Origin of the sequence: Bifidobacterium sp. ESL0784, from assembly GCF_029433295.1 — a bacterium.
GTDB lineage: Bacteria > Actinomycetota > Actinomycetes > Actinomycetales > Bifidobacteriaceae > Bifidobacterium.
The window spans coordinates 1-115,343 of sequence record NZ_JAQTHV010000003.1 but is presented as its reverse complement, the minus strand read 5'-3'; the positions used below and the strand labels follow the sequence as shown (position 1 = coordinate 115,343).

Below are 115,343 nucleotides of genomic sequence, written 5' to 3'. Positions count from 1 at the left end.
CTCGATAAGATCGTTGGTGAAGACGTCGCCGGCGGTCAGGAAGTCGTTGTCCTCTTCGAGAGCATCCAAGGCTTCATCAAGGGAGGCAGGGACATGCTTCATGTTGTCCAGCTCTTCCGGCGGAAGTTCGTAAACGTCCTTGTCGACAGGGGCCGGAGGCTCGATGTGGTTCAGGACGCCATCCATGCCTGCCATCAGCTGGGCAGAGAAGGCGAGGAACGGGTTGCAGGAAGGATCGGGAACGCGGAACTCGATGCGCTTGGCCGCAGGAGCGGTGCCGGCGAACGGGATGCGGATGGCGGCCGAGCGGTTGCGCGCCGAGTAGACGAGGTTCGTCGGGGCTTCATAGCCGGGCACCAGACGCTTGTAGGAGTTGAGCGACGGATTGGTGAAGGCGAGCACCGAGGAAGCGTGCTTGATGAGGCCGCCGATGTACCAGCGAGCGATATCGGAAAGACCGCCATAGCCATTCTCATCGTAGAAGAGCGGCTTGCCGTCCTTCCACAGCGACTGGTGGCAATGCATGCCGGTGCCGTTGTCACCTGCGATGGGCTTGGGCATGAAGGTCACGGCCTTACCCGCCTCAAAAGCGGTCTCGTGGACGACGTACTTGTACTTCTGCAGGTCATCACCGGCGTGTGTCAGTGTGTTGAAGCGGTAGTTGATTTCCTGCTGGCCTGCGCCGCCGACCTCGTGGTGGCTGCGCTCAAGAATCAGTCCGACCTTCTGCAGGTTGGCGACCATGTCGTCACGCAGGTCCTGGTTGTGGTCCTGCGGAGCCGGCGGGAAGTAGCCGCCCTTGACGCGGTTCTTGAAACCGATGTTGGCGGAACCGTCGGCTTCGACTTCGGCACCGGTGTTCCACGGTGCCTCCACGGAATCGACCTCGTAGAAGGAACGCTGCATCGTGTTCTCATAACGGACGGAATCGAAGAGGAAGAATTCGGCTTCGGGAGCGAAGCAGGCGGTGTCGGCCACGCCAGTCGACTTGATGTAGGCTTCGGCCTTCGAGGCGACCTGACGAGGATCACGGGAATACGGCTCCATGGTGATCGGATCCACCACGGAGTGCGAGACAACGAGCGTCTTGTGCTTGCGGAACGGGTCGAGGAACGCCGTGGAAACGTCTGGCACGAGCTTCATGTCGGAGTTCTCGATGGCCTGGAAACCGCGGATGGAGGAACCGTCGAACGGCTCGCCGTCGGTGAATGCGTCTTTCAGGAATTCACTCGCCGGTACGGTGAAGTGCTGCTGGCCGCCCAGCAGGTCAGTGAAGCGCACGGAGATGTATTCCACACCTTCCGTGTTGATGAGGGCTTCGAGGTCTTCCTTCGTTTCGAGTGCAGTCAATGGACCGCTCCTTTCGTTGTGCTAACAATGTCCAAGTGTAAGGTAATGAGTTTCCACATGTCGTCTGTTGGGTTACGAATATGTTTCGGACGGCGGCTTTTCATTGAAAATCGTTTATTTTTGTGGTTTTTATAGATGATGCAATATGAAAAATCCTCTCGCGATGTGGTCACGAGAGGATAAGATCACCGGCCGCGCATGGCTCTGCGACTGATATGCTGAGGGCGAGTGGGATCCATGCCCTTGGGAATGCCAAGGCCTCGCTTCTCCTGCAGTGTGCGCAAACGGCCGTTGAGCGTATCCAGCTCGTCTTTGGTCAGTATGAAGCGATGGCGTGGATGAATCTTGTCCATGAAGCCGAATCTGTGTTCGATGGTCTCATAGCTTTTGCATTTGAGCACGGTCTTGCGCAGATCCTTAAGACGTACCTGCCCCTCTCCGGTACCTATGGAAATGGAGAAAATGGGGATGTCGCTTCCGGCGGTCACGCTCTTGATGGCCTGCTTCTGACGTTCCAGGGGTCGCCTTGTGCGGCTTTCATTTCCTTCGGCCAGCAGATAGACGCCGTTGTATCCGGTTCCGCGCCAGATCGCGTCTTTGGTCTTGGGATCGATCCATACCGGTGTTTCCGGGAAGCTGTAACCGGCCTTGTTGATGCTGCCGAGAACGCTGATTGCGGCACCCGGCTTGCCTTCGAGCTTGGTATAGCCGACTTTGTCGGCGCGGTTCGTCAGGGTCATGGTGAAGAGCAGCACACCGATCATCACTACCAGGATGAGCATGAGAATCCAAGTAAGCCAGCCCCAGTGAAGCAGCAGGCCGATGACGACGCAGACCACGACAGGCAGCAGGAAGGCGCCGGCCAATAGCCATGGAAGCAGCTTGTCTTCCGCATAGGTGTACTTATAGATTTGGCGAATCTGATTGATGACTTTCAGGCCTTTTTTCTTGTCTTTCTTCGCCTTTTTCTCTTTGGCCATCGACTTCCTCACTTGTATTGACGGGCACGAACAAACTAAGTCACAATTTTAGGGAGTGGTTGCGACGCAAAACACGTGGTTGCATCACTTATCCGAAAAATCCGATACAGGTTGACGGGGTTTATCTGGTGTGTAATGGCCGTCCGTCGGCTTTGAGCAGGGCCTCGCCAAAGGCCTCGCTGAAGGTGGGGTGGGGGTGAATGAGACGTGCGGCATCGCTCAGCGGTACACGGTTGCCGACCAGTTGTTCCGCCTCGGCAATCAGGTCACCTGCATCCGGAGCGAGCATGTGAACTCCGAGGACCACTGGGGTCTCAGGTTTGTCGCTATATGAGCCTGAGATGATTGACATCGACGCGGCCTCTCCGCTCATGAGGACACGGGCATTGCCCATCATCGGGTAGGCGGTCTCTTTGGGCTCGATGATATCGGGATTGGCTTTCGCCTGTTCCATCGTCATTCCCACACAGGCAAATTCCGGGGTGGAGAAGACGACTTCGGGGACCGTGTTGTCGTCGACCGGTTGAGGATTGCGTCCTGCGATGGATTCGGCGATGACGATGCCTTGTTCGAAAGCCCGGTAGGCGAGGGCAGGGCCTTGCGTGATATCGCCCACCGCCCAGATTCCGGGTTGGGTGGTACGCCCGAAATCGTCGGTTTTCACCATGCCGTATTCATCGAGTTCGATGCCTGCATCGCTCAACCAACCGGCGTCGGTATTGGGATCGCGACCGATGGCGGCCAATACGACGTCGGCATGCAGTTGGCGGCGGGTCTTGTCCTTTTCGGTGGAATAGCCGACAATCGCTCCTGTTTTGTCTGGTGTGTTTTTGATGTCGGTGATGTGGCTGTGGGTGACGATATTCACTCCGTTTTTGGCCAGCGACCGGGTCAGTGCCATCGAGGTGCGGCGGTGCAGATGGGAAAGCACGCGTTCGTGTCGGATCAGCAGGGTCACGTCTGTGCCTGAGGCATTCCACATCGAAGCGAATTCCACAGCCACGGCACCGGCCCCGACGATGACCGCTGATTCTGGGAATCGTGGCTGGTTGAGTGCTTGCGTCGAGTCGATCAGGGGGCCTTCAAACCGATGGCCCGGCAACGGACGAGGCCGTGAGCCTGTGGCTACGACGATGTTGTCGGCCGTGATCTCGACGAAAGCACCGCCTTCGATTTGCGTTTCGTCGATTTGTATTCTGACATGATGATTCTCAACAATCGAAGCTTCACCGTTGATCACAGTCACTTTTCTCGAAGCAAGCAATGACGCGAGACCATCGGTCATAGTGCTGACCGTCTTGTTCTTGAAATCGTTCAGTTTGGCAAAATCGATGCCCTCGATGCTTGCGTTGATGCCCATGCGTTTCGCGTCACTGACGTTGCCGATCGCACGGGACGCGGCGATAAGAGCTTTGGAAGGAATGCATCCGCGGTTGAGGCAGGTGCCGCCAAGCCTCTCTTCACGATTGATCAGAACGACTGAAAGTCCCAGCTCGCTTGCCCGCAGTGCCGTGGCGTATCCGCCGGGCCCACCGCCGATGATGGCAATGTCGACATGTGTATTGTGCATAATTGCTCCAAGATTAGATTATCCGATAATAGCGTTGAAACGAGGAGTGCCGGGCTTGACGACTGCATGAAAGAAAACAAAACGCCTTCGCTCGCATCCGATGAATGCAGCAAAGGCGCTTCTTGCGTAAAACAGGCACAGGCAGCTTTACTTCGGCCAGTTGCCGCGTTTCTTTGATGTCGGCTTCGGAATGCGCCAGCGACGCAGCTGAAGAGCACGACCCCAAGCGTAGGAACCCATACGCGTGCCCTTGCCCACGGATTTTTCACCGAACTTTTCGATGAGTTTCTTTTTGAGTTTGTGCCACATCACGACGATGTCAATGATCGCCACAATCAGATAGACATATGACGACAGGAGAATCGGCATATAGAGCGCCGGCCATTTGACAGAGATGATGATGCCGAAGACCATGACGGCGAAAATCACCGGGACGAAGTATTCGGCGAGATTGAAACGGGCGTCGACGTAATCACGAACGTAAATATGCGCCGGATCGCGCTCGACGCGCGGCATATGAGCCACATCGCCGGTCCTCATGGCATCGTACTGTTCGTCTTCCTTTTTCTTGATGCGCTCTTTGGCGGCCTTGCGATCGGCCTTTCGGTTCTTGGGAACGATGGGATGCAGGTTGCGTTCCTCGGCGACTTTGCGCTTGGGTGTCGGACGGCCTTTGCTTTCCTGTTCCTCAGGTTCTTTCAATGTGGAATCGACGGATTTCTGCGCCGCTTCCTTGTCCTTGTCCTTGCTGAAGGGATTCCATTTCATAGTTTGAGATTAGGGGAAAGTATCGACGCCGGAAACGGGGAAATAGAGGCTATTGAAGCAGTTTTTCGGAGATTCCTCCGCGTTTTTCTCGGGTCTGTGTGATTATCGAGATGAATGAACAAGTCTGAAAGGAGCATGACATGGCTGCATTGAGTAAGGAAGAACTGCGTTCACGGGTGGACGCCGATTTTGACCGTATTGTCGACTTGTTGAGCAAGAAGGTCGCGCTGAAATCCGTTTCCGCCGAAGGCATCACCGGCGAGCACATGCGTCGCTCAGCGCAATTCGTGGCCGATGAACTCCGCGAGCGCGGGGTGGACACGAAAGTAGCGCAGTCGAAGAACCCTGACGGCACCCCTGGAGCCTTCGAGGTGATTGGTTCCAAGATCGTCGATCCCGCTGCGCCCACCGTATTGCTATATGCGCATCACGATGTCCAGCCGGTGCCGGATGCCTCGGTATGGGATACCGACCCATTTGTGGCCACAGAGGTAGATGGCCGTCTTTACGGACGCGGCGCGACCGATGATGGCGGCGGCATCGCCATCCATTCCGGCGCGTTGCATGCGTTGGGTGACGATCTCAAGGTCAATATCAAGGTCTTCATCGAGGGTGAGGAGGAGATGGGTTCGCCGAGCTTTATTCCCTTCATCGAGGCTCATCGCGACGAGTTCGATTCCGATGTCATCATCGTGGCCGATTCCGGCAACTGGAGTGCCGAGATCCCCAGCCTCACCACCAGCCTTCGTGGCAACACCGATCTGGATGTGACGGTGAAGGCGTTGGAACATCCCGTGCATTCCGGACAATTCGGCGGCCCTATTCTCGACGCGAACACCTTGTCGTCCATGCTGATTGCGTCTATGTATGACAAAGATGGTTCGCTTGATATACCGGGGCTTGAAGGTGGCGATCCTGTCGGCGGGCTCCAGCGCGATCTGGACGAGGCCAGCGTGCGGGCTGATTCCTCCGTGGTCGATTCCTACCGTTTCGCCGGCACCGGTTCGTTGGCCTCGCGCATGTGGACCAAGCCCAGCATTTCGGTCATCGGATTCAACGCGCATCCGGTGGAAGGCTCGTTCAACGTCATTGCCAATGAAACCCGCTTCCGTCTTTCCATCCGCACCGCACCGAACCAGCGTCCCGAAGCCGCAGCCAAGGCCGTCATTGATTTCCTGACTTCGCATGCCCCGTTCGGCGCCGAAGTCTCCGTTTCCATGGTTGATGCCGGCATGGGCTGGAGCATGGACCCCAACGCCGAAGCCACCCAGGATGCGCTGGAATCGATGCGCGAGGCGTTCGGTGTCGACCCGATCAACAAGGGCGAGGGCGGATCGATCCCCTTCATCCCGGAGCTGCAGCGCATCTTCCCGAAGGCTCAGGTCCTGGTGACCGGGCCCGAGGACCCCAAAGGCAACGCCCACAGCCCCAACGAGTCCATCGACCTGACGAGCCTCAAAAACAACGTCCTCACCGAGGCCCTGATTCTGGATAAACTCGCGAAGTAATTATTCGCTTGTGAGCTGCCTCCCGTGACCCCTGTCAGTCAGATTCCTCTTTGCAGAGTGTGGGGTGGGGATATGCGATGTTCGGGCGTAAGACATGGCCGAGCGGCCAAGGAGCGTCCCGAACATTGTATATCCCCGCCCCATACGGCCTAAGGCTGATTGACAGGGGATTGCTCTAGGATGGCGAACTGACACGGGGGCTGGCTCTCTGCACTTGCAAACGGCTGGCTGAGATGAGGATTTCCTCGACCGAATGAACGTGAGTCCGGACAATGCCGGCGCACGGACGTCGCTCTTTTCCCGTGCCTTATATGCACGCCGATAAACGGTGTGCACAGTGGAAAGGCACAAATCATGGCATCAACAAAACGAGCAACTGTCGTCTCCAAACCGAATCTTCGGTGGCGCGTCGTCGACATCGCTGTCGCTTCGGTCATCGGAGTGGTCAGCACCTTCGTCTATTGGGCTGCGGCCTTGCTGTATGGCCCGATCGGTTCTCCTCTGGACGCTCTGGTTCCGGGTCTCGGCGGTCTGATGAACGGGCTTTGGCTGTTCGCGGGACCTCTTGCGGCAGTAATCGTTCGTAAACCGGGTGCTGCGACTTACGCTGAAGTTGTCGCCGGCGTGCTCGAATCGTTGCTCGGCAACAGTTGGGGCGGCATGGAGACGTTCCTTATCGCGTTGGTGCAGGGGCTTTGCGCCGAAATTGTCTTCCTTTGCGTCGCCTACAAGGTCTGGAACCTGCTCACGATGACCCTTTCGGGAGCGGTTTCCGCTGTCGGCTGTTGGGCCTATACCTTCTTCACCCACTTGCAGGGTTTTAAGATGACCGGCGCTTACGGCATGTGGTATTTGGTTGCTACGGTGATTTCCGGCGCATTGGTCGCAGGCGTATTGGTGTGGTATCTCTACATAGCCATCGCCAAAACCGGTGCCATTGACAAATTCGCTTCCGGCCGTCAGGTTCGGCTCGCTTCCAAGTGAGCGGTATCAGGTAGAATTTCAGACATCGATGGGGGAGCACATGCAAGGTAAACAAGCGAAGGCAGCCGTTAGCCGAAAAGGCGATGGTTCGCTTCAGCATGCCGTGGATGCCGATAGTGCCATTGATCAAGCTGCTTTGCAAGATAGAAAACACGTTGATGGCAAATCTTCCACCAAGGTGCAGCCAGCTTCAGTCAGTTTTAAAAAATGGGGCTATCGACACGCTTCACGCCGTCATTTTGCCGTGCGAGGCTTGAACCTTGACATTCGCCCTGGCGAGCATGTGCTTCTTCTCGGCGCTTCCGGCATCGGCAAATCGACCATACTTGAGGGTGCTTCCGGTCTACTTGGTGGGGATACTACGGAAACCGCGAACCAAGCCGGCCAAAATGAAACGAATCAGGTTGTCGCAGTCGAGGATTCCGAAGGAGGCGTCACCGAGGGTGGTGTCTTCGTCGATGGCATACCGGCTGCCGCCGCCCATGGACGAGTCGGACTTGTGTTGCAGGACCCAGACGCGCAGACGATTTTCGAGCGTTTGGGCGATAACGTCGCCTTTGGTCCGGAAAACATGGGTGTGCCACGGCCTGAAATTTGGGAACGTGTAAAGCAAAGCCTTGCTGCAGTAGGACTTGAAGGATTGCAGTTGCATCGTTCCACCATGCATTTAAGTGGCGGGCAGATGCAGCGTCTTGCGTTGGCCGGTGCGCTGGCCATGCAGCCCGGGGCGTTGCTACTGGACGAGCCGACTGCCAACCTCGATCCGGAAGGGGTTGAGCAGGTTGTCGGCGCAGTATCTGAAGTGTTACATGATACAGAAGCGACTATGCTGCTGGTCGAGCATCGTGCCGGCCCGTGGATCGACCTTATCGACAGGGTCATTGTTCTGGGACTTGAATCTGAAGATCAGGTCAAAGCTCGTGTGACCCAAGTTGGAGATGATGTTGAAATCGACCACAGCGGGTTCCGCCGCACCATCGTGGTGGCAGACGGCACGCCGGACGAAGTGTTCGAGAATCGCGATTTGGATTTCGCGGCTCTCGGCATCTGGTTGCCGGACAAATATCGTCGTCAAGAAGACGAGATCCATCGCATCCATACCGATGACGAGCCTGCCAGCGACCCCGCGATCGGTGATGGCAAGACGTTGCTTTCTACCAACGATTTGGCCATCGGCCGTAACGGCAAAGCCATAGCCGAGCATATCAACTTGTCGTTTGCGGCCGAGCAGATCACGGCCTTGGTGGGTCGCAACGGTGTCGGTAAATCCACGCTTTCGCTGACATTGGCGGGGTTGCTGGAGCCGGTGGCAGGCAGTGTCGAAGCTTCGCCTGAACTGACGGAAGGCGCAAGCGGCAATTCGCCGATGGATTGGAAATCGACGGAACTGGCGGCGCGCATCTCCTACGTTTTTCAGAACCCTGAGCACCAGTTCGCGCGGGGTAGCGTCCTCGAGGAAGTCATGCTGGGACCAATGCGCACGGGTGCTCCAGAGGATGAGGCTAAAGAAAAGGCCATGGCACTGTTGCGGCGGTTCAGACTTTCACAGTATGCCTCGGTCAATCCATATACGCTTTCCGGAGGTGAGAAGCGTCGCCTTACCGTCGCCGCCTCGCTTGCGGCTGCACCTCGCGTGATTATCCTTGACGAGCCGACGTTCGGGCAGGACCGGCGCACATGGATGCAGATCGTCTCGCTGATTCATTCCCTGCGCGGCGATGGCGTCAGCGTCATTGTGGTGACACATGATCGTGATTTGGTCACGGCTCTTGACGCCCGTGTCATCGAATTGCAAGCGCGGGGGGACACTGAGGGTGTTCCTTCGATGCACGTGTCCGAAAATAGTGAGTTAACGCAACCAGAAGACGACGTAGCACCTTCGGATTCTGAAATCACCGTGACACCGGTCAATGAACGAGACGAAAAAGAACGTCAGTCCAGTCGTTCGCCGTTTTTGGCTTCGCTCAACCCGACGTTCAGAATGCTAGGTGGGTTTATCGCCGCATTGCCGTTGATTTTCAGCCTTGATTGGGTTTCGGCCAGTGTCGCGTTGCTTATCGAGTTCATTTTGCTCTCTTGCATCGGCCTGTCGCCGTGGCGTGTAATCAAATCGACTTGGCCGGTCTTTATCGGTGCCCCCGGTTCGGCGCTCGCCGTCCTGCTCTACGGCAAGGAGGGAGGCCGAATCTGGTGGCATTGGGCGATGATTACCGTCACTGACCGTTCGGCGGTGCTGGCGCTCGCCACGGGCATTCGTATTCTTGCCGTCGGTATTCCCGCCATTATCGCGGTTCTTGGCGTCGAAACCACGGACTTGGCGGATTCCTTCAGCCAGATCCTTCATCTGCCTGACCGATTCGTATACGGTGGCCTCGCGGGTATGCGCCTCTTCTCTGTGCTGCGTGACGATTGGGCTGCGCTTACCGCCTCCCGCCGTTCGCGAGGTCTTGGCGACGAAAACAAGGTCAAGGCGTTCTTCCCACAGACCTTCGCCTTACTGGTGCTCTCCATCCGCCGTTCCACCACGCTCGCCACCGCCATGGAAGCCCGAGGTTTCGGCGGCGACACCCCACGCACCCATGCCCGTGTCAGCCATGTCCATCCCCGGGATTGGGCCTTCGTCATCGTGTGTGCCGCAGTCCCCATGATCTCGCTAATAGCCTCCGCCTTCGCCGGTACCTTCACCTTCTTCGGCGGTTGAGTTTTACCAGCGGATGCTTATTCGTTTGGATTGAAATCGATTATCCAATATGATTAGGTTGTCATTTTTCTTATTGGTGGATACAAGTGAATAAAAAGGAAGGACATCAATAAAGATTGATGGCAATGACCGCGCGTAAAGTGTAGCTATGCCTTTTAATCAGCACATTATTGATAATCCCAAATCCGATCGCGTGCGGCGCGTGGCGGAGCTGGAAAAGAACAAAGCCCGCAAAAAGGCCGGGAGGTTCCTGATCGAGGGGCCGCAGTCCGTGCGCGAAATCGTGCAGTGGATGCCGGAAGTGGTCGAGGATTGCTACGTCGAGATGGGCGAGCGGCAGGATGGGCTGCTTTCATCGGTTGTCGGTGACATCGCGAAGAAAGCAGATGAGTGTGGGCTTTACATTCATCAGATCACCGGTGATGTGATGCATCGTATGAGTACGGACTCGCAAGGCATCGTCGCCGTCGGCGATTTGCAAGCCATGCAGCATCAGATGTCGAATGAATTTGAGGATTCCTCCGCCATTGTCACTCATAGAGATAAGACGGTCGCTGCATTCTGGCAGATCCGTGACCCAGGAAATGCCGGAACCGTGATTCGTTCGGCCGATGCCGCCGGATGCCATGCGGTTATTTTCGTGGACGATTGCGTCGACCGGTTCAATCCGAAGGTCATCCGATCCACAGCTGGTTCCTTGTTCCATTTGCCCGTGGTCACCATGAGCACCGAGGAATTCTTTGCATGGTCCAAAGAGCACAATCGTGAAATCATGGCAGCGGATGTCTACGGTACGCAAAAGGTCAAGCCGGAATCGTTGATTGACGTGGTGAAAGAATATCAGGAGCCTGAAAACAGCCGAAAAGGCGGCAATTCTTCTCAAACGATTCTGTTCGGCAATGAGGCTCGCGGATTGCCGGCCGATGTGCTGGAACGTGTGCAGCGCATCGTGTCCATTCCATTGTATGGCAAGGCTGAATCACTGAATCTCGCCACGAGCACTTCGGTGATGCTTTTTACGTTGGCGATGGCACGGGACGCTGCGCAACGTCGGTAAAACGGGTTTCTTCATCACACAGAAATAAGTGCAAACGGGCACAATGCTATGTCGAGTCATATTGAAACAATGAAAAGGCTGTAAACGCTTGGGATTCATGACTTTTGCGCATGTGATTCCGCGACGTTTCAAGGTTTGCAAAAACTTAAAGGAAAGGGTACTCGTGGCACAGAGTGCGTCATTCGATGCAGGAGCGGTGACCGATGCGGTCGCCGAGGGCATCTCGAAAATCAAAAGTGCCTCCACCATGGAGGAGCTCAAAGCCATCAAGACGGAGTACGCCGGGGCTGAGTCAGCGATGACCCAAGCCAGCCGTGCCATCGGAGGGCTTCCCGCAGACGAGAAGAAGGGCGCCGGCCAGCTCATGGGTAAGCTACGCGCCGATTTCGGACGTGCGTTTGGGCTGAAGGAAGCAGAAGTTAAGGCCGAAGAAGAGACCCGCCAGCTCGCCTCCGAGACGGTCGACATGACGTTGCCCGTCAACCGTAAGCCGCTGGGTGCCCGTCATCCTCTGCCCAAGCTCATGGAGGACGTCGAAGACCTCTTTATCTCCATGGGCTGGCAGATTTCCGCCGGTCCCGAAGTGGAAACCGAATGGTACGACTTCGACGCGCTGAACTTTGGCCCCGATCATCCGGCCCGCCAGATGCAGGACACCTTCTACGTCAAGGGAAATCAGGCCAAAGACGCCGCCGGATTCGTCGGAAGCAACATGGTTCTGCGCACGCAGACCTCATCCGATCAGGTGCGCGCGCTCTTGACCCGCGGTGTGCCGCTGTATATCGCTTCCCCCGGTCGCGTGTTCCGCACCGATGAACTCGATGCCACCCATACGCCTGTCTTCCACCAGTGCGAGGCGCTGGCCGTCGACAAGGGTCTGACAATGGGCGACCTCAAGGGCGTGCTCGACAAGCTGGCCGTCTCGATGTTCGGTCCGGAGGCCAAGAGCCGCCTACGCCCGAGCTACTTCCCGTTCACTGAGCCCAGCGCCGAGCTTGATCTCTGGTTCCCTGATAAGAAGGGCGGTCCAGGCTGGATCGAGTGGGGCGGCTGCGGCATGGTCAACCCGAACGTGCTGCGTTCGGCAGGCCTCGACCCGAACGTCTATACCGGCTTCGCGTTCGGTGTGGGCATGGAGCGCACGCTCTTGCTGCGCCACGATATCAACGACATGCACGACCTCGTCGAAGGCGACGTGCGTTTCAGCAAACAGTTTGTGATGGGGGAGTGAACCAACAATGCCAATGGTAGATATTGACTGGCTTAAGGAACACGTCGAGGTTCCGGCCGGTCTCACGTATGAACAGCTTGCCAAGGATCTGGTTCACGTCGGCCTTGAGGAAGAGGAGATTCATTCCTCGCAGGTCACCGGGCCGATCGTGGTCGGCTATGTGGTCGACTGCACGCCCGAACCACAGAAGAACGGCAAGGTCATCAACTGGTGCCACGTCGACGTGGGCGAACAGTATAACGACACCGACGAAAACGGCAACAAGGTACCTCGCGGCATCATCTGCGGTGCGCCGAACATGGCGGCCGGCGAAAAGGTCGTCGTCACCATTCCGGGAGCAGTATTGCCCGGCGATTTCAAGATTGAACCGCGCAAGACCTACGGTCACATCTCCAACGGCATGTGCGCCTCGGAACGTGAACTTGGCTTGGGTAGCGATCACAGCGGCATCATCCTCTTGAACCATTACGGATTCAGCAAGGAGGAGGCCGATGCGCTGAAGCCCGGCGACGACGTGATGCATCTGCTGCATCTCGACCAGCCGGTTCTGGAGATCAACATCACCCCTGATCGCGGTTATACGCTTTCCTACCGTGGTGTGGCGCGCGAATACCACCATTCCACTGGTGCAACCTACACCGATCCGGTTGACGCACTCAATGCCGAGACTCCGAAGGTCGCGGAAAATGGCAAGGGCGATATCGAAGTTGAGATTGAAGACAACAACCCGATTCACGGCGTGCCTGGTTGCGACCGCTACTATGCCCGTATCGTGCGCAACTTCGACCCGTCGGCGGAAACTCCGAGCTGGATGCGTCGTCGTCTGATCCGTGCCGGCATGCGTTCGATTTCGCTGGCTGTGGACGTCACCAACTACGTCATGATGGATTTGGGCCAGCCGATGCACGCCTACGACCTAGACAAGATCTGCGGGCCGATTGTCGTCCGCCGCGCCAACAAGGGTGAGACGCTGACGACGCTTGACGGCAAGAAGCACGATCTGAGCGTCGAGGATCTACTCATCACCGATTCGCCCGACGGTAAGCGCGGTTCCCGCATTCTTGGCCTCGCCGGCGTCATGGGCGGTCTTTACGGCGAAGTCACTGCCGACACCAAGAACATCCTTCTGGAATCCGCGCATTTCGACCAGGTGACCATCGCCCGTTCTGCACGTCGTCACAAGACCCCGTCCGAGGCCTCCAAGCGTTACGAGCGCGGCGTGGATTATGCGTTGCAACCGGCGGCCGCTCAAATGGCTGCCGATCTGATGGCCAAGTACGGCCATGGCGAACCTTCCCACACCCCGATCGATGTCAACAACACGCAGCCCCGTGAGGCCATCGATTTCAAGTTCACCGAGACCAAGCGCCTCACCGGGCTTGATACTTCCGACCAGCGTATCCGCGAGATTCTCGAGGACATCGGCTGCAAGGTCAGCGACGGCAAGGAAGACGGCCATATCTCCGTGGTTCCTCCGACCTGGCGTCCGGATCTCACCATGCCTTGTGATCTGGTCGAGGAAATCGCGCGTCTCGTCGGTTACGACGAGATTCCGGTCATCATGCCACCTGCCCCGGTCGAAGGCGAAGTCGGGCTGACACCCGACCAACAGCGCCAACGTGACGTGGCCAACGAATTGGCCGAATACGGTCTGGTTGAGACGCTGAGCTATCCGTTTGTCGGCGATGCCGACTTCAAGGCATTCGGCTACGATTCTGACGAAATCAAGCCGGTGAGCGTCGAGGTCGCCAACCCGTTGGCCGGTGACCGGCCATATCTGCGTCGCGAAGTTCTGCCGACGCTTGCACAGACCGTTCAGCGCAACCTGCGTCGTGGTCTCGAGAACATCTCGCTCTACGAAATCGGCCACGTCTATCTCTGGGATCCGAACGCTCCCGCCATTCCGGCTTTGCCCGGTGGCCAGCGTCCGAGCGACGATCAGCTCAAGGCGCTCGATGCCGGTCTGCCCGAGCAGCCGCTGCATGTCGCCGCAATCCTGACTGGCAAGGCCGTTGAAACCGGTTGGCTGGGCGAAAGCCACGATGTCGATTACAGCGATGCTGTGGAAGCAATGAACCGTGTTGCCGACCGTCTCGGTGCCAAGGTTTCGATTGTCCAGCCGGAACCGCAGGATGTGCCGATGCAATGGCATCCGGGTCGCGCCGCCAAGGTCATGGCTGGCGATACGTATGTCGGCATGGTCGGCGAGCTGCATCCGCATGTCAATGCCGCGCTCGGTTTCCCGGAGCATTCCGCTGCATTCGAATTGAATCTGACCGCGCTCTTCGACACATTGAGTGGCAAGCCAGTGCAGGCCAAGCCGATCTCAACCTTCCCGCCGGTCAAGCAGGATCTCGCCTTTACGGTTCCCGATACGGTCACCGCCGCGCAATTGCAGCAGGTCATCGAAGAGGCCGCGGGCGACAATCTCGAGTCCATCGAGCTCTTCGATGTCTTCTCCGGTGACCAGCTGGGCGAGCATCAGAAGTCCTTGGCCTACTCGGTGACATTCCGCTCTCCGGATAAGACGCTGACCAGCGACGACACGGAGGCCATCCGCAAGGCTATTGTCGATAAAGCAGAGACGATAGGTGCGCAGTTGCGTGCCTGATATTCGTTTCCAAGACGTCTTGGAAACGAAATGATGCGGAGTCTGCGCACTCAATAGGTTCGCAGGCTCCGTCAATATCTACCTGATTTTGGAGTGCATCATGAATGAATCTCAAAACCCGTTCAAGGCGAACGGCACGGATCGCCAGGATCCACCGGCCAATGCCGCTCCTATGGGTCAGGTTCCGGACCATCCATCACCTGAGGATTCGCAAGTCACGCCGGGTACGAATGCGGGTACGGATGTTTCGAATGTGGTTCCCGCTTCCGGCGATACGAAGCCGGATCAACCGCAATACGGACAGATGAAAGTCCCCGAGTACGGGGCGATGGCCAGCCAATTTCCTCCGCAATATAATCCCTATGTCTATGGCAAGCCCGAGAAGAAGCCCCAAAGCCAGAATCAACCCAGCAACCAGATGAATGTTCAGAGCGGTCAGGGCAACCCGCAAATGGGTAGTGGCTATGGCAACGGCATGGAAGGCTACCAAGGCGATCGAGAAAATGCTCCCTATGGCGGTCCGGTTCAGATGCCGGGAGGCTATGGCAGCAATCCGAACAATTTCTATGGGCAGTCGTACAACAGCCCTCAGCCATACAACAATGGTCCGGTTCTGTCGGGTGGCCCGGGAACTCCTGGATACCAGCCGGATATGCACAACGGCGTCGACATGAATGACCCCGTACAAAACCCGTACAAGGGGCATTGGGATCCCATGGCGATTGCCTCGGTCATTCTTATGTTCCTTCCGATTACCTTCCTTCCGGCCATCACCGGCGCCCTTTCGATGTGGCGTACCAGAAAATACCATATGAAAGGCTTCTGGGTGGCCACCATATGCATGGTACTTGGTGTCATCGCTACGGTCTTTGAATTCTGGCTGATTTACAAGGGCATCAACGTCAACGATCTCTCGCAGCAGCTGCTAAATCAATATGGTTCTGGCTCAGGCGGTTCCGGTAACGATGGTTCCGTAAGCGCCTAAATCTTGGGGCATGTTATTTACGGTTGAGCCTTAACACATTCCTGGCTTTGCAAAGTCCTTGTTCACGAGAGTGACCGAGGACTTTTATATATTTATATACGGGTTTTATACATCGAGCAAATGATATGTCTAGTGGCTCCAATTCCGCTGGGCAAGGAGCCTTGACAGATATACGTTTAATCAGAGTTTGTTGAAAGCGATAAATTGTAATAAACTGTGTCCACTATTCGGATGAATAACTATGCGCAAGAGTGAATATATGTAGTCTGAGCTTCATCTTCAAGAAAGGTGAAGCCGATGAGCAAATACACGGTGGCGGTGGCCGGTGCCAGCGGATATGCGGGAGGGGAGATGCTGCGCATACTCGCGGCACATCCTGCGTTCGAAGTGACCACAGTGACCGGCGATTCTTCGGCCGGAAGCAAGCTTGGCAGGCATATGCTGCATATCCCGTCGCTAAAGGATATGGTCATCCAACCTACCACGCCTGAAGCGCTCAACGGGCACGACGTCATCGTTCTTGCCTTGCCGCATGGGGTATCGGGAGCCTTGGCAGAAAAGCTTCATGCCAATTGTGCAATCGTTGATTTGGGAGCCGACCATAGGCTTGAATCAAGCGAGGCGTGGGCGCAGTACTATGGCGGCGATTTCCATCAGCCGTGGGTCTATGGCATGCCTGAGCTGATTGTCGGCAAAGGTGCCGATGGCGGATACCGGCGCCAACGTGAAAAATTGCAAAGTGCGTCGTTGATCGCGGGTCCAGGATGCAATGTCACTGCGGTCACCCTCGCGTTCCAACCGGCTTTGGCTGCGGGGCTTGTGCAACCCGATGACATTGTGACGGATCTCGCTGTCGGATATTCGGGGGCTGGAAAGAATCTCAAACGTCCGAATCTGTTGGCTGCCGAAGCGCTCGGCTCGGCCACGCCGTATTCGGTAGGTGGCGTTCATCGGCATATTCCGGAGATTGTGCAGAATCTCAAGCAAGCAGCAGCAGCGCTTTCAAATGATGACCGTAACGGTTTGGGCTTTGCTGATCAGTCTCATGGTGATATCGTCGTCGGTTTTACTCCGATACTGGTGCCGATGGCCCGTGGAATCTTGGCTGTGGTTTCGGCCAAGCTGAGCGACAAAGGCGAAGCGATGAGCGACGAAAGCATTCGTGGGATTTTTGCCGAAGTCTATCAAGGCCAGCGATTTATCGAGTTGCTTGATGCTGCTGAAATGCCGGCTACCACGAACGTATTGGGGTCAAATGAGGCGCAAGTGCAGGTCGCAGTCGACAGAAACGCCAAGCGTCTCTATGGATTTGCTGCCATCGACAACCTGAACCGCGGTACGGCCGGACAGGCGGTGCAATCTTTGAACATCGCGCTGGGGCTTCCGGAAGAACAAGGACTGACAACGATAGGAGTGGCACCATGAGCGTGACATTTGCAAAAGGTTTTTCCGCAGCCGGCGTCAATGCCGGAATCTCGGCTAACAAGACCAAAAGCGACTTGGCATTGGTCGTCAACAATGGGCCGCTTGATGCCGCTGTCGGCGTGTTCACTGCGAATCGTTTCTGTGCGGCTCCGGTGCAATGGTCTCATAAGGCAGTTTCCGATGGGCACATCAAAGCGGTAATTCTCAATTCGGGTGGGGCCAACGCCTGTACCGGCAAGGCCGGGCTGAAACAGAGCGAGGCGACGGCAGTCAAGGTCGCCGAACTGCTTGATGGCAAAAACCCGGTCACCGCCGATAATATCGCGGTATGTTCAACGGGTCTTATCGGCGAATTATTGCCTTTGGATAATGTGCTGGCCGGCGTTGACAAAGCGGCTTCGACGCTAAGTGACACTGAACAAGCCGGTATCGATGCGGCCACAGCCATCATGACCACCGATACCAAACCGAAAACCGTGAAACTGGAAGGTACCGGTTATCGTGTGGGTGGCATGGTCAAGGGGTCGGGAATGATTGCGCCTCAGCTGGCTACGATGCTATGTGTGATAACCACCGACGCCATGGTTGATGTTGCTCAATTGCAAGAGGTTCTCGCCGATGCGACCGACAAATCGTTCAATCGCATCGACGTGGACGGTTGTATGTCCACCAATGATACGGTGTTGCTGCTCGCTTCCGGGGCTTCCGGCGTCACACCTGAGCCGCACGAATTTGCAGGGTTGATCCATGATGCTTGTGCCAGCTTGGCGCGTCAGATTATCAGTGACGGTGAGGGCTCAAGCCACGATATCAAAGTGACGGTAAGCGGAGCGGAAACCGAAGACGCTGCACTGGCCTGCGCCTGTGCTGTAGCCGGTTCGAACCTGCTGAAATGCGCCATTTACGGCAACGATCCGAACTGGGGTCGTATCGTCAGTTCCTTGGGTACGGTTCCGGTGGGCGTGGCGGCTTACAATCCGCAAGAAGTCACCGTCGATATCAATGGCGTGCGTGTCTGCGAGCACGGCGGTGCCGGCGTTGACCGTTCTGAAGTCAAGATGGAGGCCCGAGAGGTTGATATCGATATCGATCTCAACCACGGCGCCGAAACCGCAACGGTATGGACCGACGACTTGACCCACGAATACGTGCATATCAACGCGGACTACGAATCCTGAGATTCAAAGGAATCGGAGAACCCGTTCAATGACTTTCCAGATATATATGAATAATCATCAATGCAAGATATGCAATGAGCAGAACGCGGATAGCACGACGTGATTGAAGGACAAAGATGGCGATAGATAAAGCCAAACAATCGAAGCAACCGGTGAAACCGATCGACGAAGAAACGACGAAAGCTGGAGAAGATGCATTCGACGTTCACCATGACCTGAAGGACGAACAGAAATCGGAAGTACTGATCGAGGCCCTTCCGTGGCTGGAGGAATTCGCCGGCCAGCGCATCGTCGTCAAATACGGCGGCAACGCCATGGTCGACGAGCATCTGAAACGCTGCTTTGCCGAAGATATGGTCTTTCTGCGGCAGGTCGGCATGCATCCGATTGTGGTTCACGGTGGCGGCCCGCAGATTTCGTGTATGCTCAACGAGCTTGGCATCCATTCGGAATTCAAAGCCGGGCTCCGTGTTACTACGCCGGAAATCATGAAGGTGGTGCGGATGATTCTCACCGGTTCAGTTTCGCGCGAACTGATCGGGCTTATCAACGCTCATGGTCCGCATGCTGTTGGACTTTCCGGAGAGGACGGTTCGTTGTTTGGCGCCAAACGGTATCGCCCGGTTATCGACGGGGTGGAAACCGACATCGGATTGGTGGGTGAGGTCACCGAAGTCGATCCTTCAGCTGTGGAAAGCCTTATCGAACAGAACCGTATTCCCGTGGTCTCGTCGATTGCACCGAATGCGGATGACTCCACCGAAGTTTTCAATGTGAATGCGGATTCCGCGGCAGCCGCTCTCGCGGTGGCGCTACATGCCCGAAAGCTCGTTATTCTAACTGACGTGGATGGGCTCTATGCCGATTGGCCCGACAAGAACTCTCTCATCAGTTCCATCGGTGTCGACCGTTTGCGTGAGGCTCTTCCAAAGCTGCAAAGCGGCATGGTGCCGAAAATGCGTGCCTGCGTGCGAGCACTGGACGGAGGAGTGCCACGCGCGCATATCATCGACGGCCGCCAGCCGCATTCCATTTTGAACGAGGTCTTCACCAGCGCCGGCATCGGTACCATGATTGTGCCCGGCGATGGCATGAAGCTGCGACGAAAGTAAAAGAAACATTACGAACAGGTAGTTAGCAAATAAAAACGTAGAAAGTGGGAATGTAATGAACAACGACGAAGAAATAACTGCCATAGGTCCTGAAAGCGAGCAATGGATCTCACAATACGAAAACGTGTATACCCACGCTTTCGGTACGCCCCTTCGTGTCATGGATCACGGCAAAGGTATGCGCGTCTGGGACGTGGACGGCAACGAATACCTTGATTTTCTTGCAGGTATAGCCGTTAATTCTTTGGGCTATGCACATCCCAAATGGGTCAAAGCGGTCAGTGAACAGGCCGGGAAAATCGCGCATATCAGCAATTATTTCGCCTCAGTCCCACAGATAAAGCTGGCCGAAAAGTTGCTGGAGATTGCTGGCGCTCCCGAAGGATCGCGGGTTTATTTCGGCAATTCCGGGGCCGAAGGCAACGAAGCCGCCATGAAGATGGCGAAGCTCTATGGAAAGACCCTTCCCGGTGGCGATCCCGATCACGGCGGAGCTCCGGCTCGAATCCTCGCTCTGGCCAAAGGATTCCACGGACGTACGATGGGCGCTCTAAGTGCGACTTGGAAACTTTCCATCCGTGAGCCTTACAACCCGCTGATTCCGGCGGTTCAATTCGTCGAGACTGGAGATCTGGATGAGATGCAGGCTGCCTTCGATCAGACCGGCAAGAACGGCGTCGGCCCGGTGGCTGGTGTCATGCTCGAACTGATTCAGGGCGAGGCCGGCGTACGTCCGCTCGACCCGGCATACGTCAAAGGCGTCCGCGAACTCTGCAATCAAAACCATGCGCTGATGATCATCGACGAGGTGCAGACCGGCATCGGACGCACCGGCAAATGGTTCGCTTTCCAGCGTGAGGACCTTTCTGGTGGTATCATCCCGGACATCATCACCTTTGCCAAAGGGGTGGCAGGCGGTTTCCCGATGGGTGGCATGATTGCGTTCGGAGGGCCGTTGGCCTCGCTTTTCTCGCCGGGACTCCACGGTTCAACCTTTGCCGGCGGCCCGCTAGCGACTACGGCTGGATTGACTACCTTGCAGGTCATCGAGGATGACGGGCTGGTGGCCAATGCCGAGGCCCGTGGCAGGCAGTTGCGTGAGGCCATTGCGTCTTGTGGCAATCCGCTGCTCGTTTCCATTCGTGGACGTGGATTGCTCAACGCCATCCAACTTTCGCATCCTTGTTCGCACGCCGCCATGAACTGGGCGCTCGACCGCGGGTTGATCACCAATGCTGTTGCCCCAGACGCCTTGCGTCTTGCACCGCCATTGATTGTCGGCAGCGACGATGTGAATCAGGCCGTATCGATCCTTTCCAAGATGCCATTCGATTTGCCTGATGATTGAGTCTAATTCATGATTGCTTGTGAATTTCCGGGATATTTGTTTCGTTCGGAATCGCTTTATACGTCTTGACCGGATCTGCGATTCCAAAGGAATGCGACAAAATAGTTAGATTTAGATAATCTCTGTAGCATATATACCAATATGCGGATAGAATATTAATATTTTCAGTTTTATGCGGTATATTTTAATAGTCAAATCAGTAATAAGGAGATGGTTATGGCAGGTCAACTTCGGCACATGCTCCGCGATGATGACGTCAACCACGACGAGCAGAAGGAAATCCTGGAACTGGGTATGAAGTTCTGGAAAGACCGCTACTATCATCGTCCATTCGCCGGCCCACAGGGTGTTGCGGTGATTTTCGACAAACCCAGCACCCGTACACGTTCCAGTTTCTCGGTCGGTGTTGCCGAGCTCGGTGGCTATCCATTAGTCATTGACAAGTCCGGTTCCCAGCTTGGTCGTGGCGAACCTGTTGCCGATACGGCACGTGTGCTCACACGGATGACCAGCGCCATCGTATGGCGCACGTTCGGTCAGGATCGGGTGGAAACGATGGCGAAATATGCCACCGTTCCGGTCGTCAACGCCTTGACCGACCAGTTCCACCCTTGCCAGATTCTCGCCGATTTTCTGACTATCGCGCAACATCGTGGGGGAGTCGACGCCCTTGCCGGCCAGAGCATCGCCTATTTGGGCGATGCGGCCAACAATATGGCCAACTCTTATCTGCTTGGCGGTGCTACCGCAGGTATGAACGTGCGTGTGGCCGGTCCGCGGGGTTTCCTTCCGGAACCGCAGATTGTCGAGGATGCCGAGCGCATAGCAGCGCAGACCGGCGGTTCGATCTTGGTGACCACGGATCCGCGCGAAGCGGTGGCCGATGCTGACTGTATATTCACCGACACTTGGGTCTCGATGGGTGAGGAAAACGAATACGCTGTGCGTTCCAAGCCGTTCTGGGACTATCAGGTCAATGACGAGCTGATGAAGCTCGCCAAGCCCGACGCGCTGTTCCAGCATTGTCTGCCGGCGTACCGCGGCAAAGAGGTCACGGCGAGCGTCATTGACGGACCGCAATCGGTGGTATGGGACGAGGCCGAAAACAGGCTGCATGCGCAAAAGGCTTTGCTGACTTGGTTGATGGGAAAGCTTCTAGATGATAAGGAAATGCTGAAATGAACGATACTGAGGATAGCGACATTACCACCGACATCAATCGTGATTCGGCCGATTCTGCCGGAACTTCAAAAAACGGGAAAGAGCAGAATAACGAGGCCAAGCTCCAACATCCGACAAACAGGACGGCCCGCCTGAGCGTTATCCAGGAGATTCTCTCCAATTCGGTGGTCTCCTCACAGGGGCAGCTGCTCGAACTGCTTGCCGATCGCGGTATCGAGGTCACTCAGGCCACATTGAGTCGCGATCTCGATGAAATGAAGGCGGTCAAGACCCGCCTTAAAACCGGTGAAATGGCCTATACGCTGGGTGTCGAGCCTGAATTCGATGACGCAACCGCCGAAAAAATCGACCAGCAGCTTTCCCGCGGCCTTTCCGGACTGATCACCTCCGCAGCCGCTGCCCGTAATCTGGTGATTGTGCACACCCCTTCCGGAGCGGCACAATACATGGCCAGTGTCATTGACAAGCAGCCTATCGACGGAATCTTGGGAACGGTCGCAGGTGACGACACGGTGCTGCTGGTATGCAGCGATGACGAAGCGGCAGTGGGCCGGGTTCAATGGCTGCTTGATATCGTCTCACGAGGACAGCGTATTGGTGCTTGATTGATGTGGACGGCTGTCCTCTCATCTCTATCGTGCTGAAGATTCAACTTGAAGCTGAGATGTAATTCTTTTTGTGCGTTGAGTACTGATGCAGAGTTAATCAAAAATAGCTGTAAAATATGATTTTTCCTGCCGGCGAGTTTATTGCAGACATAATGATACGAAAGACAGCGTTTACGTGAATGTTGGCGAATGGTCCGGCAGCATTCCAAAACGTGGACATTTTATATTATTGAATTGAATATATATGCAAAAGCATGTATATATTACTGTATAAGAATTTGAAGAAAGGGTTGATATGAGCGATAAGAACCGCATTGTACTGGCGTATTCCGGAGGTCTCGACACCTCTGTGGCCATTCCGTATCTGAAGGAGCGCACCGGCAAGGATGTCGTCGCCGTCTCCCTGGATGTCGGTCAGGGCGGCGAAAGCCTCGAAACCATTCGTCAGCGTGCGCTGGCCTGCGGCGCTGTCGAGGCGTATGTCGTCGATGCACGCGAGGAGTTCGCCAAGGAATACTGCATGCTGGCGCTCAAAGCCAACGCCAAGTACGAAGGCGTCTATCCGCTGGTTTCCGCCATTTCCCGCCCGTTGATCTCCAAGCATCTGGTTCGTGCTGCCCACCAGTTCGGTGCCGACACCATCTCGCACGGCTGCACCGGCAAAGGCAATGACCAGGTGCGTTTCGAGGTGTCCATCGCCTCCATCGACCCGAATTTGAAGGCTATCAGCCCGATCCGCGACCTCTCTCTGACCCGTGACGTCGAGATCCAGTTCGCCAAGGACCACAAGCTGCCGATCACGCAGACCGAAAAGAGCCCGTACTCCATCGATCAGAACGTCTGGGGACGCGCCATCGAAACCGGCTTCCTCGAAGATCCTTGGAACGGCCCGACCAAGGACTGCTATACCTACACCGACGATCCGGCGTTCCCTCCGGTCGAGGATGAAGTCGTCATCGAATTCAAGCAAGGTGTGCCGGTCAAGATCGATGGCAAGGACGTCACCCCACTGCAGGCCATCGAAGAGATGAACCGCCGCGCCGGAGCCCAGGGCATCGGCCGTATCGACCTGATTGAAGACCGTCTGGTCGGCATCAAGTCTCGCGAGCTTTACGAAGCGCCGGGCGCTGTGGCACTTATCGCCGCGCACGAAGAACTTGAGAACTGCTGCCTCGAACGCGAGCAGCACCGCATCAAGCGTGACATCGACAAGCGCTGGGCCGAACTGGTCTACGACGCGCAATGGTTCTCGCCTGCGGTCCGTTCGCTCAACGCCTTCATCGAAGACACGCAGCGTTACGTTTCCGGCGAGATTCGCATGGTCATGCACGGGGGCCGCGCCGTCGTCACCGGCCGTCGCAGCGATTCCTCGCTCTATGACTACAAGCTCGCCACCTACGATTCCGGCGATACCTACGACCAGAACGCCTCCAACGGATTCATCTCGATCTACGGCCTGCCCGACAAGGTCGCCGCCGCTCGTGACGTAAAGTTCGGCAACGGCATCGAAGTCCCGGACAACTCCGTCGAATAATTATTTATTAGTTGCTAGACAGCTCGTAGGAACTGCCTAGCAATCCTTATATTTCAAGTCACTTACTGTGGCGGGAGGGGTTGGGATATACAATGCTCGACACGCTCCGGGCCGCTCAGGCCAAGTCTTTACGGTCGAGCATCGCATATCCCAACCCCCTCCTTTGACTTATGATGATGAATATTTTTGAAGATTGATAAACATTCGTGATTGAGGCCTGGGGATATGCGTTGTTACGGCGTAAGACACAGCCGACAAAATCGAAGATTTTGTTTTCACGCTCTAGCATCGCGCTCACCGTGCCTACAGTGAGTCCACTGGACTCACTGCTTAACGGCACAGCCAAGGAGCGTCCGGAATAACGTATATCCCCAGACCTCCGCACAGTTAGTTTTACTCAAAGACTAGTTTGTTACAGAATGAAGGGAAAATAAGGATGACGGAGCAGGATAATAAAGGGAATGAGCATCTGGCGCTGTGGGGCGGGCGGTTTAAGTCTGGGCCTTCGCCGCAGTTGGCTCGGCTCTCCAAGTCGACGCAGTTCGATTGGCGATTGGCCGATGACGATATCGCCGGGTCACGTGCGCATGCGCGGGCACTTGGCAAGGCCGGACTGCTCAGCGACGACGAGTTGAAGCGCATGGAGGATGCGCTCAACAAGCTGCAGAAGCTCGTGGATTCGGGGGAATTCGCTCCTGTCGAAGATGATGAAGACGAGGCGACGGCGCTGGAACGTGGACTGCTTGAGATCGCGGGGGACGAGCTCGGTGGCAAGCTACGTGCCGGACGTTCGCGCAACGACCAGATTGCCTGCCTTATCCGCATGTGGCTGCGTCGTCATGCGCGTACGGTCGCCAGTCTGGTGCTTGGAGTGGTCGATGCGCTTATCGGGCAGGCCGAGAAAGCCGGGGAAGCGGTGATGCCAGGGCGTACGCACATGCAGCATGCCCAGCCGGTTTTGCTCGCCCATCAGCTGATGGCCCATGTCTGGCCGTTGCTGCGTGATGTCGATAGACTCTCCGATTGGGACAAGCGCATGGACGAAAGCCCGTATGGTTCCGGAGCGTTGGCTGGTAACACACTTGGTCTCGATCCAGAGGCCGTGGCCCACGAGCTCGGATTCTCGGGTGTGACCGCCAATTCCATCGATGGTACCGCAAGCCGCGATTTGGTGGCTGAATTCTCGTTCATTGCCGCCATGATTGGGGTCGATTTGAGCAGGCTCTCCGAGGAAATCATCATCTGGAACACGCAGGAATTCGCGTTCGTTCGTCTCGATGACGCCTATTCCACCGGTTCCTCGATTATGCCGCAGAAGAAGAATCCGGACATCGCCGAACTTACCCGTGGCAAGTCTGGCCGACTTATCGGTGATATGACCGGCTTGATGGCAACGCTCAAAGGTTTGCCGACGGCCTACGCCCGCGATTTACAGGAAGACAAGGAAGCGGTGTTCGATCAGGTCGACACGCTTGAAACGCTGCTGCCCGCATTCGCCGGCATGGTGCGCACGATGGTCTTTGACCTTGATCGGCTCAAGGCCCAGGCGCCCACCGGTTTTGCCTTGGCCACTGATATCGCCGAATGGCTCGTCAAGCAAGGCGTTCCGTTCCGTCATGCCCACGAACTTTCCGGAGCCTGCGTCCAGTTGGCCGAAGGTTGCGGCGGCGAGCTCTGGGACTTGAGCGATGATGATTTCATCACAGTGTTCAAGGATTTCCTGCCCGCAGATGTCGCTCCACAAGTCCGCAAAGTCCTTTCCGTCGAAGGTTCCGTAGACCAGCGTGACGGTAAAGGCGGCACCGCGCCTGTTCGTGTCCGTGAGCAAATCTCCGAAGCCAAGCGGGTTGCCGCAAAAGCCAAGACGTTTGCCGATTCCGTCAGTGACGGCCCGGCCTATGTGAAACCAGACACATTGCGGTAATTCTTGATATTTTGACATCGTTTCGAGTACGATGGCATGCTGGAAGCACGATAGTACAGAGAGGCGTGAGACGGCATGACATTGGGTATCGGAACTCCGATAGCGACCATTCAGGCGATGTGGGCAAAGCATACCATTCATTTGGCTGAGGCACCTGGTGGCGAGCCATTTGGGGTACGAAAATTCCAAGGTTCAACGTCCAACAATGCTAAACCACTGACCGTATGTGCCGTGGGTGATTCCATGGTGGCCGCTTGTGGAACGCAAGATCAGCAGGAAGGTTTGATTCCCGATCTGGCAGATGGATTTGCACAAGAGTTCAGGCGTGATGTCAGCTGGGAAGCCCACGGCAAACTTGGAGCTACCATGCGTCGCGTTCGCTACCGTCTGCTTCCTGAAGTTCTCAAGTCCGGCAAGAAGTTCGATATTCTTGTGATTTGTGCCGGGTCCAACGACATCATGGCCAACCGAACGCTTGATGAATGGCGTGCCGACCTTTCTGCCGTTCTTGACGAAGCCAAATCGTTGAGTGACCATATCGTCGTCCTGAGTCCTGGCCAGATGCAGCATGAGCCGTCGCTGGGCAAGGCTCTGCGGCGGGCTCTTGAACGTGAGATGGACGAACAGGCTGCTGTGAGCAAGGAAGTCTGCGCTGAACGTAACGCCACATACGTCGATATGATTCACGAGAATGTGCATGCCGACGCGCCTGATTTCTTCTCGCCCGACCATTTCCACCCCAGTGCCAAAGGCTATAGCTATATGGTCGAAGGTGTGGTTGCCAAGCTCGGCCCTTCATTTGTGCAGGACCTTGCTGCCGCATAAAAAAATTGCCGGTTCATCGGCGCATTGGATGGCGATAAAAAATTATAAAATATCATCTACTTTGTCATAACGGATAAATTGATATCCAGATTCAATTCGATACGGAACTTGATATTGAGGTGTCGCTGTCATCTGCGAAAATAAATCAGTTCAGGAGTCATTTGGCTCCGGTTGTTTTGACACAAAAGAATAGGGGAATACGGTTATGGCTCACGTCACCAATTTCAAGGAAGCGGGATTTGACTCCGTCTTCGATGAATTGAACTGGCGCGGGTTGATTTCCCAGTCCACGGACCGGGATCAGCTCGCCAAAGCGTTGAACGGTGGGCCGATCACCTATTATTGCGGTTTCGACCCCACTGCGGCTTCGCTGCATATCGGCAATCTCGTACAGCTGATTAACATGCGCCATCTGCAGGAGGCAGGCCACCATCCCATCGCGGTGGTCGGCGGTGCCACCGGTCTGATCGGCGATCCGCGTCAAAGCGGCGAACGTACCCTTAACCCAAAGGACGTCGTCGAAGGCTGGGCTCGCAGGCTTCAGAAGCAGATCGGCACCATCTTGGTGACCGACGGTGACAACCCAGTCCGTTTCGTTTCCAATTACGATTGGACCGCCAATATGTCGGTCATCGATTTCCTGCGCGACGTCGGCAAGAACTTCCGAATGGGTACCATGCTCGCCAAGGACACGGTGGCCAGGAGGCTTAAGAGCGAGGAAGGTATCTCCTTCACCGAGTTCAGCTATCAGGTCTTGCAAGGCAATGATTTCCTGCATCTTTACGACGAATACAACTGCACCCTTCAACTCGGCGGTTCCGACCAGTGGGGCAACCTCACCAGCGGCCTCGACCTCATTCGCAAGGTGCGCGGCGAGAGCGTCAACGTGTTCACCAGCCCAATCATCACCGACAGCCAAGGCAAGAAGTTCGGCAAGTCCGAGGGCAACGCCATGTGGCTTGATCCGACGATGCTGAGCCCATACAAGTTCTATCAGTTCTGGTACAACCAGCCCGATGGCGAGATGTTGAAGCTTTTGAAGGCCTTTACCTTCCTGCCCAAGGCCGAGATTGAGCGTCTCGCACACGAGGCCGAGGTCAACCCTGGAGCTCGTGAGGCTCAGAAGGCGTTGGCTTGGGAGGTCACCAGCTTCGTACACGGTGAGAAAACCACTCAGGAAGCGATTGACGCGGCTTCGGCGCTCTTTGGCCGTGGTGGTGATCTGAAATCGATCAGTGCCGACATGCTCGAATCCTCCATTGATGGTCTCAAGATTGAGAATGAGGAAGGCGAGAAGGTCTTCGCCAAGGCCGTCATAGGCGAGCGCGTGGCGCAGGCCGCCGTTTCCGCAGGCCTGTTCAAGTCGATTTCCGAGGCACGCAAGACTATCAAATCCGGTGGCGTTTATATCAACAATGTGCGTGTCGAAGACCAGGATCAGGAGCTGACCGGTGACGATTTCCTTGCCGACCACTTCGCACTGATTCGCCGAGGCAAGAAGGCCGTTGGCGTCGTCGAACTTGGCTGACAGCAAGCTTTAATAAGAACGGCTAAAATTTATTACAAGAAAATATTTAGGATCATTCCGCTCAATTTGAATAACGGGATGACCAAACCCAAGCAAAAGGTATAGGCATATGGCAGAAGAACAGCGCGGCAACCGCGACGGCAATTCATACGGTCACGGTTCGTCCCGTTCAGGTGGCGGCTATCGCGGTCACGGCGGATTCCGTGGCAACAATCATGGCGGTGGTTTCCACAAGGGTGGACATGGTGGCTACCGTGGGCATGATGACGATAGGCGTGGCGGCGGATACCGCGGCAACGGCGGACACCGTGACTTCCATCGTGATGATCGTCGTGACGGTGAACGCGGCGGCGGATACCGCGGGCATGGCGATGGTGATCGTCGTGATTTCCATCGTGACGGTGAACGCGGTGGTTACCGCGGAAGCGACGATCGTAGGGACTTCCATCGCAACGATGACCGTCGTGGCGGGTACCGTTCTGGTGGTTACCGTGGACATGACGATGACCGCCGTAGTGGCGGCTATCGCGGAAACGGCGGCGGACACCGTGATTTCCATCGTGGTGGTGAACGTGGTGGATACCGCGGCGGCAGCGATCGCAGAGACTTCCATAAAGACGGAGACCGCAGGGACTTCCGCCGTGACGACAGACGTGATTTCCACAAGGACGGCGACCGCCGCGACTTCCACAAAGGCGGATACCGGCACGATGATGATCGGCGTGGCGGTTACCGCGGGGGTGATGACCGCAGGGACTTCCATCGTAATGATGACCGTCGTAGCGGCTACCGTTCCGGTGGCTATCGCGGGCATGATGACGATAGGCGCGGCGGCGGATACCGCGGTAATGATCGCCGTGATGGTGACAGACGCGACTTCCGTCGTAACGATGACCGCAGGGACGGTTACAACTCCCGCAGCAACGACCGCCGTGACTTCCGTCGTGACGACCGCAGAGACGGAGATCGTGGCGGATACAGAAGCTACAACAACCACCGAGATGATCGTCGTGGCGGTTTTCACAATGACGGCCGCGAAGAATACATGCACAACGGCCCACGCCGTAATTCCGATGGCACGGTTTCGTTTCCCTCGCAGAACCCGTATACCGACCGTCGCCCCGGCGAGCCGCGCATGCCCAAGGGCATGGAATGGTCGATGCTTTCCAAGGATGAGAAGGAACGTCTGAGGGGACTCTCCAAAGAGCACGCCGAGAACATCGGCCTGCATATCCTCGCTGCATACTCTCTTGAGGAAAGCGATCCCGAGGCCGCGCGCGACCACGCCGAGTGGGTGGCTCATCAGGCTTCCCGCATCGATTTCTCCCGCGAGACGTTGGCGTTCATCTCCTATCGACAGGGCGATTACAAGACCGCGTTGAAGGAATTCCGTACCGCTCACCGTATGAACGGTTACAACGACTATCTGCCGTTCATTGCCGACTGCGAACGCGGCCTGGATAATCCGAAGCGTGCCATCGAAATGGCGATGTCGGACGATGCCAAGCAGCTCACCGGCGAATCGAAGGCTGAGATGTTCCTGGTCTATGCCGGTGCGCTCGGAGACCTCGGTCTTTGGGACAAGGCCGTCGATGTGGTCAGCAAGCTGGCCGGTACCAAAGGCCTTCCCGGTGCCTACCGCATGCGTGCGCTTCAGGCCGAGCAGTACTTCCTCGAAGAGGGCGGACGTGGAGACGAGGCCGCCGACCTCGACACTGTCATTGAGCAGCTTGAAAACAAGTATGCCGATGAGGACGAGAACGATGAGGATGCCGACGAGGTCGTCATTGATTATGACCTTGAGCGTCTGCCCGATGACATGATGGAGCAGCTCGGTATCACGGAAGACGATGCGCAGTATGCACCTGATCCGTATGAGGACGACGAAGATTACGACCGCGATTCGGATTCCGAGAATTCAGACGATGCTCAAGACAATGCATCTGATGAAGATGATTCCGATGAGGAGAACGAATCCGATGAAGAGGTAGGCGAACAACTGGATACGGACGCCGATACCGACGATCAGTCCCAGTCTGCCCTCGAGCCGCAAATCCCGGAAGCCGAGGAAAGCGCTGAGGCGACGGCCAAGGAGAACGCCGATGGTATGGAAGTCGTCGACGAATCCGGCGAACCGGATGAGTCGGCAGATTCGCAAGCCGATGAGGAGGCCCAAGGCGAAGCCGGAGAAGACGATGAGACCGAAACCGAGGGGGATGCCGACGACGATGAAAACGAGTTGCCGGCCGAGGAAACGACTGAAGGTGCCGAGGATTCTTCCGATCCCGCCGTCGAACAGGAAGTAGCCGACGAAAAAGATGAGTCTGGCGAAGAGGAGTAATGCAAACAGTGCTCAAGGCAACCGAAAAACCAATTGAACAGGCCTACGGGCTGGCATTGTTGGATCTCGATGGGGTAGTTTACCGGGGCAAGAATCCGGTTGATTACGCCAGCGAGTCCATCACCAAGGCGCAGCAGGCAGGGATGACGGTGGAATACACCACCAACAATTCCTCCCGTTATCAGCAGACTGTGGCCGATCAGCTGCGTGGCTTTGGGCTTGAAGTCGATGCCTGGCAAATCATCACCTCATCCGTGGTAGCTGCACGCATGGTGGCACGGGCGGTGCCGAAAGGTGCCAAAGTGTACGTGGTCGGTGCCGGGCATCTTCGAGAGGAACTTGACAAGCAGGGTCTCGTCATCGTCGAGCATGTCGAAGACGATCCCGTTGCTGTCATCCAAGGCTGGTATCCGCAGATCGATTGGAATGAGCTTGCCAATGCTGCTTTCGCCATCGAGAGAGGTGCAAAGTATTTCGTAACTAACCGTGATTTGACCCTTCCTCGTGAGCTAGGTATTGCCCCTGGGTGCGGTTCCTTGATCAACGCCGTAGTCACAGCCACTGGTGTTGAGCCAATTGCTTCGGCTGGCAAGCCAGAATCGGCCATGTATGACGAAGCGCGGCTTCTGGCCTCGCATGACGGTGCGACGTTGGTGCCCAAGGACCAGTGCCTTGCCATAGGCGACAGGCTTGACACCGACATCGAGGCGGGCAATCGAGGCGGCTATGATTCCCTCGTCGTGCTCACCGGCGTTGCGGATCCCAAGCAGCTGATGTTGGCTGTTTCGCATCTGCGTCCGACCTATATTGCCCGTGACCTACGCGATTTGCATGAAACGATGCCGGCGCCGGTCCAGGTTTCGAAAACCGAATGGGAATGCGAATCCGCGTCGGCTCAACTTGCCGGCAACGAAGTCCGGGTCAGTGATTCCGCCGATATCAATGCATTGCGTGCAGCCTGCAGCCTTTTGTGGAATCTGGCAGACAGTGAGGGCATCGATACTGCTACATTGCGGCTTCCTGATTTCAGGCTTTAGGAGACGAAGATGGTCGATCGATATGAACAGAGCCCCGGAACTGGCGATGTCGACGATATTGAAAGCCGGAATGCGACCTCGTCGGAGAATCTGCGTGATCGTTACCCACAGCTCGAAGCGCTTGCCAGTATGGATGACGAGCAGAAAATCGAATCATTTCGAGCCGTGTTGGCAATGTTGAACGAGGATTTGAACCAGCAACGGCCATGATTGTCGAAGGGCGTTGAATCATGCGTTTGGACACGTTTATGGCTTCATTGGGCCTCGTTCACAGCCGCACCCAGGCGCAGCGTCTGATCCGATCCGGCAAAGTGCAAGTCGATGGACGGTTTGCAGACAAACCCTCGATGCAGGTGGAGGTTGACGCAAACGTTTCTGTTGATACCGGCGACGACTATGTCTCGCGGGGAGCCTACAAGCTTCTCGGCGCTTTTGAGTGGTTCGGCGATGTGGGTCTGTCTTCGCCGAAGGGGCGGCACTGCTTGGATATCGGCGCTTCCACAGGCGGGTTTTGCGACGTATTGTTACGCCATGGTGCCGATCAGGTCATTGCCCTTGATGTGGGGCATGGTCAGCTTGACCCGCGTATCGCCGATGATTCGCGCATCATTGAAATGAGCGGTGTCAACATCCGCGATGTCACATCCGAGGATTTGCCGTATAACCCCTCATTAATCGTTTCCGATGTGTCGTTCATTTCATTGACCTACGTGATTCCGGTTATCGCCAGGATCGCCGCAAAACAAGCGGATATCGTGCTCTTGGTCAAACCGCAATTCGAAGTTGGCAAGGGGCATCTGGGCAAAAACGGGGTAGTGGAAGATCCGAAACTGCGCGAAGCGGCATTGAAAACCGTTCGTGATTGTGCCGAAGCCAACGGGCTCAAGGTGGTTGCCACATGCCCTTCACCGATAGAGGGAACACATGGCAATGAGGAATATCTGCTTTATGCCACTTTGCGCTGAAGCCTTCCATCCTCGTCCTCAGCCCAACGATGCTCGATGAGTGTCGCGCTGGAAGTCTTGTCAAGTCTCAGATCGCCGTCATATATCACCTTTTCGACGTGAGCATGGCCCGATAGCGTCACGTAACCGGCATCGATTTTCTGGCAGATGGTGTCGCACAGCGCCACATTGGTGGCCACGATGCGTTGGATGTTGCTGGAGCCGAGATATTCGTCCATTCCGAATCGTTCGAACATTGCTGTACGTATCGGCACTGTTTCGAGTCTGCCTGTTTCGGTGCATTCTTCGATATCGGTATGGCCGATTAGCTTGGCCGTCGATGAGATCAACGATTTGGCATCGGTGGCCCCGTTGACTTGAATGGTCTCCTTGACGGTGATCTGCGTACTTGTCTTCATTTCACCGATGAACATGATGTTGCGTGCACGGATGCGTTGCCGGGCGCAGACACTGCCGTGTCCGGAAAGGGAATCGGCGATGATTTCGCCTGACGCGTTCAGCATTCCTCCGTCGATAACGATTCGACGTCCTTGACAGGTTGACGTCTGCAGGATTCCTTTGACTACGAGCGTGTCGAATTTGGCATTCTCCTGCAGTACGGCGTTACCGTGGGTGATGAGGATATCGTAATTGCCACCTTTGATGAATCCGCCGAATGTATTGAGGTTCATTCGTTTCGCCTTCTTTCCGGCAAGCCTGACAGTTGGGTTTTGCGCTTTGCTTTCTGTATTATCGGAAATGAAGGCAAAAATGAAATCGAGTAAGGGAAATCAATAAAAATTCAAGATTTCTTGATATTACAAAATATTGAATAATATCTGCAAATATAAATCGACCGTTTGAAGTTCGATGAACGCGCTGATTGTTTCAGGATTTTCACATTGCTGATACTCGTTATTGATGGTTCGTCTTGGGGTAAGCTCGTTTTGTAGACACTGTCCGGTTAGGATATGGATAGAAACCGATTGTGTTTCGAAATTTTGACATGAGGAAAGAGGCAGGACGATGGTCGGTAAGCGCCATGCGGTCGTGGTCACACATGCTCGGCTTGCCGAGACCAGTCTTGTCGTGCGCGAAGCGGTCGAACAGCTGCAGCACGCCGGATTTACGGTCAGGATTGTCGACAGCCTCGACCCGCCGAAATTCGGCGAGCCTTCGTCCATCGTCAGCAGCGACACGGAAATAGTCGTGGTGCTTGGAGGTGACGGCACGATTCTTGGGGCGGCGGAACTGGTCCATAATACCGAAGTCCCCATTCTCGGCATCAATCTGGGACACGTCGGTTTTCTTGCCGAATTCGAAAGCTTCCAATTAAGCGAGGCCATTGCACGAGTCGCCGACCGCGATTATTCGATTGACGAACGCAATCTGGCCAGTGTTTCGGTGGCTTCTCCCGATGGCAGCAAAACGATAAGTGATTGGGCGTTGAACGATATCACCATTCAGCAGGCCGATCGGGACCATATGATCGAGCTTTCCGTCGGTGTCGATGGAGTGGAGGCCAGCTCGTTCAGCTGTGACGGTGTGATCATTTCGACACCGACAGGATCCACTGCATACGCCTTCTCAGCTGGCGGGCCGATTATCTGGCCGGATGTCAAGGCTTTGCAGCTTATTCCGTTGGCCGCACATGCTTTGTTCACGCGCCCGATGGTCATCGGAGAACATTCACGTTTCACTGTCGACGTGATTGACGATTCGCTGACCGAAGGATGGATCTGCTGTGACGGCAGGAGGAAGATGAGACTTGGCTACGGGACGCGGACCACTGTGCAGCTTTCTCCGCTGACCGTCAAACTCGCAAGTCTTTCGGGAGTGCCATTCACCAATCGTCTGGTCACCAAATTCAACCTTCCCAGCGTAAGCCTTCGTCAGCGTTCGCGGCTTGAGGAACGCAAGCGCGAGAACATCATTGCCAACGAAGACAAAGCCCGTGCGGATCAGCAAAATATCGCCCGAAAAGGTTCATCGGAAAGGTGAAATCCTATGCTTGAAGAACTGGAAGTGCGCAATCTCGGGCCCATTCGCTCTGCAGTATTGATGCCGGGCAAGGGGATGACTGCCATCACTGGTGAAACCGGTGCCGGCAAATCCATGCTGCTCAGTGCGATTCGGCTCATTTCTGGAGCTACGGCCAACGTTGGACGGGTTGCCGCTGGGGCGGGTTCGGCTTGGACGCAAGGTATTTTCGATGTCGATGAAAACGGCAAGGCGGCCGGTCTCGCCCAGGATGCCGGTGTACTCGATGCCGACGGTAAGGGTACCGACCCGGATCCCGACGAAATCGGGCGGCGCGAGCTTTTTCTTTCTCGTACGGTTCCGGCCTCCGGACGTTCCCGGGCCGTGCTTTGCGGCCATAGCGTTCCCAGAAACGTGCTGGGCAATGTCGCGGCTGAACTGGTGACCATTCATGGACAGGCCGACCAGCTGCGGCTTGCCTCACCCGCACGTCAACGGGAATTCCTGGACATGGCCGCTGATGACAAGGCAGAGAGGGAGTCTTATCGTGCCGCTTGGGAAAAGTTCCAGGCGGTTGATGAACGACTTCGCAACCTCACCAATCAGGAGGCCTCTGCCCGGCAACGTGCCGATTATCTGCGGGAATCCATCGAACAGATCAACAAAGTCGATCCCAAACCTGGCGAGGATGAAGAACTCAAGGAAAAGCGTTCGCGCGTTGAGAATGCCGCCGAAATCGCACAGGGTGTCAACTCTGCGCTTTCGGCGTTGGACGCCTCGTCGGTGGATTCGGACAGCGACGCGCTAGGTGCCTCTGATGCCATCACCCATGCCATCCAGGCGTTGCGCACGATTCATGTCGGCGGTTCTTTCGTGGGAGTGGCAGATCGTCTGGAATCGTTGAATGCCGACCTTTCCGATATCATTTTCTCGCTTTCCAACGAAATGGATGCCGACGAGGATGCTGAAGGATTGGACGCCATCAACTCCCGCATTCATGAACTTGACGAGCTGACCCGACGTTGGGGGCCGACACTCGAGGATGTGATTGATTGGCGCGACAAGGCAGCGTTTGAGGTTGAGGATTTGGATGCGTCTCCCGAGAAAGTGGAAGAGCTCAAAACACAGCGCAGGCAGGCTTTCGATGATGCCTTGAAGGCTGCGGAGGTGCTGAGCAGGAAGAGGACATTCGCAGCCACCGTTCTGGCGGATACGGTTTCCAAGGAACTTTCGGCTTTGGCCATGGCCGGAGCAGGGCTGGAGATTCGTGTTGTGCGACGTAAATCCGGACCGAAAGGCAAACCGTCCGCACAGAACTCCGAAAAACAGCAGGCTTCTGCCACTTGGCCTCTGGACATCAACGGTATCGATGACATCGAATTTCTATTCACGCCGTTCCCCGGCTCGCCGCAACTGCCGATGGGCAAAAGCGCTTCCGGCGGCGAACTGAGTCGACTCATGTTGGCATTGGAGCTGTCCGTGGCCGAAAAGCGGACTTCCGGTTCCAGCGATATGACGTTCATCTTCGATGAGGTCGATGCCGGAGTAGGCGGGAAGGCAGCGGTCGAGCTTGGCAAGCGTCTGGCCAAGCTCTCCCAGACCTCGCAGGTCATCGTGGTCACGCATTTGGCACAGGTCGCCTCGTGGGCGGACACTCAATTTGTGGTGAGCAAAGGCAACTCCAACGGCGCCGGCTCGAAAGCACCAATCGAGACAACGGTCAACGAGGTCACCGGTGATGCCCGCATCCACGAAATCGCCCGAATGCTCTCCGGCAGCGAATCCGCCACGTCGCTCAGCCATGCCAAAGAGCTTCTCGCTTCCAGCAAGCTATAAAGGCACGCTGTATGAAAATAAACGAAGGCAAAGCGGCCATCTTTGATTTGGACGGGACACTGCTGGACTCGATGGACGTGTGGCATCAGGTCGATATTGACTTCTTCCGCATGCGCAACATTCCGTTGACCGATGACTACATGGGTGTTGTCAATGCAATGAGGCCTGAAGAAGTGGCGCGTTACACGATTGAGCGTTATGGACTTGACGATACACCTACCGAGCTGGCCAAGTTGTGGGACTCGATGGTGCTTGAAGCCTATGGCACTACCGTTGAAGCCAAACCGCATGCGGTTGAATATCTGGACTATCTGAAGTCGAGTGGCGCACGGCTGGCAGTGGCAACATCGCTTTCACCGCAGGTGCGTGAAGTTGGCATGGAACACGTGAACATCCGAAAGTTCTTCGATGTGGTAGTAAGCGTGGAGGATACCAACGCGAAAAGCAAACACAGTCCGGAGGTTTATCTGGCCGCGGCGTCGCGTTTGGGAATAGCCGCCAAGGATTGCACCGTGTTTGAGGATCTGCTGACGGCAGTAAAGGCTGCGAAGTCTGCAGGTATGAGCGTCTGGGCGATGGAAGATGACTATTCCTTGGCGGATGGACCTGCCATCTCAGCGATTGCGGATGGGGTAATCAGCGGCTTTGACGATGCGCCAAAAGTACTTTGAAATATCGTCTGCTGTTAAATTAGAGAATTCAATATTAATTTTATTATGATAAACGCTTATTTTGCAGGTATTCCAAATAAACGAACTGTTATGGTATCGACTTGCACAGTGAATTAAACTGTTATATAGTTATATGTAACAGTAGAACTGTTGAGGAAACTCGGGAGTTTTGCTGGACACTGATCAGCAACAGAAAGGGGCATAGATGAAACTGATCATCTCATCCGTGTCCGGAGAACCGATCTACGAGCAAATCAAACGCCAGATACGTGAGGCCGTGTTGAACGGCGAGCTCAAAAGCGAGGAGGCGCTGCCGAGCCTGCGCAAGCTGGCCCGCGAACTGCGTATCTCTGTGCTCACCGTCACGCGCGCCTACAACGAGCTGGCGGACGAAGGCATTATCATCAATGTGCAGGGCAAGGGCTCGTTTGTCGCTGAAAAGGGCGATGAACGAATGAAGAAGAAACTTGCCGGCCAGGTGCGCAACGCCTTGCGTCAGGTGGGAGTTGCAGCGAAAGCTGCCGACATCCCACTGATTGACCTGATGGATATGCTCGAGACTGAGTACAAGAAAGCCAAATGAGATTCACTGGCAGGAATGAAAAGTAGGCACTGCTGCCGCTGTAGCACGCTTGCCAATTGTCTTTCATTTAATTGCCAATGAAGGCTTGATCGAAACTTTATCGGTTCGTCGGTGAACAGGAAAGGAATACGATGATGACACAGTCATCACCTACAACAGTCAAGCAGGATACTCAGGTTGTTGCCCGCGGGACAGACCCCCAGCCAATGGCGCTGAGTGTCACTGACGTTAAGAAAAGCTACGGTTCCGGTTTCAGTCTCGGTCCGGTGACGTTCGACCTGCCGATGGGCTACATCATGGGTCTTATCGGCCCCAATGGCGCCGGCAAATCGACGCTCATCAAGCTTATCCTCAATATGATCCATCGCGATGCTGGCTCGATCAGCGTGCTTGGCCTCGACAACAGAGCTGATGAGGTGAAGGTTAAGGAACAACTCGGCGTCGTCTTCGATACCAGCTATTTCTCGACTTACTGGACAGTGAAAATGGCCGGACAAGTCACGGCTACCATGTATGACACCTGGAATCAGGCACTCTTTGAGCAGTACCTCGACCGATTCGGGTTGGAGATGAAGAAGGTCGTCAAGGACCTTTCGCGCGGCATGCAAATGAAGCTGATGATTGCGGCCGCCCTGAGCCATGGTGCGAAACTGCTGATTCTTGACGAGCCGACCAGCGGTCTCGACGTGCTGGCACGTGACGAGCTGATGGATATCTTGCAACGTTACGTGGAAGACGGGCAGCACAGCGTCCTATTCAGCACCCACATCACCTCCGACTTGGAGCGTGCCGCGGATTTCATCACGTATATCACCCAAGGCCAGCTTTATTACACCGGTCCCAAGGACGAGTTCGAGGATTCTTTCCGCGTGGTCAAAGGCAGTCTCGACCAGGCAGCGGGCATCGAACCATACGTTGTCGGGCTTCGCCGTTTCAGCACCGGTTTCGAAGCGTTGGTCCATCGTGAGGTTGTTGACAAGATAATTGGCGAAACTCCTGAATTGATGAGTGAACCGGTGTCCATCGATGACATCATCCGCTTGACCAATGTGGCCAAGGCATTTCCGGACGCGAACGAGGAGTGAGAGACATCATGGATTCCAAACAAATCAACAAGGCATTCCGCATCGACATATACAAAATTCTGGCATGGAGCAGCGGTAAAGGCATTGGCAGCGGCAGTGTGCTGCTCCTGGTGGGTTTGCCGTTACTTTTCGCAATCGTGGCGAGGATTGGCGGCAATGATGGAATAACAGGCCCTATGAGCGGTGGCATCACCGGATTGTTGGTCGCCGTATCAGGCATGATGGGGATAATGGTGTTCAGCTATGAAGACCAGACGGGAACAGCGAAACTTAACGGTCCGCTCCCTGTTTCACGCGTGAATCAGGTCGTTGGCAGATATGCCTTCACTCTGCTAGCCATAGTCATCGCTGCCTTGCTGCAGGTGATTTGTGGGCTGGTGATATATATGCCTCATAGCATGGGGGCCGTGGCCGGGTTGGCTGTAACGGTGTTGGCGGTTGGCACCATCTATGCCAGCTTGACGTTGCCAATCGGCTATCGCTTCCCTGCGACCAAGGCGATGGGCTATGCACTCCTTCTATTGGTCGCTCTCGGCGCGATTATGGTGCTTATCGGATTCACGATGCCGGAGTCGACATTGAACAGGGTGGTTCATTTCGTTACCACTGCCAAGCTGGGTCCCTTCCCTTGGATAGCCATTATCGGCATCATTGTAGCTGTGGTGATGTTCGTTCTCTCCTGCAGGCTCTCGATGCACATCTACGAACGCAAGGAACTGTAAATCATCAAAAAAGGGCTTACGGAGACCGAATAAGTTATCCGTAAGCCCTTTTTCTTTAATCTTATGACTTTAGAGCCGTTGAGAAGCATCCCTGACATAATCGCTCATCTCGTCGATGGAGATGACGTCGGTGAAGCGTTCAGCGGCGTGCTCAAGGCCGCGCAGGTTCTTGGGAGCAGTGGTGCCGGTGGCCTCAGAAAGCCTGTCCATGCACTCGAAGTCGGTGCCGGTGGTATCGAGATCGAGCGCCTTGCCGACCACGCGCGGGAACTTGTACGGGCTGGCGGTGCTCAGCAGCACGCGGGGCATAGCCTTTTCACGAGGCTCCTGTTCCAGCACATGGTATCCGCAGGCGGTGTGCGGGTCGATGACGTAATGGTTCGCGTTCCAGCAGTCGGTGATGGCCTGGCTCACCTGATCTTCGTCGGCCCAACCACAGGAGAAAAGTTCGCGAATCTGTTTCAGAAGGGCTTCAGAAATCGTGAATGAACCCTTGTTTTGCAGGTCGTCCATCAGGCTCCGAATGAGCTCGGTATCGCCGTTTGACATGTAGTAGAGCATGCGTTCAAGGTTCGAAGAAACGAGAATATCCATGGACGGCGAAGTGGTCTCGTAGAACGGGCGCTCGCGGTTGTAGATACCGGCGGTCAGGAAGTCGAAGAGCACGTTGTTGCGGTCGCTGGCCACAGTGAGTTTGCCGACGGGCAGCCCGAGTTTCTTGGCATAATAGCCTGCGAGGATATCGCCGAAATTGCCTGTAGGCACCACGAACTCGACTTCATCCCCGACCTTGATGGCGCCGCGTTCGACCAGTTGCGCGTAAGCCGAGAAGTAATAGACGACCTGCGGCACCAGCCTGCCAACGTTAATGGAATTGGCTGAGGAAAGCGAAACGTTGTTGCCCGCCTCAAGTTTTTCGGCCAAGTCCTTGTCGCCGAAAATGCGCTTGACTGCGGTTTGTGCGTCGTCGAAATTGCCCTTGACCGCGCAGACGTTGACGTTCGAGCCGGTCTGGGTGGTCATCTGCAGACGCTGGATCTCGCTGACCTTACCTTCGGGATAGAAGACGGTGATGCCGGTTCCGCATGTATCCGCGAATCCTGCGAGCGCAGCCTTGCCGGTATCGCCGGAAGTCGCTGTCAGCACCATCACCCTTTCGCTCGTTTCAGGCGCGCCGGAGGTGGTACGTGCCATGAACTGCGGGAGAATCTGCAGCGCCACGTCCTTGAATGCGCTCGTCGGTCCGTTGAAGAGCTCGAGAATGTAATCGTCGCCCAATGGTTTCAACGAGGTGATCGCGCGGTCGAGCCACTGAGAGCCGTAGGCCGCGTGCACGCATTCGTCAAGTTCCGAATCCGAAAAATCGGGTAGCAAGACATCCAGCACGGTGCGGGCCATGTCTTGATAAGGTTTGCCGACCAGTCCGGCGACGTCAACCTGCTGCTTGCCAAGGTCATCGGTGACGAACAGTCCTCCGTCGCCTGCAAGCCCCTGACGGATGGCCTGGCGGCTGCTCAACTCTTCGGAATAACCTCTGGTGCTATGAAAGGTGGTGTTCATCACAAATGCCTCGTTTGCTCTGACGGTCTTGTAATTTTGCTGATACAACAGTCTAATGGAACGCAAGGCCGAATACCGGTGGTGTCCAAATCAATGGATTCGGATTCGTTTTGGACGAGGCAAGGCCTACAATCGTTGGCAACAGAACGGTGAATATCTGCTTTGATGCTGATTGGAAATATCAGTTTTGAAAAGCAGATTGATGGATTTCAGGGAGAGCTTCATGGTCGCAAATGGTCATCAGGATTCGGCGGTTCTCGATTCGGATGTATTCCGGCAGGTATGCTCCATGGGTGATGCTGCGGCACAGGCGCAGCAGGTGCTCTCTGAAGCCAATAGCGAGCAGAAGAACACATTGCTCAATGCGATTGCGGACGAGCTTGAAGCTGGGAGCAAGGCCATCGCCGAAGCCAATGGTTTTGACATGATCACCGCAAGGCAGTCCGGCATGAGTGAGGGGAAGCTTGACCGTCTGCTCTTTGCCGAACAGCGAATAAAGGCTGCGGCCGACGGTATCCGTCATGTCGCCACGCTTCCCGATCCGGTCGGTCAGATCGTCCGTGGTTCGACGTTGCCCAATGGACTGCGCCTGAACGAAGTGCGTGTGCCTATCGGCGTCTTCGGGATGATTTATGAAGCCCGGCCCAATGTCACCGTCGATGTTGCTTCGCTGTGTCTGAAATCCGGCAACGCCGTTTTGCTTCGGGGCGGCCACGAAGCGCAGCATACCAACGAAGCGACTCTTGCCGTCATTCGCAAAACATTGCAGGAGCAAGGTTTCGATCCGGCACTGGTCGCTTCCGTCGATAAATTCGGACGTATGGGCGCCACGGCGATGATGGAGGCGCGTGGCCATATCGACGTGTTGGTACCACGTGGGGGAGCAGGACTCATCCAGGCCGTCGTGCGTAATTCCAAGGTTCCGGTCATCGAAACCGGAGCGGGCAACGTGCATATCTATATCGACAAGGCCGCTGATTTCGCCAAGGCCATCCCAATCATTCTGAATGCCAAAACCCAGCGTGTCGGCGTATGCAACGCTGCCGAAAAGCTGATCGTTCATCAAGATGTGGCCAAGGATTTCCTGCCGCTTGCCGCCCGTGCGCTCGCTGAAGCTGGAGTGGAACTTCACGCCGATGACGAGGCCTATGCAATCATCACCCAAAGCGGGGTTGATAATGTGAATCTGCTCCATGCCACGCCCGATGATTGGGATACTGAATATCTTGCCCTGAAAATGGGTGTCAAGGTCGTAGAATCTCTGGACGGGGCGATCGATCATATCAACGCCCATTCCACAGGCCATACGGAATGCATCATTTCCGAGGATTACAGCGCGGTCGAACGTTTCACCAGGCGTATCGATTCGGCGGTGGTCATGGCCAATGCCTCCTCAAGGTTCACGGATGGCGGTATGTTCGGTTTTGGAGCCGAATTGGGTATTTCGACGCAGAAGCTGCATGCCCGCGGCCCCATGGGTTTGACGGAAATGACCACGACCAAATGGATTGGCTATGGCACCGGTCAGGTGCGGGCTTGACGAAAGCGAAGGACACGATATGAACGACGCTGAACAAAGCAAAGACAAAACCGGCATTGACGGCGAAGGCAAGAAGATGGAAGGCGGAATTTCCGCCGACCAGAATCCCGAAAATCGACCCATGGCCGCTACAACGGACAACCAAGAGCAGCCAAAAGACGATGCAGCGACCCGGCAAGCCGAACAACAGCTCGGTGTCAAGGCCGATTATCAGCTGGCCCAGGACCGCGGCATCGACATCAGCAATCCTCGTATTGCATTGAAAATCGCCTCGGAACGTCTCGCCATCGTCCGTTACGTATTCCTGGTACAGGTCGAGGACGGCATCGCCACCGCCGACCAGCGGGCCTCCCTCGAATACGCGGATGCCGCTCTGGTTGGATGGCCGGAAATGGACGCGGACGATGTGGTCGACCTTGATGAGGACGGCAAGAAGACCGTAGCCGAACGTCTTTCTGCCATGGAACGCTACATCGTCGAATTCAGCAAGCAGGAGGCCGAAGGCGGCATCGACGCCATGAACGATCTGCTGGTGCGTGCCACCGAGTGTGTCGCTTCGGTTCGCCGCCTCTACCAGCCTGATTTCCCGATTCCGACCTTCGCGGAGATCCGTCGCGTCGTTCAGGACGAATACGACGAGGACATGGGCAAAATCGATCCCAGCGAACATGCCACCGTCGAAGACATCGAAGAACAGACCGAACAGGCTGACGAAAAACGTGAAGAAACCGACGCGGACAAATCGCAAAACAATGACAAGACCAACCACAAAGGTCATGGCAAAGCATGAGCGACGCCCCGATTCCCGCTGGTTCCCTGTCTGCGGGCAATGATGGTGAATTGATGAAGCGTGGAGAAAACGCTGATGTCATGCCTGCCGTACCTGATAGCGAAAGTTCGCAGCATCGTGAACCGGCTCGAAAGATGTCCGGCCTTTCCGACCAGCCGGATCCCAACTTCATCGATGCTTCCAAGGTGAAACCCGTCGACAAGCACGGCAAAGACGGACGTCGTCGTATCGGCATTATGGGCGGCACCTTCGATCCTATCCACAACGGCCATTTGGTGGCCGCAAGCGAGGTGGCCTGGGTCTATGACCTTGATGAGGTGATTTTCGTGCCGACAGGTCGGCCGGCCTTCAAACTTGGCAAGAACGTCACCAACGCCGAAGACCGCTACCTGATGACCGTCATCGCCACGGCCTCGAACCCCAAATTCACCGTATCCCGAGTCGATATCGATCGTCCGGGCGTCACCTACACCATCGACACGTTGCGCGATATACGCGCGTTGAATCCCGATGCCGAGCTCTTCTTCATCACCGGTGCTGACGCCGTGGCCGAAATCCTCAAATGGAAAGAGGCGCGAAGCATGTTCGGCCTTGCGCATTTCGTTGCCGTCACGCGTCCCGGTTACACCAGCCCGGAACACATGCGCGTGCAGGTCGAGGTCGACACCTTGGAAATTCCTGCGCTGGCCATCTCCTCGACCGACGTGCGTCACCGTGTCTCGCTTGGCGAACCGGTCTGGTACCTCGTTCCCGACGGCGTGGTGCAATACATCGCCAAGCATGGTCTGTACATCCAAGCCTGACTTTTGTTCCGTTATGGTATTCTTGGTGCAAGTGACGAATCTCACTAATAAACCAATGGAGGTATGACGATGAAAAAGACCCAGCTTCGTATTGTTCAGGTATGTCTGTCAGTGATTATCCTTTTACAGGCAGTATTGGTAACTAACGGGGAATGGTTGCTGCGCTACGGATATGTAGGTTCGGTGTTTATGGCGCTGAATATAACCTGTGTCTTTGTCGTGCTTCACGAGTTCTTGTCGGTTTTCAACTATTCGGAAACCTCGCGTGATCGGGGTAAATCCGATGTGGACGAACCGAGTGTGTCTCCGTCGCGTTGAGAAGCTACTATGGCTGTGGTTCATACAGACGATAACGTTTGGAGATATGGTGAGCGCAATCCTAGAAGGAAAGCCCAGTAAGAATCTCATACTTGTCACCGGCAGGGCGCATCCCCAGCTGGCGGCGGACGTCGCCAACCAGCTTGGTATCGACGTTCTGAAGACCACGGCATACGATTTCGCGAACGGTGAGATGTATGTGCGCTACACCGAATCGGTGCGCGGCGCGGATGTTTTTGTATTGCAAAGTCACGCCGGCGACGTCAACAAGGCCATCATGGAACAGCTCATCATGATCGATGCGCTGAAGCGTGCCTCCGCCCGTTCCATCACCGCCGTTTGTCCGCTTCTGGGCTACTCTCGTCAGGACAAGAAGCATCTAGGCCGTGAGCCCATTTCCTGTCGTCTCGTCTTCGATTTGTTGCGCACGGCAGGTGCCGACCGCGTGATGAGCGTCGACCTGCACGCCGCGCAGTCTCAGGGCTTCTTCGACGGCCCGGTCGATCATCTGATCGCCATGCCCGTCCTTGTCGATTACATCCGAGATCGTTTTGAAGACAATCTCGAGAATGTCGCCGTGGTTTCCCCGGATGCCGGTCGTATCCGCGTGGCTGAGCAATGGGCTCAGCGCCTGGGCGGCGGTCCGCTCGCCTTCGTTCACAAAACCCGTGACATCAACCGTCCGAACCATGCCACCTCCAATCGTGTGGTCGGTGACGTGGTCGGCAAGGACTGCGTTCTGGTCGATGATCTGATCGACACCGGCGGCACCATAGTCGGCGCCTGTGATGTGTTGAAGCAAGCTGGTGCCAAGTCGGTCACCGTCGTCGCCACGCATGGTGTGCTTTCCGGCCCTGCGGTCGATCGTCTCAAGAATTGCGGTGCCCGTGAAGTCGTTCTGACCGACACCGTGCCGATCGATGAATCCAAGCGTTGGGACGGGCTTACGGTTCTTTCCATCGCTCCGTTGCTGGCCAGCGCCGTCAAGGCTGTTTTTGAGGACGGCTCGGTCGCCAAGCTCTTCGATACGTATCCCGAGCATCACGGGCAAGGGTTCCTCTTTGCCTGATATGGCCGGATGAAGCCTTTCAGGCTTCTTCGGTTGCTCCGGGTTGGATGCCTGCTATTGACCGACAAGCGTGTCGGGTTGTCAGAGGTGACCAGCATAATAGAAAATCGGTTCGGTCTTGAAGATCGACCTATTCCTCCATGGTGTAAAGGCAGCACACGGGTCTTTGGAACCCTTAGTCTTGGTTCGAATCCAGGTGGAGGAACTTAAAGTTCAAGTCGGCTGACGTTCCGTGTATCGGATGCCAGCCGATTTGCATATTTGAATGCGTGTTTCGCTTTCGAAGCACCGGAATTGGAGTAGACATGGCATTAAGTGCTGCAATCATTCTCGCGGCCGGTGAAGGTACGCGTATGTGTTCGTCCAAGCCCAAGGTGCTTCACGAGCTTGCCGGCAAGACGTTCCTCGAGCGTGTGATGAATTCGGTTTCCGCACTTGATCCAGCCACGCTCGCCGTCGTTGTGCGTTACCAGTCCGAGCGTGTGGCCGAAGCCGCACAAAGCTACAACGACCACGTCGAGATCGTTCAGCAGGACGATATTCCCGGCACCGGTCGCGCCGTACAATGTGCCATGAAACAGCTTGACTCCAATGGGCAGCTTACCGGTTCGGTGCTTATCGCGGCCAGTGATATGCCGCTGCTGGACACCGCAACTCTCGACGCACTGCTCGCCTTCCACAAGGCCAGCGGCAATGATGCCACCGTATTGACCGCCAACCTGGACGACCCGACCGGCTACGGCCGTATCATCCGAGACAGCGATGGCAGCGTGCTGCGCATCGTCGAACAGAAGGACGCCAACAGCAACGAACTGGCTGTCCACGAAATCAATACCTCTGTTTACGTCTTTGACGCGGCCGTGCTCGCCCGTGCGGTACAGGATTTGGATTCGAAGAACGCGCAAGGTGAGTTTTACCTCACCGACGCTTTGGAAAGCGCCCGGAAGGACGGCAAGGTCGGTGCCCTCGCCGCCTCCGATGCCCTGAGCGTCGAAGGGGTCAATGACCGCTTACAGCTGGCCGATCTTTCCCGCAAACACAACCTGCGTATCTGCGAGCGTTGGATGCGCGAAGGCGTTACGATTCTCGATCCGGAAACCACTTGGATAGAAGACGACGTCGAGCTGGCCCAGGATGTCACCGTATTGCCGGGTTGCTTCTTACAAGGTCATAGCACCGTTGCGGAAAACGCCGTTATCGGACCGTACACCACATTGATTGATGCGCAGGTCGAAGCTGGTGCCACCGTGGAACGCAGCCGCGTGCAGGAGTCGCATATCGGCCCCGATGCCAACATCGGCCCGTGGACCTATCTGCGCCCGGGCAACAGGCTGGAGGAAGGCACGAAGGCCGGCGCGTTCGTCGAAATGAAGAAGGCGCATATCGGCGTGGGCACCAAGGTGCCGCACTTGAGCTACATGGGCGACGCCGAGCTGGGGGAGCACACCAACATCGGCGGCGGCACTATTTCCGCCAACTATGACGGCGTACACAAGAACCGTACCCACATCGGCTCGAACGTCCATGTAGGCGCCGGCAATCTCTTCGTCGCGCCCGTCGAGGTCGGCGACAACGTCACCACCGGAGCGGGTTCGGTCATCCGTCACGCGGTACCTGACGATTCTATGGTTTATTCTGAAAACACACAACACGTAGTAGCGGGCTGGAAGCCCGAATGGGAGCGTTGATTTATGGCAGCATTGCAATCCACGATTGAGGCCCTGCGTCTGGCAGCAGCTGCGGCCGACCGGGTGAAGGCCACCGATGTCGTCGCCTTCGACGTCACCGGCCCCATCGCCATCACCGACGCCATGCTTGTTGCCACGGCCTCCAGTGAACGCCAGGTTTTGGCTGTGGCCGAGGAAGTCGAAAAGGAGCTCTACACCAAGGGTGGCAAGCTCGAACCGCGCAGCCGAGAAGGCCTCGACGAGGCTCGTTGGGTGCTGCTTGACTATGGTGATTTCGTCATCCACGTCATGCACGAGGAAGAGCGCCAATACTACGATCTCGAACGGCTTTGGCAGGATTGCCCGGCCATCGACCTCAGGCTTGCACAAACGCTCGAAGCCGATTCCGACGGTCGGCAGACGCTCACCGAGCATGCCTGAAAAAGAAAGGACGGCCGTTGAGCAATCCCGGCTTGCGTAGACCGTTCCATGCTTATCTCTAGGAGTCAGAAGATGGATTTCAGTACGCTATTCGATCCCAATGTCCATGTCCGTTCATTGACTTTGGTGCGCCACGGACGTACCTCATACAATGCTTCAGGCCGTATTCAAGGTGCCACCGACATTCCTCTTGACGAGGTCGGCGACTGGCAGGTCCATCAGACGGGATATGCCCTTAAAGAGCTCTATGTCGATGGCGAGCAGGATCAGCAACGGCATCGTCTCATTGTCGCTTCCGATCTCGGTCGTGCCATGGCCACAGCCCATGCATTCGCCGACCTGATCGGCGAGGAGATCCACCCGGACCCGCGCGTGCGCGAACGTGGCTACGGTAATTGGGAAGGCCAGGCGACCCGGGAAATCATGGAGAAGTATCCCGAGGATTTCGCTTCATGGCTCCACGGTGAGGGCGGCGAGCTCAAGCACAACGTCGAACCGGACAAACATGTCGGTCTTCGGGCAACCCAGGCCATAGCCGAATGGGCCGGCAAGGCCGAGCCGGATACCGATCTTTACGTCTTCTCTCACGGAGCCTGCATCGCCGACACAGTGAGAACCCTGCTCAACGCCGATAATGATGCCGACGCCAACTCGGCGGTCTTCTCGATGCGCAACGCACACTGGGTCAGGCTCATCCCTATCGCAATCGCAGGCAAGCCTTTGCGGTGGGCGCTTTCCGATTACAACCACGGGCCGGCTATCGCCGATACCCCTGAATGGGAGAACCCGAAGCTCTGATTGGTTTACCCTGATTTCGGCCGATATTGCCTCGTTTTCCAGGTTTTCAGTCCGCTTAGCCCAGTCATACAATACTTGGGTGTTTAGTCTTGCATATGGATTTTTAGGCTAGAATAATAAATGTATGGCAACGATATGTTTTCGTACTCCGACCGTCAAATAACCGCTATTCGGTGAGGGTCGGGCGGATTGAATCTCAAAAGCAAGGGGAAATCATTATGGGTATTTTCGACGACGCCAAGGATGCAGCCAAGCAGGCCGGCGACAAGCTCGGCAAAGTAGCTGCCGATGTCAAGGATAAAGCCACCGATATGGTAGACGACACCAAAAAGAAGGCCGATGACGTCAAAGACAAGTTCTCCGACAAAGCCGATGAGGCCAAGGCGAAGGGCGAAAGCGCAGTAGCCCAGGGCAAGGAGCAGGCCACCGAGGCCAAAAATGAGGTCAAGCAGCAGGTTCGCGACAACAAGTGAGAATGATGTTCCTGCTGAGGTGGATTGCTTCACGCTCGATCTGGTATTGAGCAGGGCGTCTGCACCAAGATAAAAGCCGTCGTCGTGTAAAAGCGTTTCGACGGCTTTTATCATGTTATATATACTTATTACATTATCAAAAATATTCCCTCTGTCGACTGGGAAGTGTGTGCTTCGTGACGGCAGGTCAACTAGCGCAATACAGTTAGACGTCTGGTGAATATGATTAAATCCTCTGCCCGATTCACTTTCTGCTGGTAAGGTTAAAGGTCGATAACGGCACGACAGCGGGCCTGGCACGAAACGAGGCATGAGATGAATGAAATGAGCCGTAGAATCTGGTGGCAGGTCTATCCTCTGGGCTTCTGCGGGGCCCCGGTACGCCCGCAATCCGATTCGGATCGTTTGAAAACGCCTAGGCTTGACCGCCTTGTCAATTGGCTGGATTACATGAAAGGTATGGGCTGCAATGGCCTCTTGCTGGGCCCGATTTTCGATTCTGGCACCCACGGTTACGATACCATCGATTTCTACAGGATCGACCCCAGGCTCGGTGACGACGAAGCTTTCGACCGTCTGGTCGACGCTTGCCATCGACGTGGCATCGCGTTGATGCTGGATGGTGTCTTCAACCATGTAGGCAGGGATTTCCCGGCGTTTCAAAGTGAGTATAAACGAGCGGAAGATGAGCTGAAGGCCGGCAAACCCATCAGACATGACAACGAGGACATGTTCAGCTTCTCCCTGGCCGAAGACGGAACGCTTGATTACGCCAAATTCGAGGGTCATGCGATTCTTCCGGCCTTCAACCACGATGCGCCTCGCGTTGCCGATCTGGTGGGCGACGTGATGACCTATTGGATGCGTCGTGGCGTGGACGCCTGGCGTCTTGACGCGGCCATGACGGTGCCGGCGGCGTTCTGGGCGAAGGTCCTGCCTCGGGTGCGTCGTGAAATCCCTGATGCGTGGTTCATAGGCGAAGCCATCCATGGCGATTATCCCCGGTTTGTGTGTGATTCCGGCATCGACACAGTCACTCAGTACGAGCTGTGGAAGGCAATCTGGAGCAGCCTCAAGGACGGCAATTTCTTCGAGCTTGATTGGTGCCTGAAACGTCATGACATGTTCCTTGAAACCTTTACGCCCCAGACGTTCATCGGCAACCATGACGTCACCAGGATCGCCAGCCAGATCCAGGACGAGGAAAAGCTCGCCTTGGCGGCGGTCATTCTTTTCACGGTCGGCGGCACACCCTCGGTCTATTACGGCGACGAACGGGCAATGTTGGGAGACAAAACCGATGGTATCGGCGGTGATGACATCGTCCGTCCCGAATACCCGGAAACACCGGAAAACCTAGCGAGCGATGGTGAATGGATGTATCGGCTCACCGGCCAATTGGCAGCAATCAGAAGTGCGCGGCCGTGGATGATCGATGCCACCACAGAGCCGACCTTGCTTGAAAACCGGCATTACGCCTATGATGTCAAGGCTCGCGACGGCAGTGCCAAACTGCATGTCGATATGAATCTCGACGAGACTCCGCACGCCGATATCTATGAAGAGGGCAGCGACAAGGCATTGCTGCATATCGAGCACCATGCATCGTAATACAATAATTCCCATCCATGATTGTCGAAATCAGGATGGGAATTATTGGATTCAATTAAAATTGGATATATTTCCAGCCGAATTGAATTATATTACTTAGTGAACGGCTCCGAGGCCTTGTTGAGTGCCTCGATCTCGGCATCGGTTAGCATCAGCGTGCTGGAAGCGAGCAGGTCGGGCAGCTGTTCCGGTATGCGGGCCGAGACGATCGGAGCGGCGACTTGTGGGCGATGGCGCAGCCAGGCAAGCGAGACGGTGGCGATGGCGACGGTGTGGGCCTTCGCGACCTTATCGAGCGCATCGATCAGCGCAAAACCATCCAGGGTGAGATAATCGGCGACCATGCCCTGGCGTGCCTTGCCTTCGGCGTCTGCGGCAGAACGGTATTTGCCGGTCAGGAAGCCGGCGGCCAGCGCAAAGTAGGGGAATACCGAAAGCTGTTCGCGCTTGGCGACAGGAGCCAGGTTCTTCTCGTAGTTTCCACGGGAGACGAGGTTGTATTGCGGTTCGAGGGCGACTGGTAAGGTATAGCCGTTCTCGCGCGCGATCTTGAACCATTCTTCGATGCGGTCGGCCGAATAGTTGGAGATGCCGATGGCGCGGACCTTGCCGGACTTGACCAGCTTGTCGAAGGCTTCGACGGTCTCTTCCAACGGCGTATCCTCATGATCGAAATGTGCGTAGTAGAGGTCGATATAATCGGTTCCCAAACGCAGCAACGATTCGTCGGCGGCCGCGGCGATATTCTTGGCCGAGAGTCCTTGATATTGCGGGTGTTCGCTCACCTTGGTGGCGATGACCATATTGTCGCGGTTCTTGTGCGTGGCGAGCCAGCGGCCGAGCACGATTTCCGATTCACCTCCGGAATGGCCTGGGACCCAGGCAGAATAGACATCAGCGGTGTCCACAAAATTGCCGCCTGCCTCAACGTACTTGTCGAGCACGGCGTCGCTGGTCTTGTCGTCACTGGTCCAGCCGAAGGTGTTGCCTCCCAGTACCAGCGGAAAGACCTTGAGGTCGCTTTGTCCTATATTGATGCGATTTGCTGCCATAGCTGTTGATTCCTTTCGTTATGTGAAGACTCGTTACAGGTTGATAACCCCTCCGCTTCCATTGTCTCGCGAAGGAACGGGAACGGTACCTGTTTTCGGCTTGCTGAGAAGAGGATGCGCCGAGAGCTGATAAACGCTCTCTTCTTCAAGTCGGAAATTTCAGAAGAGACTCAGTGGGGCGACTTTTTCGAGCGGCTGAACGCACTGCGGTCCGTCTTCGTCTTGTTTTGGCTCGGCTGTTTCGTAATAATCAAGATTTTTGGATATAGACAGGCCCTCGTTATGGATATCAGAAATGATTGCGGAGCCGTCCACGTTGCGATCGAGCCATTGCTCGGTCATATCCTGCGGAACAAGCAACGGCATGCGGTCATGGATTTTTGCCGCGTCTCCAGTTGCGGCGCAAGTCATGACAGTAGCCGTCAACAGCCACGGGGAGCCTGCGTTTGCCTGCCACCATGAGTATAGACCGGCCATGGCAAGCGTCTCGTTATCAGACGAATGAAAATAAAACGGCCGCTTTCCTTTGAACTCGAAATAACCGGCAGCGGGAATGATGGCCCGGCACGAGCACATCGAATCCTTGAATGTCGGCCTCGACGCCGCGGATTCCATGCGAGCGTTGTAGGTGGGGTAATCAAGCCGCGGGCTTTTGCTCCAGGACGGGATCAGTGACCAATAGCCGCCACGCAGATGTCGTTCTCCTCTGCTGTCAGTTGCAATGACGGCGATTTCTTGTTTTGGTTCAACGCGAAAAGTGCGGGCGGGCAGTGTCGAGGTCTCGATATCCTCGCCATCCACCTCAAATTCGCTGCCTATGGCGTTCCAATCAAGATCCAATGAAAACCTACGGCACATTTTCGCCCCTTTAGCGCATATACGACCTATCAAGCATACAAAACGAGGGCCTCCGGTTGTGGAGACCCTCAAAAATAGATAACTCGAAATCACTGTCTTTCAGTTATCCCAGCAGGCAATCAGTCCTTGCTGATCGTTTTGCCGGCGTTGGCGCCAGCGGAAAGATCCTGGATCTCGGTGATCTCGAGCACCGGGATGGTGGCGGGCTTCTTAGTGCCGTTCTTCTCGGCGACCTTGACCTGCTCGTCGTAGATCGCGTCATCGGAGTGCAGGGTCACGTTGCCGCGGAAGCGGTAGCCCTTCTTGCTCTCGAGATTGGCGAAGCAGATGACCAGCGGACTGCCGTCCTCGAGGTTCTTATAGTGCTGGCCGGCGGTGCGCTCGTGATAGGCGAGGTGATTGTCGTCGAGCACGAACATCGACATCTTCGGGCCGAGGTCGAGCTGGCCTTCCTTGCTCACGGTGGCGATCCAGGCGAGGTTGTTGTTGATGAATTCCTTCATTTCCGGGGTAAGAGTAGCCATGATGCTGTCCTTTCGTTCGAACTGCTGTCCATACGTTTCCATCTTAGGTCCTCAGCACCTCTTTCACTGGCGAAATTGTGTGACGTTGCTCACCGCGAAAATTTCGGTCTTGCGAATATCCGGTCAACGAATAATGCATTGCGGAAAGATTTTTCGGTTCGGCCAAGCCCCATGAAGTCTGGTTGCAGAAAAGCAAAATGTAACCAACGCGTGAAATGTTTGAGTCTCCTTGATTTCATTGTATTTCTAGGCGTGTCGTAGGTAGTTTATGACCTAATTTAGATATCAACATATTTGATGGCAATGTCTGTCAACACGGCTTGGCTGATGTGTGATGCATGTGCCGGATACGAAGAGAAACGTAGCCGTCTCGTGCTTATAAGCTTTGGCTGCTGACAGAAGTTGCGGAGAGTGCCTGGCGCGCTTAAGCGATACGCGCGAGAACATGCCAGGAACACAAGAGGGAGAGAGACATGGCCCATTCGTTTGCCGCCTATCTTTCGTCGAAAGGTACTGGCCGGCGTGGCTTCCAGGGTATGCGTAGCCGTCTTTCCCGTAACTTCCCACCCAATCTTGCTAGGATCATGCTGCTGTGTTGTGCCGCGCTTTGGGGAGGCAGCTATCTGGTCGCCAAGGTCGCGATGTCGGCGATCACACCGCAATGGCTGATGGCCATGCGTACCGGCGGCGCGTGCCTCATCATGTTCCTGCTTTTCCGCAAAACCATTCTTCGGGCGCTCAACAAGTCGATCCTCATCCCCGCGCTTGTCATCGGTGTCACCTATTGGGGCACGATGGTCCTGCAGACCAAAGGCCTTTTGACCATCGACCCAGGTCGAAGCGCGTTCCTCACCGCTTCCTACTGTGTCCTCACCCCGTTCGCGGCTTGGTTCGCGACGAAAAACAGACCTCATAATATCAACATCATCGCCGGGGTGATCTGCCTGATCGGTGTCGGTTTCGTCTCGCTGAAACCGGGCGGTCTCTCGCTTTCCCTCTCCTCGGGGGATTGGCTTACCATCGGTTGCGCCGTCGTCTTTTCGTTCAACCTGACCTATCTCGGCGTCTATTCCAAAAAATTCAACGCCATCGCCGTCACCTTCGTCCAGTTCGCCGTGGCCTTCGTGCTGTTTCTGGTCGGTGCGCTGCTTACCGAGCCCCTGCCGAATGCTTCATGGGTGGAACCGAAAATCATTGTGAGTTTTCTTTACCTGTTCATCGGGGCCACTACTTTGGCTCAATTGATGCAAAACATCGGCTTGGCTCATGTTTCCGCTTCTTCTGCATCCGTCGTCATGTGCACCGAAAGCCTGTTCTCCGAACTGTTTTCCATACTCTTCTGGGGATCGATGTTGACCCTTTCGACCTTAGTCGGTTTCGCGTTGATTTTTATTGCGGTGCTTATGTCGATTGTGCATCGTCGGGTGATCGTCAATCTTTTCCGTCGCGTGGAAGACTGGGTGTCTGACTGGCGCAAGAAGTAAAGTTTTTGTCAGTTGTGAAGACCGGAAAGGGCCACGAAACCACATCGGTTTTTTCTCTTTGCCATAGGTAATGCGACATCCCATATGACTTCGTATAAGTGAAATTCTTTTACAATTCGACACTTTCGTTCGTTGTTGCCAAAGCTGCGTTATTGTTAGCCACTTACCTGTAAGCGTTCGGCAAGGTTTTGCTCGGTTTTCAGTTTTTTCCAATTTTGTTCGTTAGTCTTATATGTCATGAAGAATTTTTTCAAGGGGATTTCGGTCTCGCAGATCATAGCCGGTGCGCTAGCTGCAGTCACTTCGTTCCTGTTGTCGGCGAAAATCGGCATTGCCGGTTCCTTGATCGGTGTGGCGGTGGGTTCCATCGTTTCCGCAGTGGCCTCGCAGATTTATCAGAATGTGTTAAATGAATCCGGTAAGAGACTACAGGAAAATTTGCCTCAAGATGATGACACAGCGCAGCAAGACGCGGTCGGTGCCGGTTCTGATGACGAAACGAGGGTGATAGGTTCTGATGCGCGGCATCACGGACAGCTGACGACTCCGGTCACAGTACAAAGCGTCCACGGCACGCCGGTACTGCGTATGGACGGGACTTCGCCCAGATTGGCGGCTTTGGCCCGCACGGAGAAAATAGAACCTGGATCGGAGCAGAAAGACGCAACCAAGACTTTGGTCGGCGGTAGTGCCCAGGGCGACAAGGGCACTTCCGGCAAAGGCAAGAACGAGAGCGATAAGACCGCTGTCGAAAACGGCAAAAATACAGTCAAAAGCGATGCCACCCAAGTTTTGACACCCTCGGCTTCGGGCGAGACGACGGTGATGCCGCCAGTCGGCCAAAAGCAACGGGGGAAGACGACAACCGGGACCAGCAAAAAGCTCAAGGGCGGACCGGGCCAGAGCGATGGCCATATTCGCGTGTTCGATTCGTCGAAACAGAAGCGCTACAAGCGTCTGGCCATCGTCGTCGCTGTCGTCAGCGCTTTGGTCGCGGTGGGCATCACCGCAGGCGTGATTTCGCTGGTCACCAAGGGAGAGGGCACCGATCATGTGGTGCGCAATATCGTCACCAATTCGACGATCAAGAATCCGAAACAGCAGCAAGAAGATTCCGGAAAGACATCGACCGATGGCAGCGGGAAAACCGACAGGAACACTCAGGGCAACAACACCACGACCAATCAGAACAACTCCGGCTCAACTTCCGATTCCGGTACACAGAGCGGTTCTACCTCCAACGGAACGGGAACCAGCAGCAATTCCGGAAATTCAAGCAGCAGCAATAATTCCGGCAACACCACTTCAGGTTCTACCGGCGGCAGTACGGGTTCGGATTCGAATGGTTCCGGCAGCGGTTCTACAGACTCGTCGAACAGCGGCACCAACACCGGCGGCGGTTCGACGGATTCAGGCTCCACAAACGGATCGACTTCCGGAGGCACTGGTACGGGCGGCAACGAATCCGGCTCGACTTCCGGCTCCCAGTCCGGAAACGGTGGGACCGGAACGACTCCCGGCACCACGAAGTGAATATGATGAAGTGAAACGGGCATAACCGGGTTGCAAGCAAGAGTGATGCTACCAACCCGGTTTCCTCGCTCATCTTGCGCTTTGAGGTATTTCGTTGCTTCGATTATTGAGTTCCCGGTTTGTATCGGGCTTGATAAATAAGGCGAAAATCGTGGTCTTACTCCAATTTTCATTGCTCTCGACAGTCCTCAACGACACGCCGGTTTGGTCATTGGTAGAGTTTGTTGTAAAGTATCTAAGGCTTCGCAAGGAGCTATAATTAAATCAGGACCGGGGCTATGGCGCAGCTGGTAGCGCATCTCCATGGCATGGAGGGGGTCGGGAGTTCGAATCTCCCTAGCTCCACGGTTAAGGCTTTCAAGGATTTCCTTGGAAGCCTTTTTGTTTCTAAATTTCTTTTGATATCCATTCCCGTTGTTCCGCAACCTGCACGCCAAAGAGACGCCTCTGCGTTAGGCTGGAAAAAGATGAACATTCATCCCAAAGGAGTTGCAATATGAGCGAGGAAGCATTATCCTCTGAATCTGCAGGCGCTAAAGGCGCGTCAACCGCGAAATCGACGGAGCCCGAACTCCGACCGACCGGTGAGCACACGACGGGTCACACCATGCAGCTCAACGGCGAAACGCTGCATTATCAGGCGACGGTCGGCACTATCACCATCGACACCAAGGAGGTGAAGCCTGCAGCCAGCAACTTCTACACGGCTTTCGAACTGACCGACGAAACCGGCAAAACCGACACCACACGTCCGGTCACGTTCATCTTCAATGGCGGCCCCGGGTCGTCTTCGACGTTCCTGATGATGGGGTCACTGGGCCCCAAACGCATCGACATTCCAGACGCCGCGCCGGTTCCGGCAGCCCCGTACGGCCTCAAGGACAACCCCTACACGATGCTGCCGTTTTCCGACATCGTTTTCATCGACGCCCCGGGCTCCGGATTCTCGCAGATCGCCGAAAAGGCAAGGAAAGAACTGTTCTCCGTCGACGGCGATGTCAAAGGCTTCAGCGCGTTCATCCGTGCCTATCTGACCCGCTTCCATCGCTGGAACTCGCCGAAATATGTGCTCGGGGAGTCGTACGGCACCACGCGCGGCGCAGCATTGGCATACAGGCTGCAGCAGGACGGTGTGGCGCTCAATGGTCTGATTCTGATTTCCAACATCCTTGACTATGCGTTCACCTTCGACACTGCAGACCAGTTTTACGTTGGCTATTTCCCGACCTTCGCCACAGTGGCGCACTACCATGGCAAAGCCGGCAAGAATGTCGACATCGAAACACATCTCAACCAGGCGCGCGAATTCGCCAATGGAGCGCTGCGTGCGGCTCTGGCGCAAGGCGACGCCATCGACGAGACCACGAAGCGCGATGTCGCCAAACGTTATGCAGAGTTGACCGGGCTAAACGAGCAATATGTCTACGATTCCGACCTTCGTGTGCTCGACATGCGTTTCCGCAAGGAACTGCTTCGCCATAATAGCGGCGAGGACACCGGCATGATCGTCGGCCGCTATGACGGGCGCAGCAAGGGTTATGACCTCGACCGCACGGCACAGGAGGAGACCTTCGTCGTCGATGACAGCTTCCTCGATCCCGCTTATTCCAGCATCGCCAACACCTACTTGCGTGACGAACTTGGCTGGGATGGCACCGAGGAGCGCCGCGGTTTCGCCGATTTCGATTGGGAATCCACTGAGCCCGGCAAAGGCTGGACTTGGTGGCACACGCTGCCAGAGGGCACCAAGACGTCGTGGGGAGCGCATATTCCGTTCCCGACGGTCACACCGGACCTCGCTGCGGCAATCGTCCACGAACCTACGCTGAAGGTCATGATCGGCAACGGTATTTATGACCTGTGCACGCCGTTCAACCAGACCGAATACGACATCGACCATATGGCGCTGCCGAAACCGTTGCGTGGCAATGTGGCATTCACATACTATCCTGCTGGTCACATGCTCTATACCGCACCAGCCAGCATCGAAAAGTTCGCCCGCGATCTCTCACGCTTCTATGCCAGCGATGTAAGCGGACTTGCCGATATCAACGAACGCAAGGTCTGAAGGGCGCGGGTCAGGTTTTCGGTCGTCCTTGCGTTGTCTGGATACAATGCAAGGACGACCGGGATAAACGCAGAAAACATGCGAATGAGACATAGGGGAGAACAATGATGACCGATTGGTGGCAGACGGCGTTATTGTACGGGCCTGCCGTATTGTTCGGCCTATTGCTGGTCTTCTCCGTCATCCAAGAGCCGCGCCGCTTCCGCAACGCGATATGGCTTGCCTTGTTCGTGCTGTGCCTTTCAAGTGCGCTGATGCTCGATTTCTGGCGGGATTGGGCGTTCGTCCCGATTGTGCTGGTGACCGTGTTCACGCCGATTATCGTTGTCGGTTTTTTGCTGATTAATACCGTGATCGTCGTCCGTCATGAGGGATTTTCGCTTTCCACCATTTTGCCCGCGTTGTTTGCGTTCCTAATGATGGTGTGTGTGGCCGTTTATCCGCTGACCTTTTATTTCAATGCGCCTCGCTGGGGCAAAGGTATCGGCTTGCTGATTGCGCTAGAAGGCCTTTGGTTCTTCTTCACGTTCGCTGCATTGTTGCTCTATTCCACCATTTACCGAATGCTGCCGAGACACAGAAAATACGATTACATCATCATTCTCGGGGCTGGGCTGCAAGGTACCAAGCCCACTCCGCTCTTGCGCGGGCGCATCGACAAAGCCGTTGATTTATGGAATAGGCAGCATAGACACGGCCTGTTCATCGTTTCAGGTGGTCAGGGGGCAGACGAACAAATCAGCGAAGCCGAAGCGATGAAGCGATACCTGGTAGAGGAACGGGGAGTGCCGGGAGACAGAATCATCAAAGAAGACCGATCGACCACCACCTTGGAGAATTTGCGAAATTCCAAAGTGATTATGGATGAACGTTGTGGCTTGAGCGATGCGATTACGTCACAAACGCAGGCTTCGGCCGGTGATTCTGTAGTTTCTGGAAATGATGAAAATAATCAGGGCGTATTGCTTCCTTCTTCCTTGCTTTCTGAAGGCAAGCCAGGACGCGTCAAACGGATGAAGAATCGTATGGCGTGCCCCTATCGTGTTGCTGTGGTCACCAGTGATTACCATGTGTTCCGCGCCAGCGAATACGCGCGCGAGATGGGACTCAAATCCGATGGCATCGGCAGCCATACCAAAAGCTATTACTGGCCGACGGCTTTCATTCGCGAGTTCATTGCCATCAGTAAGTCCCATTTCTGGCCGTATGTGGCCATCGCCGCGTTGTGGGTGATAGGAATGGTTCTCGCACGATAATGCATTGCAAAACAACGTGTCTCGGCGTTTTCCATTGACAACGTTCAAACACACCAATAACTCCTCAGCAAACCGACCGCCGGCGTTCCTTTCATCGGCGGGGTGCGGCACAATGAAAACAGTGAAATGGCACACGTCTGTGTGTCGGACGATGGGGGCTACCCGGAAACGGAGTGAATATGATTGACGAAGTCATTTTGTTGCGGCATGGAAGGACGTCCTACAACGTCGTCCACCGCCTGCAAGGCCAGATCGATGTCCCGCTTGACATCATCGGCCAGTGGCAGGTGGACCAGACCGGCCTGGACCTTGCCAAACGCTACTACTGGGCGAAGGTCAGCAATGTCGCAGGCAATCCCGATCTCTTGGCGCAGCCGGGTCCCCAGGCGGCCAAACAAAGCGATATCAGCGAATACCAGAAGGTGCCTGCGGGCAAACGCAAGATGAAAGTGGTTTCCAGCGACCTCTTCCGTGCCTCCCAGACTGCGCACGCTTTCGCTGACATTCTTGGGTTGCCTGTCACACTTGACAAGCGTCTGCGCGAACGCAGTTTCGGGCAGTGGGAAGGCAAGACCCGTCCGGAAATCAGGGCGATAGACTCAGAGGCATATCGCTCCTGGCGTGCCCATCAAGGCGGCGAGGGCAAGTACGGCGTCGAATCGCGTACGCAGGTCGGTGCCAGAGGCGCGAAGGCCGTGCTGGAACTGCTCGATGAAAACGCGAAGGATGACGCCCCGACCACGCTGATGCTCGTCAGCCACGGATCGTTCATCGCCGCCACGATCGAGACATTGCTCGGGATGGACCCTGAAATCGATGAACTCGGCAACATCCCTAATGCCTACTGGTCCACGCTCAAACCCACTCTTCGCGACGACGGAAGCTATGGCTGGACGCTTGCGGAATTCAACTGCGGCCCGGCGATATCCACGGTTGCCGATTGGTCTAACGGTCCTCAGGAACTGCGATATCCGGGGATGGAATTGATGCAACCTCTGCCCGTCATCGATACGGTCTGAAGGTAACTACCAAGTATCGGCTCGCGTGTCGCGTAACGCTATCCGTAAAGTATTGCCAAAAAGTTCCACCTCAAGGGTTATCCTTGAATTTTGGGTTAACAGCAGGAATCCGGAATTTTGTTTTGTATTTTCCTTATAAAGACAGACGTTTCGGTGGCCAGGACGCCCGGCATGCAAGCCGGTGTCTCCTGCACAATCCGTACAGCGAATGGCGCGAAAGGCGGGTGGCAGACATGTTGAGGATGTTCAATACGATCAACGGACAGGTCGAACAGATAAACAAGCTGGAAAACGGCTCCTGGATCTGTCTGTCGAACCCGACAGACGTCGAGCTTGCCACCGTTTCCTCCCAGACCGGCGTGGATCTGGCCGACTTGCGTGCCCCGTTGGATGACGAGGAACGCTCCCGCGTCGATTCCGAAGACGACTACACCATGATCATCGTCGACATCCCCACCGTCGAGCAGCGTGACGGACGCGACCACTATGAAACGATTCCTCTGGCCATCATCGTCGCCTCGCACACCATCATCACCGTCTGCATGCAGGACACGCCGGTGCTCCATCCCTTCATGGAAGGCACCATCCGCGGGTTCAACACATACATGAAGACACGATTTGTATTGCAAATTCTTTATCGCAACGCCACCATGTATCTGCGTTACCTGCGCATCATCGACCGCAGCTCCGATAACCTTGAATTGAAGCTCCAACACTCCATGCAGAACCGCGAAATCCTGCAGTTGCTGGAACTTTCCAAGACCTTGGTCTATTTCACCACCAGCCTCAAATCCAACGAGATCGTGATGGAAAAGCTTCGGGTCACCGAAAAGCTTAACTCATTGACCCACATTAAGCAGTATCCGGAGGATGAGGATTTGCTTGACGACGTGATTACCGAAAACAAGCAGGCCATCGAGATGGCGAACATCTACAGTGGGGTCCTTGCGAACATGACCGACGCCTCCGCCTCGATCGTCTCCAACAACCTCAACAACGTGATGAGGATCTTCACCATCATCTCCATCGTTCTGTCGATTCCGACGCTGATCTTCTCGATGTACGGCATGAACTTCCAGGACGGCATGTTCGGTATGCCGTTCACCAACTCGCACTGGGGCTTCTTCATCGTCGTGGCCATCTCCATGGTCATCACTGGACTTGTGGCGTGGTGGCTGACACGGTCCAAGCTCTTCAAGTAGGATTTTGCATGCGGTTGACAAGGCTGGAAATGACGTTATCGTCAGGCAAAAGAAACGTTCGCAGGCATCTGAAATCCATACTTGCAATGATGTGTGGTATCGGTCTGCTGGGCTCGGTTTCCGCTTGCGGGCCGGTTGGGACCCCGCCTTCCGCCAACGTTCCCGAAGGGCCGACCATAACGATTGCAGTGTCGAACGACGAACCTGGCCTTGGACTCGACCATGAAGGCGAATATTCAGGCTTCGATATCGAGGTTGCCCATTATGTGGCGCAAAAACTGGGATATGCCCATAAGCAGATTGTCTTCAAACCGGCGAACGTCGCATCCGCCGTGGACGCTTTGGAGCAATCCAAAGCCGATATGCTCGTCTCTGCATTACCGGCTGTCACGACTTCGGGCACTGGACGGCAATTCGGGACTTCCAAGCCTTATCTCATCGACCCGCTGGGACTGTTGGTGCCGACACGTCTGGAGCATGATTTTACTGATATATCGTCATTGCAGAATCAGAACGTGTGTACCGTCAAGGGGACGGCCGACGGAGGCAAGATTATCTCGGCCATTCCTACCGTAAAAATCCAGCAACGTGACACCTACCCACAATGCCTTACTGCGTTGCTTGTGGGGGAGGCGAACGCAGTAGCGGCTGATGCGGGAATTCTGCACGGGCTTGCTTCCAGCGTCGTCGAGCATGATGTCACCGTTCTGGGCGACGGGTATTCGTCATCGTCTTCGCAGCTTGCCAAAACGATTGCGCAGGTTTCCAAGGTCCGACATGCCGTCATGATACGTCCGTCCAACGGCGAGCTCACCCGCAAGGTCAACACGATTCTGACCGACATGGTCAAAGACGGCACATGGCAGAAGGCCGCCAATACCATGCATAAGGACATCGGATACAGTCCGGAAGCGGATCTCAACGCTGCAATGATGCGTCGCTGATTTGGGTTGGGTTGTTATCCTCTGAACATGCGATGAAAATCAGCTTTTAAGAGGCATTATCCTGATTTTGCTCGCACTCTCCATTGGTGGCCCCGGAAATCAGCATCTTCGGCTAGCGTCTGTTTTTTGACGGATACATGACCAACCTATGGGAATCGATTGGCCTGTGTCCAGTTGAGCCACGATAATCCTATTTATGAGCGACAATGAGCAGGGCGCGGATTCGAGCGCCAATATTACTAGTGTTCCGGCATACCGATACAACGCCAAGATGGCGCAGGATATCGAGGAAAAATGGCAGAAAACGTGGGACGAGAAGGGTACCTTCTGGGCTGCGAACGTCAAAGGTGATCTGACCGACGGCAAGGGACGCCACGCTGACGGACGCACTCCCTACTTCGCGATGGACATGTTCCCCTATCCTTCTGGCAAGGGCCTGCACGTAGGCCATCCGCTCGGCTACCTGGCCACCGACGTGGTCAGCCGTTACCATCGCATGAAGGGCGAGAACGTACTGCACGCCATGGGCTACGACGCTTTCGGCCTTCCCGCCGAGCAGTATGCCGTGCAGACCGGTCAGCACCCACGTGTCACCACCGAGGCCAACATCGCCAACATGCGCCGTCAATTGCACCGCATGGGCCTGAGCTTCGACAACCGCCGTACGTTCGCCACCATTGACCCCGGCTACATGCGCTGGACGCAGTGGATCTTCTCGCGTATCTACGACGCCTGGTACGACCCTGATTTTGTGCGTCCCGACGGCGGCAAGGGTTCCGCACGTCATATCGACACACTCATCGACCAGTTCAAGCACGGCAAGCGCGCGATTTCAGGCTTTGAGGATTCCGGCAAATCGTGGGATCAACTGACTGAAGCCGAGCAGGCCGACGTGCTGAACGACTTCCGTCTGGCCTATATCTCCAAGTCGCCGGTCAACTGGTGCCCGGGACTCGGCACGGTGCTCGCAAACGAGGAGGTCACTGCCGAAGGTAAGTCCGAACGCGGCAACTTCCCGGTCTTCCAGCGTGAGCTGCGCCAGTGGTCCATGCGCATCACCGCATATGGTCACCGCCTGATCGAGGATCTTGACATCATCGACTGGCCGCAGAAGGTCAAGCTCATGCAGCGCAACTGGATCGGCGAATCACACGGTGCTTCTGTGCATTTCAAGGTTGCCACTCCTAACGGAGAGCGGGATATGGAGGTCTACACGACCCGACCTGACACGCTGTTCGGCACCACTTTTGCCGTGGTCTCGCCTGAGCATGACCTGTTGGCCGATGCTCCTGCCGCTTGGCCGGAGAATACTCCTGAAAGTTGGAAAGGCGGCTATGCCACGCCTGTCGAAGGCATCAAGGCCTATCGTCTCGCGGCAGAATCCAAGACCGCGCAGGACCGCGTTGATGAGGGTGGCGAAAAGACCGGCCTCTTCACCGGCCTCTACGCCACCAATCCTATCACCGGTGACAAGCTGCCGCTCTTTACCGCAGACTACGTTTTGATGGACTATGGAACTGGTGCCATCATGGCCGTGCCTGGCGGCGACCAGCGCGATTACGACTTCGCCACGAAGTTCGGTCTGCCGGTCATCTACACCGTCAAGCCCCTGCCTGATTCCGGCGAGGATCTGGCCGATTACGAAGGCAAGGCGCCGTTCGTCTCGCACGACGGCATCGTCATCAATTCCTCGACCGAGCACACCGAGGCCAAGGGCGACGCGTTGGATTTGAATGGCCTGCGTGTCAACGAGGCCATCGAAAAGGTCAACAAGTGGCTCGAATCGGCCGGCGTGGGCAAGGGCACCGTCAGCTACCGCCTGCGCGACTGGCTCTTCTCACGTCAGCGCTACTGGGGCGAACCGTTCCCGATCGTCTACGGCGAGGACGGGGTGCCGCATCTGCTGCCGGACTCCATGCTGCCGATCAATCTGCCTGACGTGCCGGATTACAGCCCCAAGACCTTCGACCCCGAGGACGCCGAAAGCAACCCCGAGGCACCGCTGAGCCGCAACCCCGACTGGGTCAATGTCACACTCGACCTGGGCGATGGACCCAAGACCTACTACCGCGACACCAACACCATGCCCAATTGGGCCGGTTCCTGCTGGTATTACATGCGTTACCTCGATCCGAACGATACCCAGCACATGGTCGATCCCGAGGAATACGAATACTGGATGGGTCCGAACCACAACAAGGAATCGGGCAAGACCGGCGGCGTCGACCTCTACGTCGGCGGCGTCGAGCATGCGGTGTTGCACCTGCTCTACTCGCGTTTCTGGCACAAGATTCTCTTCGATCTGGGCTATGTCGATACGCCGGAACCGTTCTACAAGCTCTTTAACCAGGGCATGATCCAGGCCTTTGCTTATACCGACGACCGCGGTCAGTATGTACCCGCCGCCGAGGTGGAGGAAGGGCCGGCTGACAAGTCCGGCGAGCCGACGTTCACCTGGCACGGCCAGCATGCGAACCGTGAGTTCGGCAAGATGGGCAAGAGCCTCAAGAACATCATCACCCCTGACGATATGTATGCGCGCTACGGCGCCGATACGTTCCGCCTCTACGAGATGAGCATGGGCCCGCTCGACGAGTCCCGTCCGTGGAATGACCGCAACGTCGTGGGTGGCATGCGCTTCCTGCAGCGTCTTTGGCGTAACGTTGTTGACGAGAACACCGGCGAGATCACCGTTTCAGACGACGCACCTGATGCGAAGACGTTGAAGCTCTTGAACAACACCATCGCAGCGGTCACCGAGGAAATGGAGCACATGCGCCCCAACACCTCCATCGCCAAGCTCATCGTGCTCAACAACCATCTGACCGGCTTGAAGGCCGTGCCGCGCGCCGCTGTGGAACCGCTGATTCTCATGCTCTCGCCGATCGCCCCGCATATCTGCGAAGAACTCTGGTCCAAGCTCGGCCACACCGATTCTCTGGCGCACGAGCCGTGGCCGAAGGCCGACGAGCGTTACCTCGGAGAGGAGTCCGTCACCGCCGTGGTACAGGTCAAGGGCAAAGTTCGTGCCAAGCTCGAGGTCAGCCCCTCGATCGATCCCGACGAGCTGAAGGACATGGCTCTGAAAGCCGTCGCCGACCGCCTTGGTGGCCAGGAACCGCGCAAGGTCATCGTCAAGGCGCCGAAGATCGTCTCCATCGTTCCTGCGGAGTAAAGATAATCAACTATTCATCAGCGATGGTTTGGAGCGAAATCGAATGAACGCTTGACGGTTTCAACAAGCAAAAGGACATCGGATAATGCTCCGGTGTCCTTTTGTTTTCAGCAGATTGAGGATTGCTGACAGCATGTTACGAAATGTGCATATGTTGAAATCGATTTTGCGAAATAGGCCATTGCTGTTGATAAAGTCAGTACCAGCACAAGTCCTGCAGCAAGGAGACCGCAGATTGAATTCAGAGCCCTTTCCGGTTGAGCCAAGCGATGAAAACGACGAGAGCCGCGGTACTTCGGTCGGTGATGACACAGTGTGCTGCGAATCGCCTGTCATCAATCTCATGATCGTCGATGATCAGGAACTCGTTCGTGCGGGCATTGAATCGATTCTCGAAGATGAGGATGATTTCAAGATTCTTTTCAGCACGGAAAGTCCGAACAAGGCGCTTGAAAGTCAGATGCTTCCGCAGATCGACGTGGCCTTGGTCGATTCGCGCATGCCGGAAATGCAGGGTTCCGAACTTATCGCAAGATTGCGGAAGTCGGTGCCGCATATCCGTAGCATCATGCTGACCGCGTTCGATGAGGATGACAATCTGGTTGCCAGCATCAAGGCCGGAGCCGCCGGACATCTACTCAAGGATGCCTCAGCCGATGAGATCATCGACGCGATTCGTCGTGTGGCAGCCGGCGGAAAGGCATTCGGCGAGGCCGAAATGGGGCGTCTGGTCGGTTTGGTCGCGGCACAGAGCAACGGCATCGCCGAACAAGGTAGACGTTCCAGGGGCGAAGAGCAGTCTGGGAGTGAAAAATTCGACCGGCAATTCGACGTGAGTTCGTCTTCGCTCGGTGAATTTGGCGAGCTTAGCGAGGAGAATCAGCGAATCGCCGCCATGGCTGCTGCCGGGAAGACCAATCGTGAAATCGCGGCCGACGTCTGCATGTCGACCGGAACCGTTCGCAATCATCTGAGCTCGATTTTCTCATATCTGGGAGTGCGCAATCGTACAGAACTGGCGGTATTGCTTCATGACTGAAAACCAAGGTCAGAAACTTGACGACCGAGTATACTTCAAATTAAAAGAACGCTTGAATAAGGTAGGTTCATCTAAGGATTTACCTGAGACGATTCATCGGAACTCCCGTCAATTCATTCCCTATTCCGTGGCTCTTTTCATTGTCGCGTTCGTGACGACGCTGGTGTATTCGGCGTACGGCTCACCGTTGCTGTTTTTCGGCTTCATCGGGCTCACCTTGGGCGTGTGGTGCGCTTACAGGTTGGTGTCCACACGCAGTGCCGGGTTGGCAATCGGATGGTTGCTCATTGCAATCTGCACAGCACAGATCGTGTTCAACCAGGACGGACAGATCTACCTGCTGCTGGTGGTCACGGTCGATGTGCTTTTCGCCTGTGCCCAATGTTACAGCTGGATTGCGGTCGGCATCGAATTGCTGGGATTCCTCGTCTATCGCGCTGTGTCACATTTCATGGTGCCGCAGCTGGTGTCTTCAGCCGTTGTCAGCAGTCTTCTCGACATGGCCATCCCGATTCTGGTGGCCGTCGCGCTGCTGCTCTATGGTCGGGCGATTCGTCAATTGACCGTGCAAAACGTGAAGCTGGAACGTCAGTCCGTCGTCATTGAGAACCTTGCGTTGTCTCGGGAACGGGCGCGTATGGCCAGTGAAATGCACGATTCCATCGGACAGCACCTTTCCGCCATCCACTTGCAGGAGCAAGGTGCGAAACGCTGTGCCGACCCGGAAAACGCCAAACTTGCCAAGCATCTGGATGCCATCGAAACGACCAGCCGCGAGGCGTTGCAGCAGGTGCGGCAGGAAGCTCGCGCACTTGACCCGTCGGCGTTCGGCGAGCAGCTGACCAACGCTTCGGTGCGGGCGCTTGCCGATTCGTTCACATCCACCTCCCTCAACGTCGAAGCGGCCGTCAAAGGCGATATCTCCCAGTTGCCGACCGTCGAGAAGACCGTACTTTATCGCGCGTTGCAGGAGACGCTGACGAATGTGGTGCGGCATGCCAAAGCAACGCGCGCACGAATCGAAGTGACTGTGAGTGTCAACGTGGTTTCCCTGGTCGTTTCCGACAACGGTATTGGCATGGGACCGGTTGATGATACCAATCAAGATAGGAACGCACAAAGTTTGGGATACGGCCTGAGCTCGTTGTCGAAACGATTGAGCGCAAACGGTGGCAGCCTCACTATCGGCCGAGACCGCACTCTTGGAGGCGCAAAGGTGAGCGCGATCATTCCGATTGACGATCGTCGTGAGGCTTTCGACGACTGATTGATTTGTCCTATTTAGGGTTTGCGCCTTTCTGCATCCTAAGATTTTCCTCCGATGACATTTGTCATCGCTTTTAAGCAGTGACATTTGCCGTTCGCGTCGGCCCGTCGTTTTTCCTAGCGTTGGTGCTATGAGTTCAACAAATATCGCCTTATACGTTCCATTTGACGGAATCTCGTATGTTGGCACGGCGATATTTTAAAGGGACAAAACGAGACGAAGGAATGACGGGCATGGGATACGTACGTATGGTCAATTCGCTGTGGCGGCAGAAACGCTCGTTGCAAGTGCTCAATGTCGCGGCGAACGCGGCAGCGATGACGCTGGTGTTCGCGCTGCTGGAGGCGATGGCCTATCAGAGCCTGCAAAGCGACCCGTCGGCACCGGTGGGAGTCGTGGTCATCTGTGTGGTGTGTGCGGCTGCGGTGACCAAAATCGTCTCCGACCACACCTTCACCTCACAGTGGGAACAGCTTATGCGCCTGAGGGTGACGGGTGCCTCCCCGATTCGTCTGTTCGGCGCTGTTGTCGCCTGCGAAAGCATTTTTGCTGTCTGTGCCGGGCTGGTCGGATCATTGCTAGGTATCGTGCTCAATAAGCCGTTACGCTATGTTTTCAATGGTTTCGTGGTGATACCGCAAGCCAGCATACCTGCGATGGTGATGGCAGCCTTTGCCACGATGGTGCTTTCGGTCATCTGCTGTGCGATCGGTGCCGGATTGTCCGCACTCAAGTTGATCCGGGCGGTTCCCGATCCTTCTGCACGTCCGGTAAAGGCCGGAAAGAAGCGAAAGACGACAATGACGGTCGTGTTGGTGCTTCTTTTGGTCGTCGGTTGTGTCGTGTCCCCTTTCCTGCCTTACACGGTCAGTCTCAATTTGACCTTCTTGCTCAGTGTATTGTTGGCATGGGTGCTTATCCGTGTCGCGAAACCGATCCTGACCGCAATCGCCGGGCGGATGGCGGCGAATTACCACAGGAGGCATGGCGCTGGCCGGGCAGGCCTTATCTTGGCATTCAGGGAAATGCAGGCCACGCGCTCGACATCGCTGGTATCCCTGCTTGCGGTGGCGTCTGTGCTGTTGGCCTTCCTTTACAGCCTGTACGGTTATACACAGGCAGATGCCCAGTCCTCATTGAATTCGACTATGGCATCGACATCAGTGGTACAGGTCTCGCATGCCGGCACTCCGAGGCGACAGGAATCGCAAAACCTGATGGGTTACGCCAAAGCAGGGGACGGCAACGCGTTGGTGCTCGCGCCTTCAACCGTGGTGCAAAAAGCATCGATGAAGCGCGGTTGCTCAGGACGAATCGAATCGTATGACCGAGGTAATGCCAAGGCCGTGATCAATGGTTCGCTGCGGATCATCAGTCCAAGTCGTTCGATTGTCTCCGGAGATGTCAATCGCCAAGGTGTGGTGATTTCGGCAATCGTCGCGGACAATAACGGTCTTGTCATCGGTTCGCCGATGTGCGTGGCGCAGGGCGGGAAAACATTCGCCTCACAGGTGGTCGCCATCACGAAAACGGCAAGCCCATTCAAAGACTATATGGTGGTCGGATACGATACGTCTGACCTTGTCGACAAAGCTGACACAGCAATCGTCGCCGACAACAGCCAAGGCACCGCTGTTGGCGATGTATCATCCGTGTCTTCAAAGACGCATACCAAAGATTCGTCCATCACCGTAACCCCTGCTGCACAATGGATCAGGAACATACCAAGCGGCAAGGCGATGACGACTTCCGGCGGCGACGGTGTCAAGGAAGCTATCCCCATCGTTTTTCCCGTCCTGGCCATCTGTTTTCTCGGTTCCGTTTCCGTGGCGTTGGACATGGTCCAGGAACGCAAGCGGATCGCTGAGGCAGCCTGGCTGATCGGTTTCGGGCCGGTACGGTACGCGCTAGCGAGCGCCGGAAGGATAGCCTTCGAGGCGTTCGCGGCGACGTTGTGCGGTGCGTTCGGCACGGTACTCATCGTCAACATGGCCTTGCACAGCGAAAGCCGGATGCTGGTCGACGGCATCAGCGGTTATGTGCCGATGAAGGCGATGACGGTACTGTTTTCCGCAGCTTTGCTGATCTGTCTTATCGGGTTTGTCGCGAATGCTTTCACGTATCGACGGCAAAGCAAAACATGATGTTCATAGATCTGAATCCAGAGTCGACTTCAATGGTTCAAACCGCATCTGTGGTTCAAAAAAGTGCTGTCAACACGTCACAAGATATGTGACGAACCTATAAAGGGCGTGCTGAGAATGTTATTGAACGTATGACAATGTGTCGGAAAACTAGGTTATAGAAACACGAGGAGATTATTATGACAACGACAAACAGATATACAAAAACAAACGAGACCTTGTATCCAGGCGAATCCATGAAGGTTTCGGCTGAAAACGGAGCCGGTGGGAACACTCGAAGCAATGAGGTGTTGCGATCCGAGGATGTCATTTTCTCGTATAGTCAGGAGAAAAACTCGAGACGTGACCAAGCCGGAATCGGACCGCTTGATTTTACGTTACGGCAAGGCGAGATCACTGCGCTTATCGGGGCATCAGGCTGTGGCAAATCCACGACGCTGAAGCTGCTGGCCGGAATCCTCAGGCCAAAAAGCGGGCATGTCTGGTACGCGGGCACGGACATCGCCTGCAGTCTGGAGACGAAGCGGGCAAAGCTGAGACGCACGAAATTCGCGTTTGTTTTCCAAGACTATATGCTCATCGACAGCCTCACCGTCGCCGAAAACGTGACTTTGCCGATGAGCCTTGACAAGAAACTATACGATATGAATGTCATGAGACGGGCGCTCGCCTACGTGGGACTCGACGAAGGTCTAGCCAATGCGCACGTCTCCGCACTTTCCGGCGGCCAGCGTCAGCGTGTGGCCATAGCCCGCGCGTTGATGATGCGGGCCGATGTGCTCTTTGCCGACGAACCCACCGGTAATCTTGACCCCAAGGCCCGGGATGAGACACTGTCTGCTATTGATGCCGCTATGAAAAGCGGGCTGAAGACCTGTTTGCTGGTCACACATGACCCTCAGGTCGCGGCCCGTGCCGATAGGGTGTTCTTTATGCGTGATGGGCGCATCGACAAAGAATTTCTTGCCATGTCGGCCGCGGATGTCGAGGCCCTGTTGCTTGGGAAATAAGAGTATGGGCATCATCCGTAACTGTGTATGAATGTGGATGATTCGGCGATTGAGGGTGCGACACGCCTCAAATGTGGATAAGCCCTATCATTCGACCACAATGGTTGTTTTGACTCGACTTTTGCGTGTTGGCCAGTCATACTTGAAGGTATGGGCATTCATCTCAACGACGATCATTTTGGCCGAAGGGTACAAGACAAGAGCCGGGTTCTGACGACGCGGCTATACCCTTCCGTCGTGTCCGGAAATGAATCGTATGAAAACGGGCAAAGTCTTGATGCGGATCTGCTGCGTGTCGGACTTCCACCGTTGCCGCCCGTCGATAGCTGGCTTGTCGAGACGGGGAAAGAATCGGAAAGCAAACCTGAAAAACAGGATGAAAATATCGATCACACTTCTCGAATTGATGATTTCGATTCTGCTATAGAAAAGCCTTCGAACGAGGACACGGAGGAGAGTCCCAGCGTCAGATCGTCTTCCAGACAACGAACCCTTCCAAGATTGGTGTTCAAACCCACACAAGCGGTTGTGGTGATTCTGATACTGGTGGTGGCGTTGTGCGCGAGCCTGACGATGCTGGTGACGCAGGCGATCAATTACAACAAGCAGCAGGTGGAAGCCTCATCGATCAATTCAACAGTGGTGAATGGATCGAAAACGAAAGGTTCCGGACAGGCGCAAGGAAATGCCGCAAAAGCTGGTGGGGCTGCTGGTTCTTCCTCAACATCCGCAGGAAACGAGGGGCTGGATAGCGCTACGCGCAGCACCACAACTCCTACGAACCCCGACAGGCAAGCAGGAGCTTCAAGTAACGGAAACAATCTCGTCAATCTCAACACCGCAGACAGTACGCAGTTGCAGCAGATCAAAGGCGTGGGGCCTGTGATGGCCCAGAAAATCATTGACTACCGGTCGTCAATCGGCCATTTCACCAGTGTTGACCAGTTGCTCAAGGTTTCGGGCATCGGGCAGAAGACGTTGGAGAAAATACGCGATCAGGTGACGGTCTGATGAAAAATGCTGAGACCTGTCAAAACACAGCCTCTGCAGACAAACGAGGGGGTGAGCAGGGCAGCCATGACTGGCGAATGCTCCCGGTGGCGTTGTGCGTGTGGGCTGCCGTTCTCTCTTCGCATGTTGTGTTTGCTTTGCTCACGGGGCAACAAAACAGCAAGGCTTCAGCCGGCCAAAGTAAAAGTAAATCTGGCAGCTCTTCGAATGCCCAATCATTATTAGGCACAATGACGAATCGGTTGTCTGGCGGTCTGAGCATTGAAGCACTTTCACAAGCAGCGGTGCTTGTGCTTCTATTTGCCGGATTGGCTGTTCTGCTGGCACTGTCCCGGCGTTGGTTTGGGGAAAACGAAAAAAGCGCAAAGACAAACCAAGCTCCAGATAACAACAAAGTGTGGCAAGTGTTGCATACATTTCGCGGTAATCGGAAGATTTGGGTTATCGTGCTTGCGCTTTCTGCGTTGGCAGCGTTCATCGCTTCGATGAGTGCGGATGTCATGGCTTATCACGACCCGGCTATGGCACTTGCGCGCGAAGGCGACAGCACGGTTGAAGCGAGTATCGGTCTTGACTCGCCGGTCACTGCTGCGAGCTCATGGCAGGCCGATTGCCAGGCGAATGCACACCTCTCCAATATCGGCCACGACGGCATCTGGCAAGCCAGCGGGTCGCGTATCGTCCTGTATGCCAACAAACCAGTATGTGGGCGGCTTTCGGATGGGCAGACCATCAGGACTTCCGGCACGCTCCAGGCTGCTCGCTATGGTATGCGACCGATTTGGCTGACGATTGACGACGATTCCCAGACCCGTGAGGTCGACCGGGCGCCACCCGCAAAGCGGCTGGTGGATTCCATGCAGCGTTCATTCTTCTCAGTAACGGAAGGTCTTTCGGATCAAGGACGCGTGTTGGTTCCAGGGCTGACAATAGGCCTGTTGGGACAGGATTTCATGGGTGCAAGCACGAGCAAGCGTGAGCCCGTCAATGCGACGTTCGCCACGTTGCTGGAGATGCATTTCAAGGATTCCGGCATCATGCACCTGATGGCCGTCTCAGGCGGGCACTTTGCCCTGATCGGCAGTCTGATCCGTTCGGGTTGCGCCCGGTTCCTGCTGCCGCGTCAAATCGTCGCAATATTGACGGTGCTGGCCTATTCGGCGCTCGCGAGCGCCATGTATCCTTCAGACTCAGTGATGCGAGCCCTGATTATGGGTTTCTTTGCCGCGTCGGCCATGTTCATCGGCAGAAGGCCGCAGGCCATCAGCGCGTTGAGCTGGACGGTCATCTTTGTGCTACTGGTCAACCCCGCGATGGCGAGAAGTTATGGATTCGCGCTGTCCTGCGCTTCGGTGCTGGGTATCGTATTGTGCGCAAAACCTTTAGCGGAACGTCTTTCAGCATTGCTGCCAACGTTGCTTGCCGATGGCATGTCGGTGACTATCGCCGCGCAGCTTTTCACCCTGCCGATACAAGTGCTGATGACTCCGACATTGCCGTTGCTTTCGGTGCCTGCAAACCTGATTGTGGCACCGTTTGTGGATTTCTCGACCCTTAGCGGATTGGCAGGCTTGGTCTTCGCGTCATCAATGCCCCATTTTGCATTCGTGCTTGTCTGGCTGTCCAGCTGCGGCACGTCGGTGATGCAATGGTGCGCTGACACCATTGGTGGGTCGCAGAGCGCCACCATGCCGTGGGCCGGTGGAGTCGGCGGGGCATTGATGGTAGTGGCTTGCGAAATCGGCGCGGTTCTGATGTTCGAAGCGTTGTCTGGTATGGCGAAAAAGCATGATAAAGAAGATTCTGTTGCTGGGAGCAATGGTTATCTTGTGCAGTTGAGAAGCAAAGGAACGATATGGTTCAAAGAAACCGAACAAATGTTCGAACGACTTTGGAAGCCTGATTGATGTGGGGGGACACGGCGTATGTCCACCTGTGACAGCACATTGAATATCATGGAAAGTCGTAGGGGTTTTGCCGTGATGGCGACTGGATCAGCCTATAGAAAGAACCGAGGAATGTGATGGCCGGAAAACGAAGCAAGCCGCAGACCCGATTCGTATTGGTCATTGGCGGTGACGAATTCCTGAACGTTCAACAGGTCCGCGATTGCCGCGACGAGGCCGCCAAGAGCGATCCGGAAGCCGAGATCATCGAACTCGACGCAAGTGAGGCGAGTCGGTACGACTTCGATGAGGCTGTGAGCCCGTCCTTGCTGAGCACCAGTTCCATCGTCATCATCCGGCACATCCAGAATGCCGATGACGCATTGGTGGACACCATGGTCGATTACTGCGCCTCTATGGCAAAGGGGTCTTCCGAAGCGTCCGGAACGGTTATCGCACAACACGATGGCGGGCAGAAAGGCAAGAGAATCATTGACCGTCTTGCCAAGGCAGGAGCAGAGAAGAAGGACATTCCTGATCTCAAGCGTGCTGATGCAAAGCTGAACTTTGTTATCCAATGTTTCGAACGCCGCAACCGTCGTGTCGATCCTGCCGCAGCCCAACAGCTGGTGGCCGTGTTAGGGGAGAAGACTGGGGAACTTGCTGCGATGTGCGAGCAGCTTTGCTTCGATTTCGGTGACAACCCGATCGGTCTCGATCTGGTGAACCAATACCTGACCGGCAACGCCGAAGTCACTGGGTTTGCTGTCGCCGATGCGGCGCTCGCAGGGAAAGATGCCAAAGCCATCATCGATATGCGTGCGGCCGTCGCCCAAGGTACCGACCCCATAGCGCTGGTAGGTGCTCTGGCGATGAAACTGCGAACGCTGGCCAAGGCGTCGGCGGTGCGTTCCGGCAGCATTTCCCAGGCCGAGGCCAAAACCAATCCGTGGGTGCTGCGAAACGCCACGAGGCAACTGAGCGGATGGACATCCGATGGACTCTCCCGATGCATTCAAATGCTGGCTTGGGCCGACGAGCAGAATAAGACCAATGGGGGAGATCCGATGTATGCGTTGGAACGCTCCATCGAATTGATCAGTCATAAAGGACGTATGTCAGTATGAAAGATGAATCATCGTATTCGATTAATGTGCCAACCGGTGAGGATATGCAAAACCTCGGCAGGAAGGTGGCCACTTGCGTGCATGGCGGTGACGTTCTGCTGCTCTCCGGGCCATTGGGCGCCGGCAAGACGACATTCGCACAAGGTTTCGGTGCGGGACTTCACATTGCGGAGCCGATTGTTTCCCCTACCTTCACCATCGCACGCGAACTTGATGGCAGTTTCGCCGATGGTACGCCGGCGCATTTGGTTCATGTCGATGCCTACCGGCTTGGTGGCAATGATTTCGCGCCGGGCCAGGATACGGTTGACAGGCTGCTTGACGAGTTGGAATCGCTGGGACTTGACGAGGAGCTTGAAGATCCGGGCGAACAAACCGTGGTTCTGATGGAGTGGGGCGAACAGATGGCCTCTGCGTTCGCCGAGGTTCGTCTCGAAGTGCATATCGATCGTCCAATCGACAAGGAAACCGTTGCCGCAGAAATCAGCAATCGCAATGTCGAATTGACCGGTGACGGCATGCGGACGGTAACGTTCGTGCCCGTCGGCGAGCGTTGGCAGGATTTCGACCGACAATTGGATTTGATGAAATAAACAAAAATCACAGAGTCATTTCATAACTTTTATGAGAAGGCGTCGACGTTTTGTACCTTGACTGTAAACGTGTTGGGTTTGTGGTTATGTCAGCGTTGTACAGTAACAACGGCATGAACTTGGTTCGGCGATTAAAACATCTCCGAATGGGTAGCGTGGAATGGTAGGAGAGAAACAAAATGACGAACACGTTGGTCATCGACACTTCGTTCGGTTCGACGGTCGGGGTTCTGGGTCACGAACCCATTGTGGAGACCGATTCACGTACCCATGTCGAAAAGCTGCAGGTCAATATCGGCAAGTCTGTAGGTCAGGCCGGGCTCACCCCGCAGGGTCTCGATCGCATCGTCGCTGGCGTCGGTCCAGCTCCGTTTACGGGGCTTCGTGCGGGTGTCGTGGCGGCCAAGTCCATCGCATACGCCACCGGCGCGCAATTGCTTGGCCAGGACATCCTTGAGCCGCAGGCATGGATGACGAAGCTGAAGCGTCAGGGTGATGTGCGACTTGAGGCTTGTGATTTTCTTAATGTGATAGATAAAACTTCAGACGAGCAAGACGTTCATCATCTGACATTGGCCGTCAATGACGCCCGCCGACGTCAGCTTTATTTCGCGCTTTACCGCGATGAAGAGACCCGTGCGGAAGAAAATATTGCGAGTCAGGAATACGGAAGCGCAAATCCACAGCCTTTCGTTTCCGCGTTAGTCAGCATGGATATCGATTATCCCCAGCATATCGTCGAACGTATCAACCAGGCTGTTCAAGAGCTTGTCAAAGCAACCACTTCACAGAGCCAATACCGTATCGACATCGTCGGCCACGGCGCTTCGAAATATTCCGAAGTATGGCAGAATTTCGGCGAGATGCTGGGTTGCGTCATCGACCATTCTGTATTGGATGCGGGATCGGCAGGTCTGCAGATTTTTGCCGACTGCGCGATATCCAACAATGGTATCGACGTCAAGAATTCAAATGATGTAGGTGACAAGTCCGGCAGCGCTAGCAAGGGTGAGATAAAGCCGGTCGAACCGCTATATCTGCGTCGCCCGGATGTCTCGGTTCCTAACCCGATGAAGCATGTTTTGAACCATGCCGGGGCCACGAAGGCCTGAGTGCCCGATGATTGTCGAATTCGGCGAACTTGACCAGCAGTGGGCACTGGAGGTCGCTTCCAAGTTAGAAACGGAGCTTTTCGGCTCGCAGGCTTGGGATTTGCAGACGTTGCAGCACGAGGTGGCAGACGCTTCCAGAATTTACCTTGCTGATGTTGTAGGTGTTACTGGCATCAAAAGTAATACTGAGAGTGGCGATGATGGTCATGCCGCAGGTTCATTCGCTGTTGCTGTATGTAATGCGTCGTGTGAGCAAAAGCCGCTAAAACAGGTCCAACGGGGTGCGGCTGATAGGATCATCCGCGGTTACGCGGGTATGTGGCATGCCGATGGCCAAGCCGAAATCCTGACCCTTGGTGTTGCCAGACGCTTCCAGAGAAACGGCATTGGCAAGGGACTTCTCGATAGACTGATCCAATACGCACGTCTTTACAATGTCCGTCGCATCAAGCTGGAAGTCCGAGTCGACAATGAACCGGCAAAACGCCTTTATCGTAGTCGAGGATTTGCGGATATCGGTCTACTGCGGCATTACTATCAGCCCGAAAACGTCGACGCCACGCAAATGGCGTTGGACCTCGAACCGCATATCATGGGATTTGGCAGCGAGAAACAGAACATGGAGCACAATCAATGAGCGAACCTACAGTACTTGGCATCGAATCTACCTGCGACGAGACCGCGGCGGCCATCGTGCGTGGTCGTACGCTCGTCTCCAACGTCGTGGCTTCTTCGATGGAGGAGCATGCGCGATACGGTGGGGTCATTCCGGAGATCGCCTCGCGCGCCCATGCCGAGGCGTTCGTGCCCGTTGTGAGCAAGGCGTTGGCGGATGCGAATATGGAACTTACTGACGTGGATGCCATAGCGGTTTCGGCGGGTCCGGGTCTTGCTGGCTGCTTGGCGGTCGGCGTTTCCGGGGCCAAGGCACTCGCATGGGCCGCTAACAAGCCGATTTACGGCATCAATCATGTTATCGGTCACATCGCTGTCACCCAGCTGCAGTTCGGACCGTTCCCCAAAGATACGTTGGCGCTCATCGTATCCGGCGGCCACACTTCGTTGCTGCACGTCGAGGATGTCGCCCGTCATGTCGACGTGGTTGGTACGACGCTTGACGATGCCGCAGGGGAGTGCTTCGACAAGGTCGCACGTCTGCTGGGGTTCCCCTACCCGGGAGGCCCTCATATCGACAAGCACGGTCAGCTGGGCGATCCACACGCCATCAAGGTTCCTCAAGGCCTCACCAAAGGCAAAGCCGGCAAGGACCATCCCTACGATTTCAGTTTCTCGGGGGTCAAAACCGCAGTGGCCCGTTGGGTCGAGGCGCAACAAGCCGCGGGCAAAGAGATTCCGGTAGATGACGTCTGTGCCTCGCTCGCTGATTCCGTGGCCACGGTGCTGGCGAACAAGGCCATGCACGGCTGTGAGGAATACGATTCCAAGACGTTGATCGTCGGCGGCGGTTTCTCTGCGAACTCGCAACTACGTGCCAAGCTGCTTGAGGTCGGCAAGGAGCACGGTGTGGAGGTTCGCATCCCGCGGATCAAGCTCTGCACCGACAACGGTGCGATGGTCGCCATGCTCGGCGTCAACCTGGTCGAGGCCGGCGTCGAGCCTTCCTCTCCGGATTTCCCGATCGACTCCGCTATGCCGATGAACGTCATCAGCGTCTGAGTCGTCTACAGGGATCACGACACCCTGCCAAATTCAGGCGACACGCCATTGGGGTTGCGCAATGATGATTCTTGTATAAAATATATTTCTTGTGCGGTGCTTCAAGCTCCGTACGGGACATTCCCGCATAGCTCAGTTGGCAGAGCGTCTGACTGTTAATCAGAATGTCGCTGGTTCAAGCCCAGCTGCGGGAGCGGAATGAAATTCCCGGAATCTTAAAAGGTTCCGGGAATTTTTCGTAAGTGGCAGATTCCATAGGTGCAACGCTCGGCATCAATGTCGTCATTGCTCGATTTTTCTCATATTGCTTCCGTTCGGGCAGGAATACAGCGGCGTGTCAATTCCCTTTGCAGCATCTATGCCTTTTGTTAGGGTACTGCCTTGTGACCCAAGCTGAGATCGTCACGAATTCATAAGAAGCGTAAAAGAGGTTGATGTGCCACGCACCGGAAAAAGCCCAAATGTGGCTGAAATGGATGCGTCCGTTGCTTCCCACCTTTCCAGCGCGTCCAGGAACAACGCCATTGACGGTTTGCGCGCGTTGGCCATCATCGGGGTAGTCGCCTACCACGTCCGACCGTCGCTGTTGAGCGGCGGATTCCTCGGCGTCACCATCTTCTTTGTCATCTCCGGTTTTCTGATTACCAGCAGTGTGGAAAGGCGGATGGCCAGCCTGCAGGGCTTTCATTACGGAAGTTATCTTTGGCATAAAATCAAGCGCCTGACGTTCCCGTTGCTCTCGCTGATCGCACTGGTCGTGCCTGCCGCCTATTTCCTATCTCCGGGAATGCTGCCGAAGCTGCACCTTGATGCGTTGCCGAGTGCGCTGTACGCCAGCAACTGGGTCTATATCTTCCGCAAGGTCTCTTATTTCACTGCGGCTGGGCTTCCTTCACCGCTCACGCATCTGTGGTTCCTCGCGGTGACCATGCAGTTCTATCTGGTCTGGGTCTCCCTGCTGTGGCTGATGCATCGGCTCAACCTGAGGTTGCGGACCAGGTTCTCCCTTACCCTTCTGATTGCCGTCATTTCCACCGCTCTGATGGTTGTTCTCTACGTGCCGGGAGCCGATGTGTCCCGTGTCTATTACGGACTTGACACGCGCTTTTCCGAACTGATGGTCGGCGCCTTGCTGGCGTTCGTGGCTGAATGGGCAAAAACGAAACACGGCGGAAAAGACGAAAAGCAAGAAAAAGAAAAATCGACGAATACCGGAAATTGGTCAAGTCCGGTGAATCTGCTGCTCGCCGCCGCCGGATTTTGCCTCCTCACCGCGCTGGTCGTCCTGTATAGCGTTTGCACCGGTAATGATGCGATGCTCTACCGTGGTGGTCTGCAAGTGGTGGCTCTTATCGTTGCCATGCTTCTGGCCATCGTTCTGCTTCCGGGAAATCTCTGCCGTTCGCTGTTGGGTTCAAGGGTATTGCGCTATATCGGGTCGCGTTCCTTCTCTATCTATCTGGTCCATTATCCATTGCTTGAATTCATGAACCCGGCTATTCGCACGCAGCCGCTGCGTTGGTGGGAATGGATCATCCAATTCTTGGTGCTATGGGGCGTCTGCGAAGCCTTCTATCAGATGGTCGAGGCGGTGCGAAAGGTCGTGCCGGAAGGAAAAGCGCCGTTCCGTGAAATGCGTCTGGTCACCAAGCTCCTCGCCCTCTGCGGTGTGGTGGCCGTTGTGCTGTGTACTGCGCTTCCTGTCGATTTCAACCAGATCGCCACTCGGCGTTCGGCTTCCCTGCGTCGCGAATATCTTTCGGTTGAGCGCAGCCTTGGCATAGCCACTCCAATCAGGCGTGATCTGTTGACATTGCGCCGGTCAGCGGTGCCCAAGCCGTCGCTTGATCTGCCCCCGCGTCTGGTTCCGGTGGCCGCCAAAGTGCCGAAGAATCTCGATACCAAAGGCTGGACGTATGATGCCACGACAGGTTCATGCAGTGCAAATCCTTTGATTATCAGTGATTCCGTGGAGATGGGTGCGCACGATTTCGTCCAGCAGCACATCCCGGCCAGTATTCAGGACAATATGGTCGGTCGCCATTTCGCAACCGGTTCCGACCTCTATCATCAGCATCAGGCCCAAGGCGAGGCGGGACGCGTTGTCGTCATGGCGCTCGGAACCAACGACCGGATCGTCGACGAGCAGCAGGTCGAGGATCTGATCGCATCCGTGGGCGACGAGCCGTTGTATCTCACGACCGTCCGTTCGCCGGATTCCTGGCAGGATTCGAACAACCAGATTCTGCGTTCGGTGGCCGCCAAACACAAGAACGTCGGTTTGCTGGATTGGTACTCCGTCAGCAACGCTCATCCGGAATATTTCTATGATGACGGCACCCATTTGACACCGGGGGAGAACGGCGGCCGTGAGGCTTACGGCATCATGCTGCGACAGGGCTTGTGTGGGCAATGATCCACTGACACGTTTTGTTTCTCGATCGTCGCGATAGACGGTTTCGATAACCATGCCCAAAGATCTCTTATCAGAAGAGCCATTTTCGATTTTGGAGCAGTACAATCCCTCGGATGTTTCCAGGGAAGTGTTTTTATGAAAAGTTCGCCGGGAAATTAACGCGTCTATCGAATCAGTTACCCCTTGCAGGGCATCTGAAGCAACCCTGCAAATGGTCGTTGACGATGCCCATTGACTGCATATAGGCATACATGGTGGTCGGTCCGATGAATTTGAATCCGGCTTTTTTCATGGCCTTGCTCATATCGACTGATTCCTGGGTTACGGCAGGAACCTCCTCCCGGCTTTTCGGCCTGTGCGCGCATGGCCCGTCAGGGGCGAAACTCCAGATATAATCGGCAAACGGCATATCCAGATCAAGTGCGACTTGCGCATTGTGAATGGTAGCTTCGATTTTCCGTCTGTTACGAATGATGGCTTTGTTATCCATAAGTTCGGGTATTTCGTCGGTCATTTGCGCGACACGTTCGATATCGAAATCGTGGAAGGCAGCATCAATCGCCTTGCGCTTATTGATGACGGTGTTCCACGAGAGGCCAGCCTGCATGGCCTCAAGCGCAAGCCGTTCGAACAGGGCCTGCGAATCATAGCAAGGCGTACCCCATTCGGTGTCGTGGTAGACCAGCATGTCATGGCTCAGGGCCAGATACGATTGTGGCCAGCAACGCCGCAGGCCATCGGGCTGGACCTTCGACTGATTCGTTGCGTTTTGAGAACTGGCCTCTGATGGCTTTCTTTTTGCACTCATAACTTAGGCTTTCTTTTTTGCACTTATGTCTTTTATACTCTCGAGCCTCGGAACCTGTGCATATCTGGTGCATAACTTTTGTGACACGCCCGGGCGTTGTGGGTAACCGGGGTCATTCGACCACACCTCCTATTTTCAATGTGCTATTTGAAGGTTACGAGGCATAGTGGAAGAGGCGGAAACATGGATGCCGGATAGTTACAGCGAGGGGAGGCACAGCAGTGAGAACGGAAGATAGAGGAAGGCAGCGGCTTAAATGGGCGCGACTGAGAGCTGAAAGGGAACAGTGCCGGCAAAGGATGATCGATTTGGTTTCGCGTCTGATCACGATTCTTGTGGTTTTTGCTGTATTGCTGATAGGTTTCGCAACGGGAGGGCATGAAGCCTTGGCCTTGCCGAGCGACGATATCGAGGAGACGGCATATTCAGCTTTGGAAAATAATCAAACTTATACGTCCACTCCTTCTGCAGGTCGATATTCGTTGGGATTCATCGAACCGATCGGCTCTGTGGACCCTCCGATCCATGACGGGAAAGGGTGCAAAGCCGATATGGGATGGCCTGTATTGCCACATGTAGTCATTAGAAAGTTCAAGGCTCCCAAACAGGTTTGGAGTCCCGGGCATCGCGGGGTCGATATCGCGGCGGTGGAGAACACGCCCTTGTTTGCCCCGGCAAGCGGTTTCATCAGTTTTGCCGGCATCGTTGCGGGGAAATCGGTGGTGAGCATCCGTCACAAAAACCTCACCTTGACTCTTGAACCGGCGCAGACGCTTCTGCCGATAGGGACACCGGTGGTCAAAGGACTGCCGATCGGTACCGTCAAAGGTGTTTCGGATCATTGCACCGGAATCTGCGTGCATTGGGGAGTAAGAAAAAGCAGGAAGGAATATCGTGACCCTCAGCAATTGGCGGCAAGAAGGAAAATAGTGCTCAAGCCTGTTGTCTCGTAATGGGGCGATTCGGCTTATTCGAATGGAATGAAGGTCTGTTTCTCATGAATCCAGAAGTCCATGTTCAAAAGAGATAAGGTGACGAGAAGAACATTTCGCTAGGGAATGTTCTTCTCGTCACCTTATGAGCCGGAAATCCGAGGGGCGGCAATCAATCCCCACTACAATCCTGCATCCGCCAGTGAAATGTATCCGGGTTCGATCAGCAGATGCTTGAGGTTGCCTGCACTGATGGCCATCGGCTTCTCGTGAATAGTGTCCATCTTTGTGCCGTTGATTGTTGTCGTCTTGACATAGGAAAGTTCCGTGACGTTCTTCCCCGCCTCGATCGTTGTTGTCGCGCCGGCGATGTCTCCTGACAGTTTTTGGATATTTTCCATACCTGTCATCCATTGCTTGCCGTTGACCACGTCAGGCATCATATCGGCATAGGCGCCATAACCGGTGATAATCGGCCAAGCCATATCACCTTCACTGCCAGATTGTGATTGCGTTTCGTCTTCGGTGCCGTTTTCCTTGCTGTCCTTCGGCTTCGGGGGTGCGATCTTATCGAGATTGTGTTTGCCAGTCAACGTCCCGACGATACCGGACACCTCGATCTCGGGATTGATATCTGCGGCAGTGCCAGTATATTTGAGGCTGGTCAGTTCATCGACCACCGCCGACGAAACGAAATCGTTCATGGTGAGGATGCCGTCGATGTGGAGCGGCTTGCTGCCCTTGGATGAGTCGGTAAGTCTGGCATCCAGTTCGTTCTTTACCTCTGCCGTTTTGGTGGCCTTGAAACAGACGGATTCCCAGTCCTTGCTGGTTGTGGTTGAAGTGAGCTTCTTTGACGGGCTGACGGCTCGGCCGTCCTTGAAATAGGGCTGCAATACATCCCATATTCCCGCAAAGGCTTCCTGTGCGAAGGCGTCGGTCGTAGCGGTGGTCGAATCTTCCTCTTCTCCGACAGGAATCATGACCTCGACCGACTTGGGATGCATCTTGGTTGTTTTTTCCAAGGCAAGTTTCGAGACCAGCTGCTGGGCTTGCAATGCACCAATCTGACGCGGGGTCGACATGCTCACAAAAAGGTCAGGGGTGAATCCGGCCAGCGGATTGGCGAGAATGATGGTATGGGCTCCAGCTTTTTTGGCCAGCTTCAGAGTTTTCGCCAGGCGTTTGCTGGCCGTGGCCTCGTCGTTTTTGTCGGTCTTGTCCTTGTTGTCTTCGTTTTGTGCTTGCGTCGTTTTGTCTGCCGAGGAAGAGGACTTGGAACCGGTGTCTCCGTTGGCGGCGGTATTGGTTGCATTCGACGGCTTTTCGGTGTCGTATGCCGGCGCATCGTCCGGATTCGTAACGTAATCACCGTATTGCTCATTGCCCTTGTTCCCGGAAATTGCAGGGGCGACAATCAGCGTGGTGTGATGGTTGACATCACTGGAAGCCGTGGAAAGTTGGTTGACCAAGTAGTCCTGAACATCATCACTCTGCTTGGTGAGATTGCCGTCTGTCTTCACCTTGATATTTTTGGACTGAAAGCCTGAATCGGTCAACGATTTCGTGATGGCGGGGACGAACTTGGCCCATTTGTTCAGCGGAGTGTGCGAAGAAATGGAAATGCCGTCGGATGGGGTGAAAATCACGACGTTGCTTTTAGATACCGCAGAGCTCGCCGACACCTTGTCGGTGTCAATAGAGGTGGTCTCCGTATCCTGACCCCCGTTGCCACAAGCGGCCGATGCCGTCGTAAGAACCAGAGCTGTGGCAAAAGCCAGAAAACGTGCCAAGGGGTGCTTGCCGCGCGTCGTCATAAGTCATCCTTCTTTATATGTACTTCGAATTAACCAAAATCGATAATAGTCTGAGGCCAATATGAAAGTGGCATCGCATGGATAATCAGGACGATATGCGACGGCACTGAATGAAGCCTTTGACTTAACGTGATTGGCCCAATTCCTTGTTCAGACCCTCGTCCAGGGCATCCATGAAGCCCTCCGTATCGAGCCAAGGCTGGTCCGGGCCGATAAGCATGGCCAGATCCTTCGTCATCTTTCCGCTTTCCACGGTTCTGATGATAACCCGTTCCAGGGTTTCGGCAAAACGCTGGACTTCTGGCGTCTCGTCGAGTTTGGCACGCTGCTTGAGTCCGCCGGTCCACGCGTAAATCGAGGCGATCGGGTTGGTCGAGGTCTTCTCGCCCTTAAGCCAGCGTCGATAGTGGCGTGTCACGGTGCCGTGCGCGGCCTCTGCTTCAACCGTCTGCCCGTCGGGTGTCATCAGCACCGAGGTCATCAGCCCCAACGAGCCGAATCCCTGTGCCACGGAGTCGGACTGCACATCGCCGTCATAGTTCTTGCAGGCCCAGATATAGCCGCCGTGCCACTTCATCGTACTGGCCACCATATCGTCGATCAGACGGTGCTCGTAAGTGAGTCCTTCTTTTTCAAAACGGTCTTTGTATTCGGTTTCGTAGACTTCGGCGAAAATGTCCTTGAATTCACCGTCGTAAGCCTTGAGAATCGTGTTTTTGGTGGAAAGATAGACCGGATAGTGCCGCATGAGCCCGTAGTTGAAACAGGCCCGGGCGAAGCCGCGGATGGAATCGTCAAGATTGTATTGTACTTGGGCCACGCCGGCACCGGGGTAGTCGTAAACGACATGTTCGATGGGCTCGCTGCCATCGGCAGGGGTGAAGGTGACGGTCAGTCGTCCCGGCTTGCCGACCTTGAAATCGGTGGCTTTGTACTGGTCGCCGAAAGCGTGCCTGGCGACCACAATCGGTTTCTTCCATCCGGGAACCAGCCGAGGAATGTTGGAGATGACGATGGGTTCACGGAAGATCGTACCGCCGAGAATGTTGCGGATGGTGCCGTTCGGCGATTTCCACATCTTTTTCAGGTTGAATTCCTTGACACGAGCTTCGTCGGGCGTGATGGTGGCGCATTTGACGCCCACATGGTGTTTCTTGATGGCGTTGGCCGCGTCAATGGTGACCTGATCGTCGGTGGCGTCGCGGTTTTCGATGCCGAGGTCGTAATAATCAAGATTGACGTCGAGATAGGGCAGGATAAGACGGTTCTTGATGTCTTTCCAGATCACTCTGGTCATCTCGTCGCCATCGAGTTCGGCGATGGTCCCTTTGACCTTGATTTTTTCCATGCTTGCCCTTTCTTTGTCAATATGATTATTGACCATTATCACGCCAAAATATGTCATTGGTGTTGCTTTGATTGACTGGCGAGATGCCTGTTCGGCACGCTTTTGGAGCACATTCGCTCGTCACGTATGGGCAGTAATCTTGAAATCATGACTCAGGAAATTGAAATCGGTTTGGGTAAGAAAGGCCGTCTGGCCTATTCATTGGATGATATCGCAATTGTTCCTTCTCGCAGGACACGTGATCCGAAGGACGTATCGACGGCCTGGCAGATTGATGCCTACCAGTTCGACGTCCCGGTGCTTTCCGCTCCCATGGATTCCGTGACCAGCCCCGCCACGGCGATTGCCATGGGCAAACTTGGTGCCCTCGGTGTGCTCGATCTTGAGGGCCTGTGGACACGTTATGAGGATCCTCAGCCGCTGCTTGATGAGATCGGCGAGCTTGACGAAGACACCGCTACGGCTCGTCTGCAGGAGATATACGCGGAACCGATCAAACCGGAACTGATTACTAGACGACTGCATGAGATCCGTGACGCGGGTGTCACTGTTGCGGGTGCGCTTTCGCCTCAGCTTACGCAGGAGTTCTATTCGACCGTCATCGATGCGGGAGTCGATCTCTTCGTCATCCGTGGTACGGCGGTTTCGGCCGAGCATGTTTCGCAAAGCCATGAACCGTTGAACTTGAAGAAATTCATCTATGACCTTGATGTTCCCGTCATTGTCGGGGGAGCGGCCAGCTATACAGCCGCCCTTCATCTCATGCGTACCGGTGCCGCCGGCGTGCTTGTCGGTTTCGGCGGCGGAGCGGTTTCCGCCACATGCACCACCATCGGCGTCCATGCCCCGCTGGCCACGGCGATTGCCGATGTCGCAGAAGCCCGTCGTGACTATATGGACGAATCCGGTGGTCGTTATGTGCAGATCATCGCCGACGGCGGCATGGGCACATCAGGCTCGTTCGTCAAGGCCCTGGCCATGGGTGCGGACGCAGTGATGCTTGGCGCGCCCCTCGCTCGTGCTGATGAGGCGCCGGGTAAGGGTACGCATTGGGGTGCCGAGGCCCGTCATTCCTCGCTTCCTCGTGGAAAGCGCACGAAAGTCGGTACGGTCGCTCCTTTGCAGCAGATTCTTTTCGGGCCCAGCCACAACGCCGATGGGACGGTCAACTTCATCGGTGCGTTGCGCCGCGCGATGGCATCGACCGGTTATGTCGATCTGAAGAATTTCCAACACTGCGATGTGGCGGTTACACTCTCGCATCTTGGCTGATTGCTGATCGAGCCAGTAACCAAGTCGTTTTCTTAAGCGGACTATCTATGTGACCGGGTAGTCCGCTTTTGCATTCAAATCATCCGTTTATGTTCCATATCATCATTTGTGATTCAAGGTTTTCTTCAAAAATCCTAAATAATCTTGATTTTTGCCAAAATAGCTTCTTCTTCCTTGACAAAGCCTTCAATATCTGTTGCTCTGGAGAGTGAATGTGAACAGTAAATGGAGGTTCAATGATGAACATGCAGATGCAGGAGCAGCCCCAAAAGATGACATTCGGACATCGTTCCGGACTGCCGACATACGATGGATTCATCCGAATCGAATTGTCGAACCGTCCGGTTCCCTACCATATTTCGCGCTGCTATCCGGGAACGTTGAGCGAGGCCGAATGCCAGAAATTCAGCCTCGCTTCCTGCAGGCTCGCCTGTATGTGTCTTGATATGATACGAGGGCGTACACCTCCGCAAAGTCTTCAGCATATCCTGAGCGGCCCCTGCCTCCAACGTCTTGAAACGATGTCGTATCTTTTGCAAAACCATTTGCGCACGCATCAGGAGCTCAAGGAGAAGTTGTGCTATCTTCCCGCGGTTCCGATGCTGGTGTATACCACGTTGGTCAGTCCGGATATCACCGAAACGGTGCTGCGCCTTGCCGTAGGCAAATCGACTTATTGGGTCACTTTGGTGTTCAAACGCAGCGGATCACGTTGGATTTGCACAACCGCCGACCTCGGCTGAGCCATCATAAAACGTTATTCCGAGTTGCCGGAAGTTACGCTAACGTAGTATTGGGGTTACGGTTGCGTATAGTTAGACCTATGTTGCGAGAATTCTATTTGGATCCTGTCACCAAAACCACCGATAAGGACACCATCTACTCCCTGCTGTCCAAAAGAGCCGGGAAAGATCCGGACGGGCCAATAGCCGAATGGCTCGATGAAGATAGCCAGCAGTGGCACACCGTCACAGCCGGCCAAATGCTTGACCGCGTGCGTAAGGTCGCCAAGGGGCTTATAGGACTGGGAGCCAAGGCCGGAAGCATGGTCGTCATCTATGCCGCCACCAGTTACGAATGGGGAGTGGTTGACTTCGCCTGCGCCGCCATCGGTGCGGTGAGTGTGCCGATTTATGAGACGGATTCGCCCAAGCAGGCCAAAGGCATCGTCGAGGATGTCGATCCGATTGTCGCTTTCGGAGGAGACGTCGAGCATACCCAGACGCTCGAGGAATTCCGACGTGAACGCGAGGGACTCAAGTACGTTTTCAACCTTCAGGAGGACGGCTTGGAGGCGGTCGCCGATTTCGGCACTTCCGTCAGCGATGAAGAGCTTGAGGAAGCCATTTCGCGCGTCCGCGCCGATGACATGCTGACCATCGTCTATACTTCCGGATCCACCGGTGCGCCGAAAGGCGTGATGCTTTCGCATCGTAATTTCGTTTCGACGGTTTTCATCGGGTGGGCAGTGCTCGATGACATGCTCTTCCAGCCAAGCAGGCTGCTGCTCTTCCTGCCGTTGGCCCACTGCTTCGCTCGCTACATCCAGTATGTCGCCATCGGAGCCAAAGGCGTTGTGGGCTATACGCCAAGCGCCAAGCATCTGTTGGCCGATCTACGCACTTTCAAACCGACCTATCTGCTCGGTGTTCCGCGCGTATTCGAGAAGGTCTACAATGCGGCCTCGCAAAAGGCTGGATCCGGACTGCAGGGACGCGTGTTCAACATGGCGTTCAATCATTTTGTCAAGTGGTCCAAGGATCAGCAGGAAGGCCGCGGTCACAGCTTGTCCGAACAGCTGAAGCACAAGTTCTATATGAAGACCGTCGGCGCCTCGGTACGCAGCGCTTTGGGCCCGAACCTGAAGTACGTCGCCTGCGGCGGTGCTCCGATGAACGCGGACTTGGCACACTTCTTCAATGGCATGGACGGCATCACCTTCATCCAGGGCTACGGCATGACCGAAACCGCCGCCCCCTGCATCGTCAGTTTCCAGGACTTCAATAAGGTCGGAGCCGTCGGACGCCCAGGCACCGGCATCGCCGTCAAACTGGCCGACGACGACGAACTTTTGATCAATGGCGAAGATGTCTTCCTTGGCTACTACAAGCAGCCCGAGCTCACCGCCGAGGCCAAGGAGCCGGGCGGATGGGTGCATTCCGGCGATATCGCGCAGATCGACGACGACGGTTTTGTCTACATCACCGGCCGCAAGAAAGACATCATCATCACCGCCGGTGGCAAGAATGTCAGTCCCGCCCCGATGGAAGACACCATCGGCACCTGCCCGATCGTCTCCCACGCTGTGGTCATCGGCGATGGCCGTCCCTTCATCGCCGCGCTTATCGAGCTCGACTCCGAAATGGCGCGTTCCTGGCTGGCCAACAACGGTATGGATGAGAACATGCCTATGGCCGAAATCTGCCAGAACGACGCCGTCCGTGCATACGTCCAGCAGTACATCGACCAGGCCAACAGTTCGGTCTCGCGTGCGGAATCCGTGCGCAAGTTCGTCATCGTCGAAGACGAATTCACCCAGGAAAACGGTATGCTGACCCCAAGTATGAAGGTCGTGCGCGGTGAGGTCTTGAAGCACTATGCCGATCTCATCAATACAAAGGTCTATACTCCTAAGACGCGGGTCAAGCCGGCGCCGTCGGCTGCTGCGGGCTTTATCGACAAGACCGCCGAGAAGGCCCGGCAGGCCACGGACGCAATGACCCCGAAGGTCCGCGAGGCATACGAACAAGCCAAGCAGAATGTCGGAGTTCATCTTGCTGAGCACGAAGCGGAGCGTGAGGGTGAAGACCCTTGGAAGGACGCTCCTCATGATGACGCTCAGGGAAACGACTCTCCGTCCGAAAAGTAAGCCGTTCAAAAGCATCAAGAGGAGCAGTGCATTGGCGTTACGAGAAATAAGGGTTGTGCCCGATCCGGTGTTGAGGACCCCATGCGAACCGATTCGCGAAATAACCCCAGCTGTACGCAACATGGTGCAGGACCTGCTGGACACGGTTGACGACCCAGGTCGTGCAGGGCTTTCCGCCAATCAGATCGGTATCAGTCTGCGCGCCTTCTCCTACAACATAGACGGCAAACTCGGCTATGTCCTGAATCCGGTCATCGAAGAGACCAGAGGAGAGCAGTACGGCGACGAAGGCTGCCTTTCAGTTCCGAAGCTCTGGTACAAGACCCGGCGTGCCGACTATGCACGCGTTCGCGGTATCGATCTTGACGGCAAGACCATCGTGGTGGAGGGTACGGGCATCATGGGACGTATGCTCCAGCATGAAACGGACCATCTCGATGGTCACATCTATCTCGATCGTCTTGAAAAAGAGGAACGTCGGGAAGCCATGCGCCGCATGCGCGAGGGACAATGAGTCCAGCCTTCAAACGGTGATGAACGTTATGAGTTGTTCGGATATCGATGAAACGTTGGTGTCTGAACAACTTTTTTTATCGAAGAATCGTCTATCGAGTAACCCGGCTATTACTTGGTTTTCAAGCCCGGATACCTGCCAGGTTACGCGGATACCGAAGAACCGCCTTTTATACCACGTTTGTGCTATTTTAAATAATGGTGTGTTAAGCGGATTCCGAAGCGGTCACGTTGCCGAGAAAATCCAACAAATATTGTCAATCAAACACACAAATTCGCGTCATGCACGTGACGGACTGTGTCGGTCGATTGATTCGCCTTCGGCGATGATATTGCACGCAGGTACGCATGGCCAGGCAATAACCGACTGAAAGGTAGCATTATCATGGCTCAGATCACTATGAGCGAAATGCTGAAGGCAGGACTGCACTTCGGCCATCAGACCCGTCGCTGGAACCCCAAGATGAAGCAGTACATCCTGATGGAGCGCAACGGCATCCACATCATCAATCTCTTCAAATCGCTTGACCTGATCGACAAGGCCTACGATTTCATCAAGCAGACCGTCGCGCATAACGGCACCGTGCTCTTCGTCGGCACGAAGAAGCAGGCCCAGGAAGCCATCGCTACCCAGGCCACCCGCGTCAACATGCCGTACGTTTCCGAGCGTTGGCTCGGTGGCATGCTCACCAACTTCCAGACCGTCTCCAAGCGCGTTGCGCGCCTGAAGGAACTCGAAGAGATGGACTTCACAGACGTCCACGGTTCTGGTCTCACCAAGAAGGAGCTCCTGCTCCTGCAGCGCGAGAAGAACAAGCTGGAGAAGCAGCTCGGCGGCATTCGCAACATGACCCGCACGCCTTCGGCCATGTTCGTCGTCGACATCAACAAGGAAGCGCTGGCCGTCGAGGAAGCCCACAAGCTGAGCATCCCGGTCGTCGCCATCGTCGACACCAACACCGATCCTGACCTCGTGGATTATCCGATTCCGGCCAACGATGACGCCATCCGCGGCATCGAGCTGCTGACCAGCCTCATGGCGGACGCCGTCGCTGACGGCCTGCTTGAGCGCAGCGGCAAGGCCGAGAAGACCGAAGACAAGTCCGAGCAGCCGATGGCCGCTTGGGAGAAGGACTTGCTCAAGGACAACGAGAAGCCTGCTGACGACGCAACCGCCACCGCCGAGACCAGCCCTGCCGAAGCCAAGGTTGAGGAAACCAAGGTCGAAGAGGCCAAGGCCTGAGCAATATCACGTGCAAAAGGCGGTGTCGGAAACTTCTGGCTTCCGCGCCGCCTTTGGTGCATTGATTACCGATTAGAACATTTTTCAAGGAGATATACATGGCAGCAATTACAGCAGCTTTGATCAAGCAGGTCCGTGAAGACACCGGCGCCGGCATGATGGACGTCAAGAAGGCGCTCACCGAAGCCGAAGGCGACGTGGCACGCGCCAAGGAAATCATCCGCGCCAAGGGCATTCAGGCCGCAGGCAAGCGTGAGGGCCGCACCGCCCAGGAAGGCACCATCGCCTCCCGTGTGGTCGACACCGAGGACGGCCAGGCAGGCTATGCCGTCGAACTCAATTCCGAGACCGACTTTGTGGCGAAAACCCCGAAGTTCGTCGCGTTCGCCGATGGCGTGCTCGATGACGCCATCAAGGCAGGCGCGAGCAACGCTGACGAGGTTCTTGCAGCCAAGTCTGCCGACGGCACCGTCAAGGAGACCGTGGAAGAGGCCGCGGCTCTCTTTGGTGAGCATGTCAAGGTCGGTCAGGTAGCCAAGGTCGAAGGCCCGAAGGTCGAGATCTACGCGCACAAGAAGTCCGCCGAGATGCCGCCGAGCATCGTCGCCATCGTCGCCACCGACGAGAAGGGTGCCGCTGTCGCTCACGAGGCCGCTCTGCAGATTTCCGCCATGGGCGCCAAGTGGCTCAAGCGCGAGGACGTTCCGACCGATGTCGTCGAATCCGAGCGTCGCGTGGCCACCGAGAAGTCCCAGGCTGAAGGCAAGCCCGAGAAGATCATCCCCAAGATCGTGGAAGGCCGCATGAACGCTTTCTACAAGGAGAATGTGCTGCTCGAGCAGGAATATGTCAAGGACACTTCCAAGTCCGTCGGCGACCTCTTCAAGCAGGCCGGCGGCGAGCTGCTCGCCTTTGCGCGTATTGAGGTCGGCAAGGGCGAAGAGGAGTGATTGTTCGCTTTTCGCGGTTTTGATTTGATATGAAATGTTGGCTGGTATCTTCGGGTACCGGCCAACATTTTGTATTTTGCTATCGGTTGGTTTGATATTGCCGAATAGTCAATCGGCGAATCAGCCAATCATTTTATAATCCGATAGCTTGCAGCATAACGTGTCGATAAAGACCAGGTGACGCTCGAAACCAATTTGGCAAGTGTGTACGCCCTCAAATTTGCTGTCGTTGTGAACAGATAACCTGTTAGTCAGTAATGTGCCGCCAGACAAGGATAGAGAGGCCACTGATGACTAAAGATGGCAAGGACGATACAGCTCGACGAGTGTTGCTGAAGCTTTCAGGAGAAGCTTTCGGAGGCGGTCAAATCGGTATCGATACGTCGGTCATTCGTCGTATCGCTCAGGAAATCCATAAGGCGGTCGAACAAGGCGTCGAAGTTGCCATCGTCGTCGGCGGCGGCAACTTCTTCCGTGGAGCAGAACTTCAGCAGGCCGGCATCGAACGCAGCCGAGGCGATTACATGGGTATGCTCGGCACAGTCATGAACTGCCTCGCTTTGCAGGACTTCCTCGAGCAGGAAGGCCAGGCTACCCGCGTGCAGACCGCCATCACCATGGGCCAGGTCGCTGAGCCGTATATTCCGCTGAAGGCCATCCGTCACCTCGAAAAGGGAAGAGTGGTCATTTTCGGTGCCGGCGCAGGCATGCCGTACTTCTCCACCGACACGGTCTCCATCCAGCGTTCGTTGGAGATTCATTGCGACGCTGTGCTGATGGGCAAAAACGGAGTGGATGGAATCTATACCGCAGATCCCCGTAAGGATTCCAATGCCAAACGGTTCAAGACCTTGAGCTATCAGCGTGCGTTGGTCGACAACCTCGCCGTCATGGACGCTGCGGCGCTTTCCATGGCCCGCGAAAATGACCAACATATCCGTGTTTTCGGTCTGGAAGAGGCCGGCAATGTCACCAAGGCTTTGGTCGGCGAGCCCATCGGCACACTCGTTTCGAATCTTGAATCGGAAATCGCTCAATAATTCATTGAGCGTCATTTCCGTGATGGTTTCAATAATAGATAATCGGTTATAGCCGAACACGTAACAACCAAAGACTCGCATCGCGAGCCATAAAAGGAGAGCAACATGGCAAACCCCGTAGAACAAGCCAAGGAACAGATGAAGAAGTCCGTGGAAGCCACCAAGGAGAACTTCTCCGGAATCCGCACTGGCCGTGCCAACCCGGCGCTCTTGAACGGTCTCGTCGTTGACTATTATGGAGCCCCTACGCCGATTAAGGCCGTAGCCTCCATCGGTGTGCCCGAACCCCGTACCCTTTCCATCACTCCATTCGACGGTTCACAGGCTAACGCTGTCGAAAAGGCCATCCGTGACTCCGACCTCGGCGGCAGCACCCGCCGTGACGGCAACGTGATTCATCTGACCATGCCGGAACTCACCGAAGACCGTCGCAAGGAATATGTCAAACTTGCCAAGGGCAAGGCCGAGGACGGCAAGGTCGCGGTACGCAACATCCGTCGCAAGGCCAAGGAAGCCATCGACAAATCGGTCAAAGACGGCGACATGGGCGAGGACCAGGGCGACCGCCTGCAAAAGGATCTCGACAAGGTGACCAAGGAAACTAGCGAGACCATCGACCAGCTTCTGGAAGCCAAGGAAAAGGAGATCATGGAAGTCTGATTCGGCATTTTGCGCGTCTTTTCAAAGATTGTTCTGGAAGCCGCGCGATAAATCCATCAGACAAGCATGAAAGAAAAGGAAATGACCAGCAAACAACGGCACGAGGCAGGCGACGAGGTGAACGCCGCGCTCAACGACATCAATAAAAAGACCGGGCGCAATATGCCTCAGGCCGTTGCCACAGCCGTGTTTCTTATCGCCCTTATCTTGGCATGTCTGCTCATCAGGATCGATCTCTATATCCTGCTGATCGCCGTTTTCCTTGTGCTTGCCCTTCGCGAGCTGCATGTTTCCTTTGCCACAGTACATCTTTACATTCCATTGGTTGTGCTGTGGCTGTGCTGTGCAGGCACGTTGCTGTCAATATATTATGTTCCGAACCATGTGCTGGCTGCAGGGGTGGGCATCACGGTTTCCACTGTTGCTGTGGCCATTGCGGCCAACGTCCGCCACAACGTAGGCAAACGGCTTGCCGGTGCCATCGAAGGCAAGCTTGCTGCCGCACAGGACGTTGAGAAAACTTCGGACTCTGTGGCGGCCAACAGCAAAACCGGCGAAAGCAGCATCGACAACGTTGCGGTTTCGGTGTTCCTCGTGCTTTACATCCTGGTGTTGGCGTCGTGCATCATTCTTCCTGAGACGTTCAACGGCCATCCGGTGGCCCATGCAATCATGGTGGTCTTCTTGCCCGCTCTTTCCGATACCGGTGGGCTTTTCTTTGGTGCGTTCCTCGGCAAACACAAGCTTTCACCGCGCATTTCACCAAAGAAATCCGTCGAAGGACTTTGCGGCTCCGTACTTTTCGCCATGGTTGGTGCTTTCGTCATTTTCGCGATTACCTATCCGAACCTGTGGGCGACGCGTTGGTGGGTGCCCATTGTCACCGGCGTGATGGTCGGTGTCATCGGCACGTTCGGTGATCTGTGCGCCTCGATGCTCAAGCGCGACATGGGATTGAAGGATATGGGCCATCTTCTGAAGGGTCACGGCGGGGTCATTGACCGTGTCGATTCCATCCTTCTTTGCGCCCCATTCTTCACCGTGTTGTTGTGGGCTACTGGAATGTAGGCTTCGGTCAGCCTCAACTTTTCAAAACGAAAATTTTTATAGAAATTTCTTACAGTATTAACCGGTATAGGTAAAAGTATCCGGCTTATTGAATGATGATGATTATGGATGATGTTGCAAAAAATGATTCCGGGCTTTCGGAATCGGCAAATGCTCTTTCAAGCGAAACCGTATCCGTTGAATCGGGAGTGACTGCCGGAGGAGACTCCGGGGCGTTCCGTGATGTGCTGGCAAAAAACCATGCCCGGCGTGGAAAGCCGCCGTTGCATTTTGCCGATATGACCGACGAACAGCGCATCGAAACGGCCAAGCAACTGGGCATGCCGAAATTCAGGGTCAAGCAGCTTGGCAACCATTATTTCGAGCATTTCAACAACGACGTCTCCACATTCACCGATTTTCCCGCAGCCAAAAGGGAAGCCGCGCAACAGGCGTTCTTCCCGACGCTGATCACCGAGGTGACGCATCAGGTCGCCGACAATGGAACGACGATCAAAACGCTTTGGAAACTTTTCGATGGCTCGCATATCGAATCGGTGCTGATGCGTTACCCCAACCGTGCCACGCTCTGTATTTCCAGCCAGGTCGGTTGCGGCATGGGCTGCCCCTTCTGCGCCACCGGTCAGCTCGGCCTGACACGCAACCTTTCCACGGCGGAAATCCTCGAGCAGGTTCGCATCGCCGCCAAAGCCATGGCGGAAGGCAAGATCGCCGGAGGTCCGGGGCGTCTGAGCAATGTCGTCTTCATGGGCGAAGGCGAGCCCATGGGCAACTACAAATCCGTATTGTCCGCTGTTCGCCAGATCAGCGCCATGCCACCGGAGGGCTTCGGCATTTCCGCACGTAATATCACGGTTTCCACTGTCGGTGTCGTCCCCGGCATCAAAAAACTGACAAATGAGGGAATTCCGGTGCGTCTTGCCGTTTCGTTGCATGCGCCTAACGACACGCTTCGCGACGAACTGGTGCCGATGAACCGACGTTTCGATTCCGAGCAGGTGCTCGATGCCGCACACGACTACTATCTGGCCAGTCATCGTCGCGTGAGCATCGAATACGCGCTCATGCGCGGCATCAACGACCAAGCCGAGCACGCCCGACAACTGGCGCATCGTCTCAACCATTACGGCGACAACTGGGTGCATGTCAACCCAATTCCGTTGAATCCCATCGAAGGCTCGAAATGGACCGCCTCGAAGCCAGAAGATGAGATACGGTTCCTCGATATCCTGCACAGCGCCGGCATCACAGCGACACTGCGCGATACCCGTGGCTCGGATATCGATGGTGCTTGCGGACAGCTGGCTGCAAAAAATATACGTGCGTAGAAGGGTATCGTCGTATCCAGCGATTGAAACCACATGGATTGCTCGCGTATATAAATCGCAGACTACGTTTATTCCACTGAACCGGTATGAACCAGACCAAGCGATGTTTTGAGACGCTGCGTTCCTTGTTCCCGACGATGAATTAGTCTTGAGTCAGATATTTGACGGTTGAGTAGGAGTTGGCCTATGTCATTGGCGGTACGAGTGATTCCATGCTTGGATGTGGACGATGGACGTGTGGTCAAAGGCGTCCATTTCGAGAACCTACGGGATGCCGGTGATCCGGTTGAACTTGCCGGGCGCTATTACGATGAAGGCGCCGACGAGCTGACCTTCCTCGACGTGACGGCCTCCAGCAGCCACCGGCAGACCATGATGGACGTGGTCACCCGCACTGCCGGCCAGATTTTCATTCCTTTGACCGTCGGAGGGGGAGTGCGCACGGTCGGCGACGTTGACGCATTGCTGCGCAGCGGTGCCGATAAGGTCAGCGTCAATACAGCCGCCATCAACAATCCTGAGCTGATCAGCCAGGTCGCGCAGCGTTTCGGCAATCAGGTTCTGGTACTTTCCGTTGACGCAAGGCGCGAAAAAGGCGAGCAGCATACCCAGTCCGGTTTCGAAGTCACTACCATGGGTGGCCGGCATTCCACCGGTATCGACGCGCTTTGGTGGGCGCAACGTGCGCAGGAACTCGGCGTCGGCGAGATTCTGCTCAATTCCATGGACGCTGACGGCACCGGCGACGGCTTCGATATCGAAATGCTCAAAGCCATGCGCAAAGTGGTCAATATCCCGCTGATCGCCAGTGGCGGTGCCGGCAAGCTCGAGGATTTCCCGCCAGCTGTAGAAGCGGGTGCCGATGCGGTACTTGCCGCTTCGGTGTTCCATTACGGTAAGATGACCATCGCCCAGGTCAAGCAGACGATGAAAGAACATGGCATCACCGTGCGTGAGCCGTTGCTCGCCCGATAGGTGTTTAAGAAACTGATAAGTCAATGAGCATCGTATTACGATAGGATTTCCTGTCTCTTGTTCAATCGAATCCCACAGTAATAGCGAAGATCAAGGAAGACTGAAGAGAAAAATGAAGAACAACAATATGGAATATGACAACAGCAAAGCGTTGGATCCACGTCTTGCAGCACGCCTGAAACGCGACGACAAAGGCCTCGTGGCAGCGGTGATCCAGCAATACGATTCCAAACAGGTGCTTATGGTCGGTTACATGAACGACGAGGCGCTGCGACGCACCCTGACCACCGGACGGGTGACTTTCTGGTCGCGTTCACGTCAGGAATATTGGCGCAAAGGCGATACTTCCGGACATGTCCAATATGTAAAAGGCCTTTCCCTCGATTGTGATGGCGACGCATTGTTGGTCGAGGTGGACCAGGTCGGTGCCGCCTGCCACACCGGGGCACGCTCCTGCTTTGATGAAGGTGGGGAAGTACCTGTCGTCGTTGGCGAACGAAAGCCAGAAGACACAGCCAATGACATCTGCCGTTGAGGCTCGGCAATATATAGCGGTTACGGTCTCGGATATGATGGCCGACAGAGACAATATCGTAAATGATGCTTTGAGGGGCCATGACACAAGGATTGACATTGGGTATGTTTGCAGGACAAAGCTTGGCGTATATTCCATCTCCAAGTATTTCAAAGGTCGTCATCCCTCGGATTTCCATCGGCAATTGGTCAATCGGTCCCATCCCGATCCGTTTCTATGCCCTGTGCATCCTTCTGGGCATCGTACTTGCGGTATGGATCTGCGAAAAGCGCTGGAAGAAAGTCGGTGGCAACTTCGACCAGATCCTTGACATCACTTTGTGCGCAGTGCCGGCAGGCATCATCGGCGCACGTCTTTATCATGTGGTGACTACCCCGGAACGGTTCTTCGGACCCAACGGCGATCCAATGGAGATACTGCGTATCTGGAATGGCGGCCTTGGCATCTGGGGCGGGGTGCTCTTCGGCGCATTGGCCGCTTGGGCATGGTGCCGTCACAAGCATTATCCGATGGCATTGCTCGCCGATGCCGTCGCTCCTGCACTTCTGGTGGCGCAGGCGGTAGGAAGGCTGGGCAACTGGTTCAATCAGGAGCTTTACGGTGCTCCCACAACCCTGCCATGGGGTCTGAAACTCAACATGACGGGCTCGGCCATCGGCCACGGCGAACAGTGCTATGACGGGGAGACCTGCCCGACAGGAACCCTTTTTCAACCTACATTCCTCTATGAGATGATTTGGAACCTCATCGGTGCGGCGCTCATTATCTGGATTGGCCGCAAAGCGATGAACAAGCTCAAAGCCGGCAGTCTCTTCACCATTTACGTGATGTGGTACACGGCCGGACGCACCTGGATCGAGGCATTGCGCATCGATTTCGCGCACGAAATCCTCGGAGTACGGGTCAATGTCTGGGTTTCCCTGGTCGTCTTTGTACTGGGTGTGGTGGCATTCATCGTCGTGCAAAAGCTGGGTAGTTCCACCATCAGCCTTGCCGAACGCCTGCGCACCTTGACCGAGGTCGAGGAACGTATCGAAGCCGATGCCCAAAAGACCAAAGACAGGAGCGGGAAAAAATAGACCTTCGAAAGGCGAGATAATCTCAAATGATATTGCGACATGAAAAATTCTTATGTCTAAAAAAGAGATTAGGATTCTTGCAGGCTTTGTTATGAGCCGTTTTCAAGTCGTTCGCACAGCATAGGATATACAATTATGACCATTCAAATCGCACCAAGCATTCTTTCAGCGGATTTCTGCAATCTTGAACGTGACCTCAAAGCCATCGACCATGCCGATCTGGTCCATGTCGATGTGATGGACCATCATTTCGTCCCGAATCTCACGCTTGGCGAACCTGTCGTCAAGCGTATCTGCGAGGTTACCGACCTGCCGGTCGACGTGCATCTGATGATCGAGGATCCAGACCGCTGGGCTCCCGAATACGCCAAGCTCGGAGCGGCTTCGGTGAGCTTCCATATGGGTGCCGTACATGCTCCTGTCCGTCTCGCGCGCCAGTTGCATGAGATGGGCTGCAAGGCATGCTTCGCTGTGCGTCCGGCGGAACCGGTCGAACCGATTTTCGATATCCTCGAGGAATTCGACATGATTTTGATTATGACGGTAGAACCCGGCTTCGGTGGCCAGAAATTCCTTGACAACCAGATGGCTAAGGTTCGTCGCCTGCGTGACGAAATCACCCGTCGTGGCCTCAACACCCACATTCAGGTTGATGGCGGTGTGAGCCCCAAGACCGCCGACATTGTCGCCAAGGCCGGTGCCGATGTGCTCGTCGCTGGTTCTGCCGTCTATGGAGCGGATGACCGTGCCAAGGCAATCGACGATATTCGTGCGAAGGCACAGGCCGCATATCAGGCCTGATATGATCATGACACGCGCTTAGCGGTGTGAGAAACAACGGAGAGCAAAGATGAAGACATTCGAATCACTGTTCAAAGAGCTCAGTGAAAAGGCAGAGAACCGTCCGGTGGGTTCCAAGACAGTCGACGAGCTTGACAAGGGCACCCATTTCATTGGCAAGAAAATTAACGAAGAGGCGGGAGAGACCTGGATCGCAGCCGAATACGAAGGTGCCGACCGGACCGCCGAGGAGATGAGCCAGCTCATCTACCACATTCAGGTGATGATGATCAAGCACGGCATCAGCTTAGAGGATCTTTATAAAAACCTCTAGGCCCTGCTGACATTTTGCGCTGTTTGAAGTCGATGGATATCAAGAAGTAAAGGAGGAAAGAAAATGCTGAGAATTGCCGTGCCCAACAAGGGCATGCTCTCTGAACCTGCCTGGAGTCTGCTGCAGGAAGCCGGGTACCAACTGCGCACCCAGCCCCGTCAATTGGTGGTTGAAGACCACGACAACGATGTGGAGCTTTTCTACCTCCGCCCTTTGGACATTGCCATTTATGTAGGCCAAGGCGCCATTGATATCGGCATCACAGGCCGAGATATGCTGCTTAACACCGATACCAAAGCCACAGAGTATCTTCCGCTCGGCTTCGGCGCCTCCACTTTCCGTTTCGCCGCTCCCAACGATTCTTCAATCAACACATTTGAGGATATCGAAGGCAAGCGGATTGCAAGTTCATTCGACAAGCTTGTTCGCGATTACTTGGACAAGCATGGACTTCATGCCGACATCACTCACTTGGACGGTGCCGTAGAATCCTCTGTTCAGCTCGGTGTCGCCGATTTGATCGCCGATGTGGTTTCCACAGGTACCACTTTGCACAATGCCGGCTTGAGGATTTTCGGCGATCCGATTCTTCACTCCGAGGCCATCCTCATCCGTTCCCCGCACATCAACGAGGATGATAAGCAGCTTATGATTTTCAAGCGGCGTCTCGAAGGCGTGCTGACCGCCCGACGATACGTGATGATGGACTATGACGTACCGGTCAGCAAGGTTGGCGCAGCCGTGGCACTTACACCCGGACTGGAAAGTCCGACCATCTCACCGCTTCATGACCAACAGTGGTGTGCAGTCCGTGCCATGGTGGAACGCGAGAAGGTGAATCAGACGATGGACCAACTTTACGACGTCGGTGCCCGAGCCATCATCGTCACTGCCCTGCAAGCTTCAAGAATCTGAACCTGACTCATGAAACTTCCGATCAATTCCAACAACCGTTACAGTCCGGACGCGCGTGATATCTACTTCACCGTTCCGAACCTCATCAGTATTCTGCGCATCGTCTCGATTCCCTTTATTTCGTGGTTGACCGCGCAGCACAAGATGATCGCCGCGTTGGTTGTGTTGGCGATTTCGGCGGCAAGTGATGGTTTGGACGGGATCATTGCCCGCAAATGGAACCAGGTCAGCAAAATAGGTCAGATTCTTGATCCGGTGGCGGACAGGCTTCTGATATTCTGCAGTATTCTGGCTCTCGGTTGGGCAGGCATCATTCCATGGTGGATGCTTTTCGTGGTCGGTCTTCGAGACCTGATACTGCTCATATTGATTGTGATTCTGGCACAGCATGACTATGGGCCGCTGCCGGTTCATTTCGTAGGCAAAGCCGGAACCGCGTTATTGATGATATCGATTACCGCGTTGATTTTCGCGGATTTATGGAGCAACACTTTTACGCAAATCCTTCATCTGGCTGCCTTGGCTGCAGGAATCTGGGGCATCGTCCTGTATTGGTTGGCCGGATACATCTATATCCGTCAAGGTGTCACTTTGCTGCGTCACGACTCGGACAAATAAATGACAAAACCGGAACGAACGCCTTCGTCCTTTTCCGTGGAAATCGACGAGCAACCGAGCAAACGACGCGCGGTGTTTTCCAAAGCCGTTCAAAATCTGGGTTCCTGGCATGTCGTAAGCGTTGACGATGCCTTGGCGCTTTCTTCGCATCACCGACGCAAGGTTGATGATGACAGCCTTCGGCTGATTGACGATCTGACGAATCGCCCCCTCGACCCCCTGTTTTCCGACGCCAGACTAACCCAGCAGAAACCTCATTCGGAATTCTCCATCTGGTTCACCCGCATTATCGTCTTCATCATATGCATCGCTGTGGGTTTCGTCGGCAGCGTTTTCGTCCGTCAGCTCAATACCGATCCCCGCAAACAAGTGAGGGCAAGTCTCGTCTCGGAACTTCAACAGCAAAATACCAGTCTCAAGAAAGTCACCGACGAAGTGACGGATCTGCACTCCCGAGTCGTCAAGCAGGCGGATTCCATGCCGGATTCGGGACCTGATTCCACCCTGACCCAAGATGAAATGGCGAATGGCGCACTTGCCGTCAAAGGGCCCGGAATCGTCTTTACACTAGCCGATCCCGTTGCATCTGGCGCTGCGAACGGTGCCGGTCCTCGCGAAAACGGCACAAGCCACATCCGTGTGATCACCGATTCGGATCTGCAGGATATCGTTAACCTGCTCTGGAAGGCGGGAGCCGAAGCAATTTCCATCAACGGCTACCGTATCGGTGTTTCGACATCGGTGCGCACCGCAGGCCAGACAATTCTCATAGGGGTGAACCAGGTGGCAAGTCCCTATAAGATAGAAGCGATAGGTAATTCAAAAAACCTGTCACAGGCAATGAACAGCAAATCGCAACCCGATTTGTACCGGACACTTAACGCGGCGGGCATCAACCCACAGGTGTCAAGGTCCTACTCACTGAGGTTGGCGGCGGCGGAAGCCACGAAAGTGACCTACGCAAAAAGGAGCAAATGATGGCAGCAGTGCTCGGTCTGATCATCGGGGTCATCATCGGTATCTTCGTGAAGCCGGATATCCCTATCGTCCTTCAGCCATACCTGCCGATTATGGTGGTGGCGGCACTTGACGCGTTGCTGGGAGCCGCAAGGGCTTATTTCGAGCGTTCCTTCTCTGACAAGGTGTTTGTCATCTCCTTCATCTCCAACGTCCTGACCGCTACGTTGCTCGTCCTGCTCGGCAACCAGCTCGGCGTCGGTTCCCAGTTGCAAACAGCCGTCATCGTCGTGCTCGGCATACGAATCTTCTCGAACGTCTCCGCCATACGCCGGTTCATTTTCAAGGGCTGACGAACAATGTCCGATAAAAAAACACATAACATTCTCAACAGCATGCACATCCAGCATGCCCATGATCGGGAAAACGACCGTACCGACACCGGTTCCTTCCCGGTGGTACGCAAAAAGCCGAAGCAAATTGGCGGAGGAATCATCACCAGACTGATGACCAGCCTCCTGATTGTCCTTCTATGCGCCCTGCTTGGCTTCGGTTACGCCATCCAGCTCAACAATAAGACTTCCAGCTACGAGACCATGAGTGAGGAAGAACTCACCAGGCTCATCAGTGAAACCAGCACACAGGTGCAGAACCTGCAGCAGCGCAAAACCGAACTCACCGGCCAACTCAATTCTCTGAAGGCGTCCGCCAACAAGCAGCAGGAAGCCCAGCGCATAGCCAAGGAGAACGAGGATACCAGCGGCATTCTTTCCGGGAGGCTTCCGGCAGAAGGCAAAGGCATCATCATCACGATTTCGCAGGGGAGCAAGGAACGCATCGATGCCGCCACCATGTTCCAACTTGTTGAGGAACTGCGCAATGCCGGTGTCGAGGTGATGGCGCTGGATAATGTACGTGTGGTGACTTCGACGTATATTTCCGACACCAAAAAGGGCTTGGAATGCGACGGACAGGCTCTGAAGACCCCGTACGAGGTCAAAGCCATCGGTGATCCGCAGAATCTGGCGAACGCCGTCAATATCGCCGGCGGCGTAGGTTCGAGATTCAAGGTGAAATTCGGAGCCGACGTCACGGTGACGCAAAGCGAAAGTGTAGATATCAGCGAGACACGCGATGTCGGGCAATATCAGTATGCGAAAACGGTAGAATGAGCAATATGACTAATCCGATTCCAAGTGCGGGCGAAACGACCATCATTGGCCTGCCTGCTGTCAATATTCCCGCCACCTCTGCAGGTGACCGTCCTTTGACCCAAGACGATCTGGACACCATCACCAAGTTGTCTCCGGGCTCGGCGTTGCTGATTTCGACCAGGGGAGCGGTCTCCGGCTCACGTTACCTCCTCGACGAAGACGAAGTGAGCGTCGGACGCGACCCGCATGCCGACATTCTTCTCGACGATTCCACGGTATCCCGTGCACATGCGGTTTTTCGACGTGCAGGCAACACATTCGAGGTCGTTGACGCAGGAAGCCTCAACGGAACGTACGTCAACCGCCAGCGTGTGGATCGCGAGACATTGCACAACGGCGACGAGATCATGATAGGGAAGTTCCGTCTGGTCTTCTTCTCACCATCGGCTGTGGTCTCGCAGTGAGAATTTTCCGCTGAATCGGAATCTGCAACGAAGAAAGGAGAACGCTGTGAAGGCCAGTAGCAAAGTAACGACAATTGCCAGGGCACCGTCTCGTTCTTCTTCTCGAGGCAAACCCCCGAAAACCAAAGGCGGAAACTCTGCAGACCTGGTGCAGGGGGAGCTGTTCGCAGAATCTAGTGATGAGGCGGCAACCCGTGGATACCGCGGAACGGTGGCTTCCAAGGTTGCCGGTATCACTTACCGTCAGCTCGATTACTGGGCCAGTAAGCGAATCCTGGTCCCTTCCATTGCTACTTCTCATGGCTCGGGTTCCAGAAGGCTGTATTCGTTCAAGGATGTCCTGATTCTTGCCGTGTCAAAGAAGTTGCTGGATATCGGCGTCAACCTGCAGAACGTCACAGCTGCCATCGGTTTTCTTTCTCATCATCGCACCGTTGAGCTTGAACACATGACCATCATCTGCGACGGTCAGAATGTCAAGGAATGCGAGAACGGCGACGAAGTGCTGAAGCTGATTGACGAAGGCACTGCGGTTTTCGGGGTTTCGGTGGGAAAGCTGTGGCATCAGGTCGAATCGCAGCTCGAGCAGGAGAAGCATATGGATATCACGCTAGGTGACTCTTCTGTATCCGCCCTGCCTGTTTCGCCCATAGATGACATTGCCGCAGAGCGAATGCGTCAGAAACTCGAAAACCAACGTCTCGAACGAGCTTCGCAGCACTGATATCGGTATTTCGGTTACTTTTTTAGAATTATCGAATATCGTTATTTACAGTTTATACTTATTTGGATTCTTAAATTTCAGAGTCACCAGCAAACACCGACGCAAAGGTTTCGAGTATATGGCCGCTATATTTCCAGGATTGTTATGGATCTTCGCCCTGTTATGGGCGCTTGGGATCTGTGCGATCTGCGCCATCAACGGTGCCCTGCGCAAAAAAGACGACCATCGTAAGGTCGAGACCGTCCAATGGTCGGTCATCATCATGCAGATCATTTCGATGTTCCTGTGCTGCGCTCCATACGGCGTCTACAAGTTGTTGCGAGCTCAGATTCACGGTGCAATCCATCATGTCTACGCCATGCTTGGCATTCCGTCTGCAATCGTTCTGGGAGTCTTTTTCGTAGCTGAACTAGTTCTTATGTATATTCAAGCCCAGAAAGCTCAAAGAAGCATCATCGACAATGTTCTCTCAAAACGTCACCATACAACGATCAGTTGAGAATGAAACAGCAAAATATTTATTCTTCAACGAATAGGGGCGTGCACTACGTTATGGAAGTCAAGCGAAACTGAGTATATTAACGCGTAGCAACCGCGAGCGATTATGTAAGCGAGCGTAGCTTGGGTATATAGCCGCGAGACGTTATGTCGGATTTCTGTGCAGTTGTGGAGCGCTACGTTATGTAAGCAAGCGTAGCTTGGTATATAACGTAGCAACGTTATGTCAGATTTCTTAGAAATCTGACATAACGTACATTATCGGGTTTTTAATAACTCTTTATAATCCACCACGGCAAGTCTACGAATTCGAATACAAAAAAACGGTGACCGCTTGCATATCGTCAAGCCATCACCGTTAGTGAAATCTTTTGGCGAACCGATGATTCACTCGTAATCCGGGAACCAACCTTCACGATGCATCTTCAGGCGCTTGTCAAGCAGTTCCTTGAGCTCGTCTTCGGTACGGCGTTCCATGAGCATATCCCAGTGTGTCCTGGTCGGCTTCTTGATTTCGTCGACTTCGTCGGGATTGGCGTCTTCACGCTTGGCAATCTCACCGCAACGGCATTCCCATTCGTCCGGAACTTCAGCACCTTCAGCGAACGGCAAAATCGTACGATGGCCTTTCGGGCATACGTACGCTACATCAGACCTTGCTGCAAAATCCACATTTTCATCGGATTCGAGTGATTTCGCTCCGATGCTCATACCGCGCAGACTGCGTTCCGCCATACATACTCCTTGTTAATAGTCTATTTCTAAAGTACAGAACAGTTAGGACGAGTCGATTATTCCCGGCCCGTATTCTTTGCAGCTTACTCAACTCCCGAATAGGCAACAATTCCGCGGTTGACCAGTTTGTTGGCTTTTCTTGCATTCTCGGCCAAATGAGGATTATCCGCCGCATAGTAGGCGCCTGCGGTTGAAATTTGTTGCAAAACATCAGATAGACGCTTGGCATTGCGTACGAAATCGCCACCCGTGAGCTCGGTACCGTGCAGGATCTGAGCAAGGTCCTCTCCCCTGGCCCAGTCATACATGACATCGACAAGTCCGAAATCCAAGGGTTCCAACTCATCGAGATCGGCATCCTCCCGCATCATCTCGACATCGGCAAAGACATCCCTCAACTGTCGGCAACTTGAAGCCACCGGGCCACCAGGTCCTCCCGGGTAACGCCGTGGCTCGTTGTCTGTTCCCCTGCGTGCCTGATAGACCAACGAAGACAGGGTCGCAGCGAGTTCCTCTGGTTCCAGCTCATCCAGGAAACCGTCGGTGATGGCTTCTGAAAGCACCAGGTCGTATTCGCTATACAGATGCCGAAGCAATTGCCCCCGCATGGTGAGCTGATAGTCGCGTGTCCCCGATACAGGCTGTGATTCGGGCATTCGTTCTGAGGATTCGTTCTGAGGATTTGACGCTTTCGAAACCGATTCGTCATTCGTGATTAAGGAAGATAAATTATGATGACCTTTTTGCGATGCATCAACGCCGAAATTCTCTTTGGTTTCCTTAAGGTAACTAAGTGAGGAAAGCACACCGCAGATCTGGTCGAACTGACGTGCAACGTAGCCGGTGCGCGACTCGTAACGTCCTTTTGCATGCTTGAGTTCCTTGGATTCCCGCAGCCAGCGATGCCCCCATTTCAGGTGGTTCTGGAAGTCCGGGCAGGATTTGCAAGGGTGCTCACTTTCTTCTGTTTTAAGTGTTTCGATACGTTTGTCAAGAGCGCGGAACGCTTCGCTACGTACCTTATCGCTGGTGAAGCTCCTGCGTTTGAGATGTCTGCGCTCATCTTTTTGCAGATAGGAAAGCTTCTGACGGATGGTCATGAACTCCTTGAAATCACCATGAGAGCAGGAGAAAGCGTTCTCGTAGCCTTCCACCGCCTTTTGAAGGGTCCGTATGCGTGATTCCAGATCTTCGGCCGATTCGTTGGCCTCCCACTGAGCAAAGGAATGATCGAGCGTGTCGTGGGCCGTCTCATAGCTGCTGGAATTGAGCAGATTCACGGCCATGTTGAACGTGGGTTTGAAACTCGAATGCAGCGGGTACACGCGTTTACTGGAAAGCGAGGCTGCCGTGGCCGGCACAAAACCCTGGTGGTCAACGATGACGGCGTGCCCGATGGTATCGATGCCACGTCTGCCAGCGCGGCCCGTGAGCTGGGTGTATTCGCCCGGAGTCAATATTACATGGTCGATACCATTGAATTTCTCAAGTTTTTCGATGACCACGCAACGAGCCGGCATATTGATGCCCAAGGCCAGTGTCTCGGTGGCGAAGACCATCTTGACCAGCCCCTCTTCAAAAAGCCGCTCCACGATCTGCCGAAACAGCGCGACCATGCCGGCATGGTGGGGAGCGAACCCCTCTTCCAACGCATAACGGAAACGCGCGAAACCGAGCGCCTTGAGATCGGCGCGGTCGAGCTCTCCCTCCACCATCTCGTCGACGATGGCTCGGATACGCATGACCTCTTCCTTGGTGGTCAGTTCCAACCCGGCCCGCAGGCATTGCTCTACGGCTTCGTCACAACCATTGCGGGAGAAGATGAAATAGATGCCCGGAAGAAGCCCCATGAAGTTCAGTTCATCGACCACAGCCCATCTTCGAGATATATAGCGGCGTACCTGACCAGGTCTGCGGCGCCTCTCGACGGCTCCCCTACGATGTCTGTTTTTACTGCCACGCCATTCTTCGTGAGCTCGGGAGGCGGCTTTCCTGTCGAGTTGGTCGATGCGCTCGACCAACTTCGCATTGAGCTTGTCGGTTTGTACGCCGTTTTTGTTGTGGCGGTAAAGATCGATGAGTTCAGGTTCATGCTGCTCGTCTGATTGCACGATGACATGCTGTTCGAGAGGGACAGGACGCTTTTCGGAGACCACCAGTTTCGTAGCCCCTCGAACGGACTCGATCCATGCGCAGAAATCCTCCACGTTGGATACGGTGGCGGAAAGACCGACGATTTTGACGGACGCAGGAAGATGAATGATGACTTCTTCCCACACCGGCCCGCGGAATTTGTCGGCCAGATAATGGACTTCGTCGAGGATGACATAGCGCAACGCCCGCAACGTTTCCGAGTTCTCGTAGAGCATATTGCGCAGAACCTCAGTGGTCATCACTACGATATTGGCCTCGGAATTGATTGAGGTATCACCGGTCAAGAGGCCTACATGATCGCTGCCATAGATTTCGACCAGATCATGGTATTTCTGGTTGCTCAAAGCCTTGATGGGGGTGGTGTAGAACGCCTTGACGTTCTTTTCCTGTGCCAAGTGCATGGCGAAATCGGCAACGATGGTTTTCCCTGCACCTGTGGGTGCAGCGACCAGCACGTTCTTGCCTGCTTCGAGGGCTTCATTCGCCTCTATCTGGAAAGAATCGAGCTCAAACGGCAGCGTCCGGGCAAATCGTGCCGCCTCCGACCTTTCGTAGGTGCTATGTTTTTTGAACGCCATATAGCGCTGCGACGGCGACAAAGGCTGTTCCTCGGATGAAGATTGGTCTGTCCTGGCGTTGAAATCCTCGGATTCCAGATCCTGATGCTTTTTATGGCGATAATGATGTGAATGACTCATAAGATCGAAACTGTCGATTCATGAAAGACGAATATGCTGCTATGCAACGGCAGGATATTCGAAAGGGGCGTTGCAACGGCCATTTAATCGGCCTTTGCAATATTGCGACTGGAATCGTCCCGGTTTTTCTCATCCGACGAAAGCCGACTGTCCAGTATGATGCCGTCAAAAGCCTGGTTTGACGATGGGGAAACCGCTTGGTTCGTTTGCGAAGGAACGTTTCCGGTGAACGGAACCTTGTTATGCCTCCAAATGCTCCAGCGTTCTGCGTGACGGTTATGTCGCGAGATTCTCCGGCGCTCGACTTCGGTTTGTGCAAGGCTGTAACGATGCGCCGCAGTAGAAAGAGGCTGGGTAAACAGCGGCTTTTCCTGAATTTCGTTGGAAGGCTCGGATTGCTGCATCACATTGAGATAGTCCTGTATTTCTTTACCCGTGTCTGCTATGCTGTGGGCCGCACGAACCGCATGAATACCGGTATAGACGAGACCGGCAGCAAGAGCCGCAAGCATGACTACCGCGACGATGATCCAACCCCACCAAGGCATGTGACTCCCCTTTCCGATTTCAATGATTGCGGTTTATCTTATCGCAATCAAAATCTTCGGTTTCCGTTACGAACCTACTTTTCCTGCTTGTTGTTCTCAAGACTGAGCTCTCGATGGGCGCGAGCAACGATCATCGTCAGCAGCGGTTCTGGTGCCACCGCGGTAATATGACGCGCATGCGCGATGGCGAAGGCCACGAACCAGGAATCCGAAGAAACCGTCAAATGGACCTTTTCGCCCTCTCCGCACCGTTCGACCGTGGCCCCCGGCAACGTTTTGATGAACGGGAGATCCGGTTTGTCGGTAATGAAGACGGTCGGAGTGCCGTTATCAAAGCTCCATTTGCGCAGTTCTGCCACAGGGACATCCGGGATATCGAGCTGAGCAGTCGGCTGAACAAGATCGGCCTTTTCGATACGGGAAAGACGCAGCACCTGCCAGATGCGCGGCTGGCCGGTGGCCTTGTTGATGGTCGTGTCTTTGGAAACGAATTTCTTTTCGCTCTTCGGAGCGGCCTTGGCGACGTCGGTCCACACGGCAACATAATAGACACCTTCGTCCACGAAGATCTTGGAAGGTGCAACCAGCTTGCGACGGGTGCGACCCGTGCCATCGGTGTATTCCATATCCAGCAAGGAATCGGTGGAAATCGCGCGCTTTACCACGCTGAAACTGCGTGGCTCGACCTCGTAGCCAGTCAACGAAAGCCACGGGGTCTCCCCTGGCTTGACATGCTGACGCAGACGGACGTACAACGATTCCGCCTGTTCACGCTGCTCCAGGGGAAGCAAGGAAGAATGCGCAAGATAGCTCACCGAGGCCGTCAGCATGCTTAGATATTGCTGAGAAATACCCGCCAGACGTTCAAGACCCAACGAATTGGTGGCGGAAACAATGCCATCGGCGTCCAACAGGGACCAATCGATATCAAAGAACTGGCTGCCGGCCATCTCGCCATCGTCGGAAACGGTGGTGAGGGTGTTGATGTCCTTGCGGATGACAGCGACACCCTTCTTCTTTTCATCTTCGGTCTTCGGCTCACCGATGAAACGCTCGGCGAGTTCCTCCAATGAGTATTCCTCGCCGAGATGGGCCGAAAGGAAGAGCATCAGGCGCAGCCTGCGATCAACTTCACTGCCGGTTTGGAAGGAGGAATTGCGTTTGGAATGGGACTTTCCGTTTTCCGGGTCGACTTCGCCGTTGACGGTCGTCTTGTTGATCGACGGTGTGACGATGGTCTCCCGGATTTCGCTTTGGCTTTCGTCGGCCAACGTGAAATTGGCGGCGGCGTCGAGCCTGCGGTTCCATGCATCCACCGCTTCCTGCGGAGAAATCACCGAGGAACCGGGATGCTCCAACATGAACATGGCCAGATCGTCGGAATCGGTATAGGCGACGTTCATGTGTCCGCCGTCCACGTCAATGGTGGCGGCGAAACGACGCTGATCGACCACTTTCATCAGATTGTCCGGAATCGGCTGGGTGCCAAGCCCGGGAGCTATCGAATCGAGTCCAAGGCCCGGCGTCGGGGTCTGAGGCACACGTGGTGCGGTACGGGAGGTATGCTGTTGTTCCTCATGTTTCGCTGAGGACGAAGAAATCGACATCGAACGGGCCAGATAGTTGGCGGCTGCGAGTACCGGCAAATCCTCCTGCTTGAAGCGCAGACGCACCCTCGGCTCATCGCCAAGTTGCAGGCGATAGGATGCGAAATCCTGTCCCTCGGACTTTGAAGAGTATTCGGGTTGACGCGATTCGATGGCGATGCCCATTGCCGCCAGCTTTGCTCGATCACGTTGAAATTGCTTGGCGAAGGCCGCCTTCGCCGCCTGATCGGCGAGTTCCCCATAGGAATCGGCGTATGCCTTGACGCGCTGCGCTATCTGTCGTGAAGTCAACCATTGTGGGAACGCAGATGATAGGACAGCAAGTACGTCCAGTTCGTGCTTGCCCCACTTGTCGGAAAAACGACGCCTCCCGTTGCTTCCTTCTGCCATTAGTCCTCACGTATCGTTAATGTTCAATTTAAGTATGTGCCTTTATGACACACCCTTATCTATATTAGATGCTTTTTTCAGTGAATTGCGGATTTTTACAAATTTAATTCTTTTTCTCACCTTTTACCGCGTGTTCTGCGCTTTTTGAAGCCCCAAATCAACCAATCAGGTATTACTTCTCGGTTCCGTCGCAGCTCAAAGCGAATATGAACGAGCCGGAAACGGACGTTGAAATCACCATTCTGGTTTCCGGCTCGTTCGGAGAATCACCAGAGCCATTCGTCGGGCTCTATGCCTTGAGGACCCACAAATTCTCCGTTTGGTACATAACTTGGTTTGCCCTGATCCTTCAAAACCGCGTCCCCGTAGAAGACCACATCATGGCCGAAGGTCCAGTCGCCGTTGATAGTTACCGAATTGGCTGCAGCCAATGAAGGGATTGCGTACGGGAAACGATCGTTGAAATCCTCGATGTTGCGGTAGTACTTCGGGTCCAGCGTCACGTCCGGGAAAAGGTAGTTGCCGTCCTCCATCTCGTAGGAATCAGTCAGATGGAACCGGTCAGAACGCATGATGAAGAGGTCGTCGGTGGTCTTGACCGGCAGGAAACGCATACGGTCGACCTGTACGCAGATGGCGCCATCGAAAAGGCCGATCGCCGCGCCCATGGCTGTTTCCAGCTGCACGACTTTCTCGGTATCGGGATCGGCAGGATCGACGGTCTTGTAATTACGGATGATCGGGAGAGGCAGAACCCCGTTATATTGCTCCAGCAGGGACTTAAGGGCGTCGATACGCACCCAGATGCTGTTGGTGTTGAAATAGGGGTGACGCTCGATGTCTTCCGCAGCTTCCCTGTCTTCGGGATTGACCTGGGTCATTTCACGCAGGACGAGACGTCCGGATTTCTTGTCTCGCACGAAATGGCCGCCTTTGCGGTCCGCATAGGTACGGTTAGCGACTTCGACCATGAAAGGAGCGCCCGTGTTTTCGAAATACTGGGCCAAGGTCCTTGAAGGACGTGCGCCAAGATTATCGGAATTGGATATGAACAGGTATTCGAGACCTTTGCTCTCCAAGATGTCCAGAAGTTTTGATTCCCAGATTGTAGCGAACAAATCGCCATGACCTGGTGGGCACCATTCCAGCTCCGGATTTTCCGGGAACTGCGCGGGCTTTCCGGTCTGCACATCGATCTTGGGCTCCTGATGCTGCACGATTTCCAGCGGGACGTCTTCCTGATGGAAATTCTTGCTTTCGCTGAGTGCCTCTATCGTGTCTTTGGAAGTGCGGAACGAATTCATCATGGTCAGCGGCAACGGGACGTTGAGGCGCTGCCGGGCTGTGGTGACCTGGCCCATGATGATATCGATGAAACGCATCGGACGTGCCTTGTGACGACGAACCGGAAGCAGCGACTTCGCCTTGTCGAGGCCCATCGAGGTGCCCAGACCGCCGTTGAGTTTGAGGAACGCGGTCTTGGCGAAAGCGTGCACCGCCTGGTCGTGATCGATGGTCTTGTACACGTCGTGGAAACTGGGTACATTCTGCAGCGGTTCGACCTCATCCTCACGGATCCAGCTGCTGGCAGTATTGTGTTGCCACTCCTCATAGAGTCTCTTGAATTGTGCAATGGCGACATCGCTCATATGCGCTTCGTGCATCTTTTGCGCCGAAGCCTCGAAGGCGTCTTCCAAGCCGCACCTCTTTCATAGACGAGTTTTCTTTCATTCTTATCGGCCGTCCCAAAACGGCAACCGATAAACATAGTTTTCCACTGTACTAGCTTTTCTGAAAGCTCGCTGAACGGAAAGCCGACGAAACGTAAATGAACAGTAAAAATGTGAGGTTTAGGGATGTCAAATTGCTATCGTATTGTGTATGAAATCGCTACTGGAATAGGTTTGTAAAAAAGAATCATCGCCGGAACCTTGCGATTCTGGCGATGATTTGTCCGATCATCTGAATTCGAACCTGCGACCATCCGTTACTGTCGACTCTTGAACGGATGAATCTGTGAGACGCAGCAATGAGAAAAATCGCTGAAACTTAGATGTTGCTAAAGACTTCTTATAAAACAATAGCGACAATGATGCCATTGTTTCACGGTTTCAACGTTGACTGGATTGATAGACACGAACATCGAAAATTTATCTTGAATACGAAGATTGTTGGAGCCGATCCTTAGCCACGGTATATCTATTGCTGCCGTTGTGCTCACACCATACATAACGGCGATATGGAATTCTGAATCCGATGTTATGGTTATGTGCAAATCTGCTTGAGTCAAATCCAAACAGATCACGGCCCTCTGGTCTTAATCCAGTAAGATTGTCGCCAAGCCAAGTCTCAAGCAGTTTTCTTTTTCTGCGTTGCCAAACCCAGTAAGTAAAGTATTGGTCATCCTTGAGTGTCTGCCTGTTTCTTAGGAGTTCTACAGTATCGGGTTCCGTTTTCTTATCATAATCTACTGTCCGATCGATCAAGAAACCTGGCACACACAACAAAGCAGTAACCACTATGATCAAAACCAAAATGATGAGAACCAAGCCGATGATTATATTCAAAACAAACCAAAGGCCGGGTAATTCCTGATAGTTGGTTACTGCGATTCCTTGTGCATTGACAATGAAACGAGTTAGAGGAAACCCCCATCCAGCAAAAATCGAAATCAACCATTTTAGGAAACCCATTATTGTATTTATCGCTTCCATATCATCCCCTTCAGAACAGACATATATAATTATAATCTTTTGTGATGCAAACTTACATAATTGAAACCACGGAATGAAAGATTGTCACATGTAAGTTCTGTATGACAAGTTATGCACTCGTATGCGTCGAATTCGTCGGTTGTATGCTTTATTCAGTAGGCGCGCATGCAGTCGTTGCAAATCGTCGTCCAAATAAGTTCCGCCAAAACAAGATACCTAACCTCGCCTGGTTTATCGCCATCATCCGGTCATGCCGCATCGGCGCGAGCAACCTTGTGCAGGCTGCATTAAGGCAAAGCCGTCTGCATCTCGAAATGCCTAGGCAATCGGGCCTTCGACGTCATTGAAACCACGAAAGCAAAACGACGGCAGTCGCAGAACCTTCAATATATGAGAGCCAGAACTGTTTCTGATTCTCTTTACCTGCTGTGCGATCAATGTCGCATGGCAGTGTTGAGTATGTTGTGATTGGTGTTATCATTTTGTGTTATGAGTGAGATCAGGAGCAGCGAGGCGGCAGCGTCCGCTCACGCGCGTGATA

99 protein-coding genes, 3 tRNA genes and 1 riboswitch (1 of these 103 running past the window's edge) are annotated in these 115,343 nt (G+C 55.0%); of the genes, 84 read left to right on the top strand and 18 right to left on the bottom strand.

The window, feature by feature from the left end; all coding sequences use genetic code 11:
• The 4 genes from glnA to PT279_RS05050 all read right to left on the bottom strand — a co-directional run.
• On the bottom strand, window positions 1–1,350 hold the 5' portion of the coding sequence (glnA, locus tag PT279_RS05065) for a type I glutamate--ammonia ligase (RefSeq protein WP_277166190.1). The gene continues 87 nt to the left of window position 1, outside the view; 1,350 of the gene's 1,437 nt are visible here — the first part of the coding sequence; it begins with the start codon at window positions 1,348–1,350; its stop codon lies beyond the left edge, outside the window.
• Window positions 1,351–1,535: 185 nt separating this feature from the next.
• Window positions 1,536–2,330, bottom strand: a complete 795-nt coding sequence (locus tag PT279_RS05060) for a DUF4191 domain-containing protein (protein ID WP_277166187.1) — start codon at window positions 2,328–2,330, stop codon at window positions 1,536–1,538.
• A gap of 121 nt (window positions 2,331–2,451) precedes the next feature.
• On the bottom strand, window positions 2,452–3,900 hold the full coding sequence (lpdA, locus tag PT279_RS05055) for a dihydrolipoyl dehydrogenase (RefSeq protein ID WP_277166183.1): 1,449 nt from the start codon (window positions 3,898–3,900) through the stop codon (window positions 2,452–2,454).
• Window positions 3,901–4,047: 147 nt separating this feature from the next.
• On the bottom strand, window positions 4,048–4,668 hold the full coding sequence (locus PT279_RS05050) for a DUF3043 domain-containing protein (RefSeq protein WP_277166180.1): 621 nt from the start codon (window positions 4,666–4,668) through the stop codon (window positions 4,048–4,050).
• A 140-nt stretch (window positions 4,669–4,808) separates the two neighbouring features.
• Between PT279_RS05050 and PT279_RS05045 the strand changes: the two genes are divergently transcribed.
• From PT279_RS05045 to PT279_RS04945, 21 genes are all read left to right on the top strand, one after another.
• Window positions 4,809–6,176: a dipeptidase gene (locus tag PT279_RS05045; RefSeq protein WP_277166177.1), complete on the top strand. Its 1,368-nt coding sequence runs from the start codon at window positions 4,809–4,811 to the stop codon at window positions 6,174–6,176.
• Between the two features lie 183 nt (window positions 6,177–6,359).
• Window positions 6,360–6,481: riboswitch (TPP riboswitch) on the top strand.
• 49 nt (window positions 6,482–6,530) lie between these two features.
• A complete protein-coding gene (locus tag PT279_RS05040) occupies window positions 6,531–7,160 on the top strand; it encodes an ECF transporter S component (RefSeq protein ID WP_277166174.1) in 630 nt (209 codons plus the stop codon).
• Between the two features lie 40 nt (window positions 7,161–7,200).
• Window positions 7,201–9,861, top strand: coding sequence for an ATP-binding cassette domain-containing protein (locus PT279_RS05035; protein WP_277166138.1), 2,661 nt, complete (start codon window positions 7,201–7,203; stop codon window positions 9,859–9,861).
• Window positions 9,862–10,009: 148 nt separating this feature from the next.
• Window positions 10,010–10,918, top strand: a complete 909-nt coding sequence (locus PT279_RS05030) for an RNA methyltransferase (protein ID WP_277166136.1) — start codon at window positions 10,010–10,012, stop codon at window positions 10,916–10,918.
• Window positions 10,919–11,081: 163 nt separating this feature from the next.
• Window positions 11,082–12,149 (top strand): phenylalanine--tRNA ligase subunit alpha, encoded by a 1,068-nt coding sequence (gene pheS, locus PT279_RS05025; protein ID WP_277166134.1) that lies wholly within the window; start codon window positions 11,082–11,084, stop codon window positions 12,147–12,149.
• Between the two features lie 7 nt (window positions 12,150–12,156).
• Window positions 12,157–14,760, top strand: coding sequence for a phenylalanine--tRNA ligase subunit beta (pheT, locus tag PT279_RS05020; protein ID WP_277166132.1), 2,604 nt, complete (start codon window positions 12,157–12,159; stop codon window positions 14,758–14,760).
• A gap of 100 nt (window positions 14,761–14,860) precedes the next feature.
• Window positions 14,861–15,745: a hypothetical protein gene (locus PT279_RS05015; RefSeq protein ID WP_277166130.1), complete on the top strand. Its 885-nt coding sequence runs from the start codon at window positions 14,861–14,863 to the stop codon at window positions 15,743–15,745.
• A gap of 297 nt (window positions 15,746–16,042) precedes the next feature.
• On the top strand, window positions 16,043–17,170 hold the full coding sequence (argC, locus tag PT279_RS05010; RefSeq protein ID WP_277166128.1) for an N-acetyl-gamma-glutamyl-phosphate reductase: 1,128 nt from the start codon (window positions 16,043–16,045) through the stop codon (window positions 17,168–17,170).
• Window positions 17,167–18,348 (top strand): bifunctional glutamate N-acetyltransferase/amino-acid acetyltransferase ArgJ, encoded by a 1,182-nt coding sequence (gene argJ, locus PT279_RS05005; protein ID WP_277166126.1) that lies wholly within the window; start codon window positions 17,167–17,169, stop codon window positions 18,346–18,348. The genes argC and argJ overlap by 4 nt, the downstream gene beginning before the upstream one ends.
• Window positions 18,349–18,464: 116 nt before the next feature.
• A complete protein-coding gene (gene argB / locus PT279_RS05000; RefSeq protein WP_277166124.1) occupies window positions 18,465–19,460 on the top strand; it encodes an acetylglutamate kinase in 996 nt (331 codons plus the stop codon).
• A 55-nt stretch (window positions 19,461–19,515) separates the two neighbouring features.
• Window positions 19,516–20,808, top strand: coding sequence for an acetylornithine transaminase (locus PT279_RS04995; protein WP_277166121.1), 1,293 nt, complete (start codon window positions 19,516–19,518; stop codon window positions 20,806–20,808).
• Window positions 20,809–21,024: 216 nt separating this feature from the next.
• Complete coding sequence (gene argF / locus PT279_RS04990; protein ID WP_277166119.1) at window positions 21,025–21,990, top strand: ornithine carbamoyltransferase; 966 nt, start codon at window positions 21,025–21,027, stop codon at window positions 21,988–21,990.
• Complete coding sequence (gene argR / locus PT279_RS04985) at window positions 21,987–22,595, top strand: arginine repressor (protein ID WP_277166117.1); 609 nt, start codon at window positions 21,987–21,989, stop codon at window positions 22,593–22,595. The genes argF and argR overlap by 4 nt, the downstream gene beginning before the upstream one ends.
• A gap of 298 nt (window positions 22,596–22,893) precedes the next feature.
• On the top strand, window positions 22,894–24,132 hold the full coding sequence (locus tag PT279_RS04980) for an argininosuccinate synthase (RefSeq protein WP_277141636.1): 1,239 nt from the start codon (window positions 22,894–22,896) through the stop codon (window positions 24,130–24,132).
• A gap of 436 nt (window positions 24,133–24,568) precedes the next feature.
• The gene (gene argH / locus PT279_RS04975) at window positions 24,569–26,056 is read left to right on the top strand and encodes an argininosuccinate lyase (protein ID WP_277166115.1); all 1,488 of its coding nucleotides are present in this window, start codon (window positions 24,569–24,571) and stop codon (window positions 26,054–26,056) included.
• A 75-nt stretch (window positions 26,057–26,131) separates the two neighbouring features.
• Window positions 26,132–26,881: a GDSL-type esterase/lipase family protein gene (locus PT279_RS04970; RefSeq protein WP_277166113.1), complete on the top strand. Its 750-nt coding sequence runs from the start codon at window positions 26,132–26,134 to the stop codon at window positions 26,879–26,881.
• A gap of 205 nt (window positions 26,882–27,086) precedes the next feature.
• Entirely contained in the window at window positions 27,087–28,409 is a 1,323-nt protein-coding gene (gene tyrS, locus PT279_RS04965) for a tyrosine--tRNA ligase (protein WP_277166111.1), read from the top strand.
• A gap of 109 nt (window positions 28,410–28,518) precedes the next feature.
• Window positions 28,519–30,750, top strand: a complete 2,232-nt coding sequence (locus PT279_RS04960) for a helicase (RefSeq protein WP_277166109.1) — start codon at window positions 28,519–28,521, stop codon at window positions 30,748–30,750.
• Window positions 30,750–31,787: an HAD-IIA family hydrolase gene (locus PT279_RS04955; RefSeq protein WP_277166107.1), complete on the top strand. Its 1,038-nt coding sequence runs from the start codon at window positions 30,750–30,752 to the stop codon at window positions 31,785–31,787. The genes PT279_RS04960 and PT279_RS04955 overlap by 1 nt, the downstream gene beginning before the upstream one ends.
• Window positions 31,788–31,796: 9 nt before the next feature.
• Entirely contained in the window at window positions 31,797–31,997 is a 201-nt protein-coding gene (locus tag PT279_RS04950) for a hypothetical protein (RefSeq protein WP_277166104.1), read from the top strand.
• Window positions 31,998–32,017: 20 nt separating this feature from the next.
• Window positions 32,018–32,752, top strand: coding sequence for a TlyA family RNA methyltransferase (locus PT279_RS04945; RefSeq protein WP_277166102.1), 735 nt, complete (start codon window positions 32,018–32,020; stop codon window positions 32,750–32,752).
• Here the strand turns inward: PT279_RS04945 and PT279_RS04940 are convergent.
• Entirely contained in the window at window positions 32,734–33,423 is a 690-nt protein-coding gene (locus PT279_RS04940; RefSeq protein ID WP_277166100.1) for a hypothetical protein, read from the bottom strand. The two genes, PT279_RS04945 and PT279_RS04940, sit on opposite strands and share 19 nt — an antisense overlap.
• A gap of 334 nt (window positions 33,424–33,757) precedes the next feature.
• Between PT279_RS04940 and PT279_RS04935 the strand changes: the two genes are divergently transcribed.
• The 6 genes from PT279_RS04935 to PT279_RS04910 all read left to right on the top strand — a co-directional run bounded on the left by PT279_RS04935 (window position 33,758) and on the right by PT279_RS04910 (window position 39,608).
• On the top strand, window positions 33,758–34,732 hold the full coding sequence (locus tag PT279_RS04935; RefSeq protein ID WP_277166098.1) for an NAD kinase: 975 nt from the start codon (window positions 33,758–33,760) through the stop codon (window positions 34,730–34,732).
• Between the two features lie 6 nt (window positions 34,733–34,738).
• A complete protein-coding gene (recN, locus tag PT279_RS04930; RefSeq protein WP_277166096.1) occupies window positions 34,739–36,547 on the top strand; it encodes a DNA repair protein RecN in 1,809 nt (602 codons plus the stop codon).
• An 11-nt stretch (window positions 36,548–36,558) separates the two neighbouring features.
• The gene (locus tag PT279_RS04925) at window positions 36,559–37,218 is read left to right on the top strand and encodes an HAD family phosphatase (RefSeq protein WP_277166094.1); all 660 of its coding nucleotides are present in this window, start codon (window positions 36,559–36,561) and stop codon (window positions 37,216–37,218) included.
• A 205-nt stretch (window positions 37,219–37,423) separates the two neighbouring features.
• Window positions 37,424–37,801: a GntR family transcriptional regulator gene (locus PT279_RS04920; RefSeq protein ID WP_277166092.1), complete on the top strand. Its 378-nt coding sequence runs from the start codon at window positions 37,424–37,426 to the stop codon at window positions 37,799–37,801.
• A gap of 206 nt (window positions 37,802–38,007) precedes the next feature.
• Complete coding sequence (locus tag PT279_RS04915) at window positions 38,008–38,886, top strand: ABC transporter ATP-binding protein (protein WP_277166597.1); 879 nt, start codon at window positions 38,008–38,010, stop codon at window positions 38,884–38,886.
• Between the two features lie 8 nt (window positions 38,887–38,894).
• Complete coding sequence (locus tag PT279_RS04910) at window positions 38,895–39,608, top strand: ABC-2 transporter permease (protein WP_277166090.1); 714 nt, start codon at window positions 38,895–38,897, stop codon at window positions 39,606–39,608.
• 69 nt (window positions 39,609–39,677) lie between these two features.
• Here PT279_RS04910 and thrC read toward each other — a convergent pair whose 3' ends face one another.
• Window positions 39,678–41,168 (bottom strand): threonine synthase, encoded by a 1,491-nt coding sequence (gene thrC, locus PT279_RS04905; RefSeq protein ID WP_277166087.1) that lies wholly within the window; start codon window positions 41,166–41,168, stop codon window positions 39,678–39,680.
• A gap of 223 nt (window positions 41,169–41,391) precedes the next feature.
• Between thrC and PT279_RS04900 the strand changes: the two genes are divergently transcribed.
• From PT279_RS04900 to PT279_RS04850, 11 genes are all read left to right on the top strand, one after another.
• Window positions 41,392–42,708, top strand: coding sequence for a glutamate-5-semialdehyde dehydrogenase (locus PT279_RS04900; protein WP_277166085.1), 1,317 nt, complete (start codon window positions 41,392–41,394; stop codon window positions 42,706–42,708).
• A gap of 214 nt (window positions 42,709–42,922) precedes the next feature.
• The gene (locus PT279_RS04895) at window positions 42,923–43,498 is read left to right on the top strand and encodes a phosphoribosylglycinamide synthetase (protein ID WP_277166595.1); all 576 of its coding nucleotides are present in this window, start codon (window positions 42,923–42,925) and stop codon (window positions 43,496–43,498) included.
• 80 nt (window positions 43,499–43,578) lie between these two features.
• A complete protein-coding gene (gene nadD / locus PT279_RS04890) occupies window positions 43,579–44,301 on the top strand; it encodes a nicotinate-nucleotide adenylyltransferase (protein ID WP_277166594.1) in 723 nt (240 codons plus the stop codon).
• A 63-nt stretch (window positions 44,302–44,364) separates the two neighbouring features.
• Window positions 44,365–44,619: a hypothetical protein gene (locus PT279_RS04885; RefSeq protein WP_277166083.1), complete on the top strand. Its 255-nt coding sequence runs from the start codon at window positions 44,365–44,367 to the stop codon at window positions 44,617–44,619.
• Window positions 44,620–44,665: 46 nt separating this feature from the next.
• Complete coding sequence (locus tag PT279_RS04880; RefSeq protein WP_277166081.1) at window positions 44,666–45,688, top strand: ribose-phosphate diphosphokinase; 1,023 nt, start codon at window positions 44,666–44,668, stop codon at window positions 45,686–45,688.
• 134 nt (window positions 45,689–45,822) lie between these two features.
• Window positions 45,823–45,893, top strand: a tRNA-Gln gene (locus tag PT279_RS04875).
• Window positions 45,894–45,993: 100 nt separating this feature from the next.
• Window positions 45,994–47,376 carry a bifunctional UDP-N-acetylglucosamine diphosphorylase/glucosamine-1-phosphate N-acetyltransferase GlmU gene (glmU, locus tag PT279_RS04870; RefSeq protein WP_277166079.1) on the top strand — a complete coding sequence of 461 codons (1,383 nt, stop codon included), beginning with the start codon at window positions 45,994–45,996 and terminating at the stop codon, window positions 47,374–47,376.
• 3 nt (window positions 47,377–47,379) lie between these two features.
• Window positions 47,380–47,796 (top strand): ribosome silencing factor, encoded by a 417-nt coding sequence (gene rsfS / locus PT279_RS04865; RefSeq protein WP_277166077.1) that lies wholly within the window; start codon window positions 47,380–47,382, stop codon window positions 47,794–47,796.
• 72 nt (window positions 47,797–47,868) lie between these two features.
• The gene (locus PT279_RS04860; protein ID WP_277166075.1) at window positions 47,869–48,594 is read left to right on the top strand and encodes a histidine phosphatase family protein; all 726 of its coding nucleotides are present in this window, start codon (window positions 47,869–47,871) and stop codon (window positions 48,592–48,594) included.
• Between the two features lie 218 nt (window positions 48,595–48,812).
• Window positions 48,813–49,067 carry a hypothetical protein gene (locus PT279_RS04855; RefSeq protein WP_277166073.1) on the top strand — a complete coding sequence of 85 codons (255 nt, stop codon included), beginning with the start codon at window positions 48,813–48,815 and terminating at the stop codon, window positions 49,065–49,067.
• A 315-nt stretch (window positions 49,068–49,382) separates the two neighbouring features.
• A complete protein-coding gene (locus tag PT279_RS04850; RefSeq protein ID WP_277166071.1) occupies window positions 49,383–50,678 on the top strand; it encodes an alpha-amylase family protein in 1,296 nt (431 codons plus the stop codon).
• Window positions 50,679–50,770: 92 nt separating this feature from the next.
• On the opposite strand, the gene PT279_RS04845 is transcribed toward PT279_RS04850, so the two are convergent.
• The 3 genes from PT279_RS04845 to PT279_RS04835 all read right to left on the bottom strand — a co-directional run bounded on the left by PT279_RS04845 (window position 50,771) and on the right by PT279_RS04835 (window position 53,112).
• Entirely contained in the window at window positions 50,771–51,730 is a 960-nt protein-coding gene (locus tag PT279_RS04845) for an aldo/keto reductase (protein WP_277166069.1), read from the bottom strand.
• Window positions 51,731–51,889: 159 nt separating this feature from the next.
• A complete protein-coding gene (locus tag PT279_RS04840; RefSeq protein ID WP_277166067.1) occupies window positions 51,890–52,588 on the bottom strand; it encodes an SOS response-associated peptidase in 699 nt (232 codons plus the stop codon).
• A gap of 119 nt (window positions 52,589–52,707) precedes the next feature.
• A complete protein-coding gene (locus tag PT279_RS04835) occupies window positions 52,708–53,112 on the bottom strand; it encodes a pyridoxamine 5'-phosphate oxidase family protein (RefSeq protein WP_277157597.1) in 405 nt (134 codons plus the stop codon).
• Between the two features lie 536 nt (window positions 53,113–53,648).
• On the opposite strand from PT279_RS04835, the gene PT279_RS04830 reads away from it, so the two are divergent.
• The 22 genes from PT279_RS04830 (at window position 53,649) to PT279_RS04725 (ending at window position 81,075) form a co-directional block, all read left to right on the top strand.
• Complete coding sequence (locus PT279_RS04830) at window positions 53,649–54,596, top strand: DMT family transporter (protein ID WP_348519373.1); 948 nt, start codon at window positions 53,649–53,651, stop codon at window positions 54,594–54,596.
• 237 nt (window positions 54,597–54,833) lie between these two features.
• Complete coding sequence (locus PT279_RS04825) at window positions 54,834–56,129, top strand: hypothetical protein (protein ID WP_277166063.1); 1,296 nt, start codon at window positions 54,834–54,836, stop codon at window positions 56,127–56,129.
• 272 nt (window positions 56,130–56,401) lie between these two features.
• Window positions 56,402–56,474, top strand: a tRNA-Ala gene (locus PT279_RS04820).
• Window positions 56,475–56,625: 151 nt separating this feature from the next.
• On the top strand, window positions 56,626–58,197 hold the full coding sequence (locus PT279_RS04815) for a carboxypeptidase (RefSeq protein ID WP_277166061.1): 1,572 nt from the start codon (window positions 56,626–56,628) through the stop codon (window positions 58,195–58,197).
• Window positions 58,198–58,301: 104 nt separating this feature from the next.
• Entirely contained in the window at window positions 58,302–59,453 is a 1,152-nt protein-coding gene (locus tag PT279_RS04810) for a YdcF family protein (RefSeq protein WP_277166059.1), read from the top strand.
• Window positions 59,454–59,632: 179 nt separating this feature from the next.
• Window positions 59,633–60,472: a histidine phosphatase family protein gene (locus tag PT279_RS04805; RefSeq protein WP_277166057.1), complete on the top strand. Its 840-nt coding sequence runs from the start codon at window positions 59,633–59,635 to the stop codon at window positions 60,470–60,472.
• A gap of 233 nt (window positions 60,473–60,705) precedes the next feature.
• Window positions 60,706–61,674: a magnesium transporter CorA family protein gene (locus tag PT279_RS04800; RefSeq protein WP_277166055.1), complete on the top strand. Its 969-nt coding sequence runs from the start codon at window positions 60,706–60,708 to the stop codon at window positions 61,672–61,674.
• 29 nt (window positions 61,675–61,703) lie between these two features.
• Complete coding sequence (locus PT279_RS04795; protein ID WP_277166053.1) at window positions 61,704–62,618, top strand: transporter substrate-binding domain-containing protein; 915 nt, start codon at window positions 61,704–61,706, stop codon at window positions 62,616–62,618.
• 196 nt (window positions 62,619–62,814) lie between these two features.
• Window positions 62,815–65,793: a leucine--tRNA ligase gene (gene leuS / locus PT279_RS04790; RefSeq protein ID WP_277166051.1), complete on the top strand. Its 2,979-nt coding sequence runs from the start codon at window positions 62,815–62,817 to the stop codon at window positions 65,791–65,793.
• A 235-nt stretch (window positions 65,794–66,028) separates the two neighbouring features.
• Window positions 66,029–66,832 (top strand): response regulator transcription factor, encoded by an 804-nt coding sequence (locus tag PT279_RS04785; protein WP_277166049.1) that lies wholly within the window; start codon window positions 66,029–66,031, stop codon window positions 66,830–66,832.
• A 52-nt stretch (window positions 66,833–66,884) separates the two neighbouring features.
• Window positions 66,885–68,099 (top strand): sensor histidine kinase, encoded by a 1,215-nt coding sequence (locus PT279_RS04780; RefSeq protein ID WP_277166047.1) that lies wholly within the window; start codon window positions 66,885–66,887, stop codon window positions 68,097–68,099.
• A 233-nt stretch (window positions 68,100–68,332) separates the two neighbouring features.
• Window positions 68,333–70,243 carry a hypothetical protein gene (locus PT279_RS04775; RefSeq protein ID WP_277166045.1) on the top strand — a complete coding sequence of 637 codons (1,911 nt, stop codon included), beginning with the start codon at window positions 68,333–68,335 and terminating at the stop codon, window positions 70,241–70,243.
• A 179-nt stretch (window positions 70,244–70,422) separates the two neighbouring features.
• Window positions 70,423–71,253 carry an ABC transporter ATP-binding protein gene (locus tag PT279_RS04770; RefSeq protein WP_277166043.1) on the top strand — a complete coding sequence of 277 codons (831 nt, stop codon included), beginning with the start codon at window positions 70,423–70,425 and terminating at the stop codon, window positions 71,251–71,253.
• A 150-nt stretch (window positions 71,254–71,403) separates the two neighbouring features.
• Window positions 71,404–72,264, top strand: a complete 861-nt coding sequence (locus PT279_RS04765) for a helix-hairpin-helix domain-containing protein (RefSeq protein ID WP_277166041.1) — start codon at window positions 71,404–71,406, stop codon at window positions 72,262–72,264.
• Window positions 72,264–74,171: a ComEC/Rec2 family competence protein gene (locus tag PT279_RS04760; RefSeq protein WP_277166039.1), complete on the top strand. Its 1,908-nt coding sequence runs from the start codon at window positions 72,264–72,266 to the stop codon at window positions 74,169–74,171. Before PT279_RS04765 ends, PT279_RS04760 begins: the two co-directional genes overlap by 1 nt.
• Window positions 74,172–74,287: 116 nt before the next feature.
• Complete coding sequence (gene holA, locus PT279_RS04755) at window positions 74,288–75,277, top strand: DNA polymerase III subunit delta (RefSeq protein WP_277166037.1); 990 nt, start codon at window positions 74,288–74,290, stop codon at window positions 75,275–75,277.
• Window positions 75,274–75,870 carry a tRNA (adenosine(37)-N6)-threonylcarbamoyltransferase complex ATPase subunit type 1 TsaE gene (gene tsaE, locus PT279_RS04750; protein WP_277166035.1) on the top strand — a complete coding sequence of 199 codons (597 nt, stop codon included), beginning with the start codon at window positions 75,274–75,276 and terminating at the stop codon, window positions 75,868–75,870. The genes holA and tsaE overlap by 4 nt, the downstream gene beginning before the upstream one ends.
• 179 nt (window positions 75,871–76,049) lie before the next feature.
• Window positions 76,050–76,982 (top strand): tRNA (adenosine(37)-N6)-threonylcarbamoyltransferase complex dimerization subunit type 1 TsaB, encoded by a 933-nt coding sequence (gene tsaB / locus PT279_RS04745; protein WP_277166033.1) that lies wholly within the window; start codon window positions 76,050–76,052, stop codon window positions 76,980–76,982.
• 7 nt (window positions 76,983–76,989) lie between these two features.
• On the top strand, window positions 76,990–77,619 hold the full coding sequence (locus tag PT279_RS04740; RefSeq protein WP_277166031.1) for a GNAT family N-acetyltransferase: 630 nt from the start codon (window positions 76,990–76,992) through the stop codon (window positions 77,617–77,619).
• Window positions 77,616–78,659, top strand: a complete 1,044-nt coding sequence (tsaD, locus tag PT279_RS04735; RefSeq protein ID WP_277166029.1) for a tRNA (adenosine(37)-N6)-threonylcarbamoyltransferase complex transferase subunit TsaD — start codon at window positions 77,616–77,618, stop codon at window positions 78,657–78,659. Before PT279_RS04740 ends, tsaD begins: the two co-directional genes overlap by 4 nt.
• A 121-nt stretch (window positions 78,660–78,780) precedes the next feature.
• Window positions 78,781–78,853 (top strand) — tRNA-Asn (locus PT279_RS04730).
• A gap of 278 nt (window positions 78,854–79,131) precedes the next feature.
• Window positions 79,132–81,075, top strand: coding sequence for an acyltransferase family protein (locus tag PT279_RS04725; protein WP_277166592.1), 1,944 nt, complete (start codon window positions 79,132–79,134; stop codon window positions 81,073–81,075).
• Window positions 81,076–81,247: 172 nt separating this feature from the next.
• Here the strand turns inward: PT279_RS04725 and PT279_RS04720 are convergent, their stop codons facing one another.
• Window positions 81,248–81,883 carry a DNA-3-methyladenine glycosylase I gene (locus PT279_RS04720; RefSeq protein WP_277166027.1) on the bottom strand — a complete coding sequence of 212 codons (636 nt, stop codon included), beginning with the start codon at window positions 81,881–81,883 and terminating at the stop codon, window positions 81,248–81,250.
• Between the two features lie 308 nt (window positions 81,884–82,191).
• On the opposite strand from PT279_RS04720, the gene PT279_RS04715 reads away from it, so the two are divergent.
• Window positions 82,192–82,836: a M23 family metallopeptidase gene (locus PT279_RS04715; protein WP_277166025.1), complete on the top strand. Its 645-nt coding sequence runs from the start codon at window positions 82,192–82,194 to the stop codon at window positions 82,834–82,836.
• A gap of 161 nt (window positions 82,837–82,997) precedes the next feature.
• Here the strand turns inward: PT279_RS04715 and PT279_RS04710 are convergent, their stop codons facing one another.
• Window positions 82,998–84,632 (bottom strand): hypothetical protein, encoded by a 1,635-nt coding sequence (locus PT279_RS04710; protein WP_277166023.1) that lies wholly within the window; start codon window positions 84,630–84,632, stop codon window positions 82,998–83,000.
• A gap of 124 nt (window positions 84,633–84,756) precedes the next feature.
• Window positions 84,757–85,980: an NADP-dependent isocitrate dehydrogenase gene (locus PT279_RS04705; protein ID WP_277166021.1), complete on the bottom strand. Its 1,224-nt coding sequence runs from the start codon at window positions 85,978–85,980 to the stop codon at window positions 84,757–84,759.
• 147 nt (window positions 85,981–86,127) lie between these two features.
• Between PT279_RS04705 and PT279_RS04700 the strand changes: the two genes are divergently transcribed.
• The 23 genes from PT279_RS04700 (at window position 86,128) to PT279_RS04590 (ending at window position 105,957) form a co-directional block, all read left to right on the top strand.
• Window positions 86,128–87,252, top strand: a complete 1,125-nt coding sequence (locus tag PT279_RS04700) for a GuaB3 family IMP dehydrogenase-related protein (protein WP_277166019.1) — start codon at window positions 86,128–86,130, stop codon at window positions 87,250–87,252.
• Between the two features lie 236 nt (window positions 87,253–87,488).
• Complete coding sequence (locus PT279_RS04695) at window positions 87,489–87,995, top strand: Rv3235 family protein (protein WP_277166017.1); 507 nt, start codon at window positions 87,489–87,491, stop codon at window positions 87,993–87,995.
• Between the two features lie 80 nt (window positions 87,996–88,075).
• The gene (locus PT279_RS04690) at window positions 88,076–90,121 is read left to right on the top strand and encodes an AMP-dependent synthetase/ligase (protein WP_277166015.1); all 2,046 of its coding nucleotides are present in this window, start codon (window positions 88,076–88,078) and stop codon (window positions 90,119–90,121) included.
• A gap of 31 nt (window positions 90,122–90,152) precedes the next feature.
• Entirely contained in the window at window positions 90,153–90,635 is a 483-nt protein-coding gene (def, locus tag PT279_RS04685) for a peptide deformylase (RefSeq protein ID WP_277166013.1), read from the top strand.
• Between the two features lie 384 nt (window positions 90,636–91,019).
• Complete coding sequence (gene rpsB, locus PT279_RS04680) at window positions 91,020–91,877, top strand: 30S ribosomal protein S2 (protein WP_277166011.1); 858 nt, start codon at window positions 91,020–91,022, stop codon at window positions 91,875–91,877.
• Between the two features lie 98 nt (window positions 91,878–91,975).
• Window positions 91,976–92,827, top strand: coding sequence for a translation elongation factor Ts (gene tsf / locus PT279_RS04675; protein WP_277166009.1), 852 nt, complete (start codon window positions 91,976–91,978; stop codon window positions 92,825–92,827).
• Window positions 92,828–93,117: 290 nt separating this feature from the next.
• On the top strand, window positions 93,118–93,867 hold the full coding sequence (pyrH, locus tag PT279_RS04670) for a UMP kinase (RefSeq protein ID WP_277166007.1): 750 nt from the start codon (window positions 93,118–93,120) through the stop codon (window positions 93,865–93,867).
• Between the two features lie 105 nt (window positions 93,868–93,972).
• Complete coding sequence (gene frr / locus PT279_RS04665; RefSeq protein ID WP_277166005.1) at window positions 93,973–94,527, top strand: ribosome recycling factor; 555 nt, start codon at window positions 93,973–93,975, stop codon at window positions 94,525–94,527.
• Window positions 94,528–94,608: 81 nt separating this feature from the next.
• Window positions 94,609–95,595, top strand: coding sequence for a phosphatidate cytidylyltransferase (locus tag PT279_RS04660; RefSeq protein ID WP_277166003.1), 987 nt, complete (start codon window positions 94,609–94,611; stop codon window positions 95,593–95,595).
• A 104-nt stretch (window positions 95,596–95,699) separates the two neighbouring features.
• Window positions 95,700–96,923: a 23S rRNA (adenine(2503)-C(2))-methyltransferase RlmN gene (gene rlmN, locus PT279_RS04655; protein WP_277166001.1), complete on the top strand. Its 1,224-nt coding sequence runs from the start codon at window positions 95,700–95,702 to the stop codon at window positions 96,921–96,923.
• Window positions 96,924–97,109: 186 nt separating this feature from the next.
• Complete coding sequence (gene hisF / locus PT279_RS04650) at window positions 97,110–97,898, top strand: imidazole glycerol phosphate synthase subunit HisF (RefSeq protein WP_277165999.1); 789 nt, start codon at window positions 97,110–97,112, stop codon at window positions 97,896–97,898.
• Between the two features lie 112 nt (window positions 97,899–98,010).
• A complete protein-coding gene (gene hisI, locus PT279_RS04645) occupies window positions 98,011–98,433 on the top strand; it encodes a phosphoribosyl-AMP cyclohydrolase (protein WP_277165996.1) in 423 nt (140 codons plus the stop codon).
• A gap of 104 nt (window positions 98,434–98,537) precedes the next feature.
• Entirely contained in the window at window positions 98,538–99,512 is a 975-nt protein-coding gene (gene lgt / locus PT279_RS04640) for a prolipoprotein diacylglyceryl transferase (protein ID WP_277165994.1), read from the top strand.
• 135 nt (window positions 99,513–99,647) lie between these two features.
• Window positions 99,648–100,313, top strand: coding sequence for a ribulose-phosphate 3-epimerase (gene rpe, locus PT279_RS04635; RefSeq protein ID WP_277165993.1), 666 nt, complete (start codon window positions 99,648–99,650; stop codon window positions 100,311–100,313).
• Window positions 100,314–100,362: 49 nt separating this feature from the next.
• The gene (locus PT279_RS04630) at window positions 100,363–100,626 is read left to right on the top strand and encodes a phosphoribosyl-ATP diphosphatase (RefSeq protein ID WP_277165990.1); all 264 of its coding nucleotides are present in this window, start codon (window positions 100,363–100,365) and stop codon (window positions 100,624–100,626) included.
• 63 nt (window positions 100,627–100,689) lie between these two features.
• A complete protein-coding gene (gene hisG / locus PT279_RS04625; protein ID WP_277165988.1) occupies window positions 100,690–101,541 on the top strand; it encodes an ATP phosphoribosyltransferase in 852 nt (283 codons plus the stop codon).
• Window positions 101,542–101,550: 9 nt separating this feature from the next.
• The gene (locus tag PT279_RS04620; RefSeq protein WP_277165986.1) at window positions 101,551–102,159 is read left to right on the top strand and encodes a CDP-alcohol phosphatidyltransferase family protein; all 609 of its coding nucleotides are present in this window, start codon (window positions 101,551–101,553) and stop codon (window positions 102,157–102,159) included.
• Complete coding sequence (locus PT279_RS04615) at window positions 102,160–103,137, top strand: DUF881 domain-containing protein (RefSeq protein ID WP_277165984.1); 978 nt, start codon at window positions 102,160–102,162, stop codon at window positions 103,135–103,137.
• Window positions 103,137–103,469 (top strand): small basic family protein, encoded by a 333-nt coding sequence (locus tag PT279_RS04610; protein ID WP_277144945.1) that lies wholly within the window; start codon window positions 103,137–103,139, stop codon window positions 103,467–103,469. Before PT279_RS04615 ends, PT279_RS04610 begins: the two co-directional genes overlap by 1 nt.
• Before the next feature lie 6 nt (window positions 103,470–103,475).
• Window positions 103,476–104,288 carry a DUF881 domain-containing protein gene (locus PT279_RS04605; protein ID WP_277165981.1) on the top strand — a complete coding sequence of 271 codons (813 nt, stop codon included), beginning with the start codon at window positions 103,476–103,478 and terminating at the stop codon, window positions 104,286–104,288.
• 5 nt (window positions 104,289–104,293) lie between these two features.
• Window positions 104,294–104,734, top strand: a complete 441-nt coding sequence (locus tag PT279_RS04600) for an FHA domain-containing protein (RefSeq protein WP_277165979.1) — start codon at window positions 104,294–104,296, stop codon at window positions 104,732–104,734.
• Between the two features lie 145 nt (window positions 104,735–104,879).
• The gene (locus PT279_RS04595; protein ID WP_277166590.1) at window positions 104,880–105,458 is read left to right on the top strand and encodes a MerR family transcriptional regulator; all 579 of its coding nucleotides are present in this window, start codon (window positions 104,880–104,882) and stop codon (window positions 105,456–105,458) included.
• 118 nt (window positions 105,459–105,576) lie between these two features.
• Window positions 105,577–105,957: a hypothetical protein gene (locus PT279_RS04590; protein WP_277165977.1), complete on the top strand. Its 381-nt coding sequence runs from the start codon at window positions 105,577–105,579 to the stop codon at window positions 105,955–105,957.
• Between the two features lie 386 nt (window positions 105,958–106,343).
• On the opposite strand, the gene PT279_RS04585 is transcribed toward PT279_RS04590, so the two are convergent.
• From PT279_RS04585 to PT279_RS04560, 6 genes are all read right to left on the bottom strand, one after another.
• The gene (locus PT279_RS04585; protein WP_277165975.1) at window positions 106,344–106,691 is read right to left on the bottom strand and encodes an RNA polymerase-binding protein RbpA; all 348 of its coding nucleotides are present in this window, start codon (window positions 106,689–106,691) and stop codon (window positions 106,344–106,346) included.
• Between the two features lie 83 nt (window positions 106,692–106,774).
• Complete coding sequence (locus tag PT279_RS04580) at window positions 106,775–109,423, bottom strand: DEAD/DEAH box helicase (protein WP_277166589.1); 2,649 nt, start codon at window positions 109,421–109,423, stop codon at window positions 106,775–106,777.
• 203 nt (window positions 109,424–109,626) lie between these two features.
• The gene (locus tag PT279_RS04575; RefSeq protein WP_277165973.1) at window positions 109,627–110,091 is read right to left on the bottom strand and encodes a hypothetical protein; all 465 of its coding nucleotides are present in this window, start codon (window positions 110,089–110,091) and stop codon (window positions 109,627–109,629) included.
• Between the two features lie 74 nt (window positions 110,092–110,165).
• Entirely contained in the window at window positions 110,166–112,088 is a 1,923-nt protein-coding gene (locus tag PT279_RS04570) for a WYL domain-containing protein (protein WP_277165971.1), read from the bottom strand.
• 266 nt (window positions 112,089–112,354) lie between these two features.
• Window positions 112,355–113,752 carry a UTP--glucose-1-phosphate uridylyltransferase gene (locus PT279_RS04565; RefSeq protein ID WP_277166588.1) on the bottom strand — a complete coding sequence of 466 codons (1,398 nt, stop codon included), beginning with the start codon at window positions 113,750–113,752 and terminating at the stop codon, window positions 112,355–112,357.
• 486 nt (window positions 113,753–114,238) lie between these two features.
• Entirely contained in the window at window positions 114,239–114,802 is a 564-nt protein-coding gene (locus PT279_RS04560; RefSeq protein ID WP_277165969.1) for a hypothetical protein, read from the bottom strand.
• Between the last annotated feature and the right edge of the window lie 541 nt (window positions 114,803–115,343).

Bases quoted from the DNA above. Each gene is read 5' to 3' on its own strand.
- PT279_RS05060 (WP_277166187.1), bottom strand. From the start codon at position 2,330: ATGGCCAAAGAGAAAAAGGCGAAGAAAGACAAGAAAAAAGGCCTGAAA.
- lpdA (WP_277166183.1), bottom strand. From the start codon at position 3,900: ATGCACAATACACATGTCGACATTGCCATCATCGGCGGTGGGCCCGGC.
- PT279_RS05050 (WP_277166180.1), bottom strand. From the start codon at position 4,668: ATGAAATGGAATCCCTTCAGCAAGGACAAGGACAAGGAAGCGGCGCAG.
- PT279_RS05045 (WP_277166177.1), top strand. From the start codon at position 4,809: ATGGCTGCATTGAGTAAGGAAGAACTGCGTTCACGGGTGGACGCCGAT.
- PT279_RS05040 (WP_277166174.1), top strand. From the start codon at position 6,531: ATGGCATCAACAAAACGAGCAACTGTCGTCTCCAAACCGAATCTTCGG.
- PT279_RS05035 (WP_277166138.1), top strand. From the start codon at position 7,201: ATGCAAGGTAAACAAGCGAAGGCAGCCGTTAGCCGAAAAGGCGATGGT.
- PT279_RS05030 (WP_277166136.1), top strand. From the start codon at position 10,010: ATGCCTTTTAATCAGCACATTATTGATAATCCCAAATCCGATCGCGTG.
- pheT (WP_277166132.1), top strand. From the start codon at position 12,157: ATGCCAATGGTAGATATTGACTGGCTTAAGGAACACGTCGAGGTTCCG.
- PT279_RS05015 (WP_277166130.1), top strand. From the start codon at position 14,861: ATGAATGAATCTCAAAACCCGTTCAAGGCGAACGGCACGGATCGCCAG.
- argC (WP_277166128.1), top strand. From the start codon at position 16,043: ATGAGCAAATACACGGTGGCGGTGGCCGGTGCCAGCGGATATGCGGGA.
- argJ (WP_277166126.1), top strand. From the start codon at position 17,167: ATGAGCGTGACATTTGCAAAAGGTTTTTCCGCAGCCGGCGTCAATGCC.
- argB (WP_277166124.1), top strand. From the start codon at position 18,465: ATGGCGATAGATAAAGCCAAACAATCGAAGCAACCGGTGAAACCGATC.
- PT279_RS04995 (WP_277166121.1), top strand. From the start codon at position 19,516: ATGAACAACGACGAAGAAATAACTGCCATAGGTCCTGAAAGCGAGCAA.
- argF (WP_277166119.1), top strand. From the start codon at position 21,025: ATGGCAGGTCAACTTCGGCACATGCTCCGCGATGATGACGTCAACCAC.
- argR (WP_277166117.1), top strand. From the start codon at position 21,987: ATGAACGATACTGAGGATAGCGACATTACCACCGACATCAATCGTGAT.
- PT279_RS04980 (WP_277141636.1), top strand. From the start codon at position 22,894: ATGAGCGATAAGAACCGCATTGTACTGGCGTATTCCGGAGGTCTCGAC.
- argH (WP_277166115.1), top strand. From the start codon at position 24,569: ATGACGGAGCAGGATAATAAAGGGAATGAGCATCTGGCGCTGTGGGGC.
- PT279_RS04970 (WP_277166113.1), top strand. From the start codon at position 26,132: ATGACATTGGGTATCGGAACTCCGATAGCGACCATTCAGGCGATGTGG.
- tyrS (WP_277166111.1), top strand. From the start codon at position 27,087: ATGGCTCACGTCACCAATTTCAAGGAAGCGGGATTTGACTCCGTCTTC.
- PT279_RS04960 (WP_277166109.1), top strand. From the start codon at position 28,519: ATGGCAGAAGAACAGCGCGGCAACCGCGACGGCAATTCATACGGTCAC.
- PT279_RS04955 (WP_277166107.1), top strand. From the start codon at position 30,750: ATGCAAACAGTGCTCAAGGCAACCGAAAAACCAATTGAACAGGCCTAC.
- PT279_RS04950 (WP_277166104.1), top strand. From the start codon at position 31,797: ATGGTCGATCGATATGAACAGAGCCCCGGAACTGGCGATGTCGACGAT.
- PT279_RS04945 (WP_277166102.1), top strand. From the start codon at position 32,018: ATGCGTTTGGACACGTTTATGGCTTCATTGGGCCTCGTTCACAGCCGC.
- PT279_RS04940 (WP_277166100.1), bottom strand. From the start codon at position 33,423: ATGAACCTCAATACATTCGGCGGATTCATCAAAGGTGGCAATTACGAT.
- PT279_RS04935 (WP_277166098.1), top strand. From the start codon at position 33,758: ATGGTCGGTAAGCGCCATGCGGTCGTGGTCACACATGCTCGGCTTGCC.
- recN (WP_277166096.1), top strand. From the start codon at position 34,739: ATGCTTGAAGAACTGGAAGTGCGCAATCTCGGGCCCATTCGCTCTGCA.
- PT279_RS04925 (WP_277166094.1), top strand. From the start codon at position 36,559: ATGAAAATAAACGAAGGCAAAGCGGCCATCTTTGATTTGGACGGGACA.
- PT279_RS04920 (WP_277166092.1), top strand. From the start codon at position 37,424: ATGAAACTGATCATCTCATCCGTGTCCGGAGAACCGATCTACGAGCAA.
- PT279_RS04915 (WP_277166597.1), top strand. From the start codon at position 38,008: ATGGCGCTGAGTGTCACTGACGTTAAGAAAAGCTACGGTTCCGGTTTC.
- PT279_RS04910 (WP_277166090.1), top strand. From the start codon at position 38,895: ATGGATTCCAAACAAATCAACAAGGCATTCCGCATCGACATATACAAA.
- thrC (WP_277166087.1), bottom strand. From the start codon at position 41,168: ATGAACACCACCTTTCATAGCACCAGAGGTTATTCCGAAGAGTTGAGC.
- PT279_RS04900 (WP_277166085.1), top strand. From the start codon at position 41,392: ATGGTCGCAAATGGTCATCAGGATTCGGCGGTTCTCGATTCGGATGTA.
- nadD (WP_277166594.1), top strand. From the start codon at position 43,579: ATGCCTGCCGTACCTGATAGCGAAAGTTCGCAGCATCGTGAACCGGCT.
- PT279_RS04885 (WP_277166083.1), top strand. From the start codon at position 44,365: ATGACGATGAAAAAGACCCAGCTTCGTATTGTTCAGGTATGTCTGTCA.
- PT279_RS04880 (WP_277166081.1), top strand. From the start codon at position 44,666: ATGGTGAGCGCAATCCTAGAAGGAAAGCCCAGTAAGAATCTCATACTT.
- glmU (WP_277166079.1), top strand. From the start codon at position 45,994: ATGGCATTAAGTGCTGCAATCATTCTCGCGGCCGGTGAAGGTACGCGT.
- rsfS (WP_277166077.1), top strand. From the start codon at position 47,380: ATGGCAGCATTGCAATCCACGATTGAGGCCCTGCGTCTGGCAGCAGCT.
- PT279_RS04860 (WP_277166075.1), top strand. From the start codon at position 47,869: ATGGATTTCAGTACGCTATTCGATCCCAATGTCCATGTCCGTTCATTG.
- PT279_RS04855 (WP_277166073.1), top strand. From the start codon at position 48,813: ATGGGTATTTTCGACGACGCCAAGGATGCAGCCAAGCAGGCCGGCGAC.
- PT279_RS04850 (WP_277166071.1), top strand. From the start codon at position 49,383: ATGAATGAAATGAGCCGTAGAATCTGGTGGCAGGTCTATCCTCTGGGC.
- PT279_RS04845 (WP_277166069.1), bottom strand. From the start codon at position 51,730: ATGGCAGCAAATCGCATCAATATAGGACAAAGCGACCTCAAGGTCTTT.
- PT279_RS04840 (WP_277166067.1), bottom strand. From the start codon at position 52,588: ATGTGCCGTAGGTTTTCATTGGATCTTGATTGGAACGCCATAGGCAGC.
- PT279_RS04835 (WP_277157597.1), bottom strand. From the start codon at position 53,112: ATGGCTACTCTTACCCCGGAAATGAAGGAATTCATCAACAACAACCTC.
- PT279_RS04830 (WP_348519373.1), top strand. From the start codon at position 53,649: ATGCGTAGCCGTCTTTCCCGTAACTTCCCACCCAATCTTGCTAGGATC.
- PT279_RS04825 (WP_277166063.1), top strand. From the start codon at position 54,834: ATGAAGAATTTTTTCAAGGGGATTTCGGTCTCGCAGATCATAGCCGGT.
- PT279_RS04815 (WP_277166061.1), top strand. From the start codon at position 56,626: ATGAGCGAGGAAGCATTATCCTCTGAATCTGCAGGCGCTAAAGGCGCG.
- PT279_RS04810 (WP_277166059.1), top strand. From the start codon at position 58,302: ATGATGACCGATTGGTGGCAGACGGCGTTATTGTACGGGCCTGCCGTA.
- PT279_RS04805 (WP_277166057.1), top strand. From the start codon at position 59,633: ATGATTGACGAAGTCATTTTGTTGCGGCATGGAAGGACGTCCTACAAC.
- PT279_RS04800 (WP_277166055.1), top strand. From the start codon at position 60,706: ATGTTGAGGATGTTCAATACGATCAACGGACAGGTCGAACAGATAAAC.
- PT279_RS04795 (WP_277166053.1), top strand. From the start codon at position 61,704: ATGACGTTATCGTCAGGCAAAAGAAACGTTCGCAGGCATCTGAAATCC.
- leuS (WP_277166051.1), top strand. From the start codon at position 62,815: ATGAGCGACAATGAGCAGGGCGCGGATTCGAGCGCCAATATTACTAGT.
- PT279_RS04775 (WP_277166045.1), top strand. From the start codon at position 68,333: ATGGGATACGTACGTATGGTCAATTCGCTGTGGCGGCAGAAACGCTCG.
- PT279_RS04770 (WP_277166043.1), top strand. From the start codon at position 70,423: ATGACAACGACAAACAGATATACAAAAACAAACGAGACCTTGTATCCA.
- PT279_RS04765 (WP_277166041.1), top strand. From the start codon at position 71,404: ATGGGCATTCATCTCAACGACGATCATTTTGGCCGAAGGGTACAAGAC.
- PT279_RS04760 (WP_277166039.1), top strand. From the start codon at position 72,264: ATGAAAAATGCTGAGACCTGTCAAAACACAGCCTCTGCAGACAAACGA.
- holA (WP_277166037.1), top strand. From the start codon at position 74,288: ATGGCCGGAAAACGAAGCAAGCCGCAGACCCGATTCGTATTGGTCATT.
- tsaE (WP_277166035.1), top strand. From the start codon at position 75,274: ATGAAAGATGAATCATCGTATTCGATTAATGTGCCAACCGGTGAGGAT.
- tsaB (WP_277166033.1), top strand. From the start codon at position 76,050: ATGACGAACACGTTGGTCATCGACACTTCGTTCGGTTCGACGGTCGGG.
- PT279_RS04740 (WP_277166031.1), top strand. From the start codon at position 76,990: ATGATTGTCGAATTCGGCGAACTTGACCAGCAGTGGGCACTGGAGGTC.
- tsaD (WP_277166029.1), top strand. From the start codon at position 77,616: ATGAGCGAACCTACAGTACTTGGCATCGAATCTACCTGCGACGAGACC.
- PT279_RS04725 (WP_277166592.1), top strand. From the start codon at position 79,132: ATGGATGCGTCCGTTGCTTCCCACCTTTCCAGCGCGTCCAGGAACAAC.
- PT279_RS04720 (WP_277166027.1), bottom strand. From the start codon at position 81,883: ATGAGTGCAAAAAGAAAGCCATCAGAGGCCAGTTCTCAAAACGCAACG.
- PT279_RS04710 (WP_277166023.1), bottom strand. From the start codon at position 84,632: ATGACGACGCGCGGCAAGCACCCCTTGGCACGTTTTCTGGCTTTTGCC.
- PT279_RS04705 (WP_277166021.1), bottom strand. From the start codon at position 85,980: ATGGAAAAAATCAAGGTCAAAGGGACCATCGCCGAACTCGATGGCGAC.
- PT279_RS04700 (WP_277166019.1), top strand. From the start codon at position 86,128: ATGACTCAGGAAATTGAAATCGGTTTGGGTAAGAAAGGCCGTCTGGCC.
- PT279_RS04695 (WP_277166017.1), top strand. From the start codon at position 87,489: ATGATGAACATGCAGATGCAGGAGCAGCCCCAAAAGATGACATTCGGA.
- PT279_RS04690 (WP_277166015.1), top strand. From the start codon at position 88,076: ATGTTGCGAGAATTCTATTTGGATCCTGTCACCAAAACCACCGATAAG.
- rpsB (WP_277166011.1), top strand. From the start codon at position 91,020: ATGGCTCAGATCACTATGAGCGAAATGCTGAAGGCAGGACTGCACTTC.
- tsf (WP_277166009.1), top strand. From the start codon at position 91,976: ATGGCAGCAATTACAGCAGCTTTGATCAAGCAGGTCCGTGAAGACACC.
- pyrH (WP_277166007.1), top strand. From the start codon at position 93,118: ATGACTAAAGATGGCAAGGACGATACAGCTCGACGAGTGTTGCTGAAG.
- frr (WP_277166005.1), top strand. From the start codon at position 93,973: ATGGCAAACCCCGTAGAACAAGCCAAGGAACAGATGAAGAAGTCCGTG.
- PT279_RS04660 (WP_277166003.1), top strand. From the start codon at position 94,609: ATGACCAGCAAACAACGGCACGAGGCAGGCGACGAGGTGAACGCCGCG.
- rlmN (WP_277166001.1), top strand. From the start codon at position 95,700: ATGGATGATGTTGCAAAAAATGATTCCGGGCTTTCGGAATCGGCAAAT.
- hisF (WP_277165999.1), top strand. From the start codon at position 97,110: ATGTCATTGGCGGTACGAGTGATTCCATGCTTGGATGTGGACGATGGA.
- hisI (WP_277165996.1), top strand. From the start codon at position 98,011: ATGAAGAACAACAATATGGAATATGACAACAGCAAAGCGTTGGATCCA.
- lgt (WP_277165994.1), top strand. From the start codon at position 98,538: ATGTTTGCAGGACAAAGCTTGGCGTATATTCCATCTCCAAGTATTTCA.
- rpe (WP_277165993.1), top strand. From the start codon at position 99,648: ATGACCATTCAAATCGCACCAAGCATTCTTTCAGCGGATTTCTGCAAT.
- PT279_RS04630 (WP_277165990.1), top strand. From the start codon at position 100,363: ATGAAGACATTCGAATCACTGTTCAAAGAGCTCAGTGAAAAGGCAGAG.
- hisG (WP_277165988.1), top strand. From the start codon at position 100,690: ATGCTGAGAATTGCCGTGCCCAACAAGGGCATGCTCTCTGAACCTGCC.
- PT279_RS04620 (WP_277165986.1), top strand. From the start codon at position 101,551: ATGAAACTTCCGATCAATTCCAACAACCGTTACAGTCCGGACGCGCGT.
- PT279_RS04615 (WP_277165984.1), top strand. From the start codon at position 102,160: ATGACAAAACCGGAACGAACGCCTTCGTCCTTTTCCGTGGAAATCGAC.
- PT279_RS04610 (WP_277144945.1), top strand. From the start codon at position 103,137: ATGGCAGCAGTGCTCGGTCTGATCATCGGGGTCATCATCGGTATCTTC.
- PT279_RS04605 (WP_277165981.1), top strand. From the start codon at position 103,476: ATGTCCGATAAAAAAACACATAACATTCTCAACAGCATGCACATCCAG.
- PT279_RS04600 (WP_277165979.1), top strand. From the start codon at position 104,294: ATGACTAATCCGATTCCAAGTGCGGGCGAAACGACCATCATTGGCCTG.
- PT279_RS04590 (WP_277165977.1), top strand. From the start codon at position 105,577: ATGGCCGCTATATTTCCAGGATTGTTATGGATCTTCGCCCTGTTATGG.
- PT279_RS04585 (WP_277165975.1), bottom strand. From the start codon at position 106,691: ATGGCGGAACGCAGTCTGCGCGGTATGAGCATCGGAGCGAAATCACTC.
- PT279_RS04580 (WP_277166589.1), bottom strand. From the start codon at position 109,423: ATGGCGTTCAAAAAACATAGCACCTACGAAAGGTCGGAGGCGGCACGA.
- PT279_RS04575 (WP_277165973.1), bottom strand. From the start codon at position 110,091: ATGCCTTGGTGGGGTTGGATCATCGTCGCGGTAGTCATGCTTGCGGCT.
- PT279_RS04570 (WP_277165971.1), bottom strand. From the start codon at position 112,088: ATGGCAGAAGGAAGCAACGGGAGGCGTCGTTTTTCCGACAAGTGGGGC.
- PT279_RS04565 (WP_277166588.1), bottom strand. From the start codon at position 113,752: ATGCACGAAGCGCATATGAGCGATGTCGCCATTGCACAATTCAAGAGA.
- PT279_RS04560 (WP_277165969.1), bottom strand. From the start codon at position 114,802: ATGGAAGCGATAAATACAATAATGGGTTTCCTAAAATGGTTGATTTCG.